Annotated in this window: 114 protein-coding genes, 2 tRNA genes and 2 pseudogenes (2 of these 118 only partly in view); 49 read left to right on the top strand and 69 right to left on the bottom strand. The window is 71.6% G+C overall.

Annotated features, from left to right (window positions below; all coding sequences use genetic code 11):
• The 4 genes from K2224_RS08375 to K2224_RS08360 form a co-directional block, all read right to left on the bottom strand.
• Positions 1-356, bottom strand: the 5' portion of a protein-coding gene (locus tag K2224_RS08375) for a PadR family transcriptional regulator (RefSeq protein WP_221905972.1). The gene continues 316 nt to the left of window position 1, outside the view; only the first 356 of its 672 coding nucleotides appear in the window; its start codon is at positions 354-356; its stop codon lies beyond the left edge, outside the window.
• A 78-nt stretch (positions 357-434) separates the two neighbouring features.
• A complete protein-coding gene (locus tag K2224_RS08370; protein ID WP_221905971.1) occupies positions 435-983 on the bottom strand; it encodes a DinB family protein in 549 nt (182 codons plus the stop codon).
• A 157-nt stretch (positions 984-1140) separates the two neighbouring features.
• Positions 1141-2598 (bottom strand): aldehyde dehydrogenase family protein, encoded by a 1458-nt coding sequence (locus tag K2224_RS08365; protein ID WP_221905970.1) that lies wholly within the window; start codon positions 2596-2598, stop codon positions 1141-1143.
• 64 nt (positions 2599-2662) lie between these two features.
• Positions 2663-3526 (bottom strand): helix-turn-helix transcriptional regulator, encoded by an 864-nt coding sequence (locus K2224_RS08360; RefSeq protein WP_221905969.1) that lies wholly within the window; start codon positions 3524-3526, stop codon positions 2663-2665.
• 316 nt (positions 3527-3842) lie between these two features.
• On the opposite strand from K2224_RS08360, the gene K2224_RS08355 reads away from it, so the two are divergent.
• A complete protein-coding gene (locus K2224_RS08355) occupies positions 3843-4352 on the top strand; it encodes an ATP-binding protein (protein ID WP_221905968.1) in 510 nt (169 codons plus the stop codon).
• Between the two features lie 134 nt (positions 4353-4486).
• Here the strand turns inward: K2224_RS08355 and K2224_RS08350 are convergent, their stop codons facing one another.
• The 7 genes from K2224_RS08350 to rpmG form a co-directional block, all read right to left on the bottom strand.
• The gene (locus K2224_RS08350; protein WP_221905967.1) at positions 4487-4726 is read right to left on the bottom strand and encodes a DUF397 domain-containing protein; all 240 of its coding nucleotides are present in this window, start codon (positions 4724-4726) and stop codon (positions 4487-4489) included.
• 117 nt (positions 4727-4843) lie between these two features.
• Positions 4844-5326 carry an SRPBCC domain-containing protein gene (locus K2224_RS08345; RefSeq protein WP_221905966.1) on the bottom strand — a complete coding sequence of 161 codons (483 nt, stop codon included), beginning with the start codon at positions 5324-5326 and terminating at the stop codon, positions 4844-4846.
• A complete protein-coding gene (locus tag K2224_RS08340; protein WP_260692395.1) occupies positions 5323-5694 on the bottom strand; it encodes a metalloregulator ArsR/SmtB family transcription factor in 372 nt (123 codons plus the stop codon). Before K2224_RS08340 ends, K2224_RS08345 begins: the two co-directional genes overlap by 4 nt.
• A gap of 81 nt (positions 5695-5775) precedes the next feature.
• A complete protein-coding gene (gene rpsR, locus K2224_RS08335; RefSeq protein WP_221905965.1) occupies positions 5776-6012 on the bottom strand; it encodes a 30S ribosomal protein S18 in 237 nt (78 codons plus the stop codon).
• Between the two features lie 105 nt (positions 6013-6117).
• On the bottom strand, positions 6118-7266 hold the full coding sequence (locus tag K2224_RS08330) for a GTP-binding protein (protein WP_221905964.1): 1149 nt from the start codon (positions 7264-7266) through the stop codon (positions 6118-6120).
• A complete protein-coding gene (locus K2224_RS08325) occupies positions 7266-7520 on the bottom strand; it encodes a type B 50S ribosomal protein L31 (RefSeq protein WP_221905963.1) in 255 nt (84 codons plus the stop codon). Before K2224_RS08325 ends, K2224_RS08330 begins: the two co-directional genes overlap by 1 nt.
• Before the next feature lie 5 nt (positions 7521-7525).
• Positions 7526-7690, bottom strand: a complete 165-nt coding sequence (gene rpmG, locus K2224_RS08320; protein WP_018536469.1) for a 50S ribosomal protein L33 — start codon at positions 7688-7690, stop codon at positions 7526-7528.
• Between the two features lie 73 nt (positions 7691-7763).
• Between rpmG and rpmB the strand changes: the two genes are divergently transcribed.
• The 3 genes from rpmB (at position 7764) to tatA (ending at position 8614) form a co-directional block, all read left to right on the top strand.
• Positions 7764-8000: a 50S ribosomal protein L28 gene (gene rpmB, locus K2224_RS08315; protein ID WP_221905962.1), complete on the top strand. Its 237-nt coding sequence runs from the start codon at positions 7764-7766 to the stop codon at positions 7998-8000.
• Positions 8000-8305 (top strand): 30S ribosomal protein S14, encoded by a 306-nt coding sequence (rpsN, locus tag K2224_RS08310; RefSeq protein ID WP_221905961.1) that lies wholly within the window; start codon positions 8000-8002, stop codon positions 8303-8305. Before rpmB ends, rpsN begins: the two co-directional genes overlap by 1 nt.
• A 111-nt stretch (positions 8306-8416) precedes the next feature.
• Positions 8417-8614, top strand: a complete 198-nt coding sequence (gene tatA, locus K2224_RS08305) for a Sec-independent protein translocase subunit TatA (RefSeq protein WP_221905960.1) — start codon at positions 8417-8419, stop codon at positions 8612-8614.
• 21 nt (positions 8615-8635) lie between these two features.
• On the opposite strand, the gene K2224_RS08300 is transcribed toward tatA, so the two are convergent.
• The 8 genes from K2224_RS08300 to K2224_RS08265 all read right to left on the bottom strand — a co-directional run bounded on the left by K2224_RS08300 (position 8636) and on the right by K2224_RS08265 (position 14151).
• Entirely contained in the window at positions 8636-9481 is an 846-nt protein-coding gene (locus tag K2224_RS08300; RefSeq protein ID WP_221905959.1) for a nitrilase-related carbon-nitrogen hydrolase, read from the bottom strand.
• A 330-nt stretch (positions 9482-9811) separates the two neighbouring features.
• On the bottom strand, positions 9812-10330 hold the full coding sequence (locus K2224_RS41325) for a chaplin (RefSeq protein ID WP_221905958.1): 519 nt from the start codon (positions 10328-10330) through the stop codon (positions 9812-9814).
• A gap of 136 nt (positions 10331-10466) precedes the next feature.
• Entirely contained in the window at positions 10467-10901 is a 435-nt protein-coding gene (locus K2224_RS08290) for a rodlin (RefSeq protein WP_221905957.1), read from the bottom strand.
• Positions 10902-11287: 386 nt separating this feature from the next.
• A complete protein-coding gene (locus K2224_RS08285) occupies positions 11288-11701 on the bottom strand; it encodes a rodlin (RefSeq protein ID WP_221905956.1) in 414 nt (137 codons plus the stop codon).
• A gap of 289 nt (positions 11702-11990) precedes the next feature.
• Entirely contained in the window at positions 11991-12296 is a 306-nt protein-coding gene (locus K2224_RS08280; protein WP_221905955.1) for a hypothetical protein, read from the bottom strand.
• 280 nt (positions 12297-12576) lie between these two features.
• Positions 12577-12810, bottom strand: a complete 234-nt coding sequence (locus K2224_RS08275; protein WP_221905954.1) for a chaplin — start codon at positions 12808-12810, stop codon at positions 12577-12579.
• 346 nt (positions 12811-13156) lie between these two features.
• A complete protein-coding gene (locus K2224_RS08270) occupies positions 13157-13621 on the bottom strand; it encodes a rodlin (RefSeq protein WP_221905953.1) in 465 nt (154 codons plus the stop codon).
• A 248-nt stretch (positions 13622-13869) separates the two neighbouring features.
• On the bottom strand, positions 13870-14151 hold the full coding sequence (locus tag K2224_RS08265) for a chaplin (RefSeq protein ID WP_313904762.1): 282 nt from the start codon (positions 14149-14151) through the stop codon (positions 13870-13872).
• Positions 14152-14449: 298 nt separating this feature from the next.
• On the opposite strand from K2224_RS08265, the gene K2224_RS08260 reads away from it, so the two are divergent.
• On the top strand, positions 14450-16129 hold the full coding sequence (locus tag K2224_RS08260) for a bifunctional 3'-5' exonuclease/DNA polymerase (RefSeq protein WP_221905952.1): 1680 nt from the start codon (positions 14450-14452) through the stop codon (positions 16127-16129).
• 133 nt (positions 16130-16262) lie between these two features.
• Positions 16263-17279, top strand: a complete 1017-nt coding sequence (locus tag K2224_RS08255) for an alpha/beta hydrolase (protein WP_221905951.1) — start codon at positions 16263-16265, stop codon at positions 17277-17279.
• A gap of 24 nt (positions 17280-17303) precedes the next feature.
• Here the strand turns inward: K2224_RS08255 and K2224_RS08250 are convergent, their stop codons facing one another.
• Positions 17304-17960 carry a TetR/AcrR family transcriptional regulator gene (locus tag K2224_RS08250; protein ID WP_221905950.1) on the bottom strand — a complete coding sequence of 219 codons (657 nt, stop codon included), beginning with the start codon at positions 17958-17960 and terminating at the stop codon, positions 17304-17306.
• 69 nt (positions 17961-18029) lie between these two features.
• On the opposite strand from K2224_RS08250, the gene K2224_RS08245 reads away from it, so the two are divergent.
• The 3 genes from K2224_RS08245 to K2224_RS08235 all read left to right on the top strand — a co-directional run bounded on the left by K2224_RS08245 (position 18030) and on the right by K2224_RS08235 (position 19674).
• A complete protein-coding gene (locus tag K2224_RS08245; RefSeq protein WP_221905949.1) occupies positions 18030-18728 on the top strand; it encodes a spheroidene monooxygenase in 699 nt (232 codons plus the stop codon).
• Positions 18729-18808: 80 nt separating this feature from the next.
• Positions 18809-19198: a hypothetical protein gene (locus K2224_RS08240; protein ID WP_260692393.1), complete on the top strand. Its 390-nt coding sequence runs from the start codon at positions 18809-18811 to the stop codon at positions 19196-19198.
• Complete coding sequence (locus K2224_RS08235; RefSeq protein WP_221905948.1) at positions 19195-19674, top strand: RidA family protein; 480 nt, start codon at positions 19195-19197, stop codon at positions 19672-19674. The genes K2224_RS08240 and K2224_RS08235 overlap by 4 nt, the downstream gene beginning before the upstream one ends.
• Here K2224_RS08235 and K2224_RS08230 read toward each other — a convergent pair.
• The 3 genes from K2224_RS08230 to K2224_RS08220 all read right to left on the bottom strand — a co-directional run bounded on the left by K2224_RS08230 (position 19662) and on the right by K2224_RS08220 (position 23245).
• Complete coding sequence (locus K2224_RS08230; RefSeq protein ID WP_221905947.1) at positions 19662-20489, bottom strand: arylamine N-acetyltransferase; 828 nt, start codon at positions 20487-20489, stop codon at positions 19662-19664. The genes K2224_RS08235 and K2224_RS08230 overlap by 13 nt on opposite strands.
• Positions 20490-20710: 221 nt before the next feature.
• A complete protein-coding gene (locus tag K2224_RS08225; RefSeq protein WP_221905946.1) occupies positions 20711-21997 on the bottom strand; it encodes an acyltransferase family protein in 1287 nt (428 codons plus the stop codon).
• A gap of 354 nt (positions 21998-22351) precedes the next feature.
• Entirely contained in the window at positions 22352-23245 is an 894-nt protein-coding gene (locus K2224_RS08220) for a glycerophosphodiester phosphodiesterase family protein (RefSeq protein WP_221905945.1), read from the bottom strand.
• Between the two features lie 304 nt (positions 23246-23549).
• On the opposite strand from K2224_RS08220, the gene K2224_RS08215 reads away from it, so the two are divergent.
• Positions 23550-24113 carry a YbaK/EbsC family protein gene (locus K2224_RS08215; protein WP_221905944.1) on the top strand — a complete coding sequence of 188 codons (564 nt, stop codon included), beginning with the start codon at positions 23550-23552 and terminating at the stop codon, positions 24111-24113.
• 175 nt (positions 24114-24288) lie between these two features.
• Positions 24289-25236, top strand: coding sequence for a serine/threonine dehydratase (locus tag K2224_RS08210; RefSeq protein ID WP_221905943.1), 948 nt, complete (start codon positions 24289-24291; stop codon positions 25234-25236).
• Between the two features lie 52 nt (positions 25237-25288).
• On the opposite strand, the gene K2224_RS08205 is transcribed toward K2224_RS08210, so the two are convergent.
• The 6 genes from K2224_RS08205 to topA form a co-directional block, all read right to left on the bottom strand.
• Positions 25289-25735 carry a hypothetical protein gene (locus tag K2224_RS08205; RefSeq protein WP_221905942.1) on the bottom strand — a complete coding sequence of 149 codons (447 nt, stop codon included), beginning with the start codon at positions 25733-25735 and terminating at the stop codon, positions 25289-25291.
• Positions 25736-26048: 313 nt separating this feature from the next.
• Positions 26049-26122: transfer RNA gene (locus K2224_RS08200), tRNA-Thr, on the bottom strand.
• Positions 26123-26213: 91 nt separating this feature from the next.
• A complete protein-coding gene (locus K2224_RS08195; protein WP_221905941.1) occupies positions 26214-27818 on the bottom strand; it encodes an alpha/beta hydrolase in 1605 nt (534 codons plus the stop codon).
• Positions 27819-28060: 242 nt separating this feature from the next.
• Positions 28061-29302, bottom strand: coding sequence for a DNA polymerase III subunit delta' (locus tag K2224_RS08190; protein WP_221905940.1), 1242 nt, complete (start codon positions 29300-29302; stop codon positions 28061-28063).
• Positions 29303-29618: 316 nt separating this feature from the next.
• Positions 29619-32984 (bottom strand): dTMP kinase, encoded by a 3366-nt coding sequence (gene tmk, locus K2224_RS08185; RefSeq protein WP_221905939.1) that lies wholly within the window; start codon positions 32982-32984, stop codon positions 29619-29621.
• A gap of 154 nt (positions 32985-33138) precedes the next feature.
• Positions 33139-36024, bottom strand: a complete 2886-nt coding sequence (gene topA / locus K2224_RS08180; RefSeq protein WP_221905938.1) for a type I DNA topoisomerase — start codon at positions 36022-36024, stop codon at positions 33139-33141.
• Between the two features lie 478 nt (positions 36025-36502).
• Between topA and K2224_RS08175 the strand changes: the two genes are divergently transcribed.
• Positions 36503-37084, top strand: a complete 582-nt coding sequence (locus tag K2224_RS08175) for a hypothetical protein (RefSeq protein ID WP_221905937.1) — start codon at positions 36503-36505, stop codon at positions 37082-37084.
• Complete coding sequence (locus K2224_RS08170) at positions 37081-37551, top strand: DUF2752 domain-containing protein (protein WP_221905936.1); 471 nt, start codon at positions 37081-37083, stop codon at positions 37549-37551. Before K2224_RS08175 ends, K2224_RS08170 begins: the two co-directional genes overlap by 4 nt.
• An 18-nt stretch (positions 37552-37569) precedes the next feature.
• Here the strand turns inward: K2224_RS08170 and K2224_RS08165 are convergent, their stop codons facing one another.
• From K2224_RS08165 to bldG, 6 genes are all read right to left on the bottom strand, one after another.
• Entirely contained in the window at positions 37570-37974 is a 405-nt protein-coding gene (locus K2224_RS08165) for a hypothetical protein (protein WP_221905935.1), read from the bottom strand.
• A gap of 197 nt (positions 37975-38171) precedes the next feature.
• Positions 38172-39701: a methyltransferase gene (locus K2224_RS08160; protein WP_221905934.1), complete on the bottom strand. Its 1530-nt coding sequence runs from the start codon at positions 39699-39701 to the stop codon at positions 38172-38174.
• A gap of 98 nt (positions 39702-39799) precedes the next feature.
• Positions 39800-40384, bottom strand: a complete 585-nt coding sequence (locus K2224_RS08155) for a small secreted protein (RefSeq protein ID WP_221905933.1) — start codon at positions 40382-40384, stop codon at positions 39800-39802.
• A gap of 217 nt (positions 40385-40601) precedes the next feature.
• Positions 40602-43010, bottom strand: a complete 2409-nt coding sequence (locus tag K2224_RS08150; RefSeq protein WP_221905932.1) for a sodium-translocating pyrophosphatase — start codon at positions 43008-43010, stop codon at positions 40602-40604.
• 698 nt (positions 43011-43708) lie between these two features.
• Complete coding sequence (locus K2224_RS08145; RefSeq protein WP_221905931.1) at positions 43709-44149, bottom strand: ATP-binding protein; 441 nt, start codon at positions 44147-44149, stop codon at positions 43709-43711.
• Between the two features lie 109 nt (positions 44150-44258).
• The gene (bldG, locus tag K2224_RS08140) at positions 44259-44600 is read right to left on the bottom strand and encodes an anti-sigma factor antagonist BldG (RefSeq protein WP_004571875.1); all 342 of its coding nucleotides are present in this window, start codon (positions 44598-44600) and stop codon (positions 44259-44261) included.
• Between the two features lie 160 nt (positions 44601-44760).
• Between bldG and K2224_RS08135 the strand changes: the two genes are divergently transcribed.
• Positions 44761-47121, top strand: coding sequence for a DEAD/DEAH box helicase (locus K2224_RS08135; RefSeq protein ID WP_221905930.1), 2361 nt, complete (start codon positions 44761-44763; stop codon positions 47119-47121).
• A 261-nt stretch (positions 47122-47382) separates the two neighbouring features.
• Here the strand turns inward: K2224_RS08135 and K2224_RS08130 are convergent.
• The 7 genes and pseudogenes from K2224_RS08130 to ssd all read right to left on the bottom strand — a co-directional run.
• Positions 47383-47811 (bottom strand): annotated as a pseudogene (locus tag K2224_RS08130) (Rv3654c family TadE-like protein); the annotation flags it as partial.
• Positions 47717-48127, bottom strand: a complete 411-nt coding sequence (locus tag K2224_RS08125) for a TadE family type IV pilus minor pilin (RefSeq protein WP_260692391.1) — start codon at positions 48125-48127, stop codon at positions 47717-47719. The gene K2224_RS08125 and the pseudogene K2224_RS08130, both read right to left, overlap by 95 nt.
• On the bottom strand, positions 48114-48302 hold the full coding sequence (locus K2224_RS08120) for a DUF4244 domain-containing protein (protein WP_221905928.1): 189 nt from the start codon (positions 48300-48302) through the stop codon (positions 48114-48116). Before K2224_RS08120 ends, K2224_RS08125 begins: the two co-directional genes overlap by 14 nt.
• Before the next feature lie 163 nt (positions 48303-48465).
• The gene (locus tag K2224_RS08115) at positions 48466-49326 is read right to left on the bottom strand and encodes a type II secretion system F family protein (RefSeq protein WP_369357929.1); all 861 of its coding nucleotides are present in this window, start codon (positions 49324-49326) and stop codon (positions 48466-48468) included.
• 21 nt (positions 49327-49347) lie between these two features.
• Positions 49348-50253, bottom strand: a complete 906-nt coding sequence (locus K2224_RS08110) for a type II secretion system F family protein (protein ID WP_221905927.1) — start codon at positions 50251-50253, stop codon at positions 49348-49350.
• 17 nt (positions 50254-50270) lie between these two features.
• Entirely contained in the window at positions 50271-51428 is a 1158-nt protein-coding gene (locus K2224_RS08105) for a TadA family conjugal transfer-associated ATPase (RefSeq protein WP_221905926.1), read from the bottom strand.
• Between the two features lie 190 nt (positions 51429-51618).
• Positions 51619-52785, bottom strand: a complete 1167-nt coding sequence (gene ssd, locus K2224_RS08100) for a septum site-determining protein Ssd (RefSeq protein WP_221905925.1) — start codon at positions 52783-52785, stop codon at positions 51619-51621.
• Positions 52786-53243: 458 nt separating this feature from the next.
• On the opposite strand from ssd, the gene K2224_RS08095 reads away from it, so the two are divergent.
• Positions 53244-54176 (top strand): HAD family phosphatase, encoded by a 933-nt coding sequence (locus tag K2224_RS08095; RefSeq protein WP_221905924.1) that lies wholly within the window; start codon positions 53244-53246, stop codon positions 54174-54176.
• Positions 54177-54454: 278 nt separating this feature from the next.
• On the opposite strand, the gene K2224_RS08090 is transcribed toward K2224_RS08095, so the two are convergent.
• Positions 54455-55312 (bottom strand): oxidoreductase, encoded by an 858-nt coding sequence (locus tag K2224_RS08090; protein WP_221905923.1) that lies wholly within the window; start codon positions 55310-55312, stop codon positions 54455-54457.
• Between the two features lie 100 nt (positions 55313-55412).
• Between K2224_RS08090 and K2224_RS08085 the strand changes: the two genes are divergently transcribed.
• Complete coding sequence (locus K2224_RS08085) at positions 55413-56399, top strand: ATP-binding protein (RefSeq protein WP_221905922.1); 987 nt, start codon at positions 55413-55415, stop codon at positions 56397-56399.
• Here the strand turns inward: K2224_RS08085 and K2224_RS08080 are convergent.
• Positions 56380-57651: a hypothetical protein gene (locus K2224_RS08080; RefSeq protein WP_221905921.1), complete on the bottom strand. Its 1272-nt coding sequence runs from the start codon at positions 57649-57651 to the stop codon at positions 56380-56382. The two genes, K2224_RS08085 and K2224_RS08080, sit on opposite strands and share 20 nt — an antisense overlap.
• A 320-nt stretch (positions 57652-57971) precedes the next feature.
• Here K2224_RS08080 and K2224_RS08075 point away from each other — a divergent pair, with 320 nt between their 5' ends.
• The 6 genes from K2224_RS08075 (at position 57972) to K2224_RS40335 (ending at position 65890) form a co-directional block, all read left to right on the top strand.
• On the top strand, positions 57972-60290 hold the full coding sequence (locus K2224_RS08075; protein WP_221905920.1) for a SulP family inorganic anion transporter: 2319 nt from the start codon (positions 57972-57974) through the stop codon (positions 60288-60290).
• Between the two features lie 149 nt (positions 60291-60439).
• Entirely contained in the window at positions 60440-62404 is a 1965-nt protein-coding gene (acs, locus tag K2224_RS08070) for an acetate--CoA ligase (RefSeq protein ID WP_221905919.1), read from the top strand.
• A gap of 330 nt (positions 62405-62734) precedes the next feature.
• Positions 62735-64087, top strand: a complete 1353-nt coding sequence (gene nhaA, locus K2224_RS08065; protein WP_260693429.1) for a Na+/H+ antiporter NhaA — start codon at positions 62735-62737, stop codon at positions 64085-64087.
• Between the two features lie 44 nt (positions 64088-64131).
• Complete coding sequence (locus tag K2224_RS08060) at positions 64132-64590, top strand: phage holin family protein (RefSeq protein WP_221905917.1); 459 nt, start codon at positions 64132-64134, stop codon at positions 64588-64590.
• A complete protein-coding gene (locus K2224_RS08055) occupies positions 64587-65516 on the top strand; it encodes an alpha/beta fold hydrolase (protein ID WP_221905916.1) in 930 nt (309 codons plus the stop codon). Before K2224_RS08060 ends, K2224_RS08055 begins: the two co-directional genes overlap by 4 nt.
• 176 nt (positions 65517-65692) lie before the next feature.
• Positions 65693-65890, top strand: coding sequence for a hypothetical protein (locus K2224_RS40335; protein WP_260692390.1), 198 nt, complete (start codon positions 65693-65695; stop codon positions 65888-65890).
• Between the two features lie 77 nt (positions 65891-65967).
• On the opposite strand, the gene K2224_RS08050 is transcribed toward K2224_RS40335, so the two are convergent.
• The 3 genes from K2224_RS08050 to nth all read right to left on the bottom strand — a co-directional run bounded on the left by K2224_RS08050 (position 65968) and on the right by nth (position 68967).
• Positions 65968-67167 (bottom strand): MarP family serine protease, encoded by a 1200-nt coding sequence (locus K2224_RS08050; RefSeq protein ID WP_221905915.1) that lies wholly within the window; start codon positions 67165-67167, stop codon positions 65968-65970.
• A gap of 13 nt (positions 67168-67180) precedes the next feature.
• On the bottom strand, positions 67181-67906 hold the full coding sequence (locus K2224_RS08045; RefSeq protein WP_221905914.1) for a CoA pyrophosphatase: 726 nt from the start codon (positions 67904-67906) through the stop codon (positions 67181-67183).
• Between the two features lie 98 nt (positions 67907-68004).
• On the bottom strand, positions 68005-68967 hold the full coding sequence (gene nth / locus K2224_RS08040) for an endonuclease III (protein WP_221905913.1): 963 nt from the start codon (positions 68965-68967) through the stop codon (positions 68005-68007).
• 382 nt (positions 68968-69349) lie between these two features.
• Between nth and K2224_RS08035 the strand changes: the two genes are divergently transcribed.
• Entirely contained in the window at positions 69350-70024 is a 675-nt protein-coding gene (locus tag K2224_RS08035; protein WP_003981529.1) for a Crp/Fnr family transcriptional regulator, read from the top strand.
• A gap of 169 nt (positions 70025-70193) precedes the next feature.
• Positions 70194-71030 (top strand): nucleotidyltransferase, encoded by an 837-nt coding sequence (locus tag K2224_RS08030; protein WP_221905912.1) that lies wholly within the window; start codon positions 70194-70196, stop codon positions 71028-71030.
• Between the two features lie 33 nt (positions 71031-71063).
• Here K2224_RS08030 and K2224_RS08025 read toward each other — a convergent pair whose 3' ends face one another.
• From K2224_RS08025 to K2224_RS08010, 4 genes are all read right to left on the bottom strand, one after another.
• The gene (locus tag K2224_RS08025) at positions 71064-71894 is read right to left on the bottom strand and encodes an MBL fold metallo-hydrolase (RefSeq protein WP_221905911.1); all 831 of its coding nucleotides are present in this window, start codon (positions 71892-71894) and stop codon (positions 71064-71066) included.
• Complete coding sequence (locus K2224_RS08020; RefSeq protein ID WP_221905910.1) at positions 71891-72796, bottom strand: NUDIX hydrolase; 906 nt, start codon at positions 72794-72796, stop codon at positions 71891-71893. Before K2224_RS08020 ends, K2224_RS08025 begins: the two co-directional genes overlap by 4 nt.
• 103 nt (positions 72797-72899) lie before the next feature.
• Entirely contained in the window at positions 72900-73364 is a 465-nt protein-coding gene (locus tag K2224_RS08015; protein ID WP_221905909.1) for a RidA family protein, read from the bottom strand.
• On the bottom strand, positions 73361-73519 hold the full coding sequence (locus K2224_RS08010; RefSeq protein WP_019992579.1) for a DUF4177 domain-containing protein: 159 nt from the start codon (positions 73517-73519) through the stop codon (positions 73361-73363). The genes K2224_RS08015 and K2224_RS08010 overlap by 4 nt, the downstream gene beginning before the upstream one ends.
• Before the next feature lie 153 nt (positions 73520-73672).
• Here K2224_RS08010 and K2224_RS08005 point away from each other — a divergent pair, with 153 nt between their 5' ends.
• Together K2224_RS08005 and K2224_RS08000 are read left to right on the top strand one after the other, a co-directional pair.
• On the top strand, positions 73673-74650 hold the full coding sequence (locus K2224_RS08005) for an ArsA-related P-loop ATPase (RefSeq protein WP_221905908.1): 978 nt from the start codon (positions 73673-73675) through the stop codon (positions 74648-74650).
• A complete protein-coding gene (locus tag K2224_RS08000; RefSeq protein ID WP_221905907.1) occupies positions 74647-76023 on the top strand; it encodes an ArsA family ATPase in 1377 nt (458 codons plus the stop codon). Before K2224_RS08005 ends, K2224_RS08000 begins: the two co-directional genes overlap by 4 nt.
• 80 nt (positions 76024-76103) lie before the next feature.
• Here K2224_RS08000 and K2224_RS07995 read toward each other — a convergent pair whose 3' ends face one another.
• On the bottom strand, positions 76104-76448 hold the full coding sequence (locus tag K2224_RS07995) for a WhiB family transcriptional regulator (RefSeq protein ID WP_026246983.1): 345 nt from the start codon (positions 76446-76448) through the stop codon (positions 76104-76106).
• Positions 76449-76828: 380 nt separating this feature from the next.
• On the opposite strand from K2224_RS07995, the gene K2224_RS07990 reads away from it, so the two are divergent.
• Positions 76829-79033 (top strand): transglycosylase domain-containing protein, encoded by a 2205-nt coding sequence (locus tag K2224_RS07990; RefSeq protein WP_221905906.1) that lies wholly within the window; start codon positions 76829-76831, stop codon positions 79031-79033.
• A 135-nt stretch (positions 79034-79168) separates the two neighbouring features.
• Here K2224_RS07990 and K2224_RS07985 read toward each other — a convergent pair whose 3' ends face one another.
• Positions 79169-79633 (bottom strand): GatB/YqeY domain-containing protein, encoded by a 465-nt coding sequence (locus tag K2224_RS07985; RefSeq protein ID WP_221905905.1) that lies wholly within the window; start codon positions 79631-79633, stop codon positions 79169-79171.
• A gap of 150 nt (positions 79634-79783) precedes the next feature.
• On the opposite strand from K2224_RS07985, the gene K2224_RS07980 reads away from it, so the two are divergent.
• The 5 genes from K2224_RS07980 (at position 79784) to K2224_RS07960 (ending at position 84240) form a co-directional block, all read left to right on the top strand.
• Entirely contained in the window at positions 79784-80710 is a 927-nt protein-coding gene (locus K2224_RS07980; protein ID WP_221905904.1) for a metallophosphoesterase, read from the top strand.
• Between the two features lie 201 nt (positions 80711-80911).
• Positions 80912-80985: transfer RNA gene (locus K2224_RS07975), tRNA-Pro, on the top strand.
• A 342-nt stretch (positions 80986-81327) separates the two neighbouring features.
• Positions 81328-82530, top strand: coding sequence for an HNH endonuclease (locus K2224_RS07970; protein WP_221905903.1), 1203 nt, complete (start codon positions 81328-81330; stop codon positions 82528-82530).
• 87 nt (positions 82531-82617) lie between these two features.
• Positions 82618-83310, top strand: a complete 693-nt coding sequence (locus K2224_RS07965) for a DUF488 family protein (RefSeq protein WP_221905902.1) — start codon at positions 82618-82620, stop codon at positions 83308-83310.
• A 102-nt stretch (positions 83311-83412) separates the two neighbouring features.
• The gene (locus K2224_RS07960; protein ID WP_399017989.1) at positions 83413-84240 is read left to right on the top strand and encodes a hypothetical protein; all 828 of its coding nucleotides are present in this window, start codon (positions 83413-83415) and stop codon (positions 84238-84240) included.
• Between the two features lie 64 nt (positions 84241-84304).
• On the opposite strand, the gene K2224_RS07955 is transcribed toward K2224_RS07960, so the two are convergent.
• The 3 genes from K2224_RS07955 to K2224_RS07950 all read right to left on the bottom strand — a co-directional run bounded on the left by K2224_RS07955 (position 84305) and on the right by K2224_RS07950 (position 86879).
• The gene (locus K2224_RS07955; RefSeq protein ID WP_221905901.1) at positions 84305-85810 is read right to left on the bottom strand and encodes a LacI family DNA-binding transcriptional regulator; all 1506 of its coding nucleotides are present in this window, start codon (positions 85808-85810) and stop codon (positions 84305-84307) included.
• Between the two features lie 32 nt (positions 85811-85842).
• Complete coding sequence (locus tag K2224_RS40330; RefSeq protein WP_399017986.1) at positions 85843-86217, bottom strand: helix-turn-helix domain-containing protein; 375 nt, start codon at positions 86215-86217, stop codon at positions 85843-85845.
• Positions 86218-86336: 119 nt separating this feature from the next.
• Positions 86337-86879, bottom strand: coding sequence for a helix-turn-helix transcriptional regulator (locus K2224_RS07950; RefSeq protein WP_260692386.1), 543 nt, complete (start codon positions 86877-86879; stop codon positions 86337-86339).
• A 347-nt stretch (positions 86880-87226) separates the two neighbouring features.
• Between K2224_RS07950 and K2224_RS07945 the strand changes: the two genes are divergently transcribed.
• From K2224_RS07945 to K2224_RS07925, 5 genes are all read left to right on the top strand, one after another.
• Positions 87227-88144 (top strand): hypothetical protein, encoded by a 918-nt coding sequence (locus K2224_RS07945; protein WP_221905900.1) that lies wholly within the window; start codon positions 87227-87229, stop codon positions 88142-88144.
• A complete protein-coding gene (locus K2224_RS07940; RefSeq protein ID WP_221905899.1) occupies positions 88141-88845 on the top strand; it encodes an ATP-binding protein in 705 nt (234 codons plus the stop codon). The genes K2224_RS07945 and K2224_RS07940 overlap by 4 nt, the downstream gene beginning before the upstream one ends.
• Before the next feature lie 90 nt (positions 88846-88935).
• Positions 88936-89757 (top strand): DUF2637 domain-containing protein, encoded by an 822-nt coding sequence (locus tag K2224_RS07935; RefSeq protein WP_221905898.1) that lies wholly within the window; start codon positions 88936-88938, stop codon positions 89755-89757.
• Between the two features lie 402 nt (positions 89758-90159).
• Entirely contained in the window at positions 90160-90555 is a 396-nt protein-coding gene (locus K2224_RS07930) for a plasmid mobilization protein (RefSeq protein WP_260692384.1), read from the top strand.
• Positions 90552-92267 carry a relaxase/mobilization nuclease domain-containing protein gene (locus tag K2224_RS07925; protein ID WP_221905897.1) on the top strand — a complete coding sequence of 572 codons (1716 nt, stop codon included), beginning with the start codon at positions 90552-90554 and terminating at the stop codon, positions 92265-92267. Before K2224_RS07930 ends, K2224_RS07925 begins: the two co-directional genes overlap by 4 nt.
• On the opposite strand, the gene K2224_RS07920 is transcribed toward K2224_RS07925, so the two are convergent.
• The 11 genes and pseudogenes from K2224_RS07920 to K2224_RS07875 form a co-directional block, all read right to left on the bottom strand.
• Positions 92268-92825: a flavoprotein gene (locus K2224_RS07920; protein WP_260692382.1), complete on the bottom strand. Its 558-nt coding sequence runs from the start codon at positions 92823-92825 to the stop codon at positions 92268-92270.
• A 213-nt stretch (positions 92826-93038) separates the two neighbouring features.
• Complete coding sequence (locus tag K2224_RS07915; RefSeq protein WP_221905895.1) at positions 93039-93260, bottom strand: DUF397 domain-containing protein; 222 nt, start codon at positions 93258-93260, stop codon at positions 93039-93041.
• Positions 93261-93360: 100 nt separating this feature from the next.
• Positions 93361-93774: an NUDIX hydrolase gene (locus tag K2224_RS07910; RefSeq protein WP_221905894.1), complete on the bottom strand. Its 414-nt coding sequence runs from the start codon at positions 93772-93774 to the stop codon at positions 93361-93363.
• Positions 93771-93902: pseudogene (locus K2224_RS40325) on the bottom strand (NUDIX hydrolase); the annotation flags it as partial. The pseudogene K2224_RS40325 and the gene K2224_RS07910, both read right to left, overlap by 4 nt.
• 236 nt (positions 93903-94138) lie before the next feature.
• Positions 94139-94984 (bottom strand): hypothetical protein, encoded by an 846-nt coding sequence (locus tag K2224_RS07905; RefSeq protein WP_221905893.1) that lies wholly within the window; start codon positions 94982-94984, stop codon positions 94139-94141.
• 3 nt (positions 94985-94987) lie between these two features.
• Positions 94988-96160, bottom strand: coding sequence for a cupin domain-containing protein (locus K2224_RS07900; protein ID WP_221905892.1), 1173 nt, complete (start codon positions 96158-96160; stop codon positions 94988-94990).
• A 173-nt stretch (positions 96161-96333) separates the two neighbouring features.
• Positions 96334-96531 carry a hypothetical protein gene (locus K2224_RS07895; protein ID WP_221905891.1) on the bottom strand — a complete coding sequence of 66 codons (198 nt, stop codon included), beginning with the start codon at positions 96529-96531 and terminating at the stop codon, positions 96334-96336.
• A complete protein-coding gene (locus K2224_RS07890) occupies positions 96528-96905 on the bottom strand; it encodes a DUF6415 family natural product biosynthesis protein (protein ID WP_221905890.1) in 378 nt (125 codons plus the stop codon). The genes K2224_RS07895 and K2224_RS07890 overlap by 4 nt, the downstream gene beginning before the upstream one ends.
• Positions 96906-97068: 163 nt before the next feature.
• Positions 97069-98385, bottom strand: a complete 1317-nt coding sequence (locus tag K2224_RS07885; RefSeq protein WP_221905889.1) for a helix-turn-helix domain-containing protein — start codon at positions 98383-98385, stop codon at positions 97069-97071.
• 138 nt (positions 98386-98523) lie between these two features.
• Positions 98524-98970 carry a pyridoxamine 5'-phosphate oxidase family protein gene (locus K2224_RS07880; protein ID WP_221905888.1) on the bottom strand — a complete coding sequence of 149 codons (447 nt, stop codon included), beginning with the start codon at positions 98968-98970 and terminating at the stop codon, positions 98524-98526.
• Between the two features lie 144 nt (positions 98971-99114).
• Complete coding sequence (locus K2224_RS07875; protein ID WP_221905887.1) at positions 99115-99510, bottom strand: nuclear transport factor 2 family protein; 396 nt, start codon at positions 99508-99510, stop codon at positions 99115-99117.
• Positions 99511-99710: 200 nt separating this feature from the next.
• Between K2224_RS07875 and K2224_RS07870 the strand changes: the two genes are divergently transcribed.
• Positions 99711-100619 carry an SDR family oxidoreductase gene (locus tag K2224_RS07870; protein ID WP_221909494.1) on the top strand — a complete coding sequence of 303 codons (909 nt, stop codon included), beginning with the start codon at positions 99711-99713 and terminating at the stop codon, positions 100617-100619.
• A gap of 69 nt (positions 100620-100688) precedes the next feature.
• Positions 100689-101063: an MmcQ/YjbR family DNA-binding protein gene (locus tag K2224_RS07865; RefSeq protein WP_221905886.1), complete on the top strand. Its 375-nt coding sequence runs from the start codon at positions 100689-100691 to the stop codon at positions 101061-101063.
• Positions 101064-102108: 1045 nt separating this feature from the next.
• On the opposite strand, the gene K2224_RS07860 is transcribed toward K2224_RS07865, so the two are convergent.
• Entirely contained in the window at positions 102109-102633 is a 525-nt protein-coding gene (locus tag K2224_RS07860; RefSeq protein ID WP_221905885.1) for a DUF5994 family protein, read from the bottom strand.
• A gap of 283 nt (positions 102634-102916) precedes the next feature.
• Between K2224_RS07860 and K2224_RS07855 the strand changes: the two genes are divergently transcribed.
• From K2224_RS07855 to K2224_RS07820, 8 genes are all read left to right on the top strand, one after another.
• Entirely contained in the window at positions 102917-103474 is a 558-nt protein-coding gene (locus K2224_RS07855; protein ID WP_221905884.1) for a DUF5994 family protein, read from the top strand.
• A 4-nt stretch (positions 103475-103478) separates the two neighbouring features.
• Complete coding sequence (locus K2224_RS07850; RefSeq protein WP_221905883.1) at positions 103479-103703, top strand: hypothetical protein; 225 nt, start codon at positions 103479-103481, stop codon at positions 103701-103703.
• 81 nt (positions 103704-103784) lie between these two features.
• Complete coding sequence (locus tag K2224_RS07845; protein WP_260692381.1) at positions 103785-104060, top strand: hypothetical protein; 276 nt, start codon at positions 103785-103787, stop codon at positions 104058-104060.
• Positions 104061-104150: 90 nt separating this feature from the next.
• Positions 104151-104423 (top strand): hypothetical protein, encoded by a 273-nt coding sequence (locus tag K2224_RS07840; protein WP_221905882.1) that lies wholly within the window; start codon positions 104151-104153, stop codon positions 104421-104423.
• 68 nt (positions 104424-104491) lie between these two features.
• A complete protein-coding gene (locus K2224_RS07835; protein WP_221905881.1) occupies positions 104492-104668 on the top strand; it encodes a hypothetical protein in 177 nt (58 codons plus the stop codon).
• Positions 104669-105128: 460 nt separating this feature from the next.
• Positions 105129-106370 carry a PP2C family protein-serine/threonine phosphatase gene (locus K2224_RS07830; RefSeq protein WP_221905880.1) on the top strand — a complete coding sequence of 414 codons (1242 nt, stop codon included), beginning with the start codon at positions 105129-105131 and terminating at the stop codon, positions 106368-106370.
• A gap of 1132 nt (positions 106371-107502) precedes the next feature.
• Complete coding sequence (locus K2224_RS07825) at positions 107503-107955, top strand: hypothetical protein (protein ID WP_221905879.1); 453 nt, start codon at positions 107503-107505, stop codon at positions 107953-107955.
• Positions 107955-108257 carry a transcriptional regulator gene (locus K2224_RS07820; RefSeq protein ID WP_221905878.1) on the top strand — a complete coding sequence of 101 codons (303 nt, stop codon included), beginning with the start codon at positions 107955-107957 and terminating at the stop codon, positions 108255-108257. The genes K2224_RS07825 and K2224_RS07820 overlap by 1 nt, the downstream gene beginning before the upstream one ends.
• Positions 108258-108328: 71 nt before the next feature.
• On the opposite strand, the gene K2224_RS07815 is transcribed toward K2224_RS07820, so the two are convergent.
• Complete coding sequence (locus K2224_RS07815; protein WP_260692380.1) at positions 108329-109852, bottom strand: FAD-dependent oxidoreductase; 1524 nt, start codon at positions 109850-109852, stop codon at positions 108329-108331.
• Positions 109853-109887: 35 nt separating this feature from the next.
• Here K2224_RS07815 and K2224_RS07810 point away from each other — a divergent pair, with 35 nt between their 5' ends.
• On the top strand, positions 109888-110637 hold the full coding sequence (locus tag K2224_RS07810) for a TetR/AcrR family transcriptional regulator (protein WP_221905877.1): 750 nt from the start codon (positions 109888-109890) through the stop codon (positions 110635-110637).
• A 483-nt stretch (positions 110638-111120) separates the two neighbouring features.
• Positions 111121-111546, top strand: partial view of a WD40 repeat domain-containing protein gene (locus K2224_RS07805; protein ID WP_221905876.1) — the beginning only. 3579 nt of this gene lie beyond the right edge of the window; the window shows 426 of its 4005 coding nt (coding positions 1-426); its start codon is at positions 111121-111123; its stop codon lies off the right edge, out of view.

The following is a 111546-nucleotide window of genomic DNA, read 5'->3' as shown; positions in this document are numbered from 1 at the left end:
GCCACCGCCTCGTCCCGCGGCAGATCGACGACGAAGCCGATCCCGGCGCTGAGCAGGTCGGTCTTCGGGTCGCGCTGCGCCAGCGCCGCCCGCAGCAGCCGGAAGTACTCCTCCTCGCCCGCCGGGGTCACCTCGTACTCGGTGCGCGGCGGCCCGCCGGCCGTGCTCGGCGCGACGTCGTGGGCGAGCAGCAGGCCCTGCTTCGCCATCTGCTTGAGCGCGTGGTAGATCGATCCCGGCCTGGCGTGGGACCACTCGTGCGCGCCCCAGTACTCCAGGTCGTTGCGGACCTGATAGCCGTGCGCCCGGCCGTGCTGCCGCACGGCCCCCAGCACCAGCAGCCGGATCGCCGACATCGCCACCTCAATCCCAGGACGCGCATCCCGCACGCGCCCTGCCGCCAGCCTAGGCGGCCGGGCGCCGGGGCCGCTGGGCTACCCCTCCCGCGCCGTGCGCTCCTCGTCCACCAGCGCGAAGGCCGTCTTGCCGTCCAGCGACTCCCGGACGATGTCGGCGTGGCCGGCGTGCCGCGCGACCTCCTCGATCAGGTGCAGCATCAGCCACCGCATCGACTGCCGGGCGTCCTTCGGGAACCACGGGGCCGGGGGCAGCGGAAAGGTGTCGTCCAGGCTCGGCACAGCGCGGACGAACTTCTCGGTCTCGGCCGCGACCCCGTCCCAGAACTCCAGCATGCCCGCGACGGTCTCGCCGTCCTGAAGTCGGAAGCTCAGGTGCCAGTTGCCCTGATCGCGCGGAATGGTGGGCTCCCGCTGCTGCGCGATCTCCAGCCAGCGCTGCTCGACCTCCGCGGCATGCTTGACCAGCCCGCCCAGTGACAGTTCGCTGGCGCTCGGCCGCTCCTCGGCCTGCTCGTCGGTCAGCCCCAGGACCGCCCGTCGCAGGCCGCCGCGCTGCGCCTCCAGGAAGGCCAGCAGCGCACCGCGCTCGTCACCGTGGGCCTCGGCCGGAACATGAGTGGGCATGGGTTCCACCTTTCGTCATGTCGGCGGCGGAGCGCCGCGGGCGTCCGGCCCGGTACCGAACCGCCCGGACGCTTTCCGACATCCCCAACGCTACGAGGTATCTAGGACAGTTGACGTCCTACTCCGGGAAGGAACCAAGAAGACCGGACCGGCAGCCTCAGAGCGGAAACGGCGTCCGCCCGTGCTGGATGGACACCCACTTCTGCGTCGTGAACGCCTCGACCGTGGACTCGCCGTTCAGCCGCCCGATCCCGGAGAACTTCTCCCCGCCGAAGGCCACCTGCGGCTCGTCGTGCACCGTCCCGTCGTTGACGTGGATCATGCCGGTCTCGATCCGCCGGGCGATCCGCGCCCCGCGCTCCGCATCGGCGGTGTGCACCGCCCCGCTGAGCCCGTACGGGGTGTCGTTGGCGATCCGCACCGCCTCGTCCTCGCCGTCGAACGGCACCAGCAGGGCCACCGGCCCGAACAGTTCCTGGCCGTGCAGCACCGAGTCCGCGGGCAGCCCCGCCAGCACGCTCGGCTCGACGAGATTGCCGTCGGTGCGGCCGCGCAGCAGCGCCGTGGCCCCTTCGGCTATCGCCCGGTCGACCAGCGAGGTCAGCGCCTCCGCCTGGAAGGAGTTGATCAGCGGGCCGATCTGGGTGTGCGGATCGCGCGGGTCGCCGGTCCGCAGCGCCGCCACCCTGGCCACGAACTTCTCGGTGAACTCGGCCTCGATCGCGCGGTCCAGCAGCACCCGGTTGGCCGCCATGCAGACCTGGCCCTGATAGACGAACCGGCTGAAGACGGCGGCGTCGACCGCGTAGTCCACATCGGCGTCCGCCATCACGATCAGCGCGCTGTTGCCGCTGAGTTCGAGGATCACCCGCTTGAAGTGCCCGGCACTGACCGCCGCGACATGCCGGCCGACCTTGTCCGACCCGGCGAACGAGATCACCCGCGGCACCGGGTGCTCGATCAGCGCGTCCCCGATCTCCGCGATGTCGGTTATCAGCACGTTGAGCAGCCCGTCCGGCAGCCCCGCGTCCTGGAACAGCTTGGCGATCAGCCCGCCGCCGGTGATGGGGGCGTTCTGGTTGGGCTTGACGACCACCGCGTTGCCCAGCGCCAGCGCCGGCGCCACGGACTTCATGGAGATCAGGAACGGGAAGTTGAAGGGGCTGATCACACCGATGACGCCGACCGGCAGGGTGTAGACGCGGTTCTCCTTGCCGTCCACCGGGGAGGGCAGTATCCGCCCCTGCGGCCGCATCGCCAGCTGGGTCGCCTCGCGGACGAACTCCTTGGCGAGCCGGACCTCGTAGGCGGCCTTGATCCGGGTGCCGCCCAGTTCGAGGACGAGCGCCTCGACGATCTCCTCCTCGCGCTCCTCGATCAGCCGCAGCAGCCGCTCGGTGACCTGCCGCCGCTCGTAGGGATTCCGCAGCGCCCAGTCCCGCTGCGCGCGCTCGGCGGCGCGGTAGGCGGCGTCGACCTGGTCCACGCCGGCGACCGTGATCGACGCCAGCTTCTCCTGGTCGTAGGGGTTGAAATCGATGATGTCCCACGAGCCGCTGCCGGCCCGCCACTCACCGTCGATGAACTGGTAGGCCAGGTCTGCGAAGAAGGACATGGCATCCCTACTCTGTGCGGCACTGCTCTGCGGGGGGCTGATCCGGCGTCATCCTACTGCCGGGTCAGGTCAGTTGGAGCAGACCACGCAGAAGATCCCTGGTCTCCGAGGGTCCCGGGCTGTCCTCCTGCAGCCGCTCCATCGCCCGCTCGTACTGCGCGACCTCCTCCGGCTTGTCCACGTAGAGGGCACTGGTGAGTTGCTCCAGATAGACGACGTCGGAGAGATCGGACTCCGGGAAGCGCAGCATGGTGAACGCACCGCTCTCCCCCGCGTGCCAGCCGAAGTTGAACGGCATCACCTGGAGCCGCACATTGGGCCGCTCCGAGATGTCGATGAGATGCTTCAACTGCCCGCGCATCACCGCCCGTCCACCGTAGGGGCGGCGCAGCGCGGCCTCGTCCAGGACACAGTGCAGCTGCGGCGCCCGCTCCGATATCAGCAGCTTCTGCCGCTCCTGGCGCAGCGCGACCCGGCGCTGGACGTCGGCCGCCGGCGCGTCCGGCATACCACCGGAGACCACGGCGTGCGCGTACTCCTCGGTCTGCAACAGGCCGTGGACGAACTGGACTTCGTAGACGCGGAGCAGGGAAGCGGCCCCTTCCAGACCCACATACGTCTGGAACCAGCCGGGGAGCACATCGCTGTAACTGTGCCACCAGCCCGCGACGTTCGCCTCCTTGGCCAGTGCGAGCAGCGCCTCGCGCTCCTGCTCGTCGCTCACGCCGTACAGCGTGAGGAGATCTGCGACATCACGTGCCTTGAAGCTCACCCTGCCCAACTCCATGCGGCTGATCTTCGATTCGGACGCACGGATCGAGTAGCCGGCCGCTTCACGGGTTATCCCGCGCGATTCACGCAGCCGACGGAGCTGGGATCCGAGCAGGATCCGCCGCACCACCGACCCGCCCGACTCACTTGCGGACACCTCTCTGACCCTCCTGTGACCCCGCCCCGTCCAACAGTGAAGGCGCAGTCTGCCATGTCCGGGCTTCGTTGAGTGCTCATCTGGTTACTGATATGTGCGGCCCCCGCAAGCCCTCCACAAGAAATCACAGGAAGAATACGGCGCTTATGGGGCCAGCCCCCCGCAATCGCGTCAGCTGCACGTGCATCTGCCCTTGCATCTGCCCTACGCATTGGGAACCATAGAGCTCGCACGCATGCACGCTCGTGAAAGATCCGCCTGATCCCCGGCTGACCGGCCTGGGTCATGACGTCCGCGAACGCCAGGAGTGCCTCGCATGGGGACCAAGGTTTCGACCATGCTCGATTTCGAGCCGTTATGGCAGGGCTTTCCTCCCGTCGACCCCTTGGCCGTCTCCGGATCCGTGTCCTGCCCGCTCCCGCCGCGCTACGAATCGGTCGGCGGCGCCCGCAAGTTCACCCGTGAAACGCTCACCGGCTGGGGCCTGGAGGAACTCTTCGACGGCGTCGCCCTGGTCGTCTCCGAGCTCGTCACCAACGCCCTGCGGCACGCGGTCCTGGCCGCCCCGGACCACCCGGGTTTCGGCACGGACCTCACCGACGCCGGCCTGCCCGCCCGGCTCCATCTGATGCGCTGGTCCTCCCGCCTGGTCTGTGCGGTACGGGACCCCAGCGACGCCTCGCCGGAGGCCGGCGAGGCGGACTCCGTCGCCGAATCGGGCCGCGGGCTCTACCTCGTGGAATCCTTCAGCGACAGCTGGGGCTGGCACCGGCTGCCCGGGGGCCGGCACGGCAAGGTCGTGTGGGCCCTCTTCCGGCTGCCGTAGCGCGGGCCCGCACGGGCCGCGCTCCCCGCGATCCCCGCGTTCCGGACCTCATACGTCGGGCGCCCGCTCCGAAGCGGGCGCCCGACGCGCGTTTCCGTGCCGGCTCCGGACCGGCGCCCGGAGCCGCGGCCCGCTCAGTCGCGCACCAGGTGGTCGAACTCCCCGTCCTTCACGCCCAGCAGCATCGCCTCGACCTCGGCCGGCGTGTAGACCAGCGCCGGCCCGTCCGGGAAGCGGGAGTTGCGGACCGCCACGTCGCCCCCGGGCAGCTTCGCGAACTCCACGCAGGAGCCCTGGGAGTTGCTGTGCCGGCTCTTCTGCCAGGTCACATCGCGGAGATCCGTTGCGGCCATGCCGTTGTATGCGTGGGGCACAGGGCTCTCCCGGTGGTGAACGCGGTGATGAATGGTGTCAACTGCCCGGGATCATAGCTGCGTTCACATGCGGATGCATGCGCAGATGCACGTGCACGACAGCCGGTGCCGAGGTGGTCACATTTTGTTGAGCACCTTCCCCAGACCCTCCGTCACAATCGCCCGCCATCCGCCGCCCATGATGCGGTGCGCCTGCACCTGGTACGGGTCGTCGGGATCGAAGCCCTCGTGGACGAGGAAGAGACGCGTACCGCGCCCCTCGGGTTCCAGGGTCCAGGTAATGGTCCAGTCGGCGCGGTTGCCCTGCCCCTCGTCGGCGTCCCGCCAGCGCAGCCGCAGCGTCCGCTCCGGTTCGAACCCGATCACCTCGGCGACGACCGTGCCGGAGAAGTTGGAGTTCGGCCGGGGCAGCGTCCGCATCTCGTAGCGGTGGCCGACCTCCAGCCGGAAGTCGCCCGGCATCATCCACTGGGCGATCAGCTCCGGCTCGGTCAGCGCCCGCCAGACCTTGGCCGGGGGGTGCGGCAGGAAGTGGTCGACGCGGAGGGTCGTCGCGTCCGCCGGGTCGTCGTCGGGGGCCGGGAAGCCGTGGGTGTTCATCGTGCCTCTTCGTGGGGGATGCGGTCGAGCAGCTCGGCCAGGCCCGCGAGCTTCGCGCGCCAGAACCGCTCGTAGGGTCCGAGCCAGTCCTGCACCTCGCTCAGCGGCGCGGCCTCCAGGCGGTAGATCCGCTGCCGGCCGGCCCGCTGCTCGCTCACCAGCCCGGCCTGGCGCAGCACCTTCAGATGCTCGGACAGGCTCGGCCGGCTCATCGCGAAGTGCTCGGCCAGCCGCTGGACGGGCTGCGGCCCGTCGTCCCGCAGCAGGCGGAGCACCTCACGGCGGGTGCCGTTGGCGAGCGCCGCGAAGACCCGGTCCTGGTCCGGCTCGGACAGAACGGGGCGCGGCGGTACGGGAGTGGCGTTCACGCCCCCAAAATACGTAGGAGATTCCCTACGCGTCAAACGTAGGGAATCTCCTACCGGTCGCGCCCGGTACGGGGCCGCCCGTCACCGCGAGCCGTACGGCAGCAGCGCCATCTCCCGGGCGTTCTTGATCGCGCGGGCCAGCTGCCGCTGCTGCTGGGCGGTGACCCGGGTGACCCGGCGACTCCGGATCTTGCCGCGGTCCGAGAGGAACTTCCGCAGCAGATCGGTGTCCTTGTAGTCGATGTACATGATGCCCGCCGCGTCCAGCGGGTTGGGGCGGGTGGCGGCCTGACGCCGCGAGGGGTTCCGACGGGGCATGGCAGAGCTTCCTTACTGCGGGCTGCTTGGGGCTTGTGCGGGCTTTCCGCGGACCGGCGCGCGGCCGGGCGTCACGGAGTACAGGGCGTCACGGCGTACGGGGCGTCACGACACGGGGTCGAGCAGCTCGTCGAAGGCCGGCGCCAGGCCCTTCCAGGCCGCCGGACCGCCCGCGTACTCGGCGTCGGTGAGCAGGCAGGACTCCAGCAGCAGCCGCAGCCCGTCGCGGTCCAACCCCGGCGAGGTGAAGACCAGGTGCTGCCCGCGGTCGCCGTGCTCGGGGTGCCAGTCCAGCGCGGCGGCCGCGCGCCGCATGGGCGGCACCAGCTCCCAGGCGGCGTCCGGCAGCGCCGCCAGCCACGGCCCGGCGTTCTCCACGCACAGCGCGCCGCCCGCGGCGTCCCAGGACAGCAGGGTGTCCGGCCGGTCGGCCAGCCAGAACCGCCCCCGGCTGCGCGCCGCCGCGCAGGCCAGGTCCTCCAGGGCCGCGTAGAGCCGCTCGGGGTGGAAGGGCCGGCCGCCGCGCCAGACGAGGGTGGCCACGCCGGCCGCGTCGGCCTCCTGGGGCAGCAGCGCGCAGGCCGGATGCTGCCGGCCCGCAGCGGCCTCCACATCGAAGCCGGCCAGCGCGGCCGCGGCCAACTCCCCGGACTCCACAGGGACTTGGCGGGCCGTCGAGTGCAGCTGCGCCAGCAGCGCGAGATCTGCGTCGTCCGCGGGCTCCTCCCCCGCGGCCAGCGCCAGCACCGTCGCGTACTCCAGCTGGCGCGCCCAGGTGTCGGCGATCGTGCGCTGGTCGGAGGCGGCGGCCGCCAGTCCGGCCTCGGCGAGGTCGTCACCGTTGCCCAGATAGGGCAGCAGCAGCGCCGGATCGACGGCGGTGATCACCCCGGTCAGCTCCAGGCCGTCGCCCCCGTGCGAGGTGACCACCTCGGCCATCGCCTTGGGCTCGACCGAGTCCCACAGCTCGACGACGGCCAGCCGGCAGGTCCGGCCCGCGGCCAGCCGCTCCAGCTCGGGCACCAGGTCCTCGCGCAGCGCACAGCAGGCGCAGTCGTTGACCAGCGGCGCCTCGCCGGTGTCCAGCATGCCGCCGGCGTCGCGGACGGTGCGCCGGACGGTGCCGTCGGCCGCCGAGGCCAGGTCGTGGTGGAGGGCGACGCTGCCGGGGACGGCCGTCAGCAGCCGCTCGACGGCGGCCCGCCGGGCGTCCGCGTGCAGGCCGCCCACCAGCACCACGCTCAGCCGCTCCATCAGCGGGCCCCGCGCTTGCCGTACCGACGCTCGAACCGCTCGACCCGGCCGGCGGTGTCCAGCACCCGCGCGGTGCCCGTGTAGAAGGGGTGGCTCGCCGAGGAGATCTCGACGTCGACGACGGGATAGGTGTTCCCGTCCTCCCACTCCACGGTCTTGTCACTGGTCATCGTCGAGCGGGTGAGGAAGGCGAAGTCGCCGGCCCGGTCGCGGAAGACGACGGGCCCGTAGGCGGGGTGGATTCCAGGCTGCATCGGGCTCAGCGCTCCTCTCGGAAGGTGACGTGCCGGCCGGCGACCGGGTCGTACTTGCGCAGTTCCAGTCGGTCGGGGTCGTTACGGCGGTTCTTGCGGGTGACGTAGGTGAACCCGGTGCCGGCGGTGGACCGGAGTTTGACGACCGGGCGTATCTCGTTGCGGGCCATGTGGTTAGTATACGCAAATGGTTTCCATTTTCAATAAGCCCGTGGAGGGCTCGACCACCGGAGGGACCGCACCATGTCCGCCCACTGCCAGCTGACCGGCCGCGCGCCGGGCTTCGGCAAGACCGTCTCCCACTCGCACCGCCGCACCTCCCGCCGCTTCGACCCCAACATCCAGCGCAAGCGCTACTGGCTGGCGAGCGAGGGCCGCCACATCCGGCTGACCCTGAGCGCCAAGGGGATCAGGACCGTCGACGCGATCGGCGTCGAGGCCGCCGTCGCCCGCATCCGCGCCCGGGGGGAGAAGGTCTGATGGCCAAGAAGAGCAAGATCGCCAAGAACGAGCAGCGCCGCCTCACGGTCGCCCGCTACGCCGCCCGCCGGGCCGTCCTCAAGGCCGTGATCCGCAACCCCCGCTCCTCCGACGACGAGCGGACCGCCGCCCGGCGGGAGCTGTCCCGCCAGCCGCGGGACGCCAGCGCCACCCGCGTCCGCAACCGCGACGGCGTCGACGGCCGCCCGCGCGGCTACCTCCGCACCTTCGGCCTCTCCCGGATCAACCTCCGCGAGCAGGCGCACAAGGGCCATCTGCCAGGGGTCACCAAGTCCAGCTGGTGACCGCCAGCCCCGGCCACCCGCCCCCGGGCACGCCCCCTGGGCCGGGTGGCCGGGCCCTTCGGGTAATACTGGACAGAACCCGCAGGCACCCCCGACGAAAGCGAGAGCGCCATGCTGCGCAACGCCCTGGAGCCCTGGCACCTGATCCTGATCGTGGCCGTCCTCGTGCTGCTCTTCGGATCCAAGAAGCTCCCCGACATGGCGCGCGGCCTCGGCCGCTCGATGCGCATCCTCAAGTCGGAGACCAAGGCCCTCCGGGACGAGCAGCCCGCCGAGGCCCCCCGCACGGAGCAGCCCGCCGGCCACTGACCGGGCCCGCGCCCGCGGCGGTCAGTGGTCGCCGCCCTCGTCGATCAACCGCCGCACCTCGCGGTCGACCAGCCCCAGCCGGGCCTCCGCGACCAGCGGCACCGCCCGCCGCTGCCGGCGCGCCTCGGCCGGATCGATCTCCACCGTGACCAGCGAGGGCTCCCACTTGGGCGCCTGCGCCACCACCGCGCCCCGCGGATCCACCACCCGCGAGCCGCCCCAGAACGACGCCCCGTGCTCGTTGCCCACCCGGTTGACGAAGACCACCCAGCACTGCAACATCCGCGCCGTATAGGACAGCAGGGTGTCCCAGTACAGCCCGGTGTCCATCGCCTCCGGGTCCAGGCTCGCCGCGCTGTTGGTCGGCACAAACAGCACCTCGGCCCCGTCCTGCACCGCCAGCCACGGCAGCACCGGCTGCCAGGCGTCGTTGCAGACCAGCGTCGCCCCCCGCCCCCCGCTCGTCGACTTCGCCAGCTCGTACGAGCGCAGCGACTGCCCCGGGCTGACGTGCTTGCGCTCCTCCCAGGCCAGATAGTTCGGCAGATAGAGCTTGCGGTGTGCATGCGCCAGCTCCCCGTCCACGTAGTACGCGGAGGTGTTGTACGCCCGCAACCGGGTGTGCTCGTGGAACCCGACCAGCACATCCGGCCCCAGGGAGCTCAGCTCCCGCAGCCGCGGATCGTCCGCCTCGATGGACTCGTCCCGCTTGAGCGCCCCCAAGTGATAGCCGTGCAGGCTGAGTTCGGGAAAGACGACGAGATCCGCCCCCTGCGCCGCGGCCTGCTCGATCTGCTCCCGTGCGACCCGCAGGTTCTCCGGTACGTCCCCCAGTGCGCAGTCGGTCTGCGCCAGCGCGACAAGCATGCCCACTCCCCCTCACTTAACTACGCTTAATAGCCTTTATGGCTTTTGCCCCCATTCTTCCCTGAACATCCGGTTAAGACGCATCCCACCAACGAGCGAAAGAACGATCCTTCCCGTGCCGGGCACCTTTCTCACCCGTTGATCCGCACGACCCGTCGTATCCCCGGGCGGCTTCCAGCCGCAGCTCCGCCCGGCGCCAGCGGTACGACGGCCGCGGTCGGGACGTCCGGCGCCCAGGGCGCCGCCTCGACCGGGTGGCCCAGGCCGAGCGGCCCGCCGCACCGCTCGGCCGGCCGCCGGAGCCCCACCGGAGCCTCCGACGACCCGCGCTCACCCCTGGCGCCTGCGGGCCCGGCGCAGCAGCGCCGCCCCGGCGACCAGCAGCCCGCCGCCGGTCGCGGCCGCCACCTCCAGCCGCTCCGCACCACTGGCCGCCAGCAGTGCCTTCCCCGCCGACCGCCCGGCCCGCGCCACCGCCCCCACCCGGGGGTCGTGCCCGCTCCGCGCCCCGGTGTGCAGCCGGGATGTCCGCGCCGGCCCCCCGGCCACCCGCCGCCGGTGCTTCGTCGGCTCCGCGGCACGCCGCACCGGTACGGCCCGCCCGGCCGCCGGGCCGTTCCCGCACCGGTCCCCCGTTCCCGAGTTCAACACCCCCACCACCACAAGGGAGTTGCCGCACACGGTGAACGGGGCGTGCACCTCCACCCGGACCGCGTTCCCGGCCAGCGCGCCGGGTCCGTCCACGGCGCCGCCCGGCCCACCGGCGCCCGCGAACGACGGACCGGCACCCGCCCCCAGCACCCCCGAAACCGCCACCGCGAGCACGCACGCCTTCAGGCTCCGTCGCATGTCCCCTCACTCCACAGCTCGTGTCCGGGCTGCCCGCCCGCAGCCCGTCGTGCCCGTACGACCGGGCGGCCGGCGGCGCACTCGCCCGCCGGCCGCCCGGTGTCACAAACGATCAGTCGGCCGGGGCCGACGCCCGTCAGCGCCTCTTCATTCGGCTCTTGAACCCGTTCTTGATCCCGTTGCCCGACAGGATCGGGTCGTCGTCCAGAATGTGCGACAGCGCCTCGTCGCGCTTGGCCTGCGTCGAGTTCCTGGTGCACTGCTGGTTCTGCGGCGAGGACAGGACGTTGATGTCCTGCACCGTGACCGGGACGAAGCCGACCAGCGAACCGAAGTTCCCCTTGGCGGGCAGGCCGATGCACAGGTCGTTCAGGCTGCCCTGGAAGAGCCCGAGCTGGGTGCTGAGCTTCCCCTTCGTCCGGGAGTTGCCGTACACGGACTTGGCACCGTTGCCGTTGACGGTCTTGACGCCGCCGTGCTCACCACCGGCCGCCAGGGCCTCTGGAGCCGCCGCGGCCGAAATTCCGACGAGCGATGCCGCGATCGCCGCGGCCGCCATCATCTTGTTCATCGCGCTAAACCCTTCAGGAGAAGGAACTCCCGGCACGGGAGCCCTGTTTGAACAACCGACCGCGAGCACCCGAGTTCCGCACCATCACCCAAATAGATGGCGATCATTCTCCCGAAAAGACCTACGGCGCATCACCGGCCGACGAAATCACGAGAACGTTTCCGGACCCTGCGTTCTTTTCCGGCCGGCATGCCAATGCCCCGGCAACCCCATCATCTCGCGAGGGCATTGGCATGCATCCCTCCACACGCTATCCCTAACGATCCGCCCGGACCGCCGACGGTCACGGGAAAATAACAATCCGCGGGTCGGCCGGCCGATAAACCCGCGAATGCCCGGGCCGCCAGGACAAGGAAATCCGGGCGGCCCGGGCACGCTGCGGCGGATCAGCGGCGGTTGTGCTTGCCGTTCCCGGAGAGGATCGGGATGTCGTCCAGGATGTGCGACAGCGGCTCGTCGCCCTTGGCCTGGGTGGAGTTTTCGGTGCACTGCTGGTTCTGCGGCGAGGACAGGACGTTGATGTCCTGCACCGTGACCGGGACTCCGCCGACCAGCGAGCCGAGGTTCAGCTTGGCCGGCAGGCCGACACAGGGCTTGTTGAGCGAGCCCTGGATCAGACCGATCTGCGGGCTCATGTAGCCGTACGTCGTCGAGTTTCCGAAGAACTGCTTCGCACCGTTGCCGTTGACGGTCGACGTGCCGTGCTGATGGCCCGAGGCCACTGCCTCAGGAGCGGCCGCCGCGGCCACCCCGACAATGGAGGCAGCCGCGGCGGCGGTTGCCAGCGTCTTCTTGATCATTATTGATCCTTCGTATTTCGGGATGCCCTGGAGCCGGACATTCTGGCCAACTCGCAAGAGCGCATTCAGTTGTGCTCGTTCACTCAAATGAGCTGGTGCTCTGATCTTTCCCGGCGATCAGATATCCCGCCCGGAACTCCACGACCGCGATTCACCATCCGAACCGGCGCGCCGACCATCGAAATCGATCGACGCAGCCTTTCCGATTCGGCGGCTGAGGCTTCACACGGTCGCTTCCCGTTCCCCGGGCAATCCTGCGGGACAGTGGAAATTCCGGTTCGCCGGCCCGTCACGTGCCGAACGGCAGCCCACCCAGCATGGCGATCTCCTTGGCGGCCCCCGTGGCGCCGCCGAGAAGCTGCTTGGGATGCTTGGTGGTCTTCTCCACACCCCGGACGGTGTCGACCAGCGGCGTCACCTGGCGGCTGTCCAGCTGCCCGCTGTTCAGCGCGCTCATCAGGCCACCATTGAGGCTCATGGACGGCGAGGTCATGTTCGGCGCACCGGTTTCGGCGGCGAAAGCGGGCACGGCCGCAGCCGCGCCCAACGCCATCACGGAGCCGGCAACAACCGCGGCGGACTTCGCGTACTTCACGTCCCTGTGTCCCTTCTGGTGCGGTGCTCGATGGAATCGCGACATCAACGACATAAACATCGCGCGAGCAATCGCTTCGCTGCTCGGATCACCGCTTTCCCTCTGGCTAACGAGTACCGTCGCCCGGAGAAACCCGGAAGTTCCGTTTCTCCAGACTCGCCACCCGAAAGATTTCGGACCGCCTCGGACGCATCCGCGACGGACCGAAAAGAAACCGGTCCCGGCCCGCGGCGAAGGCGAGCCGAGACCTGCGACCGCAACACGGCTCGAATTTCCTCGGTCAGCGGTTGATGCAGCGGTTCCCGAACGCCGGGTTGAGGATCCCGATGAAGTCAACGGTGTTGCCGCACAGGTTGATCGGAATGGAGATCGGAACCTGGACGACATTGCCGGAGATGACACCCGGGGAGCCCTTCGCGCCGCCCGCGGCATGCGCGTCGGCGAAAGCCGGCGTAGCAGCGCCCACTGCCATGAGTGTGCCGGCAGTGATGGCTGCAGCCTTTGCGTACTTCACTTTCAGCCCTTCCCGCAGCGGGATCCGTAGCGCACACGACCATCGTGTCGCACGGGCGCGGATCTGGTCGCCCGTAACTCCGCTGTCGCTATTGGTAACGATTTGTCCGTGTCGGCGAAACCCCCAGGAGGAAGTTTTCGGAGGAATCGCCCGAATGCCGCACGGCAATTACCGGCACCTCGCGCGAACCGCACAGAAATCCGCGCCGTCCGAACAGACGGAAGGTCGCCGAAATACGAATTCCAGGAAATATGGAAGTGGGAAATCCGGTCCTGCGGCCGGCGGCCGGACCCGCCCGCCGGCCGCCCGGTTTCGCCTTCGGTGCATCGGCCGGGGCCGACGCCCGTCAGCGCTTCCGGTGTCCGCCCTTGTGCCCATCCTTGAAACCGCTCTTGAAGCCGTTCTTGACTCCGTTGCCCGACAGGATCGGGATGTCGTCCAAGATGTGCGACAGCGCCTCGTCGCCCTTGGCCTGGGTGGAGTTCTCGGTGCACTGCTGGTTCTGCGGCGAGGACAGGACGTTGATGTCCTGCACCGTGGCCGCTCCGAAGAACGAGAACAGCGAGCCGAAGTTGCCCTTGATCGGCAGGCCGATGCAGGGCTTGTTGAGCGAGCCCTGGACGAGCTCCAGCTGCGGGCTCATCCTGCCGTGCGTGGTGGAGTTGCCGAATGCGCTCACGCTGCGGTTGCCGTTGATCGTGGTCGTACCGTGGTGGCGACCGCCGGCCGCCATCGCCTGGGGGGCGACCGTCGCCGAGATACCGACCATGGAAGCGGCTACTGCCGTCGTGGCCAGAACCTTCTTGATCACTTTTTACCCTTCTGGAAGCGGAGTGCCCGTATCCGGAGCGCACTGGTCAACTCGCTCGCCAGAAAGCGGTTTCGCGATTTCACTCAATTGCCGCGCAACCATAGACCCATATCACTGCACGCGGGCGTCAACTCCGGTTATCCGCCCTGGTCACGGGGATTCGCCTGCCGCAAATGCCGCGCCCGCCGGGAATTCCGCATATGAAAGGCCCGCCCCGAGCGGGGCGGGCCTCGATCGCCGGACCGCGCTCAGCGGTTGACGCAGATGTTGCCGAACGCCGGGTTGAGCGCCCCGATGAACTGGGCCGTGTTGCCGCACACGTTGATCGGGACGTGGATCGGCACCTGGATGAGGTTGCCGGAGATCACGCCGGGCGAACCCACGGCGGCGCCCGAGGCGTGGGCGCCGTTACCGTGCCCGCCGGCATTGGCGATTCCGGCACCGCCCACGACGGCAATGCCCGCGGCGGCGGACAGGACTACAGCCTTGGAGACAAACTTCACGGCGAACCTCTTCACTGAGAGCAGCATTCGGGTTTTCTGTGCGCGCCGCCTGGAGCGACAAGCAGTTCAACGGAACAAACCCGGCAAAAGTAGCGGGCCAAACGGGTGATGAACGGTCATAACTGCCGTAAGGGGCGCCTGTGGTGAACACGGCCGTGTGCACGGCGCTCGTCCCCGGCGGCCCGTCACGCGCCCCGCGGCGCCGCTCGTTCCGTCATCGTCGCACGCCGCCGGTCGCGTGGCGGTGATTGCCGGTGGCCCGGGGATGAGCGGTGCCGGGGCGCTGTTCGGGGCCGTTGTCAGACCCTGGTGCAAGACTCGGGTCATGAGATGGGCGGTGGCGGAGACGGGCGACGGGGGTGCTCGTCTCTGCCCGCTCACTCGGGACGGCCGGCCCGCCGGGCCGGTGGTGCGGGAGTCCTCGCTGGTCGAGGCGGTGCGGTCGCGCCCCGAGGCCGAGCGGTGGGTGTGGCGGTCCACCGCCGAGATCTACCGGCGGCTGCTGGCGGCCGGTGTGCGGGTCGAGCGTTGTTACGACGTCGAGGCGGCCGAGGCGTTGCTGATCGGCCATGAGGAGGGCCAGTCCGGCCAGCCGCGCTCGCTGGCGGCCGCCTGGGCACGGCTGCACGGCCTGCCGGTGCCGCCGGACGCCCCGGTGCGCGCCGCCGAGACCCAGCCGTCGCTGTTCGAGCCGGGCCCGGTGCCGTTGCCGCCCGGCACCGACCAACTCACCGCGCTGCTGGAGGTCTACGCCGGCCAGGTGGCCCGTGCGGAGCGGGCCGAGCACCCGGACCGGATGCGGCTGCTGCTGGCGTCCGAGTCGGCGGGGATGCTGGTCGCCACGGAGATGTCCCGGACGGGGATTCCCTGGCGTGCGGACGTGCACCGCGAGGTGCTGGACGGCCTGTTGGGCGAGCGGTTTCCGGGCGGGCTGGAGCCGCGGCGCATGGCCGAGCTGGCCGACGAGGTCTCGCGGGCCTTCGGGGAGGGCGTGCGGGTCCGCCCCGACCTGCCCAACGACATCATCAGGGCCTTCGCCCGCGCCGGCATCGCCCTCTCCTCGACGCGCAAGTGGGAGCTCCAGCAGATCGACCACCCCGCGGTGGCACCGCTGCTGGCGTACAAGTCGCTGTACCGCCTGCACACCGCCCACGGCTGGTCCTGGCTCCAACAGTGGGTGCACGACGGCCGGTTCCGCCCCGAGTACCTCCCCGGGGGCACGGTCTCCGGCCGGTGGACGACCAACGGCGGCGGCGCGCTCCAGATTCCGAAGGTGATCCGGCAGGCGGTGCGCGCCGATCCCGGATGGCGCCTGGTGGTCGCCGACGTCGACCAGATGGAGCCGCGGGTGCTGGCCGCGGTCTCCCGCGACCGGGGCCTGATGGAGGTCGCCGGCACCGGCGCGGACCTCTACGCGGACCTGGCCGCCCGCGCCTTCGGCGGCGACCGCGACCAGGCCAAACTCGCCCTGCTGGGCGCCGTTTACGGCCAGACCTCGGGCGACGCCCTCAAGCACATGGCCGATCTGCGCCGCCGCTATCCGGCCGCGGTGGCCTACGTGGACGACGCGGCGCGCGCCGGCGAGGAGGGCCGTCTGGTGCGCACCTGGATGGGCCGCACCTGCCCGCCCGCCTCGATGACGCCGCCCGACGAGGCGGGCCTGCCCCAGGAGGAGGAGCGACCCGGCGGCCACGGCAGCAGCTCGGCGGCCCGCGCCCGCGGCCGCTTCACCCGCAACTTCGTGGTGCAGGGCAGCGCCGCCGACTGGGCCCTGCTGGTACTGGCCGCGCTGCGCCGTGCGCTGGCGCACGACGGGCTCCGCGCGGAGCTGGTCTTCTTCCAGCACGACGAGGTGATCGTGCACTGCCCGGCGGAAGAGGCCGGCACCGTCGCCGAGGCGATCACGGCGGCGGCCGCCACCGCGAGCCGGATCGCCTTCGGCCCGACGCCGGTGCGGTTCCCGTTCACCACGGCGGTGGTGGAGTGCTACGGGGACGCGAAATGAGCCAAGCGCGCATGGTGGCGTCGCGCGCCGTTTTCCCGAACTCCCCCCGCACGCCGTGTATTTCCGGTTTCATCGGTGATCTCCCGTCATCGTGCTGCGGCGCCCCGCCGCGTCAACAGAGGAGAGACATTCCATGACCGCCCCGTCCGGTTTAAAGGTCCACCCCGAACTCGTCCCGTATCTGAGCTCGTTGGGGCCGTTCTCCGATCCGTACGAGGACATCGCGGCGACCCGTGCGAGGTTCGACGCGCTGCTGGCCGCGTATCCCGCCGACCGCTCGGGCGTGCGCAGCGAGCGCTACGACGTCCCGCGGCCGGACGGCAGCGCGCTGACCGTCGAGGTCTACCACCCGGAGCCCGGCGAGGCCCCCGTGTCCACCGGGCCGCTGCCCGCCGTGCTGCACCTCCACGGCGGCGGCTTCGCCATCGGCCGCTCCCTCCCCGGCCAGGACCGGACCGCGATCGGGCTCTGCCGCCGACTGCCCGCCGTGGTCGTCGCCGTCGAGTACCGCCTCGCGCCCGAGCACCGCTGGCCGTCCGGTGTGGAGGACTGCTACCGCGCCCTGGAGTGGACGGCCGCGCACGCCGCCGAACTGGGCATCGATCCCCATCGCATCGCCGTGCACGGCAAGTCGGCGGGCGGCGGGCTCACCGCGGCGGTCGCGCTGATGGCCCGCGACCGCGGGGGCCCGGCGATCGCCTACCAGTCGATGTGCATTCCGGACGTGGACGACCGGATCGCCGACGAGCCCGTCCCGGCGGACGCCGACGGGGACGCCGGGGACGTTCCGCCGGACCCGCGCGTGGACACCCTGCGGCTGGTTCGGCTGGCGTGGCGGCACTACCTCCCCGAGGGCTCGTTCGCCCAGGAGCGGCGGCCCGCCCCGGACGCGTACGCCTCGCCGGCCCGGGCCGCGGATCTGTCGGGCCTGGCGCCGGCGTACCTCCTGGTCTGCGACCTCGACGCGCTGCGCGACCGCGGCCTGGCCTACGCCCGGCGCCTGATGGACGCGGGGGTGCCGGTGACGGTCCACAACGTGCCCGGCGCCTGGCACGGCTTCGAGCTGTCCGCCCCCGGCACCCGGCTCGCGAGAGAGATGACGGCCCACTGGACGGGGCATCTGAGGGCGGCGTTGCACGGGCGGTTCTAGGTCGGATCCCTACCGTCCGCCCTGTTACTCGGGCTGCTCGGGGCGTGTGTCGTTCTCCTCGCGGGGGTGCTCTTCGAGCTCCCGGCCGGCCACCGCCGGGAGCAGGCCGCGCGTGAGGCGGGTCATCGTGGCGACCAGGACCTCGCGCGGGGTCCCGGGGCGCTCCAGCCACCACAGCGCGAGTCCGTAGAGGGAGCTGCGGATCGCCTCGCCGAGCGGCTCCAGTTCGGCCTCGGGGAGGCCGGGGGCGACCTCGCGCAGCAACCCGATGTCCGTCTCCCGCTGCCGGCGCTGGAGTTCACGGTGGAACGCCTGCACCTCGGGGTCGCCGGTGGTGTCGCGGAACATCATCCGCCAGGTGTACGGGTGGCTCTGCACATGCCCGAACCAGGCGTCGTACACCGCCTCCAGTCGCTCGGCCACCTCGCCCTCGCCGTGGAGGAGTTCGCGGACGGGGGCGGCGGCCAGTTCGTCGCGGTGGCGCTCCAGCAGGGCGAGGTGCAGCTCCTGTTTGGAGTCGAAGTGGCGGTAGAGCATCGGCTTGCTCAGGCCCGCCTCGGCGGCGATCTCCCCGATCGTGGTGCCCGCGAAGCCGCGCTCCGCGAACAGCCGGGCGGCCGCGTCCTCGATCCGCGTCCTGGCCTCCGCGCGGGCGGCGCGGTTCCGGTCGATCTCGTTCATCGAGCAGGTTGGACGCAGGTCAGGTGCGGTCGGACGCAGGAGCAGCACGGACGGACACGGGGGCTCGACATGATCATTTCGGTACATCTCGCCGACATCGGCGCTCGCGGCACGCGCGCCGTGCTCGGGCGGTCGCCGCGGCCGGGCGCGGTCCCGGGGCTGCGGTTCGCGGCCACCACCCTCACCGGCGCCATCGCCGCCGGGCCGCCCAGGGTCCGTCCCGGCCGGGCCGCGCTGCTCGCGTCGTGGGACGACGACGCCGCGCTCGGCCGCTTCCTCGCCGAGGATCCGCTGGCCCGGCGCCTGGCCGGCGGCTGGCTGGTGCGGCTGCGGCCGGTGCAGGTCCTCGGCGCATGGAGCCGGATGCCGGTCGAGGCCGACCCCGGCGCCACGCCGACGGACGAGGACGGGCCGGTCGCCGTGCTCACCCTCGGCTCGCTGCGGCTGCGCCGCGCGGTGCCGTTCCTGCGCGCCAATTCCCGTGCCGCCGGGCGGGCGGCGGCCGATCCCTCGTTGATCGCCTCCGCCGCCCTGGCCAGACCGCCCCGCTTCGTCGCCACGTTCTCGATATGGCGCAGCGTCTCCGCCATGAGCCGCTACGCGTACGGGACGGCGCACCCACAACACCGGGAGGTGGTGGCGGAACACCGCGCCGTGCCGTTCCACCACGAGGCCGCGTTCGTCCGCTGCCGCCCCTACGGCGCCCGGGGCCTGCTCGACGGGAGGGAGCCGATAGCGGCAGCCGCCGCTGGGCCACCCACGGCCTAAACTCGCCGGGTAGGGGCCGTCCGCGGGCGTACGGCCGCCGCCCGGGCCCTTGGGCCGTCCGAGCCGCGAAGGGACCAGCGTTGGCCGACACCGAAGGGGCAGAGGACGCCCCGGACGCGAGCGAGGCGCCGGCGTTCAACGCCTTCCTCGGTGTGTCCACCGCCGACAGCGCCCGCGGCTTCCGCGCGGACATCGCCTTCCTGTCCGCCTCCGCGGTCGACGACGGCCACTGCTACCACCGGGCGCAGGAGAACGTCCTGGTCAACCGCGCGCTGATGGCCGCCGCCCGGCGCAAGGTGCTGCTGGTGGACCACTCCGAGTTCGGTCGTCCGGCGCTGTACGAACTGGCACCGCTGGCCGACTTCGATCTCGCCATCTCCGATGAACAGCTTCCCCAGGAGGAGCAGGAGGCGCTTCAATCCCTGGGAGTGCGTTACGAGTTGGCGACGGAGGGGAGTCTGCGGGCATGAGCGTCAGCAACGACGACCACGGCAGCAGCACCGATCGCGGCAGCGACGACGGCCTGGAGCGGGTGAACCCGCCGCATCTCGCGCCACCGACCGGTTTCAGCCACGCCGTGCGCGTCACCGCCCCCGACACGCTGGTGTTCCTCGCCGGGCAGACCGCGCTCGACGGCGCGGGGCGGATCGTCGGGGACGGCGTCGTCGCGCAGTTCGAGCGGGCGCTCGGCAATCTGCTGGAGGTGGCGGCCGCCGCCGGCGCCGCCCCCGCCGACCTGGTCAAGCTCACCGTCTTCGCGGTCGACGTGGCCGACTACCGCCGGCACGCCAGGGAGCTGGGCCGGGTGTGGAAGCGCCTGGTCGGCAGCGACTTCCCGGCGATGGCGGTCATCGGCGCCACCCGCCTGTGGGACGAGACGGCGCTGGTGGAGATCGAGGGCATCGCGGTGGTGCGCAGGCGCGGCCCGGCCGCTCACCGCCCGTAGGTCGCCACCAGCGCCTCGGCGTCCGCCGCGGACAGCGTGATCCCGAACTCGGCGTCCAGCAGGGCCGGGATCTCCTCCGGCGCGACCTCGCGCACCTCCCGCGACCAGTCCGGCCGGGTCCGGGTCAGTTCCCGGCCGACCAACGTGCGGCGCAGCCCGTTCCCCGGCTTCTGCACCACGATCCTGCCGGTGAACGGCGAGCGCGGGTGAGTCGATATGTAGTGGTTGAAGACGGCGTAGTCGACCGGGAAGCGCTGCTCGGTCCCGAAGGCGTACAGGTCGAACCAGCCGTCGTCATGGAGCGACCGCAGCACCCACGCCTCGGTCTCCTTCTCCCGGACCAGGCCGAAGGTCCAGGGGCCCTGCCGGTCCTCGACGCCGTCCCGCAGCGGGAGCGGGGCGAGCAGCGCCTCGCCGCCGAATCCGACGTCGGTGATCCAGTCCGTGCCGTCCAGCTCGACCTTCAACAGGGCGTGGGTGACCGGGCGCACCTTGTCGTCGCCCATCCGGATCCGCGCGCCGAGGCCGGAGACCCGGAAGCCGAGGCGCTCCAGGGCGGCCGCGTAGAGGAGGTTCTGCTCGTAGCAGTAGCCGCCGCGTCGCTGCCGGACCATCTTGGCCTGCAGCGTCTCCAGGTCGAGCGGGATCGGGCGGCCCAGCACGATCTCGATGTTCTCGAAGCCGATGGCGTCGCTGTGCGCGGCGTGCAGCGCCCGCAGCGTCTCCAGGGTCGGCCGCCGGTCGCCCGCGTAGCCGACGCGCGCCAGGTACGCGTCCAGATCGAGCCGCTCGCCGCCCCAGCTGGCTCCGGTCATGGTGCCTGTCCCCCTTCATCGTGGCGTCCCCCGGTTCGGGAGGCCGCAACGGAGCCTACGAGACACCGACACCGCAACGTATCGGCCAACGGGACGACGCCACGCCACGGCGGGCCCTAGGACCTGCGGCTGAGCTACGGAGCGGCCGGGCAATTCGGGAGCCCGAACGACCGGGCATCCCGCCTCCCGCCGTCCTTGCTCCCCGCCCGCCCCGCGTCCTCTCACCCGCGCCCGCGCGCCGTCCCCACCGGATCCGGCTTGAACGCCCAGGTCATCTTCGGCTCCACGGCGAAGCGGAAGATCCGCTGCACCGGCGGCGTGCACAGCAGCGTGACGAGCGTGCCCGCGGCCAGGGTGAGCAGCACCTGCCCCCAGGGCGTGTGCAGCCAGGGGTTGTCGTACCAGTGCCAGAAGCGCGAGCCCTTGGCGAGGAAGCCGTGCAGCAGATAGCCGTAGAGGGTGCCGGCGCCGAGCGCCGTGAACCACATCCGACGGCCCGGCACCCAGGCGAAGAAACAGGCCACCAGCACCAGCGAGCAGCCGAACATCGCCAGGGTCATCACCACACCGCTCCACCAGGGGGCGCCCAACTCCTGTGCGCTGTCGCGGTGGTAGAACCACGCGGCGTTCATCCGCGGCGCGGCCCAGTAGGCGAGGACCAGCGCACCGGCGACGACCGGCAGCGCGGCCAGCCGGACCTCCTTGCGCCGCAGCAGCTGGAAGTGCTCCGGCCGCAGGTTGAGCCCCAGCACGAAGAACGGCAGGAACTGGAGCACCCGTTGGAGGTTGAGATCGTCACCGATCTCCGGTGAGACGGACGCCAGCACCGCGATGACCATCGCGAGCGGCAGCGGCCAGCGCACGATCTTCCACAGCGGGGTGGTCAGGCGCCAGACGAAGAGCGCGACCAGGAACCACGTCAGGTACCACGGCTGGAGCAGGGTGATCGGATAGTCCGGGTCGTGGTCCGCCCAGCGCTTGAAGAAGGTGTAGGCGACCTCGAAGAGGACGTACGGGACGGCGACGCCGGTGATCAGCCGTTGCAGTCGGTCCCGGCGCATGTCGAAACTGCGCGAGAAATAGCCGGAGATGATGATGAAGGCCGGCATATGGAACGCGTAGACGGCGATGTAGAGCGCCGCCGCCGACCGGCTGCCGGAGCGCAGCGGCTCCCAGGAGTGGCCCATCGCCACCAGCACGATGGCCAGGTACTTCGCGTTGTCGAAGAACGCGTCGCGGGTGGGGGGCCGCGGTTCGGTGGTCGCCGCCGGGCCGGCGCCGGCCCGGCCCGCGCGCCCCTTGGCGTGCCGCCCGCTGCCGCTGCCGCCCACCGTCGGCCCGGGCGGCGCCGGCACGGGCGTCGAGGACGCGGGGATCGTCGCCGTGGACAGCCCGGCCCGGCCCGGCCCCCCGACCGCCCCCGCCCCTGCGGGCGGGTCCTGCGGCGTCGGCCGCGGCGCGGGCAGCGGCACCCGCCGCTCGCCGGACGCCGGAAACTCGTGCGTCAACGGCCCTCCCGGAACGCGCCGTCGAAAGGAGCCGGACGCCGCGAAGCCGTGCGCTCCACAATGGAACCCACGGGCCGAATTCGGCGTCTTAGTTTATTTACGGCGATCGTCGCGTCGAACATCTCTGGCACCTTAGCCGCGGCGACGGAATCCCGTAAATCCCGCCCGGCCGTGCCCGCCCACCGGATCGCCGCCCTTCACCGCACCTTCACCGGAGCCGGGCGAAATCCCGCAAATTCGGGCGGGAGATTACACCCGTCGGCCCTGGACGAGCGGCCGCGACTCCGGAACTCCCGAAAAAACCACCCGCCGCGAACACCCGAACAATCAGGGGCTCGTCGATCAATCGGGGGCTCAGTCGATGACGCCTTCCACGCCCCGCGCCCGCACCGCCCGCACACTCGCCTCCGTCCCCACGTCCCACGCGAAGATCTCCAACTGCCGGCCGTGTGGGCCCCGTAGCCCGTGCACCGCCCGGGCCCAGCGCGAACCGACCTCCGCCATACGGGGATTGATCTGATCGGCGAACCGCGCATAACTCCGCAGCCGGCTCAGCGGCGGCCGCCCCAGAATGCCCGTACGCACCTCCGGCATCAGCCGGTGCACCCGCCGCACGCAACGTACGCAGAAGCTCTGGATCACCAACCGACCACGGATATGCGCGCGGTCCAGCCAACCCAGCGCCCGCAGTTCGCGAAGCGCCTGCGCCTCGATTCCCGGATATTCCTCGGGCGCCTTGAGCTCCAGCAGCAGCCCCTGCCGATTACGGTCCAGCCGGTGCAGATAGTCGGCGAGCGTGGGCACCCGCTCGCCCGCGAACCGTTTCCCGAACCAACTCCCCGCATCCAGCCGCGCGATCTCCGCCGCGGTGAAATCCCCCACCCGCCACGGCGCCCGGTGCGGGAACACCTTCGCGGCATCGGTGGTCCGGGTGAGCGTGGTGTCGTGCATCACGATCAACCGCCCGTCCCTGGTCCGCTGCACGTCGTTCTCGACCCACAGCAGACCCCGGCGGTGCGCCGCGTCGACGGCCGCGAGGGTGTTCTCCGGCGCGTAGCGCGACGCGCCCCGGTGGGCGATCACGAACGGGGTGCCGTGCTCCTGCGGCAGCCTCACGAACGTCCCGCCCCGGGTGGCCAACTGCTGCCGCCCCTCCGGGCCGGACGCCAGCGCCGACGAGGCCACGGTCACCGTGACGAGGAAAGCGAACGCACCGGACGCGGCCCGAAACGGCCGACGGATCCGCACCGATCTCCCAAGCACGCGGAGCCTCCAGGTCGCTCGGCCGCAGACGCTGCCGTCTGCGTCAGGTACGCCCCCTAGGGCCCGCAGCCGCCCTGCCTCCCGACCCTGCCTCCAACCCGCCCCCACCGCCACGCGGGGCGCCCCGCCGCACGCCCTTCCCGCCCGCCTTTTCCGCAGGTCAACCCCTTCGGCGGCGGCTCCCCGGGGAGGCGGCCATCCGAGCGGACCGGGCAGGGCCCCGGGCGCGGGAGGACGGGCCCTCGCCGCACCCCTCCGCAGGCGGAAGCGGCTGAACTACGATGCGAAGGTGATCAATTCCCTCACCACACCGTTCGGTCGCTTCGACGCGGCCTGGCGCGCGATCGAGCGTCCCGAGCTGGTGGCGGACCCCACCGCCGCGGCCCTGCGCGGGTGGGCGGGCGCCGAGCCGGCGGAGTCCGTGCTGGTCGTCGACACCGATCCGGAGAAGGCCGACACCGCCGCCTTCTGCGAGACCTACGACGTGCCGCTGGACGCCTCCGCGAACTGCGTGATCGTCGGCGCCAGGCGCGGCCAGGAGGTCACCTTCGCCGCCTGTGTCGCGCTGGCGACCACCCGCGTCGACGTCAACAAGACCGTCCGGAAGCACCTGGGTGCCCGTAAGGCCAGCTTCGCGCCCATGGAGACCGCCGTCGCCGAGACCGGCATGGAGTACGGCGGCATCACTCCGCTCGGCCTGCCGGCGGACTGGCCGGTACTGGTCGACGAGGCGGTCGCGGCCAGCCCGTACGTGCTCATCGGCAGCGGCCGGCGCCGCGGCAAGCTCATCCTCCCCGGCCGCTTCCTGGCCCAGCTGCCGCGGGCCGAGGTCCTCCCCCGGCTGGCCGGCTGAACCGGGCCGCCACCACCACCGGCCCACTCGTCACCCCGGTGCTGCCCGTCACCACCGACCCACCCGTCACCACAGTCCCGCCCATCACCACAGTCCCGCCCGTCGCCGCCGAGGAGCCCGCGGCGACACCGGGCACGCCCCACGCCCCGGGCTCCGCACTTCCGGAGGCCCTGCCATGCCCCAGCTCACCTACGACGAGGTGAAGTCCGCGGCCGCCCGTATCGCCGGGCAGGTCCGGCCGGTGTCCCTCGCGCCCGCGGACCCGGATCCCACCGGCGCCCGGGTGTGGTTCGCCTGCGAGTTCATGCAGCACACGGGCACCTTCAAGGCCCGCGGCGCGGCCAACTTCACCGCCGCGCACAAGGAAGCCGGCACCATGCCGGAGGCCGGTGTCGTCATCGCCTCCGGTGGCAACGCCGGGATCGCCTGCGCCTGGGCGGCGGCCCGGCACCACGTCCCCGCCAACGTGTTCCTGCCGCAGACCTCCCCCGCGGTGAAGGTGGCCGGGCTCCGGGCCCTCGGCGCGCAGGTGCACCAGGTCGGGACGGAGTACTCCGAGGCCCTGGAGGCGTCCCGCGGGTACGCGGCCCGGACCGGCGCGCTGGAGTCCCACGCCTACGACCACCCCCTGATCGCCGCCGGGGCCGGCACCCTCCTCGAAGAGGTCGCGGCCGCGCTGCCCGCGGTCGACACGGTCGTCGTGGCGGCCGGCGGCGGCGGGCTGTTCGCCGGCACCGCCGCGGCCGCGGACCACCGCGGCATCCGGACCGTGGTCGTCGAACCGGAGCACTCCCGGGCGCTGAACGCCGCGCTCCGGTCCGGGGCCCCGGTCCCCGTCGAGGTCCGTTCCGTCGCCGCCGACGCCCTGGGCGCCCGCCTGGTCTCCCAGGCCGCCCTGGACTGGGCCCGGCACCCCGGCACCCGCTCGGTCCTGGTCCCCGACGACGCGATCGTCGACGCACGCCAACAGCTGTGGGACGCCTACCGCATCGCCGTCGAACCGGCCGGCGCCACTGCCCTCGCGGCCCTGCGGTCCGGCGCCTACTCCCCCGCCCCCGGCGAGACGGTCTGCGTCGTCCTGTGCGGGGCGAACACGGACCCGGGCGACCTCGTCCGACGGTAGGCGCCCGCACGGCCGACCGGCTCGGTGCGCGACGCCCGCACCGCCGACCGGCTCAGTGCACCGGTCGACCTCCCACACCGGCACCTGCACCGTCGGCGTCACCGTCACCGGCCCGGCGGAAGGTCGCGTACAGCACCGGGGTGGTGTACGCGATCGTGCCGTGCCGCGCGGCCGCCTCATGGCAGGCGTCGCGGTAGCGCCGCGCCCCTCCCGCACCGAGCGCCGCGGTCGCGTGTTCCGGCAGCGTCAACGCCCCGGTGTCCCGCTCCCGCAGATGCGCCTCGACCTCGGCCTGGCCGCGCAGTCGGCGGACGGTGTCCTCGACCACCGCGCGCTCGGCCAGCAGTCCGGTCCGCGCGGCCGCCGCCCACAGCCGTTCGGGCGCGAAGACCTCGGCGGCACCCGCCCTGGCCCGTGCCGCAAGCGCGGACAGCTCCGCCGGGACCGGCCCGCACAGGCGGACGTGGTACCGGCGGCGGGCATGGACCGGCAGACTCACGGACAGCCGGCCACCGGGCCGCAGCACCCGCGCCGCCTCCCCGAACGCCCGAGGCCCAGAACAGGGCCAACCGGCCCTGGAAATCCGCCTCATGACACGCCCCGACATTCACGATGGCAACGCGACCCACCGAAAGATCCCGGGCACGAGCTGCACCAGCGCGGTGGCGCCTCCACCGCCGCCCGGACCCTCGGCCGGGGCGTGCAACGGGCCGCCCCGACGACATCTGAAGCCCGCACGCACCCGACACCACCAACACATCCCCGAAACCAGAAACCCCGGCTCAGAAAAATCCGAGCCGGGGTCCCAACTGAGCCGCCTTCGGGATTCGAACCCGAGACCTACGCATTACGAGTGCGTTGCTCTGGCCAACTGAGCTAAGGCGGCGTGGTGCGCGGCCCAGTCTACACAGGAGCGGGGGTGCTCTGTACTCGGTTCCGGAGGGGCTCGGTGGAGGTGGGGGCGGGTGTGGGGCGGGTCACGTGCAGCGCTTGCCCTTGGCGGGCGGGGTGCCTTCGAGGAGGTAGGTGTTGATGGCGGTGTCGATGCAGTCGCTGCCGCGGCCGTAGGCGGTGTGGCCGTCGCCGACGTAGGTCAGGAGGGTGCCGCTGGAGAGCTGGGCGGCCAGGCCCTTGGCCCAGGTGTACGGGGTGGCCGGGTCGCGGGTGGTGCCGACGACGACGATCGGGTCGGCGCCCTTGGCCTCGATGCGGTGGACCGTGCCGGTGGCCTTGACCGGCCAGTAGGCGCAGCTCAGGGCGGACCAGGCGAAGTTGTCGCCGAAGACCGGGGACGCCTTGCGGAAGCCGGGCAGGGCGCCGCGGACCTGGTCGGGGCCGGTGAAGGGAGCCGGGAGGTCGAGGCAGTTGACGGCCGGGTTGGCGTACATCTGGTTCGCGTAGTGGCCCGAGGCATCGCGTTCGTAGTAGCTGTCGGAGAGGGCGAGCAGCCCGCGGCCGTTGCCGGCCCGGGCCTGGGCGATGGCCTTGCGCAACAGGGGCCAGGCGCCCTGGTCGTACATCGCGGCGATGACGCCGGTGGTGGCGAGGGACTCGGTGAGCTTGCGTTCCTGGCCGGTGTCGATCGGGTGGGCGTCCAGCTTCTTGAAGAGGGCGGAGAGCTGCCGGCCGGCGTCCTCGGTGCTCTTGGTGCCGAGCGGGCAGTCCTTCTTCTTCACGCAGTCGGCGGCGAACGCGGTGAAGGCGGTGTTGAAGCCGGCGGCCTGCTGGAGGTTGATGGCGCGGGAGTCCAGCGACGGGTCCATCGCCCCGTCGAGGACCAGGCGGCCGGAGCGGGACGGGAAGAGGCCGGCATAGGTCGCACCGAGGAAGGTGCCGTAGGAGGCGCCGACGTAGGTCAGCCGCTTGTCGCCGAGGGCGGCGCGCAGGACGTCCATGTCGCGGGCCGCCTCGATGGTGGAGACGTGCGGCAGCAGCTTGCCGGAACGGGCCTCGCAGCCCTTGGCGAAGTCGCGGTCGGCGGTGACGAGCTGGTCGACCTCGGCGGGGTTGTCGGGGGTGGTGTCGGTCTGGGTGTAGCGGTCCATCTGGGCGTCGGTGAGGCATTCGACCGGTTCGCTGCGGGCCACCCCGCGCGGGTCCATGGCGACCATGTCGTACCGCGCGCGGACCGCGGCCGGCTGGGGCGCGTACTGCTGGAGGTAGTCGATCGCCGAGCCGCCGGGGCCGCCCGGATTGACCATGAGGGAGCCGAGCCGGGCCCCGGGGCCGGTGGCCTGTTTGCGGGCCACCGCAAGCTTCAGGTCGGTGGCCGGGTCGGGCTTGGTGTAGTCCAGGGGGGCCTTCATCGTGGCGCACTGGAAGCCCGCCACACCGCAGTCGTGCCAGCTCAGCTCCTGGTCGTAATACGGGCGGAGTTCGGCCGGGATGGCCGCGGGGAGCGGCGCCAGGGGGGTGGCGGACGCCGGGAGGTCGGCGCCGGCCTCCGTGGAGTGGCCCGACGAACCGGCGCCACCGGGTGCGGACGACGTTCCCGACGAACAGCCGGAGATCAGCAGGGCGAGGGCCGCGGTGGCAGCGGCGGCAGCGGTCGTGGTGGAGCGGAACAGGCGGCTGGGCGGCATGGCGGTCCCTTGGTGTCGGTCCCAGGTGGGGGTCTTCCCGGTGGTGGCCTGTGTGGCGTTCCTGGCGGCGGTGGCTCCTCGGTGCGGTGTGCTCCTCGGCGGTGCGCTCCCGGCTTCCGGCTCCCGGCGTCCCGACTCCTGCCGGACCACCTACGGATTTTCCGGGTCACCTACGGAGCGTATCCATAGATCAACGATCCGTGCGCGGTGGTCAGGCGGGTGGTGAGCCGACGGTGGGGCCCTCAGCCCGCCCGGAGCGCGACCGTCATGGCCTCGACGGCGAGCAGCGGCGCGACATTGCGCTCCAGGGCCGCCCGGCAGGCGATCACCGCTTCTATGCGGCGCAGGGTGCGCTCGGGGGTCGAATTGCCGGCGATGCGCCGGAGGCCGTCGCCGACCTCGTCGTTGGCGAGCGGGACGGTGGCACCCATCTGGAGGGCGAGGACGTCGCGGTAGAAGGCGGTGAGGTCGACCAGCGCGAGGTCGAGGCTGTCGCGCTGGGTGCGGGTGGCGCGGCGCTTCTGCCTGTCCTGGAGCTCCTTCATGGCGCCCGCGGTGCCGCGGGGCAGCCGGCCCCCGGTGCCGGCCGCGGCGCCGAGTGCGGCGCGCAGCTCCTCGGTCTCCTTGGCGTCGACCTCCTCGGCGACCTGCTTGGCGTCCTCGCCGGCGGCGTCGATCAGCTCCTGTGCGGCCTTGAGGCAGCCGCCGATGTCGTCGACGCGGAGCGGGAGCTTCAGGACGGCCGCCCGGCGGGCCCGGGCCCGCTCGTCGGTGGCGAGCCGGCGGGCCCGGTCGATGTGCCCCTGGGTGGCGCGGGCGGCGCGGGCGGCGGCCTCCGGATCGATGCCGTCGCGGCGGACGAGGACGTCGGCGACCGCGCCGACCGGGGGCGTGCGCAGCGAGAGGTGACGGCAGCGGGAGCGGATGGTGGGGAGGACGTCCTCGATGGAGGGGGCGCAGAGGAGCCAGACCGTGCGGGGGGCGGGCTCCTCGACGGCCTTGAGCAGGACGTTGCCCGCGCCCTCGGTGAGGCGGTCGGCGTCCTCCAGGACGATCACCTGCCAGCGGCCGCCGGCCGGGGAGAGCGAGGCCCGGCGGACCAGGTCGCGGGTCTCCTTGACGCCGATGGAGAGCAGGTCCGTGCGGACGATCTCGACGTCGGCGTGGGTACCGACGAGGGTGGTGTGGCAGCCGTCGCAGAAGCCGCAACCGGGGGCGCCCCCGAGGGCGCGGTCCGGGCTGACGCACTGGAGGGCGGCGGCGAAGGCGCGGGCGGCGGCGGCCCGGCCGGATCCGGGCGGGCCCGTGAACAGCCAGGCGTGCGTCATCTGGGAGCCGGTCCGCTCCGCCGCGGCCCCCGGCTCGCCGGACGACGCCTCGTGGGCCGCGGTCCCGGCGGCCACGATGGCGTCCGCGTCGCGTGCGGCCGCGGCGAGCTGCGCCGTCACCCGCTCCTGGCCGACCACGTCGTCCCATACCGCCATCGCTGCTGCCGTCCTGTCCGTTCCGCGTGTGGTGCGCGGCGGGCGCCCTGGGGCGCGCCCCGCGCGGGTACTGCTCGGTCGCCGCTCGGCCGCACGGACCGTGCCGCGGCGGGGCGGGTCGGTCGGTCGGCCCGGACGCGTCGGTCACGCCCGTCCGGCACGCCCGTCCGCCGCACCTGCCCGTGACGCCCCGTGCCCTACCCATTGTGGTGCAACCCACCGACAATCCGTCCCGCGCCGGGGGTGGACGCACGAACGGCCGTGGCCGCAGCGCGAGTTGCTGCGGCCACGGCCGTTCGCCCCGGGTCCGGACCCGTCAGCCGCGTCGGCCCCGGCGGCGGCCGTTCCCGCCCGTGTCGTGGTCGGCGTCGTCCCCGCGCGGGCCGAGCAGTTCGTCGGCGAGGGACGGCAGGTCGTCCAACGGGGTCTCCTCCGCCCACTCGGGGCGGGGGCGGCCGCGCCGCGGGGGCTCCGCCGGGCGGCCGGTCTCCGGGTCGATCTGCGGGAGTTCGCGGGTCCGCTCGGCGCCGCCCTCGGCCGCTCCGGCGTCCGCGGCGGAGCCGGCGGCCGCGCCGTTCTCCTGGGCGAACATCCACGGCGGCACCCGGTCCGCCGGATCGTCCTCCCGGACGGGCGGCAGCACGGCGGTCTCCTCGGAGTCCGCGCCGCCTCCCCGGCGGGCGTCCCGGGCGCCGTCCCGTACGGGCAGCACCGCCGTCTCGTCCGCCGGGCCGTGCGCGTCCCGCGGCTCGGGCCGCGGCAGCGCCGCCGTCCGCTCGCTGTCCGGGTCGGCGCCGGAACCGGCGGAACCGGAACCGGAAGCACCGGCCCCACCGGAGGAACCGGACGAGCCGGAAGCACCGGCCCCACCCGACGAGCCGGAGGAACCGGAGCCGCCATCGGCCCCCGTCGCGCTCCGGGTCCCCGCCTCCGAGCCGTCCTCCACCGCCATCCGCTTCCGCAGCTGCGTCACATCCGTCTCGGCCGTCGGCGCCTCGGCCGACTCCGCGGCCGCCGCCTTGGCCTTCGCCTCGGCCGCGGCCGCCGCCTCGGCCGCCGCGATCCGGGCCTGCTCGGCGCGCAGCAGCGCCTCCTCGGCCTTGCGCTGCTTCTCCAGGCGGCGCTCCTCGGCCTCCCGGCGCAGCCGCGCCTGCTCCTCGTGCTCCTTGCGCAGCCGCTCCTGCTCGGCCAGGCGGGCCTTCTCCTCCGCCTCGCGCCGCTTGCGCTCCTCCTCGGCGGCCTGGCGGGCCTCCTCGGCGCGCTTACGGGCCTCCTCGGCCTGGCGGGCGGCCTCACGCGCCCTGGCCTCTTCGGCCTCCCGCCGCTTGCGCTCCTCTTCCTCGGCGCGCAGCTTGGCGAGCTGCGCCTGGCGCTCGCGCTCCAGGCGCTCCTCCTCCGCCTTGCGCGCGGCCTCCTCCTCGGCCTGGCGGCGGGCCTCCTCCTCGGCCGCCTTACGGGCCTCGTCCCGGGCCTTGATCTCGGCCTCGGAGAGCGGGAGGACCTGGTCGAGCCGGTGGCGGAGGACGGTGGTGACGTCCTCCGGGTCCTGGGCCGCGTCGACGACCAGATAGCGCGCGGGGTCGGCGGCGGCCAGGGTGAGGAAGCCGTTGCGCACCCGCTCGTGGAACTCGGCCGGCTCGGACTCCATACGGTCCGGCGCCTCGGTGAAGCGCTCGCGGGCCGCGTCCGGGGCGATGTCCAGCAGGACGGTCAGGTTCGGGACCAGGCCGCCGGTCGCCCAGCGGTTGATCCGGGCGATCTCGGTGGGCGCGAGGTTCCGGCCGGCGCCCTGGTAGGCCACCGACGAGTCGATGTAGCGGTCGGTGATCACCACCGCGCCGCGGTCCAGCGCCGGCCGGACGACGCTGTCGACGTGCTCGGCGCGGTCGGCGGCGAACATCAGCGCCTCGGCGCGGTCCGAGAGCCCGGACGTGGACACGTCCAGGATGATCGAGCGCAGCCGCTTGCCGATGGCGGTGGCGCCCGGCTCCCGGGTCACCACGACCTCGTGGCCCTTGCCGCGGATCCACTCCGCGAGGGCCTCGACCTGGGTGGACTTCCCGGCCCCGTCGCCGCCCTCCAGGGCGATGAAGAAACCGGTGGCCGCGGTGGCCTGCGCCGGGTCGCCGCCGCGCACCGCCTCCCGCAGGTCGTGCCGGAACGGGACGCCCTGCCGGTCGTCGGTCCGGCCCAGCACCCAGGCGGCGACCGGCAGCAGCAGCGCGCCGACCAGCATCAGCGTGAACGCGGCGCCGCCGTGCGCGAAGACGAAGGCGCCGCTGCCGATCTCGTGCCGGCCGATGACCCCGGCCAGAAGGGGCGCGACGATGGCGGCCAGCCCGATGGAGAGCCGGACGACGGCCTGGAGGTGCTCGGTCGTCCGCGCGATGCGGGCCGGCTCGGTCTCCTGGTCCAGCAGCACGTGGCCCGTGTTGGCGGCGACACCGGCGGCGACGCCGGCCAGCAGCGCGAGCACCAGCACCGAGGTGGTGTCCGGCACCAGCCCCATGGCCAGCAGCAGCAGACCGGTGGCGGCGACCGCCATGGACAGCAGCCGGCGCCGCGAGAAGCCGGGCAGCACCCTGCGTGCGCCACGGATGCCGACGGCCGTGCCGCCGGTCAGCGCGAGCACCAGCAGCCCGTAGCCGGCCGGCCCGGCGCCCAGGTCGGCGGCGTGCAGGACGGAGACCGCGGCGGCCGCGGCGATCGCGGCGGCCACCGCCGCGCAGGCCGCCACCAGCAGCGGGATCGCCCCGGTGCGGCCCCGCTCGGGCGCGCCACCCGTCTTGGCCGTCGCCGAGGCGGACCTCGGCCGGCGCAGGCCCTCCAGGGGGGAGCGCGGCCGCGGCGTGGCCCCGTCGGGCAGCTCGATGAAGTAGAGGATCGAGACCGACGCGGCGAACAGTCCGGCCGCGACGTACGAGCCCAGGGCCACCTGGTGCACGTGGAACCACTCCACGCCGGTCCCCAGCAGCCGCCCGACCAGGGCGCACACCAGCAGGGCGGCGGCCGCGATCGGCAGCGCGACGAAGCCGGTGCGCAGCGACAGCCGGCGCAGCGCGTCCATGTTGTCGGGCAGCGGCCGGACGGCGGCGCCCTCCGGGGGCGGCGCGGGCAGCAGGGCCGGCGCGGCGCTCTCCCGGGCCACCGTCCAGAAACGCTCGGCGACGCCGCTGACGAAGACCGTCACCAGCAGCCAGGCCAGCGCGCTGGTCGGCGTCCAGTCGATCCACAGGGGGGCGACGACCAGCAGCGCGAGCCGCAGACCGTCCGCGGCGATCATCGTCCAGCGGCGGTCCAGCGGTCCGTCCGATGGGGGTCCCCCCGCGCGTTTGGCAGCGGGGGAGGTGAGCGCGGACAGCGGGCCGAGCAGGACGGCGCCGAACAGCAGGGTCGCCAGCATCCGCACGCCGAAGACGGCGGTCACCGCGAGGGCGGCACCCCGATACCCGCCGCCGAACGCGGCCTGGCCGCCCAGCGGTACGTAGAGCGCCGCCTGGAGGGCGAGGACCACCAGGACAAGCAAGGACAGGGCATCGCCGACACCCCCGACGAACTGGGCGCTCCACAACCGCTTCAGTGGGGGGAAGCGGAGCAGGGCACGTACGGCGCGCTCGCGGGAATCGGCTGCGAGGGCGTCTGATGTGGGGGTCACGACCGTTGGCTGCTCGGCACGCGTCATCTCGCCAGCCTATCGGGACGGAACACTCCACCGGGCGCCTGCCCGAACAAACGGGCGGCCACCGGGAGCGCGAAAGGGCGGGCCGGCGGAGGGTGTCCGCCGGCCCGCCCTTGTGCCGCGCCCGACCGCGCCGGGCAGGCACGGTCCGGGCAGCTCAGTCCTCGGCCGGGGCCGCGGTCTTCTTCGCCGCGGTCGCCGCGGCCTTCTTCGCGGTGGTCTTCTTGGCCGCCGTCTTCTTCGCCGCGGTCTTCTTGGCGGCGGTCTTCTTCGCCGCGGTCTTCTTCGCGGCCGTCTTCTTGGCCGGCGCCTTCTTGGCGGTCTTCTTCGCCGGCCCCTTGGCGCGCTTCTCCGCCAGCAGCTCGTAACCGCGCTCGGGCGTGATCGTCTCGACGTCGTCGTCCCGCCGCAGCGTCGCGTTGGTCTCGCCGTCGGTGACGTACGCGCCGAACCGGCCGTCCTTGACCACCACCGGCTTGCCGCTCACCGGGTCCGTGCCCAGCTCCTTCAGCGGCGGCTTGGCGGCGGCCCGGCCGCGCTGCTTGGGCTGCGCGTAGATCGCCAGCGCCTCGTCGAGGGTGATCGTGAAGAGCTGCTCCTCGCGCTCCAGGGAACGCGAGTCGGTGCCCTTCTTCAGGTACGGGCCGTAACGGCCGTTCTGTGCGGTGATCTCCACGCCCTCGGCGTCGGCGCCGACGACCCGCGGCAGCGACATCAGCTTGAGCGCGTCCGCCAGGGTCACGGTGTCCAGGGACATCGACTTGAAGAGCGAGGCGGTGCGCGGCTTGACCGCGTTCTTGCCGGTCTTCGGGGTGCCCTCGGGCAGCACCTCGGTGACGTAGGGGCCGTAGCGGCCGTCCTTCGCCACGATCTGGTGCCCGCTCTGCGGGTCCATGCCCAGCTCGTAGTCGCCGCTCGGCTTGGCCAGCAGCTCCTCGGCGTACTCCACCGTCAGCTCGTCGGGCGCCAGGTCGTCCGGGACGTCGGCCCGCTGGTGGCCCTCCTCGTCCTTCTCGCCGCGCTCGACGTACGGGCCGTAGCGGCCGACCCGCAGCGTGATGCCGCTGCCCACCGGGAACGACGAGATCTCCCGGGCGTCGATCGCGCCCAGGTCCGTGACCAGCTCCTTCAGGCCGCCGAGATGGTCGCCGTCGCCGTTCCCGGCGTCCGCCGCACCGCCCTCGCCGGCGCCTGCGCCCTCGCCGAAGTAGAAGCGCCGCAGCCACGGCACGGCCTGCGCCTCGCCGCGGGCGATGCGGTCGAGGTCGTCCTCCATCTTGGCGGTGAAGTCGTAGTCGACCAGCCGGCCGAAGTGCTTCTCCAGGAGGTTGACCACCGCGAAGGAGAGGAACGACGGCACCAGCGCCGTCCCCTTCTTGAAGACGTAACCGCGGTCCAGGATCGTGCCGATGATCGACGCGTACGTCGACGGGCGGCCGATCTCCCGCTCCTCCAGCTCCTTGACCAGCGTGGCCTCGGTGTAGCGGGCGGGCGGCTTGGTGGCGTGGCCGTCGGCGGTGATCTCCCGGGCGGCCAGCGCGTCGCCCTCGGCGACCTGCGGCAGCCGCCGCTCACGGTCGTCCAGCTCGGCGTTCGGGTCGTCGGCGCCCTCGACGTACGCCTTGAGGAAGCCGTGGAAGGTGATGGTCTTGCCGGACGCGCTGAACTCGGTGTCCCGGCCGTCCGCGGCCTGCCCGCCGATCTTGACGGTGACGGAGTTGCCGGTCGCGTCCTTCATCTGGGAGGCGACGGTCCGCTTCCAGATCAGCTCGTAGAGCCGGAACTGGTCGCCGGTCAGCCCGGTCTCGGCGGGCGTGCGGAAGCGGTCGCCGGAGGGGCGGATCGCCTCGTGCGCCTCCTGCGCGTTCTTGACCTTGCCGGCGTACGTGCGCGGCTTCTCGGGGAGGTACCCGGCGCCGTACAGCTGCGTCACCTGCGCCCGGGCCGCGGCGACCGCGGTGTCCGAGAGCGTGGTGGAGTCCGTACGCATATAGGTGATGAAGCCGTTCTCGTACAGCTTCTGCGCGACCTGCATGGTGGCCTTGGCGCCGAAGCCGAGCTTGCGGCTGGCCTCCTGCTGGAGGGTGGTCGTCCGGAACGGCGCGTACGGCGAGCGGCGGTACGGCTTGGACTCGACCGAGCGGACCGAGAACGAGGTCTGCTCCAGGGCGGCGGCCAGCGCCCGCGCGTTCGCCTCGTCCAGGTGGAGGACGCCCGCCCGTCGCCCACCACCCTTGCCGGAAGTCGCTTCGCTCCCCTCTTGATCCTTCAGCTGCCCGTTGGGGCCGAAGTCCCGGCCCTGCGCGACCCGGCGGCCGTCGACCGTCGTCAGCCGGGCGGTCAGCGTCGACGGGTCGCTGGCGTCACCGGCCCGGCCGGTGGAGAACGTGCCGGTCAGGTCCCAGTACTCGGCGGAGCGGAAGGCGATGCGCTCGCGCTCCCGCTCGACGACGAGACGGGTCGCCACCGACTGCACCCGGCCGGCGGACAGCCGGGGCATGACCTTCTTCCACAGCACCGGGGAGACCTCGTAGCCGTAGAGGCGGTCGAGGATCCGGCGGGTCTCCTGGGCGTCGACCAGCTTCTGGTTGAGGTCGCGGGGGTTGGCGACGGCCTCGCGGATGGCGTCCTTGGTGATCTCGTGGAAGACCATCCGGTGGACCGGGACCTTCGGCTTGAGGATCTCCTGGAGGTGCCACGCGATGGCTTCGCCCTCGCGGTCCTCATCGGTGGCGAGGAAGAGTTCGTCGGACTCGGCAAGCAGCGCCTTGAGCTTCTTGACCTGGTCCTTCTTGTCGGTGTTGACCACGTAGATCGGCTGGAAGTCGGCGTCGACGTTCACGCCGAGGCGGGCCCAGGACTCGCCCTTGTACTTCGCCGGAACCTCGGCCGCACCGTTCGGGAGGTCGCGGATGTGCCCGACGCTGGCCTCGACCACATAGCCGGGGCCGAGGTAGCCCTTGATCGTCTTCGCCTTGGCAGGCGACTCGACGATGACGAGTCGGCGGCCGCCGCCCTCTGCGGTCTCGCTGGTCGGGGACAACTTCGCTCTTCTCTCCGGTCGACGCTGGGAACGCTCCCGGGCCGGACGCCCGGGGTGCACTGCGGTGACGCTTGACGCTGCGGAGTGTGACGGTACCTCCCGCCCCCGTGTCAAACGGAAAAACCCCGCAACGCCACTCGAACGGTAACCCGACTACATGCCTTCGCGCCGCCCCGACCGCTCCGGCCGCTCCCCGGCGGCCCACCACGGCCCCCGTATGGATCACGGCGCTCCCGCTCCGCCCCACCGTCCGGCAGACCGCCCCGGCCCGGCGCCGGTCCCGCAGAGTCACCGCCCGTCACCCACCCGTCCGCGACGGCCCGACACGGCTCGTGCGGCGACCGTCACAGACCGGCTCCGATTGCCGTCATGGCCTTGATACGGCCGGTGAGCGGACTGGCAGGATGGATGCGGCACGGCCCACCGGGGGTGGACCGGCAGCCGTCGACGTCACGCACTCTCGGGGGGAACGACACCCATGGCGAACCACTATCCCGGACCGCCACCGGAGCAGCCGCCCGGCCAGCCCGGCCAGAACCCGTACTCCGCCCCGGAGAGCGGCGGGCCCGCCGACGCCGGCTACGGCTATCCGCAGGGCGGCCGCCCCGGAGACCCCGGCTACGGCTATCCGCAGGCCGCCCCGACGCCGCCCGCCTTCGCGCCCGGCGCACCGCCGCCTCCGCCCGCCGGCTTCCCGGCCCCGCAGCCGCAGGCCGCCGGTACGGCCCTGTCGCTCGGCGACATCGCGGTCAGCGGCGACATGATCATGACGCCGGTCGGCGCGATGCCGCTCAGGGGCGCGGTCTGGACGGCCACCGACATGTCGCGCACGGAGGAGCGGATGCCCGCGCACGCGGTCGTCCTCGCCATCATCTTTTTCTTCTTCTGCCTGCTGGGGCTGCTCTTCCTGCTGATGAAGGAGCGCACCACGACCGGCTTCGTACAGGTCACGGTGAGCAGCGGCGGCCGGCACCACTCCACGATGATCCCCGTGCAGTCGCGCGAGCAGGTCATGTTCGTCCTGAACCAGGTCAATTTCGCCAGGTCGCTGAGCGTGTGAACCCCGACGAGCCCCTGGGCACCACCACCCCGACGCCGCCCGGCGCACCCGTGCCGCCGGGCGGTCCGGCGGCGGTGCGCCGGCGCACCCTGCGCCAGGCGTCCCTCGCGCTCGGCACCGGCGCGCTGGGCGCCGGCTACCTCTGGCACACCGACCCGCACCGCTCCGGGCAGCTGCTGATCCCCTGCCCGTTCCGGATGCTGACCGGGCTGCTCTGCCCCTTCTGCGGCGGCACGCGGATGGCGTACGACCTGATGCACGGCGACGTCGCCACCGCCTTCCACGACAACGCCGTCCTGCTCGTCCTCGGCGCCCCGGCGCTCGCGTACGTGCTGGTGCGCTGGCTGGCCGCCGGGCTGCGCGGGCGGCGCCGTCCGCTGAAGCTGACGGCCCGCGGCAATGCCGTGGTCCTCGGCATCGCCGCGGTGTGGATGATCGTCCGGAACGTCAGCGGCCTCGTCGGCTGACGGCCGGGCCCTCCGGCGTCAGCGGACGGTGACCTTCACCACCGGGGAGACGACGCCGCCGGACGCGATCCGCAGCTCGTTGACGCCCTTGATGCCGAGCTTGACGCGTATCGCGTAGCTCCCGGAGGCGTTGACCGGCGCCTGGGCCGGCAGCGACACCCACTTCGCGTGCTGCTTCTGCTGGACCGTGACCTTGGCGCCCGGCTTGAAGCCCTTGGCGGCGCCGGCGATCCGGAACTCCTGCCATGCCTTGACCGTCGTCGCGCTGGCCTTGGCGGTCAGCGTCGCCTTCGCGGGCGCGGTGGCCACGACCGGGGCGGGCGTGTGGACGTGCTCCGGCGCGGCGAAGGCGGCGGCCGAACCGCCGGCGAGCAGGGCGACGGTAACCATCCCGACGGCGGCGTAACGAACTGCACGGTTCATCTGGGATCCCTCACTGATGGGTCAATGGGCGGTTGATGACCTTCGTTCAGGAATACGGACTTAAGCGCACGGAGGTTCCCTCTCCGCCGCACAATCCGCCGTAATCTCCGGAACTGGCCGAAACCGAATCCCCGCCGCCGGAGGGGCAGTTGCCGTCGGAGCGCCTCCGGCGGCCGGCCGCGGCCGCGCCCCTCGGCTCAGCCGACCGGCTCCAGGAAGCCCTGCTCGACCAGCATCCGGATCGAGGCCGGTGTGCGGTCCCGCAGCAGCACCGGGTCCTCCCCGACGAGCTGGGCGATGGCGTCCAGGATCCGCCCGGCGGACAGCGTCCCGTCGCAGACGCCCGCGAAGCCGGCGCCCACCGTGTCCACCTTCGTGGCCCGTCGCATCCCGCGGTTCTGACGGAGCACCACATGCTCCGGGTCCTCCGCGCCGGGCAGCCCGACCTGCTCCTGCACCACCTCGTCGACCAGCCGGAAGCGCCCGGCCAGCAGCGCCGCGTCGTCGGTGGCCCGCAGGTAGTCCTGCCGGTCGAAGTGGCTCAACACCGCCTCGCCCAGGGGCTGTTCGACCGGATGCGGCCATTCCTCGACCGTGATGGCCGGCTCCGCGGCGCCGGACCTGCGCAGCGTGATCCAGCCGAAGCCGACGGCCTTGGTCCGGCGCGCCTCGAACTCGTCGAGCCAGGCGTCGTACCGCGCGGCGTACTCCTCCTGGCCGGCGCGGTGGTCGCCGCCGTCGCGCAACCACAGCTCGGCGTACTGGGCGACGTCCTGCACCTCCCGCTGCACGATCCAGGCGTCGCAGCCGCGCGGCACCCACGAGCGCACCCGGTCCTGCCACTCCTCGCCCGCCACGTGCTGCCAGTTGGCCAGCAGCTGGCAGTACCCGCCGTCGTTGAGATGGGCGGCGGCCTGCTGGACGAGGGTGCGGCACAGGTCGTCGCCGCCCATCCCGCCGTCCCGGTAGGTCAGCCGGGCGCCCGGCGAAATGACGAACGGCGGGTTGGAGACGATGAGGTCGTAGGTCTCCTCGCCCACCGGCTCGAAGAGCGAGCCCTCGCGCAGATCCGCCGGCGCGGCCCCGGAGAGCGCCAACGTCAGCGCGGTGATCCGCAGCGCCCGGGGGTTGAGGTCGGTGGCGGTGACCCGGGTGGCGTGCTGCGCGGCGTGCAGCGCCTGGATGCCGGAGCCCGTGCCGAGGTCGAGCGCCCTGGCGACCGGGCGGCGGGCGGTGATCCCGGCGAGGGTCGTGGACGCCCCGCCGACGCCGAGCACCAGCTCGGCGCGGTCCGCCGCCGCGGCGCCCCGGATGCCGCCGGCCCCGCCGACCGCGCAGCCGAGGTCGGAGACGATCCACCAGTCCTGCCCCTCGGGGCCGCCGTACGGCCGCACGTCCACCGTGGCGCGCAGCTCGGCGCCGTCCCGCACCAGCCAGCCGTCGGCGAGGCAGTCGGCCACCGGCAGCACCGCGGCCGCCTGCGCCTCGGGTACCGGGCGCTGGAGCAGGAACAGCCGCACCAGGGTCTCCAGGGGCCCGCCGCCCCGGGTCGCGCGCAGCGCGGGAACGGTCTCGCTGCGCGCCAGCGCGGCGTACGCGGGCGCGCCGAGCAGCTCCAGCAGGCCGTCGGCGGTGAAGTCGGCGGCCAGCAGCGCCTCGCGCAGCCGGCTGGTGCGGGCGCTGCTCTCGGGGTCCTGGGCATCTGCGGTGGGGAGGTGCGTCGTCACCCCTCCATTGTCGGGCCTGCCACCGACAATCGGCGACGGCCCGGCGGCCCGCCCCGCTCCGGGCGCGTCGCCGGGCCGCCGCCCGCCGGGTGGTGGTGCTAGGCGCTCTTCGACGGCGCCGCCGACGGCCCGGCCGAGCCGCCCTGGTTCTGGCAGCCCTTCTGCCGCGCCATCGCCTTGCCCACGTCGCCGGCCTCCAGCTTCTTGAATGCCTGCTCGCTCTTGGCGTTGAGCTTGTTGATGCCGTTGGAGAGGTTGCGCAGTCCGTCGGCGAACTTCAGCTTGTCCCCGGTGTCGAGGCCGTCCACCTGCTTCTTGAGGTCCTTGTAGCCCGCGGAGAGCGAGTTGAGCTCGTTGACCGCGTTCTTCTGGGCGTCCGCGCCGCCCTCGCCCGGCGGCGGCCCCGCCTTGTCCAGGGACTTGGCCAGCTGCCCGTAGGCGTCGGAGATCTTCTGGAAGGCCGCCGAATCGGTCTGCTGGACCTTCTTGGAGTCCGTGTTGCCGCTGTCGGCCGTCTGCATCGCCGCGTTGGCGTCCTGGATCTGCTTGAACGGAGCCTGGGCCGGGTCGCAGAACGACTTCGCCCAGTTGTCGAGCTTCTTGGTGTTGTCCTCGCTGCAACCGGTCAGCGCGAGCAGGAGTGCGGCACCGCCGGACAGGGCAGCCACAAGCTTCTTGTTCACCGGATTGGTCCCTTCCATGGCTCTCGGCCCCGGAACATACACGTCCAGACGGCTTCGCCCATGGGTCGGGCATCCTCCCCGGCCCGCATTGCAGCCATTTGCACCAAGGACCGCGGGCCCCGTCGGACACGCCGCGGGCGGGTGTCCGGCGCGCGTAAAAGGCGCCGTACACCCGCCCGTTGAGCGGTTCCGCGGGCCGTGGGGGCGGCCCCTCCCGTCAGGACGCCACGGCCGTCTCGGTCGATTTGGCGACGTTTTCGGGATCCTCGGAGTTGTTGCCTTCGTCACCCACGGCGATTCCGCGCCGCTTGGAGAGGTAGACCGCGCCGACGATGACGGTGAGCGCCAGCACGGCGGCCGCGACGCGCACGCCGAGGCTCTTGTCGGGGCCGTACGAGAACTTCACCACGGCCGGCGCGATGAGCAGCGCGACGAGGTTCATGACCTTCAGCAGCGGGTTGATCGCCGGGCCCGCGGTGTCCTTGAACGGGTCGCCGACGGTGTCGCCGATGACCGTCGCCGCGTGCGCCTCGCTGCCCTTGCCGCCGTGGTGGCCGTCCTCGACCAGCTTCTTGGCGTTGTCCCACGCGCCACCGGAGTTGGCGAGGAAGACCGCCATCAGCGTGCCGGTGCCGATCGCGCCTGCCAGGAACGACCCCAGCGCGCCGACGCCCAGCGAGAACCCGACCGCGATGGGTGTGAGCACCGCCAGCAGCCCCGGCGTGGCCAGTTCGCGCAACGCGTCCTTGGTGCAGATGTCGACCACCCGCCCGTACTCGGGCTTCTCGGTGTAGTCCATGATCCCCGGCCGCTCGCGGAACTGCCGGCGCACCTCGAAGACCACCGCTCCGGCCGACCGCGAGACCGCGTTGATCGCCAGCCCGGAGAACAGGAAGACGACCGAGGCTCCGAGGATCAGGCCCACCAGGTTGTTCGGCTGCGAGATGTCCAGGCTCAGGCTGAGCCCGCCGGCCACGTGGCCGACCTCCCGGACGGCGTTGGCGATCGCGTCCCGGTAGGAGCCGAAGAGCGCGGAGGCCGCGAGCACCGCGGTCGCGATGGCGATCCCCTTGGTGATGGCCTTGGTGGTGTTGCCCACCGCGTCCAGGTCGGTGAGCACCTGCGCGCCGTCCCCGGCGACGTCGCCGGACATCTCGGCGATGCCCTGCGCGTTGTCGGAGACCGGGCCGAAGGTGTCCATCGCCACGATCACGCCGACCGTGGTCAGCAGGCCGGTCCCGGCCAGCGCCACCGCGAACAGCGCCAGCGTGATGGAGGCCCCGCCGAGCAGGAACGCCCCGTAGACCGCCAGCCCGATCAGCACCGCCGAGTAGACCGCCGACTCCAGGCCGATCGAGATGCCGGAGAGCACGACGGTGGCCGGTCCGGTCAGCGAGGTCTTGCCGATGTCCCGGACGGGCCGCCGGTTGGTCTCGGTGAAGTAGCCGGTCAGCTGCTGGATCAGGGCGGCCAGCACGATGCCGACGGCGACCGCGACCAGCGCCAGGATCCGCGGGTCACCGCTGCGGCCCAGGATCTCCGGGTCGCTGACCCCGCTCAGGTCCTGGTAGCGGGACGGCAGGTAGGTGAAGACCGCGGCGGCCACCAGCACCAGCGAGATGCCCGCGGAGACGAAAAAGCCGCGGTTGATGGCGGTCATCCCGCTGCGGTCCCGGCGCCGGGGCGCCACGACGAAGATGCCGATCATCGCGGTGAGCACGCCGATGGCGGGCACCAGCAGCGGGAAGGCCAGCCCGGCGTCGCCGAAGGCCGCGGTGCCCAGGATGAGCGCGGCGACCAGCGTCACCGCGTACGACTCGAAGAGGTCGGCCGCCATGCCGGCGCAGTCGCCCACGTTGTCGCCGACGTTGTCCGCGATGGTGGCGGCGTTGCGCGGGTCGTCCTCCGGGATGCCCTGCTCGACCTTGCCCACGAGGTCGGCGCCGACGTCCGCGGCCTTGGTGAAGATGCCGCCGCCGACCCTCATGAACATCGCGATCAGCGCGGCACCGAGGCCGAAGCCCTCCAGCACCTTCGGCGCGTCCACCGCGTAGACGAGCACCACACAGGACGCACCGAGCAGGCCGAGGCCCACGGTGAACATGCCGACGACGCCACCGGTACGGAAAGCGATCTTCATCGCTTTGTGGGCGACCGCCGTAAGGTCCGTCTGCTCTGCCGCGCCTTCTTCCGGAGTGGCTTCCCTGGCCGCAGCCGCCACACGCACATTGCTGCGCACCGCGAGCCACATGCCGATATAGCCGGTGGCCGCCGAGAATGCCGCGCCGATCAAGAAGAAGGCGCTGCGTCCGGCCCGCTGCGACCAATTGTCCGCGGGCAGCAACATGAGCAGGAAGAACACGACGACGGCGAATGCACCGAGGGTCCGCAACTGCCGTGCCAGGTAGGCATTCGCGCCTTCCTGCACCGCCGCCGCGATCTTCTTCATACTGTCGGTTCCCTCACCGGCCGCGAGCACCTGGCGTACCAGCACCGCCGCGACCGCCAGGGCGGCGAGGGCGACGACGGCGATCACCAGCACGATGCCGCGGTTGTCCGCGGTGAGCGAGGGTGCGGCCAGAACAGTGGGGGTGTCCATCAACTGAGGGGTGTAAGGCCCCGCCATTCGTCCTCCTTGACGTTATGGCACATGGGCGCGCGGAAGCACGCTCAGGCGTCCTGAGCAAGATGTGGACGGATTGTAGGGAGCGACGGTTGATCAAAACAGGGCGCCTCAAAGGGAATTCGCCTGATCCCGGCGAAGATCAAAAGGCCGATGCTTCACCGAATTCGTCCGCACGAAGGACGCCGGGTAATTCGCTGACCCCGGACGGATGATCTACCAATATCATCGATCGGCCCGATGATCCCGCTGCTCAAAGACCTCGCGCCGCGCCCCGCTCCACCTGTGACCGCCGTGAAACGGGAGGGAATTGAGGCACCCGCAGCCCCCTCTCGGCATCCGGAACGGCCCCTCGGCGGCCTGCCGCCGAGGGGCCGCACGATGATGACATGCCGTCAGATCACGACCGGATCGCATCGCCCGCGAGGCACGGAAAGGCCAGGAAGAGCGCACCAGGAGGCCAGGGCATCGGCGTCCAGGGGGGAGGCCGGGGAACGACTCACGGGCTGCGGCGACGGTGTGGGTGGGTAAAGGTACGGGTGCGTTCACGCGTACGGACGTCGCTCGGAGACCGACGTCCGCATCCGGCCCGCACAACAACGACTGAACGCCCCACCGACAACGGGCATCTCACCAGCCACGGAGCAGTACCGTTCCGGCCGGCCGATCGCCCGCCGTCCCGCCCTCGCTCGACGGCCGCCCTACGGCAGGACGACCGGAGCCGGGTGCGCGGGCCAGCTCATCCGGATGCGGCCGCCGTCCTCGCCGGAGGTCACCTCGACGTCGTCGACGAGCCCGCTGATGACCGCGAGGCCCATCTCGTCCTCGCCCTCGGCGTCGCTCTCCCCGACGCCCTCGGCGTCGGCACCGCCCGCGGCAGCCGCGCCGGCGCCCGGCACCTCGTCGCCGACCTCGATCGAGAACTTCTTCTCGTCCTCGATCAGCACCACCCGCACCGGGGCCGCGATGCCATGGCTCTCGTGCAGCCCCACGGCCCGGCTGCACGCCTCGCCGACGGCGAGCCGCACCTCGTCCAGCACGGCCTCGTCCACCCCCGCGCGCCGTGCCACGGCAGCCGCGACCAGACGCGCGGTCCGGACGTGCTCGGGAAGGGCGCTGAAGCGAAGTTCGACGGTGGCCATGCCATCCCCCTCGTGATGCGGGCGTGCAACGCGGGGGGCCGGACGGGTGCGTCCGGTACCCCCCACTCCTTCCACCCCCGCGCCCGGGGCGCGGGGGACCGGCAAACCGTCAGTCAGTGGCTGCGACGGCTTCGTCGACCGAGGTGTGGATCGGGAACACCTTGGTCAGACCGGTGATACGGAAGATCTTGAGAATGCGCTCCTGATTGCAGACCAGGCGCAGCGAGCCCTCGTGGGCACGCACCCGCTTGAGCCCGCCGACCAGGACGCCGAGCCCTGTGGAGTCCAGGAAGTCGACACGTTCCATGTCCACCACGAGGTGGTAGCTTCCGTCGTTCACAAGCTCGACCAGCTGCTCCCGCAGCTTGGGCGCGGTGTATACATCAATCTCGCCACCGACCTCGACGACCGTACGGTCGCCAACGGTCCGGGTCGACAGGGACAGGTCCACGGATCCTCCAGCACCTTGCTATCGAGCGGTCGCCCCCCTGGGGCCTCCCCACCGAGGTAGGGGCGGATCGGCAGCCGCCATGGCATTCAATCACTTACCAGCAGGCGTGCACGACGCCTTGTGAGCATTGTCCGTCACACCGGTGACACACTCGGTGCCGATGGCCTCCAATCGACTCCCGCCGGATCCGGGCGCGCGCACTTCCCCAGGCATGATTCTCGACCGTCTGGCCCGGGGCGCGACCCGCGCTGCGCGCATCACTCATACGGAGCACTTGCCCCCGCGGATCGGCACCCATGCCGACTGGCCGGCACAGATCCGGCCTGAAGTGATCGGCGCCATCCGTTCGGCCGGAATCGAGCGCCCCTGGGCCCACCAGGCACGGACATCCGAACACGCACTGCGCGGCGAGTCGGTCGTGGTCGCCACCGGCACCGCCTCGGGCAAGTCGCTGGCCTACATGGCACCCGTGCTCTCCACCCTCCTGGACGGGTCCGAGGCGCCCAACGGCCGGGGGGCCACGGCCCTGTACCTGGCGCCCACCAAGGCCCTGGCAGCCGACCAGCGGCGGGCCGTGCGCGAACTGGCCGCACCGCTCGGCACCGCCGTCCGGCCGGCCGTCTACGACGGGGACACCCCGGTCGAGGAGCGCGAGTGGGTCCGCCAGTACGCCAACTACGTGCTGACCAACCCGGACATGCTGCACCGCGGCATCCTCCCGGCCCACGCCCGCTGGTCCTCCTTCCTGCGTGCACTGCGCTACGTCGTCATCGACGAATGCCACAGCTACCGCGGCGTCTTCGGCTCCCATGTCGCCCAGGTCGTCCGCCGGCTGCGCCGGGTCTGCGCCCGCTACGGCTCCGAGCCGGTCTTCCTGCTGGCCTCGGCCACCGCCGCGGAGCCGGCGCAGGCCGCGTCCCGGCTCACCGGGCTGCCGGTGGCCGAGATCACGGAGGACACCTCGCCGCGCGGCGAGTTGGTCTTCGCGCTGTGGGAGCCGCCGCTGACCGAACTCCACGGCGAACAGGGCGCCCCGGTCCGCCGCACCGCGACCGCCGAGACCGCCGATCTGCTCACCGATCTCGCCGTCCAGGGCGTGCGCACGGTCGCCTTCGTCCGCTCCCGGCGCGGCGCCGAACTGATCGCCCTGATCGCCCAGGAACGGCTCGCGGAGGTGGACCGCTCGCTGCCCGCGCGGATCGCCGCGTACCGGGGCGGCTATCTGCCCGAGGAGCGCCGGGCCCTCGAACGCGCCCTGCACAGCGGCGAGCTCCTGGGCCTGGCCGCCACCACCGCGCTGGAACTGGGCGTGGACGTCTCCGGCCTGGACGCCGTGGTCATCGCGGGCTATCCGGGCACCCGTGCGTCCCTGTGGCAGCAGGCCGGCCGGGCGGGCCGTGCCGGGCAGGGGGCGCTCGCCGTCCTGGTGGCCCGCGACGATCCACTGGACACCTATCTCGTCCACCATCCCGAGGCGCTGTTCGACCAGCCCGTCGAATCGACCGTGCTCGACCCGGACAACCCGTACGTACTCGCCCCGCACCTGTGCGCGGCCGCCTCCGAACTTCCGCTCACCGAGGCCGACTTCGGGCTCTTCGGCCCGGAGACGGAGGGGCTGCTGCCCCAGCTGGAGTCCGCCGCTCTGCTGCGCCGGCGGGCCACCGCCTGGTACTGGACGCGCCGCGAGCGGGCCGCCGACCTCACCGACATCCGCGGCCAGGGCGGCTCGCCCGTCCAGATCGTGGAGGCCGGCACCGGGCGGCTGCTGGGCACCGTCGACGCCGCGGCGGCGCACACCACCGTCCACGAGGGGGCCGTCCACCTCCACCAGGGCCGCAGCTATCTCGTCCGGCACCTGGACCTGGAGGACGACGTCGCCCTCGTGGAGGAGGCCAATCCCCCGTATTCCACGACCGCCCGCGACACCACCGCGATCTCCATCCTGGAGACCGACACCGAGGTCCCCTGGGGCGACGCCCGGCTCTGCTTCGGCTCCGTCGAGGTCACCAATCAGGTCGTCTCCTTCCTGCGCCGGAAACTGATCAGCGGGGAGGTGCTGGGCGAGACCAAGCTCGACCTGCCGCCCCGTACGCTGCGCACGCGCGCGGTGTGGTGGACGGTCACCGAGGACCAGCTCGACGCCGCCCGGGTCAACCCCCAGCAGCTGGGCGGTGCCCTGCACGCCGCCGAGCACGCCTCCATCGGGATGCTGCCGCTCTTCGCCACCTGCGACCGCTGGGACATCGGCGGTGTCTCCGTCCCGCTGCACCCGGACACCCTGCTGCCGACGGTCTTCGTCTACGACGGCCACCCGGGCGGCGCGGGCTTCGCCGAACGCGCCTTCCACACGGCCGCCGACTGGCTCGCCGCCACCCGCAGCGCCATCGCGGCCTGCGAGTGCGAGGCCGGCTGCCCGTCCTGCATCCAGTCCCCCAAGTGCGGCAACGGCAACGACCCGCTCCACAAACGGGGCGCCATCCGGCTGCTCGGCGAGCTGCTGCGCGGGGCGCCGGGCAGCTGAGCCGGGGTGGTCCGGCGATCGCACGGGGCCGGATGGTGGAGCACCGGGCCGTCCGGCATCGGGTCGCCGGGTCCCGGGTCGTCCGGCACCCGGCCGTCCGGGCAGTGTGGGTGCTCGGGGCGGCGGGCCGCCGGCCCATGCGGCCGGCAGGAACCGCCGGCCGGCGTCCGCGCCGGGGCCGGCTCCCGGTGCAACCCCGGGAACCGCCTCCCTCCCGGCGTCCGACGTGCCCGCGGCGGCGCCCACGGCCGGGCCCGCCCGGGACCGTACGCGCGCCGCGAACGGCCCGCCGCCGGCCTCGGCCGTGACATCGGCGATCACCCCGGCCACCGAACAACGCACCAGGCGGGCGCGCTGCCCGGCGGCCACCCGGCGCGCCGTGGCGCACGCCGCCGCCGGGCCCCGGAGCGCCTCGTCCGCGGCCGCCAGCGCCGACAGGTCCGCGGCAGCGCCCGCCCGGTGCCGGGCGGCGACCGCCTGCCCGACGGCCATCAGTGCCGCGAAGACCGCACACAGGGCCGCCGCCGCGAAAACCGTCCACACCGTGGCGGAGCCCGCGTCACCAGACCGCTGCCTCGCCTCGGCGGAGCCCGCGTCACCGCACCGTTTCCTCCGCAAGGGCCACCGCCTCTCCCTCGACCCGCACCGGCAGCCGACCGGCCCCGGGCAGTGCGGCCTCGACCCGTACACGCACCAGGTCGCCCTCACGCGCCACCGTGATCCGCGCGCCCCGGGGCGCCGCCCCACGGGCCGCGGCGAGCGCCTGCGCCGGTGGCTCCTGGCGGGCCGCCGCACGGGCTCCGGCCCGCGCGGCGTCCACACAGGCGATCCGTGCACAGGCGGCCAGCAACCCCCAGATCAGCGCCGCCGCGACCGCCACCAGCACCGGCAGCACCACCGCCGCCTCGGCCGTCACGAACCCGCCGTCCCGGGCTCCGCGCCCGCCCGGTGGGCCCGCACCGGTACGCGCGGCACGGGCCCGTCCTCGTCCCTCAGAACTGCACATCGAGCGCCCTCTGGAGCAGAGACCGCAGCGCCGCGGCCACCGGCCCGCTCGTCACCACCTTGTAGAGCACCGCCGCGAACGCGCACGCCGCCAGCGTGCCCACCGCGTACTCCGCGGTGCTCATCCCGCGGTCCGCCCCTGCCGCGCGCACCCGCGCCCACCATCGACCGAACATCCCGCGCCTCCTTGAAAATCCGTCAATCCGTGTGTGAAGTCGTGCGTTTGCGTATGCCTGTCCGCGTGCGCGCGTACAAGCTTTTGCGCGCCCGCATGCCTGTGTGTGCCTGGTTGTCGGTATGCATCTGGTTGTCGGTGTGCTCTTGGTTGTCGGTACCGCCTCAGCCCATCCCGTCACCCCCCATCAGTCCGCTCGCCAGGCCGATCAGGACCGGTGCCAGCCCGAGCACCAGGAAGGCCGGCAGGAAGCATCCGGACAACGGGAGGGTGACGAGCACCCCTGCCCTCCTGGCCCGCGCGGCCGCGGTCCGGCCCCATTCGGCACGCAGTTCGGCCGCGACCCGGGAGGCCGGCTCGACGGCGGGAGCTCCCGATATGCCCGCGCGCTCCATGCAGCGCGCCAGTGCCTCGGCTCCGGGGAGTTCCGCCAACCGTGGCCATACGGCGGCCGGTTCACCACCCAGGCGCAGTTCCGCCGCGATGTGGCGCAGACGTTCGGCGACCGCCCCGTCCAGGGAGCGGCCCACCGCCTCGGCCGCCTCCCGGGGCCCGGCACCGGACGCCAGACAGGCCGCCAGCAGATCGCCGGCCGGGGCCAGTTCGGCGGCGACCTGTGCCGCCGAGGACCGGTCGGCCGCCGTGGCCCGCTGCCACCGCAGCCAGCGGTACGCGCCCCAGCCGACGGCCGGCCCCATCAGCACCCCGGTGACGCCGCCCAGGAGGACGGCCACGCACCCGGCCGCCACCAAAGGGCCGCCCCATTCCGTCAGCCGGCCACCGCCGAGGGCGTCCCGTTGGGCCGCTCCCCGCCCCTTGAGCCGGCCGCGGACAACCCGCCGCACCCGTGCGTGCAGGCCCTCCTCCCTGCCGTACAGACTGCCTACGGCCCCCTCCAGGACGACCGGCACCCGCCGTCGTACGACACGCTCCCGGTGCACCAACCGTCCCAGCGCCACCGCACACCACACGGCCACGGCGACCAGCACCGCCATCCCCAGCCTGTGGACAACATCCGGACTCACCACACCCGCCTCCCTCTCGCTTCACTTCCGCACCGTCGACGCGTCGGCGACGATCCGGGCCGTCCAGGCCACCCCGCCCCACTCCAGAAGCCCGCCGACGACCAGGCAGCCCCATCCGGCGGGGGTGTGCAGCAGCACCCCCAGGGGATCGGCGCCGAGCGCGCCGCCCATCAGCAGCCCGCCCACCGGCAGCAGCGCGAGTATCAGGGCGGTGGCCCGCGGACCGGCCAACTGGGCCCTCAGCTCCTCCCGTTGGTCCCGCTGAACGGCCAGCCCGGCGGCGATCCGCTCCAGCCCGCGGGCCAGCCCCGCTCCGCCCTCCACCGCCACCTGCCAGCAGGCCGCCGCCCCGGCCAGCCCCTCCGCGCCCGGCTGACGCGCCGCCGCCCGCAGCGCCCCGGGGACGTCCCCGCCGTACCGCGCGGCCGCCAGCACCGCGGGGCCCGCCTCCCCCGGCCCGGGCGCCCCGGCCGCGACCAGGGCCCGATCCGGCTGCCGGCCGGCGCGCAGCTCCGCAGCCACCGCCCCGCAGAACCGGATCACCGCCGCCGAACGCCGCTCCGCCGCCCGCCGCCGCGCCTGCCGGGCCAGCCATCGCCGTACGACGACCATGGCCACCACCGAGGCCGGCACCGGCAGCACCGACCGCCCCAGCAGCCCCAGCGCGACCCCGGCCGGCAGGCACCAGACCTCCGCACCGACCTCGCCCCAGCGCCCCAACCGCCACCGCCGGCTTCCCTTGTCACCGACCATCCGCCCGACGCACCACTCCCGCAGCAGCACACCGCGCCCCCGTTGCGGCCGTCCCGCCGCGGCGTCCCCCAGGGCCATCGCCATCCGCCGCCGCAGAACAAGCCCGCGCCGCAACCGCCGCACCAGAGCCACCGCGCACCCCACCGCGGCCAAGACCCCGACCAGCCCTGCCATCGACCCCGCGCCATCCCTCAGCACCGCTCGCCACCCCTCTCACACAGCCGCGCCAACCGCCCCCAGCCATCCGCCTCCTGGAACCCCTCCGGGCCCCACACCGCCGCCGGAACCGTCACCACGAAGCCGTCACGATCCCGCTCCAGGACGTGGATCTCGGCGATCCGCCGCCGCCCGGACCGGTCGCGTACGAGGTGCAGCACGACCGACACCGCGGCCGCCAACTGGCTGTGCAGGGCGGCCCGGTCCAGCCCGGCGGTGCACCCGAGCGCCTCCAGACGGGCCGGCACATCGCACGCGGCATTGGCGTGGACGGTGCAACAGCCGCCCTCATGGCCCGTATTGAGCGCCGACAGCAGATCGGTGACCTCCGGACCGCGCACCTCGCCGACCACCAGCCGGTCCGGCCGCATCCGCAGCGCCTGCCGCACGAGGTCCCGCAGGGTCACCCGGCCGGCGCCCTCCTGATTGGCGGGCCGGGTCTCCAGCCGCACCACATGGGGGTGGTCCGGCCGCAACTCCGCCGAGTCCTCGGCCAGTACGATCCGCTCCGCCGGGCCGACCAGCCCGAGCAGCGTGCTGAGCAATGTGGTCTTGCCGGACCCCGTACCGCCGCTGACCAGGAACGACAGTCGTGCGGCCAGCAGCGCCCGGAGCAGCCGGTCGCCGCCCGGCGGAACCGTCCCGGCCGCCACCAGCTCCGTCAGCGCGAAGGCCCGGGGCCGCAGCACCCGTAAGGACAGACACGTCCCGGCGACCGCCACCGGGGGCAGCACGGCGTGCAGCCGTGTGCCGTCCGGCAACCGGGCGTCCACCCACGGCCGGGCGTCGTCCAGCCTCCGCCCGGCGACCGCCGCCAGCCGCTGGGCCAGCCTGCGCACCTCGGCCGCGTCCCGGAAGCGGACGTCGGTGCGCTCCAGTCCGCCGCCGCGGTCCACCCACACCGCGTCCGGCCCGGTCACCAGTACGTCCGTCACCGCGGGCTCGGCCAGTAGCGGCTCCAGCGGCCCGCTGCCCACCATTTCCGAGCGCAACGCGCCCACCACGCCCAGCACTTCGGCGTCCCCGAGGAGGCGCCCCTCCTCGCGCAGCGCCACCGCGACCCGGGCCGGCGTCGGCTCCGCCCCGGCCTCGGCGAGCCGCCGGCGCACCACATCGAGCAGGTCCCGGCTCATCCCGCACCACCGCCCGGGGCGGCCGCCACGGCCCACCCGCCCCCGAAAGGCCCGACGGCACCCCGGCTCCTACGGGACCACCACCCCGCCCCGCACAGCAGCCCGTCCCGCCACCAGTCCCCGAACCGCGGACCGTGCCGACCCGATGCCGCCCGGCCACGATGCCCGGGCGTTCCCACCTTCCACCGCCTCATTCCGACGCACCCCCCGGCTCCGTCTCCGCACCCCGCACCGCACCCGCCACACCGGCCCCTCCTGCGCCCCGGGCTCGCTCCCAGAACCCGGCACAGAACCGCGCCAGCGGCCCCCGCTCCCGCGCGCCGGGCGCCCGCCCCCGCGCCAGGTCCTCCGACAGCCCCGCTTCCCAGGGCAGTTCACCCGCCAACGGCAGCCCCACCAGACGCGCGACCTCCTCGGCCGTCGGCCCGCCGCCGGACCCCGGTCCGGGGTGCCCGCAGGTCACCACCCGGACGTCGCCGAGCACCGCCCGCACCCCGTCGGCCACCCGCCGCGCCGCCGCCACCGCGCGCAGCTCCGTGGGGACGAGCAGCAGCCCGATGTCCACCTGTGCCAGCGCCTCGGACGTCGTCCCGTCCACCCGGCGCGGCAGGTCGACGACCACCACGCCGCCGCGCCGCCTGGCCGCCGCCAGGACCGCCCGCATCGCCGGCGGCGGAATGGCCACCTCCGCGCCCCGGTCCCAGCTCAGGACCCGTAAGGAGTGCAGCCGGGGCAGCGACTCGGCCAGCGCTCCGCCCGCCACCCGGCCGCGCGATTCGGCGAAAGCGGGCCACCGCAGCCCCTTCTCCTGCTCGCCGCCCAGCAGGACATCGAGCCCACCGCCCAACGGGTCGCCGTCCACGAGCAGGGTCCGCTCCCCCGCACGGGCGGCGGTGAGCGCCAGCGCCGCCGCGAGGGTGCTCGCCCCGGCGCCGCCGCGCCCACCGACGACCCCGACCGTCAGGGCCGGCGGCCCTGATCCCTCGACGGCGTCGGCGATCCGGTCCACCAGCCACCGCTCCCCGTCGGGGAGGGCCAGCACCCGCTCGGCCCCGGCCGCCACCGCCTGCCGCAGCACGGCGACGTCGTCCGCGTCCCGGCCGACGATGACCACGCCGGCGCGGCGGCCCACGACGGACAGCCGGCCGGCCGCGTCCGCGCCGACGACCACCAGCGGCGCCGCTTCCCACTCCTCTTTCCCGAGCGGAGGGCGGTGCGCCACTTCGGGCAGCGCACCGGCCGCCGCGCACAGCCGCAGAAGGTCGTCGAGGAGCTCTTCGTCCTCGGTGATCAGCAGTGGCCCGTCCCGCTCTTCACCGCTTCGCACCAGCTGGTCGGAAGTAGATGATCCGGACACGTTCTGTCCCCCTGTCGCTACACAACTCGCGCTTCCGCGAACTTCGCGGACTTTCACGATGCAGCGATCGGGAAATCTCTGTGGATCTTGACCCAAAACTGTGGACAACCCCGCGGTTGTGAATATCCCCGTCACCTATTCCAGCGACGCTGGGCAACTCCTGAGGCGCATGAGAAGCCTCCGCAGAGCAGTCCGACGGCTACCCTGAGTGATGGCATATGCATGACAGAAACGTCGGCCCATCAACGCGCGGAGAACGGTCGGATCAAGGTCTCACGACGGAAAATGCGTCCGGACATGCGACGACCCCCGCCGGGGGGGAGAGCGGGGGTCGTCTCCACGGCCGGCTCGGGGGGGGAGGAGCCGGACCGGGTTAGCACGGTCGCGAACGATCCGTGACTTCCATGGTGTACCCGAGTGCCTTCTCAGGCAAACCCACGCGCCACACCTTACGCCGAATGGTGGGCGCCTATGCTCGCCCCGTGGAAAACCACTCCGTGCCTCACTCGACGCCCCGTACTGCCGCGTTCTTCGACTTGGACAAGACCGTCATTGCAAAGTCGAGCACGCTGACCTTCGGCAAGTCCTTCTACCAAGGCGGCCTGATCAATCGGCGGGCCGTACTGCGCACCGCGTACGCCCAGTTCGTGTTCCTCGCGGGCGGCGCCGATCACGACCAGATGGAGCGGATGCGCGAATATCTCTCGTCGCTGTGCCGCGGCTGGGACGTGGCGCAGGTCCGGGAGATCGTCGCCGAAACACTGCACGATCTGATCGACCCGATCATTTACGACGAGGCCGCCTCGCTCATCGAGGAACACCACGCGGCCGGCCGCGACGTCGTGATCGTCTCCACCTCGGGCGCCGAGGTGGTCGAGCCCATCGGTGAACTCCTGGGCGCGGACCGGGTGGTGGCCACCAGAATGGTGGTCGGCGACGACGGCCGCTTCACGGGAGAGGTGGAGTACTACGCCTACGGCCCCACCAAAGCGGAGGCCGTTCGGGAGCTGGCCGCGTCCGAGGGATATGACCTCGAACGCTGCTACGCGTACAGCGACTCCATCACCGACGTGCCGATGCTGGAAACGGTCGGCAATCCCTGCGCCGTCAACCCGGACCGGTCGCTGCGCCGCGAGGCGAACGCCCGCGGCTGGCCGGTGGTCACCTTCAGCCGCCCGGTCCCGCTCAAGAAGCGGCTGCCCACGCTGTCGATGCCCTCCCGTCCGGTGATCACCGTTGTCGCCGCGATCGGCGCGGCCGCCGCCACCGCGACACTGGTCTGGTACGCGAGCCGCCGCAATACGGGAAAGAAACACCTCACCGCATTGCCCGCATTTGCGGGCAATCGTAAAGATCTGCGAGCTGGGGTTCCGCTTGCCCCGCATGAGTAGTACAAAGGACTTGACGGCCCGCGAGACCAAGGACATCCGAGAGGAACGCCTTTAACGCATCAAGGCCCACGGACCGACGCATGAATGCCGAGCACCCACGCGACGCCGACCCGTCGATTACGGGCCAGCCGCACCAGGTAAGCGGACAACGAATCCGACCTGATGGGCAAAAATTCGAGCACGCCTGGTAACTCGGCGGACGTGCCAGCGGCGGTACCGAAGGGTTGGTACCGCCGCAACCCGTGTGCGGCCCGCATCAGGGGCCGTGCACCGCGTCGTTACGCGGCACCGCGCTGGAGCGCCTCGCAGACCGCCGTGCTCTCCCGTGCACCCAGCTCGACCGCCCGACCACAGTGGGCGATCCACTGCGCCATGCCTTCCGCGGTGCCCGAGGCGTAGCCCCGGAGGGCCGCCGTGTAGTCCTCGCGCCCCTGTTCCGCGTGCCCGACCTCGGCCGGGCAGATCGCCTTCGGGTCCAGTCCGCTGCCCACCAGCACGATCCGCTCGGCGGCCCGCGCGACCAGCCCGTTGTGCGAGCCGAAGGGCCGCAGCGCCAGGAGTTCGCCGTGCACCACCGCGGCCGTCACCAGGGCCGGCGCCGCGGAGCCCGCCAGCAGTACCCGCGACAGCCCGTCCAGCCGCCCGGCGACCTCCTCGGCATCCGGGAGCGGCAGCTCGATGAGCGGCTCATCCACCGGCTCGTCGCCCTGCCGGGGCCGGCCCACGGTGTCGTCCGCCGCGCCGCCGCCGGCCGCGACCAGGTGCAGCCGGGCCAGCACGCGCAGCGGCGACTGCCGCCAGACGCTGAGCAGTTGGCCCGCCTCGGCGGTCAGCCGCAGCGCCGCGCCGACCGTGCGCGGCTCGCCGCCCTCGCTGAAGTCGGTGCGCCGCCGGATCTCTTCGAGCGCCCAGTCGGCCCCGGAGAGCGCCGCGGAGCCACGGGCCGCGCGCAGCGCCGCCTCGGCGGTGATCTCGGTGCTCCGACGCCGCATGATGCGGTGCCCGTAGACCCGGTCGACGGACTTGCGGACGGCGTCCACCGCGTCCGCGACCCCCGGGAGCGACGCCAGGGGCGCGAGCGGGTCGTTGCCCGTCGGGGGAGGTTCGGGGGACGTCCCCCGGGAGATTCCAGCCATGGGGACGACCCTACGCACCACCGGGCCGGACCCCTCGAAGGAGTGGTCTTCTTCACGTAAACCACCCGCCGAGAGGTTGGCCACACCTAGCCTGCCGAACATGAAGATCGCTTTCGTAGGCAAGGGCGGCAGCGGCAAGACCACGCTGTCCTCGCTGTTCATCCGGCATCTCGCCGCGTCCCGGATCCCCGTCGTCGCGGTGGACGCCGATATCAATCAGCACCTGGGCGTCGCGCTCGGCATGGACGAGGCAGAGGCCGCCGCACTGCCCGCGATGGGCGCCCATCTCCCGTTGATCAAGGACTACTTGCGCGGCGGCAACCCCCGTATCCCGTCCGCCGACACGATGATCAAGACGACCCCGCCCGGGGAGGGGTCGCGGCTACTGCGGATCTGCGAGGACAACCCCGTCTACGGGGCCTGCGCGCGGGCCGTGGCCCTGGACGACGGGGCGGTGCGACTGATGGCCACCGGCCCGTTCACCGAGGCCGACCTGGGCGTGGCCTGCTACCACTCCAAGGTCGGCGCGGTCGAGCTGTGTCTGAACCACCTCGTCGACGGCCGCGGCGAGTACGTCGTCGTCGACATGACCGCCGGATCGGACTCCTTCGCCTCCGGGATGTTCACCCGCTTCGACATGACCTTCCTGGTCGCCGAGCCGACCCGTAAGGGCGTCGCGGTCTACCGCCAGTACAAGGAGTACGCGCAGGACTTCGGCGTCCCGTTGAAGGTCGTCGGCAACAAGGTCCAGGAGCCGGACGACCTGGCGTTCCTGCGCGCCGAGGTGGGCGAGGACCTGCTGGTGTGCGTCGGCCACTCCGACTGGGTGCGGGCCGTGGAGAAGGGCCGCCCGGCCCCCTTCGCCCTTCTGGAGAAGGGCAACCGCCGCGCCCTGGAGACCCTGTACGACACCGCCGACGCCTCCTATGAGCGCCGCGACTGGGAGCGCTACACACGGCAGATGGTGCACTTCCACCTGAAGAACGCGGAGAGCTGGGGCAACGCCAAGACGGGAGCCGACCTGGCCGCCCAGGTCGACCCCGCCTTCGTGCTCTTCGAGGGGGCGGCTACTCCGCAACCGGCGTGATCCGGGCGGCCGGCGCCGGGCCGGACGCCTCCGGCTTCCCGGAGAGGTACGCCGCCCAGCCGTCCTCCGGCGCCCGGCCCACCGGCAGGCCCTGGAGCCTGGCCAGCACCTCCGGGTCCTGCGCGTCCAGCCAGTCGCTCAACTGCTTGAAGCTGACGCAGCGCACACCCGCGCGGGGGCAGATCTCCTTGATCGCCTCCTCGACGGCCTTCATGTAGGTGCCGCCGTTCCAGGACTCGAAGTGGTCGCCGACGAAGAGGGGGGCGCGGTTGCCCTCGTAGGCGCGCTCGAAGGCGCCCACGATGCCGTCGCGCATCTGTCGACCCCAGGTGTCGTACATCGCGCGGTTGCCGTGGACGCCGCCGGACTGGTTGGCCAGGAAGTTGTAGTCCATCGAGAGGGCCTCGAAGCCCCGGCCGGGGAACGGTATCTCCTGGAGCGGGAAGTTCCAGAGGCCATCGGTCTTGTGCGGCCAGACCTGGAGCCCGCCCGCCGAGCTGGCGTCGTAGCGGAAGCCCATCTCCTTGGCCGCGGGTATCAGGTTGTGCTGCCCCTCCAGACAGGGGGCGCGGCCGCCGACCAGCTCCTTGGCGTAGTCGAAGGGCAGCGGCGGCTCGTTCTTGAGGCCCGAGTTGGTCTTCCAGTTCCGGACGAACCACACGGCCTGTTGTATCTCGCTGCGCCACTCCTCCGGAGTCCATCTGCCGACCCCGTTGTGGCCGCAGAAGTGGCCGTTGAAGTGGGTGCCTATCTCGTTGCCGTCCTCCCAGGCGCCGCGCATCTGGGCCACGGTGGCCTTGATCCCCGGGATGTCGTTGAAGCCTATGGCCGAGGAGCCGACCGGGTGGCGGGGCGGTTCGTAGAGCTCGGCCTTCTCACTGGGGAGCAGGTAGATGCCGCTGAGGAAGTACGTCATCGTCGCGCCGTACTTCTTGCCGACTGCGCGGAAGTGGGAGAAGAGTCGCTGGCCGTCCTCGCCGGCGCCGTCCCAGGAGAAGACCACGAACTGCGGTGGCTGTCCGCCCGCCTTGAGCCGGGCGGGCCGCGGTTGGTGGGGCTGCGCCCCGGTGTATGCGGTGGAGCCGTCGCCTATGAGGCGGAGCGGGCGTGCTGCGGGGGCCTCTGCGGGCTCCGCGCGTCCCTTGGCCGTGCTCTGCCGCGACCCGCCCTGGGTCGCCGCGGAGCAGCCGGCTATGGCCGCCAGCACCACCGCCGCCGCAATGCGGACCGTCGTCTTCGATATGACGGTCATCAGCCACCTCATTCCTGGTGCGCAGGACACCATTTGGGTTATCAGGACGAACCTGAGGAATCGCCTATATCCATTGACAGATGACCAAAAGGGCACGACGAAAGTCGTTTTATTCACTCGATAGATGGAATGACTGCGCCATACACCCCAAAAGCCTTCTCACGGCCTTTACGCGTCATTACGATTCGTTTACCGATGCTTGAGAGTCACCGGAACGTCACCCACCTCGACGCCCGCCGGCCGGCTCGCTCCCGCCGCAGTACACCGCCGCCCCGCGGTCGCTTTCCGACGCCGACCGCGCCGCCCCGGAGGAGACGGGAATGTCGCAGATCCAGAAGTCACCGCAGCCGCCGACCGGGCAGTCGCCCGAGCCGGTACCGCCCTCCGGGGCCGCACCCCACGGGAAAGCCGCCGGCGCGGCCTGGCGGGGGGACCTCTCCGCCTCGGTCGTGATCTTCCTGCTGTCCGTGCCGCTGTCCCTCGGTATCGCCCTGGCCACCGGCGCACCGCTCCAGTCCGGGCTGGTCGCCTCGGCCGTCGGCGGGATCGTCGCCGGACTGCTGGGCGGCGCACCGCTCCAGGTGACCGGCGCCGCCACCGGCCTCCTGGTGGTCACCGCCGACCTCGTACAGCGCTACGGCTGGCGCGCCACCTGCCTGATCACGGTCCTGGCCGGGCTCGCCCAACTCGCCCTCGGGGCGCTGCGGGTGGCCCGCGCGGCGCTCGCCGTCAGTCCTGCGATCGTGCACGGCATGCTCGCCGGCATCGGCGTCACCATCGCCGTCGGCCAGCTCCATGTGGTGCTGGGCGGCAGGCCCGACAGCTCGGCCGTCGAGAACGCCGCGGCGCTGCCCGGCCAACTGGCGCACCCGCACACCACCGCGCTGCTGATCGGGGCCGTCACGGTCGCCGTACTGGCCGGCTGGCCGCGGCTGCCGGGCCGCGCCGGGCGCCGGGCGCGGCTGCTGCCGGCCCCGCTGGCCGCGGTGCTGGCTGCGACGGCGGTCAGCGCGGGGACGGCGGTGCCGCGCGTCGAGCTGCCGTCCTGGCGGCTGCCGCAGCCGCCCGTGCTGCCGGACGCCTCGCTGGCCGCCCTCGCCGCGGCGGTGCTGACGGTCACCCTCGTCGCCAGTATGGAATCGCTGCTGTCCGCGGTGGCCGTGGACCGGCTGGCCGCCGAGCGCCCCGGCACTCCCCCGGGGCGGCCGCGGCTCAACCGCGAACTGGCGGGTCAGGGCCTGGCCAACGTCGTCTCCGGCCTTCTGGGCGGCCTGCCGGTCTCCGGTGGCGCGATCCGCGGTTCGGCCAATGTGCGGGCCGGCGCGGCCACCCGCCGGGCGACCGTGCTGCACGGCGTGTGGGTGCTCCTCTGCGCCGGTCTGCTGGCGGGGGTGCTGGAGCTGATCCCGCTGGCCGCGCTGGCCGCCCTGGTGATGGTCGTCGGCGTGCGGATGGTCAGCTTCGTGCACCTCAGGCATGTGCAGCGGCACCGCGAGTTCCCGGTGTACGCGGCCACTTCGGCCGCCGTCGTGCTCTTCGGGGTGCTGCCGGGCGTCCTGACGGGCATCGCGGTCGGGATCTTCCTGGCACTGCGCCGGCTGACCCACACCCGTATCCAGGTGACGGAGGAGTCCGGCCGCCACCGGGTGCGCGTCAGCGGCCAGTTGACCTTCCTGGCGGTGCCGCGGCTGACCCGGGGTCTGGCACAGGTCCCACCGGGCGCCGACGCGGTCGTGGAGCTGTGCGGGTCGTTCATGGACCACGCCGCCTACGAGGCGCTGCAATCCTGGGCGACCACCCATCGGGCGGCCGGCGGATCGGTGGCCCTCGGGGGCCGTTCGGGCCGGCCGCTCGCCGAGCCGGTCAGTGCGCACTCCTGCCGGCCGTGGACGCCGTGGCGCAACCACCACTGCACCCGTCCCGCCGCGGACCACACCGACGCCCACCCGAGCGGCGGCCAACTCCTGGGCGGGGTCAGCGCGTTCCAGCGGCACACCGCCCCGCTGGTGCGCGAGGAGCTGGCCCGGCTGGCGCGGGAGGGCCAGCGCCCCACCCAGCTCTTCCTTACCTGCGCGGACTCCCGGCTGGTGACGAGCATGATCACGTCGAGTGGGCCGGGCGATCTGTTCACCGTGCGCAATGTCGGCAATCTGATGCCGCCGCCCGGCTCGGACGCCTCCTGCGACTCCGTGGCCGCCGCGGTCGAGTACGCGGTCGAGGTGCTGCGGGTGGAGTCCATCACCGTCTGCGGGCACTCGGGCTGCGGCGCCATGGCGGCACTGCTCGACGCGGCCGGCACCCCGCCGCCGTCCGACGAGGCCACCCCGCTCGCCCGCTGGCTGCGGCACGGCCGCCCGAGTCTGGCCCGGATGGCGCGGATCGGGCGGCTGGGCAGGGGCGAAGTCGCCTTCGTCGAACGGCCGGTGGCCGACGACCACGAGCGGCTGGCGCTGGTCAACGTCCGGCAGCAGCTCGACCACCTGCGGGCGCACCCGTGCGTCGCCCGCCGCATGGCCGAGGGCACGCTCACCCTGCACGGCATGTACTTCCACGTGGCCGAGGCCCAGGCGTACCTGCTGGACGAGCGCAGCGGACGGTTCCGCGCGGTGCGCGCCGACGTCCCGGCAGTCGGCGTCTGACCTGCGCGGCAGCACCCGAACGGCGGTATCTCAGAAGGGATTCGAACAGGTCTACACCAATAGTTGTCCACAGCCCTTGTCAGGGTCGGCCGCGGGCTGATGAGCTATGGCCCGGGGACACATCGCACGCCCTGGGAATGGGAGATGTCGTGAGCAACGAAAGCCTGGCCAACCTCTTGAAGGAGGAGCGGCGGTTCGCGCCGCCCGCCGAGCTGGCCGCGAACGCCAACGTCACGGCCGCCGCGTACGAAGAGGCCGCTGCGGACCGGCTGGGCTTCTGGGCCGAGCAGGCCAAACGCCTGACCTGGGAGACCGAGCCCACCGAGACCCTCGACTGGTCGAACCCGCCGTTCGCGAAGTGGTTCGCCGACGGCAGGCTCAACGTCGCCTACAACTGCGTGGACCGCCACGTGGAGAACGGCCTCGGCGACCGCGTCGCCATCCACTTCGAAGGCGAGCCGGGCGACAGCCGCGCGATCACCTACGCCGAGCTCCAGCGCGAGGTGTCGAAGGCGGCCAACGCCCTGACCGAGCTGGGCGTCCGGGCCGGCGACCGGGTCGCCATCTATCTGCCGATGATCCCGGAGGCGGTGATCTCCATGCTGGCCTGTGCCCGGCTGGGCGCACCGCACTCCGTCGTCTTCGGCGGCTTCTCCGCGGACGCGCTGGCGACGCGGATCGACGACGCCGACGCCCGTGTGGTCATCACCGCCGACGGCGGCTACCGCCGCGGCAAGCCCTCCGCCCTCAAGCCGGCGGTGGACGAGGCGTTGACCAAGCCCGGCACGGAGGACGTCCGCAGCGTGCTGGTCGTCCGCCGCACCGGCCAGGAGGTCGGCTGGACCGAGGGCCGCGACGTGTGGTGGCACGACGTCGTCGAGCGGCAGAGCGAGCAGCACACCCCCGAGGCGTTCGACGCCGAGCACCCGCTGTTCATCCTCTACACCTCCGGGACGACGGGTAAGCCCAAGGGCATCCTGCACACCACCGGCGGCTATCTCACCCAGGTCTCGTACACCCACCACGCGGTCTTCGACCTGAAGCCGGAGACCGACGTCTTCTGGTGCACCGCCGACGTCGGCTGGGTGACCGGGCATTCGTACATCACCTACGGCCCGCTCTCCAACGGCGCCACCGAGGTGCTCTACGAAGGCACCCCGGACACCCCGCACCAGGGCCGCTGGTGGGAGATCGTCCAGAAGTACGGCGTGACGATCCTGTACACCGCGCCGACCGCGATCCGCGCCTGCATGAAGTGGGGCGACGACATCCCGGCGAAGTTCGACCTGTCGTCGCTGCGCCTGCTGGGGTCGGTGGGCGAGCCGATCAACCCCGAGGCGTGGATCTGGTACCGCAAGCACATCGGGGCGGACCGGGCGCCGATCGTCGACACCTGGTGGCAGACCGAGACCGGCGCGATGATGCTCACCCCGCTGCCGGGCGTGACGGAGACCAAGCCCGGTTCGGCCCAGCGCCCGCTGCCCGGCATCTCGGCCACGGTGGTGGACGACGAGGCCCACGAGGTGCCCGACGGCGGTGGCGGCTACCTCGTCCTGACCGAGCCCTGGCCGGCGATGCTGCGCACCATCTGGGGCGACGACCAGCGCTACCTGGACACCTACTGGTCCCGTTTCGAGGGCGTGTACTTCGCCGGCGACGGCGCCAAGAAGGACGAGGACGGCGACATCTGGCTGCTGGGCCGGGTGGACGACGTGATGCTGGTCTCCGGCCACAACATCTCCACCACCGAGGTGGAGTCCGCGCTGGTCTCCCACCCGAAGGTGGCCGAGGCCGCGGTGGTGGGCGCCACCGACCCGCAGACGACCCAGGCCATCTGCGCCTTCGTCATCCTGCGCGGCGGCGCCACCGCCGAGGACGAGGGGCTGGTCGACGAGCTGCGCGCCCATGTCGCCCAGCAGCTCGGCCCGATCGCCAAGCCCAAGCGGATCCTGCCGGTCGCGGAGCTGCCCAAGACCCGCTCCGGCAAGATCATGCGGCGCCTGCTGCGCGATGTCGCCGAGAACCGCACCCTCGGGGACGTCACCACGCTCACCGACTCCTCCGTCATGGAGCTGATCCAGTCGAAGCTGCCGAGCGCGCCGAGCGAGGACTGACGCGCCGGGCGGGGCCTGCCGCGACGGCGGCGGGTCACGCCCGCGCGCACGGAGGGGGGCATCGGGCCGTCACGGCCGGGTGCCCCCTCCGGCGTGCCCGGGCCCGCCCCTGGTGCCCCCCGGCGGCCCGATGCCCGAAATGCCCGTAAAGTATTGCCCACGCATCAACCGCTTACAGCCACCCGTTAGAGTTAAGGAGGCGTCAAGGGGACGCCAGGAAACTCTGGGTGCGCCGGGAAGTCTGGTCGGCAACTGCTAAAGCCGTTCTCAGCTGCCGGAGGTCATCGCGTGACTGCGCCCAGCAACCGTCGCTCCATATTCCTCGGCCGGATGCCGCTGCCCGAGCGGAACTTCATCGCCGATGCGCTGCGCACCGAAACCGTCGGCGGGGTCCTCCTTCTCGCCGCCGCCATCGCCGCCCTGATCTGGGCCAACACCGTCGGCGGCAGCTACGAGGCGGTCCGCGGTCTGCACCTCGGCCCGGCCTCGCTCGGACTGGACCTCTCCCTCCAGCACTGGGCCGCCAACGGCCTGCTCGCCGTCTTCTTCTTCGTCGCCGGCATCGAGCTCAAGCGCGAACTGGTCGCCGGCGAACTCCGCGACCCCAAGGCCGCCGCCCTACCGGTGGTCGCCGCGATCTGCGGCATGGCGACCCCCGCCCTCGTCTACTTCGCCGTCAACGCCGCCGGCGGCGGCTCGCTCGGCGGCTGGGCGGTCCCCACCGCCACCGACATCGCCTTCGCCCTCGCCGTCCTCGCGGTCATCGGCACCTCCCTGCCGTCCGCGCTGCGCGCCTTCCTGCTCACCCTCGCCGTCGTCGACGACCTCTTCGCGATCCTGATCATCGCGATCTTCTTCACCTCGAAGCTGAACTTCCTCGCCCTCGGCCTGGCCGTCGCCGGCCTGGTGCTCTTCTACGTCCTGCTGCGCATTGGCGTCCGCGGCTGGTACGTCTACGTCCCGCTCGGCGTGGTGATCTGGGCCCTGATGGAGAACAGCGGCGTGCACGCCACCATCGCCGGCGTCGCGATGGGCCTGATGCTGCGCTGCCACCGCCGGGAAGGCGAGCGACAGTCCCCCGGCGAGCACATCGAGCACCTGGTCCGCCCGCTGTCGGCGGGGCTGGCGGTGCCGCTGTTCGCACTGTTCTCCGCGGGCGTGTCCATATCCGGCGGCGCGGTCCGCGACGTCTTCACCCGGCCGGAGACGCTCGGCGTGGTCCTCGGCCTGATAGTGGGCAAGGCCGTGGGCATCTTCGCCGGCACCTGGTGCACCGCCCGCTTCACCAGGGCCGAACTCAACCCCGATCTGAAGTGGCCGGACGTCTTCGGCGTCGCCGCCCTCGCCGGCATCGGCTTCACCGTCTCGCTGCTGATCGGCGAACTGGCCTTCGCCGGCGACCCGGTACTGACCGACGAGATCAAGGCCGCGGTGCTGATCGGCTCGCTGCTCGCCGCCGTCTTCGCCGGCATCCTCCTCAAGGTCCGCAACAACAAGTACCGGCGCCTGTGCGACGAGGAGGAGCGCGACGAGGACCAGGACGGCATCCCCGACGTCTACGAACAGGGCCGTCCCGAGTACCACCTGCGGATGGCCGCGATCCACGAGGCGAAGGCCGCCGAACACCGCCGGCTGGCCGAAATGGCCGCCGGGGCCCGGTCCGGGGACGATGGTCCGGCATGATCTGAGAGGCTTTGCATCCAGGCGAAGAGAAGAGGGAGACGGCGATGAGCGCAGCCGACGACGGTGCGGACCGCAGCCTCGGGCAGCTGGTGGCCACGGCGACCGCGGAGATGTCCGCGCTGGTGCACGACGAGATCGCACTGGCCAAGGCGGAACTCCGGCAGGACGCCAAGCGGGCGGGCATCGGCAGTGCCGCGTTCCTCGTGGCGGGCGCACTGGCGCTGTTCGCGCTGCCGGTCCTGAGCTTCGCGGCGGCCTACGGCATCCACAACCTCGGCCTCGGGCTGGCCTGGTCCTTCCTGATCGTGGGCGGCGCCTTCCTGGTCGTCGCCGCGCTGCTGATCCTGATCGCGGTGGCCAAGATGAAGAAGATCAAGAAGCCGGAGAAGTCGATCGCCTCCGCCAAGCAGACCGCCGCGGTGCTCCAGAAGGCCAAGCCGCACCCGCGGACGACCGAGGCGGACCACCCGGTCCTTACGTCTGTGACACGCTCGTCGGTATGACAGCCCCTGACAGCACCGCCTCGGTCGTGCGGCTCGATCTCCCGAGCGGGCGAGAGGTCACGCACCGGGACGTCGCGGCCAACGGCGCGCGCTTCCACATCGCCGAGATGGGCGACGGGCCCCTCGTACTGCTGCTGCACGGCTTCCCGCAGTTCTGGTGGGCCTGGCGGCACCAGCTGCCCGCACTGGCCGACGCGGGCTTCCGCGCCGTCGCCATGGACCTGCGCGGGGTCGGCGGCAGCGACCGCACCCCGCGCGGCTACGACCCGGCCAACCTCGCCCTCGACATCACCGGCGTCATCCGCTCCCTGGGCGAGGCGGACGCGGCGCTGGTCGGGCACGATCTGGGCGGCTACCTCGCCTGGACGGCGGCGGCGATGCGGCCCAAGCTGGTGCGCCGGCTCGCGGTCTCCTCGATGCCGCACCCGCGGCGCTGGCGGACCGCGATGCTCGCCGACGTCCGCCGCAGCTCGCACGTCTGGAGCTTCCAGCGCCCCTGGCTGCCGGAGCGCCGGCTGACCGCCGACGACGCGGAGCTGGTCGGCCGCATGATCCGCGACTGGTCCGGTCCCCGGCTCCCCGAGGACGAGACGATCGAGATCTACCGGCGGGCGATGACCATCCCGTCGACGGCGCACTGCTCGATCGAGCCGTACCGCTGGATGGTGCGCTCGATGGCCCGCCCCGACGGCCTCCAGTTCAACCGCCGGATGAAGAAGCCCGTACGGGTCCCCACCCTGCATCTGCACGGCTCACTGGACCCGGTGATGCGCACCCGCAGCGCCGCCGGTTCCGGCGAGTACGTCGAGGCCCCCTACCGCTGGCGGCTCTTCGACGGCCTGGGCCACTGGCCGCACGAGGAAGACCCCGCGGCCTTCTCCACCGAGCTGGTCAACTGGCTCAAGGACCCCGAACCGGACCGCTGACGGCCCCGCCCGACCGCCCCGCGCCACCCGTCCCGGGCCCGCTCCGCACGGTCACCGGCCCGCTCCGCCGCGTCACACGAACGTTCGTCTGCCGAACGGCCAATTGCCTCCCGCATAGGCCAATTGGCCCTCTCCCAGGCGGTTACGGACCATGGGCCACGGGCAGAGTCGAGGGTATGGGCTGGACGCACGACCACCGTGACGTGGCACGCAACCACCGCAGCAGTGCCGCTGCAGTGGGAACGCAGGACAGGGGCACCGCGGATCTCGGATCCGGCGGTTCCCCCGACCCGGCGCACCCGATGGGCATCCCCCGCATCCTGCGCCGCAGAGCGCGCTGGATGAGCGCCCGGCTGCGCCATTCCCGCAGCTGACCCGGCGCACTCCGGCGAGCGGCCGCCGGGCCGCGCCCCGTCCGCAACGGATCGGTACGCGGCCCCGCACCCGGCCTTTAGATCGCGCACCCCTGGGTGTCGACCTGCCGGCTCGCGACCCGCCCCCGGACGGCGTCCGTCCGCACCTCGTCGGCCGTCAGCGCGTAGCCGGTGTGGGCGTCGTCCCGCGACTTGGCGAAGACCACGCCGTAGACCTCGCCCTGCGGGGTGAGCAGCGGGCCGCCGGAGTTGCCCTCGCGGACGGTGGCGAAGAGCGAGTAGACGTCGCGGCCGACGGTGCCCCGCTGGTAGATGTCCGCGCCGTCCGCCTGGATGCGGCCGCGGACCCGGGCCGGGCGGACGTCGTAGCCGCCGTTCTCCGGGAAGCCGGCGACGATGGCGCTCTTGCCGCTGACGGCGTCCTTCGCGGCGAACTTCAGTACCGGGGCGCGCAGTTGCGGGACGTCCAGCACGGCGATGTCGCGCTGCCAGTCGTAGAGCACGACCTTGGCGTCCACCGGGAGCCCCTCGCCGCCCACCTGCACGGTGGGGTCGCTGACGCCGCCGACGACATGGGCGTTGGTCATCACCCGGTGCGGCGCGAAGACGAAGCCGGTGCCCTCCAGGATCTTGCCGCAGCTGGGCGCCCGTCCGACGATCTTGACGATGCTGCGCCGGGCGTCCGAGGCGACCGGGCCGTTGGCCAGCGCCGGGTCCGGCGGACGGACCGGCCGGATCGGTTCGTTGGCGAACGGCGTGAAGACCTGCGGGAAGCCGTTCTGCGCCAGCACCGCGAAGAAGTCCTTGAACCAGGTGTTGGCCTCCTGCGGCATGATCTCGGAAACCCCGAGCAGCACCTTGGAGTTGCGGACCTCCTTGCTGAAGGTCGGCAGGGACGTCTGCGCCAGGGCGGCGCCGATCAGCCAGGCGACGACCAGCATCGCCAGGACGTTGACCAGTGCCCCGCCGGTCGCGTCCAGCGCCCGCGCCGGGGTCCAGGTGATGTGGCGGCGGAGTTTGTTGCCGAGGTGGGTGGTGAGTGCCTGACCCACCGAAGCGCAGACGATCACGATGGCGACCGCCGCGATCACCGCGAAGGTGCCCGGTTTGGCGTCGTCGGTGACGCCGTTCCAGATCACCGGCATCACGTAGACCGCGATCAGACCTCCCCCGAGGAAGCCGATCACGGACAGGATGCCGACGAGGAAGCCTTGCCGGTAACCGACGATCGCGAACCACACGGCCGCGATCAGCAGCAGGATGTCCAGGACGTTCACGCCGGACACCGTCTCACGAGCGCCAGTCGAGCGGGACCTGCTTGTCGCGGTCCCATGGGATCTCCCACCCCGCGTAGTGCAGGATCCGGTCGATCACTCCGGCGGTGAAACCCCAGACCAGCGCGTTCTCGACGAGGAAGGCGGGGCCGACGTGACCGCTGGGGTGACGTGTGGTGACCCGGTGTGCAGGGTTCGTGAGATCTGCCACCGGAACCGTGAAGACCCGGGCGGTCTCCCCCTGGTCGACCGCACCGACCGGGCTCGGCACCCGCCACCACCCCAGCACGGGCGTCACGACGAAACCGCTGACGGGGATGTAGAGCCGCGGCAGCACCCCGAAGACCTGGACGCCGGAGGGATCCAGCCCGGTCTCCTCCTGGGCCTCGCGCAGCGCCGCGCGGACCGGACCCGGCCCCTCCGGGTCGCCGTCCTGCGGATCGAGCGAGCCACCGGGGAAGGAGGGCTGGCCGGCGTGCGAACGCAGGGTGCCGGCGCGCTCCATCAGGAGCAGCTCGGGCCCTCGGGTGCCGTGCCCGAAGAGGATCAGCACGGCGGACTGCCGGCCGCCGTGCTCCGGCGGCAGAAAGCGGCTGAGCTGGCGCGGCTCCACCGTGGCGGCCGCACGCGCCACCGGGCCCAGCCACTCGGGCAGGCCCCGGGTCGTCACCGCGGCCTCCCGCCCGGCCTCCGCCGAGCGGGTGTCCGTCGTCTCGCCGTACTGCTCCCGTGCACTCGTCATCCGCGCCCCCTTGAGGCTTACGTCGATGGTCGGTCCCCCTGGAGTCCTGCGCGCCCCGAGGCCCGTCCGGCGATCGCGCCGGACCGGCCCTCGCCGCCCTACGAGGCCGCCAGCGGCCGCGCGGGCTGCCCCGGATAGTCGGCCGGCGGCTTCAGACGCTGCCCGGGCTGGCCGCCCAGCTCGTACTTGAGCAGCTTCTTCGCCTTCTCCGGGTCGGTCTCGCCCTCGCCGTACGAGGGGCACAGCGGGGCGATCGGGCAGGCGCCGCAGGCGGGCTTGCGGGAGTGGCAGACACGGCGGCCGTGGAAGACCACGCGGTGCGAGAGCATCGTCCACTCGCTCTTCGGGAAGATCTCGGCGACGTCGGCCTCGACCTTCTCGGCGTCCTGCGCCGTCGTCCAGCCGAAGCGGCGCGCCAGCCGGCCGAAGTGGGTGTCCACGGTGATGCCGGGGACGCCGAAGGCGTTGCCGAGCACCACGTTGGCGGTCTTGCGGCCGACGCCGGGGAGCGTGACCAGGTCTTCCAGCCGGCCCGGCACCTCGCCACCGAAGCGGTCGCGCAGCGCCGTGGACAGGCCGATCAGGGACTTCGCCTTGGCGCGGAAGAAGCCGGTGGGGCGGATCAGCTCCTCCAGCTGCTCCGGGGGGACGGCCGCCATGTCCTCGGGTGTGGGGCAGGCCGCGAAGAGGCGGGGGGTGGTCTGGTTGACCCGCAGGTCGGTGGTCTGGGCGGAGAGGACCGTGGCGACCAGCAGCTCGAAGGGGTTGGTGAAGTCCAGCTCGGGGTGGGCGTACGGATAGAGCTCGGCGAGCTCGCGGTTGATCCGACGGGCCCTGCGCACCATCGCGACCCGGGACTCGGGCTTGCGGGCGGGGGCGGCCTTCTTCGCGGAGGTCTTCGCGGCGGCGGCCTTGGTGGTGGCCTTCTTCGCCGTCGCGGCCTTCTTCACGGGGGCCTTCTCCACCGCGGTCTTCTCGGCCGTCCTCGTCGCCGCTTTCCTGGCCACGGCCTTCTTGGCCACGGCCTTCTTCACCGCCGGCTTCGCGGGGGTCTCCTTCACGGCCGCCTCCTTCGCCTCGGAGCGCGACGCGCCGGGCGGGGGCGCCGTCGGCTGCCGCCCGGTCGTCACCCCGGGGGACGATTTGTTACTTTTGTCGGTATTCGAGGCGCCTGCGGGCCGCTGTTCGCCCACAGCGGAATCGCGCCGTGCGCTCACTCTGTCGGCCCCCAGTCCTCTGCTCTCACCGGCGTATTGGACACTCGGCCAGACTAAGGCCACCCACTGACATCCGACCCGATCACCAGGATTCGTGACCCCAATCGGCCCCCTGCCGTACGGCTCGGACCACGGGTCCGGCAAACTTGTGATTGATCGCACTGTTTTGCATTCCGGCATGATGGGGACCACAGTCCTCCGGAGCATGTCGACAAGGAGAGAACTCGTGGACGACGTTCTGCGGCGCGCCCCGCTCTTCGCGGCGCTCGACGACGAGCAGGCGGCCGAGCTTCGCGCCTCGATGGGAGAGGTCACGCTCGCCCGCGGCGACGCCCTGTTCCACGAAGGGGACCCGGGCGACCGCCTGTACGTGGTCACCGAGGGCAAGGTGAAGCTCCACCGCACCTCCCCCGACGGCCGCGAGAACATGCTGGCCGTCCTCGGTCCCGGCGAGCTCATCGGCGAACTGTCCCTCTTCGACCCCGGACCGCGTACGGCCACGGCCACCGCGCTCACCGAGGTCAAGCTGCTCGGCCTGGGCCACGGCGACCTCCAGCCCTGGCTGAACGCCCGCCCCGAGGTGGCCACCGCCCTGCTGCGCGCGGTCGCCCGCCGACTGCGCAAGACCAACGACCAGATGTCCGACCTGGTCTTCTCGGACGTGCCGGGCCGCGTGGCGCGCGCCCTCCTGGACCTCTCGCGCCGCTTCGGCGTGCAGTCCGAGGAAGGCATCCACGTGGTGCACGACCTCACCCAGGAGGAGCTGGCCCAGCTGGTCGGCGCCTCCCGCGAGACCGTCAACAAGGCCCTCGCGGACTTCGCGGGCCGCGGCTGGCTGCGCCTGGAGGCGCGCGCCGTGATCCTGCTGGACGTCGAGCGGCTGGCCAAGCGCTCGCGCTGACCCGGCGTCCGTCGCGACCACCGCGACCACCCAGGGCCCCGCTCCGGCGGGGCCCCTGCCGTATCCGGAGCACAGCATGCGGAGCGCAGCGACCGACTGCGGGCCGTGGACCGAGGGCCGCCGGTAATCGGCTCGCCGCCCGCCGCCGCGGCACCCCATAGTGGGCGCCATGACGAGCGACGGTGAATCCGGGGGCAAGGGCCTCGACCAGGACGGATGTTTCGTACGGGAAGGCTCCCTGGAGCGGGTGCCCGCGTCGTTCGCGCCCGTCGTCGCGGGGCTGACCGACCGGCTGGCCGGCCACTTCCCGCCCGGCCGCGTGCTCAGCACCTACCTCTACGGCAGCATCCCGCGCGGCACCGCCGTCCCCGGGGTGTCCGACCTCGACGCGCTGCTCGTCCTGCGAGGAGAGGGGCCCAGCGACGCCGACCGGGCCGCCGCGCGCGCCGTCGAGGCGGAGTTGGACACCGCCTTCCCCCAGATCGACGGCGCCGGCATCCTGCTGATCACCGAGGACCGGCTGCTCGGCGAGGCGGAGCGGTACGACTGGGCGTGGTTCGTGGCCTGTCTGTGCACGCCTCTCAGCGGGCCGGACGTGACCGCGGGGCTGCCCCGTTACCGGCCCACCTCGCTCCTCGCCAGGGAGGCCAACGGCGATCTCCACCGCCGGCTGCCCGGCCTGCGCGAGCGGGCCGCCGCGGCCACCGCCCCCGAGGAGCGCACCCGCCTCACCCGTGGGGTCGCCCGGAACCTCGTGCGCACCGGATTCACCCTCGTCATGTCGCGCTGGAACGGCTGGACCAGCGATCTCGCCGAGTCCGCCGAGGTGTTCGGGCGCTACTACCCGGCGCACGCCGAGCAGATGCGCGCCGCGGCCCGCGCCGCCCGCAACCCCGCCGCGTACCCCGAACTGCTCGACGACCTGCTGACCGGCCTCGCCCCCTGGCTGGCCGACGAGTACCTCGCCGTCCACGGCGCGAAGGCACTCCCCCCACAGGGCCCCTGACGCACCGCCAGGACCCGGCCCGCACGACAGGGCCTAGATCAGCCCGTGCTCGCCGAGGTAGTCCAGTTGGGCGCGTACGGACAGTTCGGCCGCGGGCCACAGGGAGCGGTCGACGTCGGCGTACACGTTCGCCACGACCTCGGTCGCGCTCCGGTGGCCGGCCTCCACCGCGGTCTCCACCTGGGCGAGCCGGTGCGCCCGATGCGCCAGATAGAACTCCACCGCCCCCTGGGCGTCGTTCAGCACCGGCCCGTGGCCCGGGAGGACGGTGGAGACCCCGTCGTCCACGGTGAGCGAGCGCAGCCGGCGCAGGGAGTCCAGGTAGTCGCCCAGCCGCCCGTCGGGGTGCGCGACCACGGTGGTGCCGCGCCCCAGGATCGTGTCACCCGTCAGGACGGCCTGGTCGGCGGGCAGATGGAAGCAGAGCGAGTCCGCGGTGTGCCCCGGGGTGGGCACCACCCGCAGCTCCAGGCCCCCGGTGGTGACGACGTCGCCCGCGCCGAGCCCCTCGTCCCCCAGGCGCAGCGCCGGGTCCAGCGCCCGTACGGGGCTGCCGGTCAGCTCGGCGAACCGGGCGGCGCCGTCGGCGTGGTCCGGGTGCCCGTGGGTGAGGAGCGTCAGCGCGACCCGGTGGCCGGCCCGCTCCGCGGTGTCGACGACGGCCCGGAGGTGGCTCTCGTCGAGCGGTCCGGGGTCGATGACGACGGCCAGACCGGAGTCCGGCTCGGCGACGATCCACGTGTTGGTGCCGTCCAGTGTCATCGGGGACGGGTTCGGGGCCAGGACGCAGTGGGCGCGCGGGGTGGCCTGTCCCGGGATGACGCCACCGCGGGGCTGTCCGGGGAGAGCGGCTGCGTCGGTCATGCGGAAGGTCCTCCCGAGGGCCCCGCGGGGCTGTCGTCCGTCGTCGCGATGTGCTTGGTGAACTCGTCGTGGCCCGGCCAGCTCAGCACGATCTCGCCGTCCACGAGGCGGGCGCGGGCCAGCACCGGCGTCAGGTCCCGCGCCCCGGCCGCGGCCAGCGCCTCGGCGACGCCGGCGTACGGCTGGAGAGCGCGCAGCGTGGAGATCGTCGGCGGCATCATCAGCAGCTCCCCGCGGTCGTAGCGGGCCGCGGCCTCCTCCGGGCGGATCCACACCGTGCGGTCCGCCTCCGTGGAGACGTCGAGGGCGCGCTGGCCCTCCGGGAGCGCGGCGACGAAGAAGAACGTGTCGTAGCGGCGCGTCTCGAACTCCGGGGTGATCCAGCGCGCCCAGGCGGCCAGCAGGTCGGAGCGGAGCACCAGGCCGCGGCGGGCCAGGAAGTCGGCGAAGGACAGCTCGTGGGCGACCAGCGCGGCGCGGTCGGCCGCCCAGTCCTCGCCGGTGGTGTCCGCGACGACCGTGGTGGCCGAGTCGCCGGCCAGCAGCACCCCGGATTCCTCGAAGGTCTCGCGCACCGCGGCGCAGACGATGGCCTGCGCGGTGGACGGGTCGACGCCCAGCCGCACCGCCCACGCGGCGCGCGAGGGGCCCGCCCACCCCACGGGGCGCTCGTCGCGGGGATCGACGGACCCGCCCGGATAGGCGTACGCGCCTCCGGCGAAGGCCATGGAGGCGCGTCTGCGCAGCATGTGGACGACGGGGCCGCCGTGTTCGGTGTCCCGCAGCAGCAGGACCGTCGCGGCCCGCCGGGGCACGGGCGGCGTCAGTTCGCCGTTCGTCAGGGCCCGGATGCGGGCCGGCCAGTCCGGCGGGAACCACTGGCCGTTCGTCGTCGACGCCATGGCCGGATGCTATGCGCTCGCGTGCGGATGTTCGAGGGGTCCTCCGGTGAGGAGGCCCGATCCGGACGCGAGCGCCGCACGTCCACCGGCCTTCGCGGCCCGTTCAGTCGGCGATCTCGACCTGGATCTCGACCTCGACCGGGGCGTCGATCGGCAGCACCGCCACACCCACCGCGGAGCGGGCGTGCACGCCCTTTTCGCCCAGGATCTCGCCGAGCAGCTCGCTGGCACCGTTGACGACGCCCGGCTGGCCGGTGAATTCGGGCGCGGAGGCCACGAAGCCCACGACCTTCACCACCCGGACGATCTTGTCGAGGTCGCCGACGACGGACTTCACGGCGGCCAGCGCGTTGAGCGCGCAGACCGCGGCGAGCTCCTTGGCCTGCTCGGGGGCCACCTCGGCACCGACCTTGCCGGTGAGCGGCAGCGAGCCGTCCACCATGGGCAGCTGGCCGGAGGTGAAGACGTACGAGCCGGAGCGCACCGCGGGCTGGTAGGTGGCCAGCGGCGGCACGACCTCCGGCAGCTTCAGGCCGAGCGACGCGATCCGGTCCTCTACGGCACTCACGGCTTCTCCCGCTTCAGGTAGGCCACCAGCTGCTCGGGGTTGTTCGGACCCGGCACGACCTGGACCAGCTCCCAGCCGTCCTCGCCCCAGGTGTCCAGAATCTGCTTCGTCGCGTGCACGAGGAGCGGCACGGTCGCGTATTCCCACTTGGTCATGGGCCGAGCGTAATGCCTGTTCCGACGGCCCCGGGCCCGCAACCCCTGGGGGACGTCCCGGACGCCGTCCCTGACCGCGTGCGGGCGGATCTCCGGGTGCTCCCAGGCGTATCCCGTGCGTGAGCCGGACGCGGACTGGTTAGGCTCCTTGGCGTGAGCAGGCTCCATGTCGTCAGCGGCAAGGGCGGCACCGGCAAGACCACGGTCGCCGCTGCCCTCGCCCTCGCCCTGGCCACCGAGGGGCGACGTACCCTCCTGGTCGAGGTCGAGGGTCGGCAGGGCATTGCCCAGCTGTTCGAGACCGAAGCGCTCCCCTACGAGGAGCGGAAGATCGCGGTGGCCCCCGGGGGCGGCGAGGTGCACGCCCTGGCCATCGACGCCGAGCGCGCCCTGCTGGACTACCTCCAGATGTTCTACAAACTCGGCTCCGCCGGCCGCGCCCTGAAGAAGCTCGGCGCGATCGACTTCGCCACCACCATCGCCCCCGGTCTGCGGGACGTCCTGCTGACCGGCAAGGCGTGCGAGGCCGTCCGCCGCAAGGACCGAAGCGGCGCCTTCGTCTACGACGCGGTCGTGATGGACGCCCCGCCCACCGGCCGCGTCACCCGCTTCCTGAACGTCAACGACGAGGTCGCCGGCCTGGCCAAGATCGGCCCGATCCACAATCAGGCGCAGGCCGTCATGCGCGTCCTGAAGTCCCCCGAGACGGCGGTGCACCTGGTGACGCTCCTGGAGGAGATGCCCGTCCAGGAGACCGCCGACGGCATCGCCGAGCTGCGCGAGGCCGGCATCCCGGTCGGCGGTGTCGTGATCAACATGACCCGCCCCGCCCTGTTGGACAACGGCGATCTGGAGGTCGCGGCCCGCGGCGCCCGGGCCGGCATCGCCAAGGCCCTCTCCCAGGCCGGGCTGGGCGGCGCCCGCCGCGGCGGCGGCGCGGAGCGCCTGATCGACCCCCTGCTGGAGCAGGCGCGCGAGCACGCCGAGCGGGTCGAGCTGGAGCGCGCCCAGCACACCGCGCTGACCGAACTCGGCCTGCCCACCTACGAGCTGGGGCTGCTCCCCGAGGGAGTGGACCTCGCCGGGCTCTACGGCCTGGCCAGAGACCTGCGGAAACAGGGACCCATATGACCTCCGACGACCACACGACGCTGGACGCCTCGGCCCCCCGGCTGGAGGTCGACGCCCTGATCGACGACCCCGGCACCCGCATCGTGGTGTGCTGCGGCTCGGGCGGTGTGGGCAAGACCACCACCGCCGCGGCGCTGGGGGTCCGCGCCGCCGAGCGCGGCCGCAAGGTCGTGGTGCTGACGATCGACCCGGCCCGCCGCCTGGCGCAGTCGATGGGCATCTCCGAGCTCGACAACGTCCCCCGCCAGGTCAAGGGAGTCGACGAGGCCGCCGGCGGCGAACTCCACGCGATGATGCTGGACATGAAGCGCACCTTCGACGAGATCGTCGAGGGGCACGCGGACGCCGAGCGGGCCCGCGCCATCCTGGAGAACCCGTTCTACCAGTCCCTGTCGGCCGGTTTCGCCGGTACGCAGGAGTACATGGCGATGGAGAAGCTGGGCCAGCTCCGCGCCGGCGACGAGTGGGACCTGATCGTCGTGGACACCCCGCCGAGCCGCTCCGCGCTGGACTTCCTGGACGCGCCCAAGCGGCTGGGCTCCTTCCTGGACGGCAAGTTCATCCGGGTCCTGATGGCGCCGGCGAAGGTCGGCGGACGGGCCGGCATGAAGTTCCTCAACGTCGGCATGTCGATGATGACGGGCACCCTCAGCAAGCTGATGGGTGGTCAACTCCTGCGTGACGTCCAGACGTTCGTGGCCGCGATGGACACCATGTTCGGCGGCTTCCGCACCCGCGCCGACGCCACCTACCGCCTGCTCCAGGCGCCCGGTACGGCCTTCCTGGTGGTCGCCGCGCCGGAGCGGGACGCCCTGCGCGAGGCGGCGTACTTCGTCGAGCGGCTGGCCGCCGAGCAGATGCCGCTGGCCGGCCTGGTGCTCAACCGCGTCCACGGCAGCGGCGCGGCCCAGCTGAGCGCGGAGCGCGCGCTGGCCGCCGCGGAGGCGCTCACGGAGGACCTCCCCGACCGCGCCCCGGAGGATGCCCCCAACTCCCCGTCCCACGAGGCTGGTTCGGCCTCCGATTGGGCCTCCGTGGAAAATACGGAAAATCTTGGGCCGGACGGCATTATGGATCTGTCCGGCGGGAAGACTGCCTCACGTAACCCCGGCGGCCACTCCCCCGCCGCCGCGGCGCATGCGGCACCCCTTTCTGCCCCGGCGGCGCAACTCGCCGCCGGACTCCTGCGGCTGCACGCGGAACGCATGCAGGTCCTGGCGCGCGAACGGCGCACCCGCGACCGCTTCACCGCACTGCACCCGGAGGTGCCGGTGGCGGAGGTCGCCGCGCTCCCCGGCGACGTCCACGACCTCGCGGGCCTGCGCGCGATCGGCGACCGCCTGGCGCTGCGCCCAGGCACCGCCGACGACTGACCGGCCGACGACCGGCCTGCGCCGGACCGACGCCCCACGGACGGCGGCCGGCGGCGTACGGATCCACCCGCCGGGCGGGCCTATCCGACCGCCGCGTACGCGTCGTCGAAGGCGTCGTCCGAGCAGTCCACCGGCAACAGGCCCGTGCTGCGCTCGTATTCCGTCCGCGCCGTCTCCAACAGCCGGCGCCATGACGTGACCGTCGGGCGGCGGCGCAGCAGCGCCCTCCGCTCGCGTTCCGTCATCCCGCCCCACACGCCGAACTCCACCCGGTTGTCCAGGGCGTCGGCGAGGCATTCCGTGCGCACCGGACACCCGGTGCACACCGCCTTGGCGCGGTTCTGCGCCGCCCCCTGCACGAATAGTTCATCCGGATCGGTAGTGCGGCAGGCTGCCTGTGCACTCCAGTCGGTTACCCAGCCCATGCTGGCGCCGTCCTCTCCCGAATCGAGGCTCCCCCACGGCGGCAAACGGCATATTCACCGTTGCCAGTTGAGGACGTTACGGAAGGCGAGCAGGGCGCAACACCCCCTTCGGGCCCAATCTTGAATGGCCCGAACGGACTATGCGTACGCGGCAGATCACCCAACGGAGTGACCGCGCGACATACGTCACTTCCCTCCCAAGCGGGACACTTCGCTGTGACAGCAAGGGATTTCTGACGCACAGCGGGCATCTGGGACAGCGCCCAAGCGGGGAGTAGGGGTTGACCAACCGAGGCAGAACCGTTCCGCTGCGGCGGATGGGAACAGGCTAAACGAACAGGTGCGCCCCTGTCCGGCGAATGAGAACGTAGGCTTCCCTCATGCCTAAGAAGCGCGAGGGCGGGGGTCGGTCGAGGACCCAGCAGGCCGCCAAGTTCCTCGGTGTCAGCGTCCTTGCCGGAGCCGTCCTCGCCGGTATCGCGCTGCCGGCCGCCGGAGCGCTCGGGCTCGCGGCCAAGACGACCGTCGGGGCCTTCGACGACATCCCGGCGAACCTCAGGACCCCGCCGCTGAGCCAGCGCACCACCATCCTGGACTCCGACGGCGGCGAGATCGCCTCGGTCTACTCCCGCGACCGCACCGTCGTCGGCCTCAAGGACATGTCGCCGTACATCCAGCAGGCCATCGTCGCCATCGAGGACGCCCGGTTCTACTCGCACGGCGCCATCGATCTGAAGGGCATCCTGCGCGCGGTCAACAAGAACGCCCAGTCCGGCGGCGTCGCCCAGGGCGCGTCCACCCTGACCCAGCAGTACGTCAAGAACGTCTTCGTCGAGGAGGCCGGCGACGACCCGGACAAGGTCGCGCAGGCCACCCAGCAGACCCTCGGCCGCAAGGTCAAGGAGCTGAAGTACGCGATCAAGCTGGAGGAGAAGCTCGGCAAGCGCAAGATCCTCCAGAACTACCTCAACATCACGTTCTTCGGGGAGCAGGCGTACGGCGTCGAGTCCGCCGCCCAGCGCTACTTCAGCAAGCACGCCAAGGACCTGGACGTCGGGGAGGCGGCGCTGCTCGCCGGCATCGTCCAGTCCCCGACCCGCTACGACCCGGTCAACCACCCGCAGGCGGCGACGGCCCGGCGCAACACCGTGCTGCGGCGGATGGCCGACCTCAAGGACATCACCCGCGCCCAGGCCGACGCGGCCGCCGCCCGGCCCGTCCAGCTGAAGGTCAGCCGCCCGCAGAACGGCTGCATCACCGCCACCGACGGCGCCGGCTTCTTCTGCGACTACGTCCGCGAGGTGCTGCTCAACGACCCGACGTTCGGCAAGACCCGCGAGACCCGTTCGAAGCGCTGGATGCAGGGCGGTCTGACCATCCGCACCACCCTGGACCGGCAGACCCAGAAGTCGATCCAGGCGTCGCTGAGCAAGCACGTCTTCGAGGACGACCCGGTCGCCGGCGCCGGCGCCGTCGTCCAGCCGGGCACCGGCAAGATCCTCGGCATGGGCCAGTCCCGGCCCTACGGCTTCGGCACCAACCAGACCCAGATCAACCTCTCGGTCGACCGCAGGATGGGCGGCGGCGCCGGCTACCAGCCCGGCTCGACGTTCAAGCCGATCGTCGCGGCGGCCGCGCTGGAGCAGGGCGTCAGCCCGTACCAGCAGTACTCCTCGCCGTACAAGATGGCGGTCCCCACCCCGGTCCAGACCTGCACCGGGGAGTGGGCAGGCCACGACACCGCCCAGAACGAGAACCCGGGCGAAGTCGGCCCGTACGCCATGAAGGAGGCGACCGCGAAGTCGGTCAACACCTACTACGTGCAGCTGATCAGCGACATCGGCATCTGCCCCGCGGTCACGATGGCCAAGAGGATGGGGATCCGGCAGGCGGACGGCAAGCCGCTCAAGCAGGTCCCCTCGCTGGCGCTCGGCAGCCTGGAGGTGTCCCCGCTGACCATGGCCACGGCCTACGCCACCTTCGCCGACGAGGGCACCTACTGCGCCCCCGTCGCCATCGAGTCGATCACCGACGACCGGGGCCGGGCGCTCAACGTCCCCAAGAGCAACTGCCGCAGCGCGATGTCCAAGAAGACCGCGGACACCGTCAACGCCCTCCTCAAGGGCGTCGTGGAGGACGGCACCGGCAAACAGGCCGGCCTCAAGGGCCGCGACAGCGCCGGCAAGACCGGCACCACGGACAGCCGCTACGCCGCCTGGTTCGTCGGCTACACGCCGAACGCGGCCGGCGCGGTCTGGGTCGGCGACCCGCGGCACCAGCGCCAGATGTACGACATCACCATCGGCGGCGTCCCGCACGACAAGGTCTACGGCGCCGACACCCCCGGCCCGATCTGGCGCGACATGATGACCGGCGCGCTGGCCGGCCGTCCGGCCCCGGAGCTGCCGGCCGCCACGATCGACGATCCCAAGGACAAGGGGGACCAGGGCGGCAAGGGCAAGCCGAAGCCCCAGCCGAAGCCGCAGCCCCAGCCCCAGCCCGGCGGTGGCGACAACAAGCCCGGCGGCGGCTGGCACATCCCCGGCTTCCCGGACTTCCTCGGCGGCGGGAACGGCGGCTGGTGAACGGCTGATCCGGCCCACCGCCGCCACGGCGCGAAGACTGCACGAAGAAGGGGCGCTCCCTCGGCGAGGGGCGCCCCTTCGGCGTTTTCACCGCGGCGGCCTCAGCCGGCACCGGCCGGACCGCCGCCCACGGCCTCAGCCGGCCAGCAGCTTCTTCACCATCGCGGCGACCCGGCCGCCGTCGGCCCGACCCGCCACCTTCGGGTTGACGATCTTCATCACGGCGCCCATGGCCTTGGGGCCCTCGGCACCGGCGCCAGTGGCCTCCGCCACCGCCTCGGCGACCAGCGACTCCAGCTCGTCGTCGGTCAGCGGCTTGGGGAGGTACTCGGCGAGCACCTCGCCCTCGGCCCGCTCGCGCTCGGCCTGCTCGGCCCGGCCGCCCTTGTCGAACGCCTCGGCGGCCTCGCGGCGCTTCTTCGCCTCCCGCGCGACGATCTTCTCGACCTCGCCGTCGGACAGCTCACGCGACTCGGTGCCCGCCACCTCCTCCTTCTGGATCGCCGTCAGCGTCAGACGGAGGGTGGCGGAACGCAGCTCGTCACGCGCCTTGATCGCGGTGGTGAGGTCGTCCTTGAGCTTGGCCTTGAGCGTGGTCATGCCGTCGAGTATGCCCCCACCCACCGACAACCGCCGCGCCTTTTCCCGCCGCGCGCCCCACCGTCCACACCCCACCCGACATCGGCGGCCACACCCGCCCCACCAAGATCGCCTCTCCCCGGCCCCCGCCCTCTCTGCAACCATGGACCCATGCGCGCGCGATACGGAGTTCCCCTGTCCCTTGCCGCGGTCGGCGCGGCCGGCCTGGCCTACGCCGCCGGCTACGAAGTCCGCTCCTTCCGTCTGCGACGCGTCACCGTGCCCGTACTGCCCCCCGGCATGCGGCCGTTGCGCGTCCTCCAGGTCTCCGACATCCACATGGTCGGCGGGCAGCGGAAGAAACAGCGCTGGCTCCAGTCGCTCGCCGGACTCCGCCCCGACTTCGTCGTCAACACCGGCGACAACCTCTCCGACCCCGACGGCGTCCCGGAGACCCTCGACGCCCTCGGCCCGCTCATGGAGTTCCCCGGCGCCTACGTCTTCGGCTCCAACGACTACTACGGCCCCCGGCTGCGGAACCCCGCCCGCTACCTGCTGGAGAAGGCCCAGGGCCGACACGGCCTGAACGGCAACGCCCCCGCCGTCGGCGTGGTCCACAACCCGTGGGAGGACCTCCGCGACGCCTTCGACGCGGCCGGCTGGCTCAACCTCTCCAACACCCGCGGCCGCCTCAAGCTGGAGGGCGCCGACATCGCGCTGACCGGCCTGGACGACCCGCACATCAAGCGCGACCGCTACGCCGAGGTCGCCGGCGGCCCCGAGCCGGACGCCGACCTCTCCCTGGCCGTCGTCCACGCCCCGTACCTGCGTTCCCTGGACGCCTTCACCGCCGACCGCTATCCGCTGGTCCTCGCCGGCCACACCCACGGCGGCCAGCTCTGCGTCCCCTTCTACGGCGCCCTCGTCACCAACTGCGACATCGACACCAAGCGCGCCAAGGGCCTCTCCACCCACACCGCCGGCGGCCACACCTCCTACCTTCACGTCTCCGCCGGCTGCGGCACCAACCGCTACACCCCGATCCGCTTCGCCTGCCCCCCTGAAGCCACCCTCCTGACCCTGACCCCCCGCCACTGACGCCCCGACCACCCCCGAGGGCGGCCCATTCCGCGTGACCTCTGTCACTCAACCCCCTCCGGCCGCCCCCACAGGGAACGGGCACACCCCCGCCCTCCCCGAGCCGCCCCCACAAAACCCCAGGTCAGAGCCGTTTCGACCACTGACCGAAAGCGGATTTCACCTACGGGGATCAGTCCGCTAAAGTAGAGCTCGTTGCTTCGGGGTGTAGCGCAGCTTGGCAGCGCGCTTCGTTCGGGACGAAGAGGTCGTGGGTTCAAATCCCGCCACCCCGACTGAAGGAACACCAGGTCAGGGGCCTGATCCGCATAGCGGGTCGGGCCCCTGATTCGTTCCTGGAGATCGTTTGGGAGAAATCTGGGAGAAGATCTTGGTCGAGGTCTCCCAGCACGCGATCGCCGAGAAGGTGTGACGCGCGCCTCACGCAACTGACCGCACCTGCGCGTTCGCAAACCCAGCCGCCAACTCGCCTCTGAGGATTGCTTGTGGACCAGGACTTAGCCGCTGAGGCTGCCAACGCTGCGGAGCCGGAGGGCCGCCCTTGCGCGATCTGCGGCACGGCGATGGAGTACTGGCGGCCACGCAGCCAGAAGTACTGCTCTGCCCCGTGCCGCACCGTGGCCGCCAAGAAACAGCGGACGGAACGGCCGAAGGGGGACTCGCCAAAGGCGCCCCGCCCCAAGCCGACACTCACGCCGGGTACGCCGCCCGTCCCTGACCCGACCAGGACCCGCAAGATCCCCGGAGATCCCTACTGGAATCCCATCCTGGCAGCTGCCGAGCGAGCCATCGGCGGCGAACCGTGCCGGGTCTGCGGGGAGCCAGTGCCGGGCAAAGGCCACTGGGAACACCGGGACCGTCATGTCTGCTCCAGCCGGTGCAACGACACCCTCAAGCGCCGTACGAAGACCAGGATCCGGCGCGGTGAGATCGATCTCCTTGCCATACCCGAGCTGGCTGACCGGTCCGCCGCCATGTCCGAGCAGCGCGCCCAGCTCAGCCAGGAGCGGATGCCACAGGTGTTTCGTACGCGGGAAGCGGACGCCGACTTCCCGTACGAGTTTCGCGGGCTCGGCCCAATACCCGGCGACATCGTCGAGCGGAACGGGTCAGTCACCGCTTACGCCACCGCCGCCGCCCTGGCAGCCGACCACATCGTCGCTCTCGTACGAAACCACTCGGATGGCGACGAGGAGCCGATGATCGCACTCCACGAGCAGAGCGGCTCCTACCTCGCCTACACCAGCGGGGTGGTCTGGTGGGTCGGAGCGGCTGAGCAGCTGGAGCGGCTGCACTTGGGCCAGCGGTTCCAAGGCATCGACGGACGCAGCTGGATCTGGCAGAACGAGGCCATCCGTGATCTGGACTCCGCCGGCCGGGAGTACACGTGGGAGGCGTATATCTGTCTCACCGAGACGACCACGCCCATCCTCTGGACTCCTGCCTATGCGGCTCGCTCCGCCAAGCAGCTGCGCATCAGGCGTGCCCGCAACAGCTACCAGGCCCGGATGCGCGAGCGAGGAGTGCTCAACGCGGCGGCGGACGGCGTCGACCCATACGAGATCTACGAACGCGACCAGTGGATCTGCCAGTTGTGCCATCAGGCCATCGATTCGGTTGTGGAGTGGCCCGATCTGCGGTCCGCAACGCTCGATCACATCAAGCCGGTCACGCTGGGAGGCGCGCACACAGCCGAGAACCTCCAGGCCGCCCACTGGGTCTGCAACGACCGCAAGGGTGATGCCTGGGGGCCAGGTGTGCAACAGGACAGCGCAGCGGGAAGCGGCGCCCATAACACCCTTTCAGGTGAGGGAAGTTGACTGATCAGTAGAGTTGCCGGAGCCTCGTTCCATTCGGGGCAACGGGGCCTGGAAGTTGCTTCTCAAAGGAAGTGGGGATCAGGGCTCATGTCGAGTCATCCACCCGCGAACCCTCGTGACCAGGCTCGTGCGCACGCGCTGGCCAGGCAAGTGCGCAGGCTGCGGGAGGAACAGGGCTGGTCGCGTGAACGGCTCGCCAAGGAAGCCGGTATCGGGACCAGTACGCTCGCTCGGCTGGAGAGCGAGGGAGCGATCCAGCCAGGTTTCTTCACTGTGGGAGCGCTGGCCGAGGCACTGGGTGTCTCCCTCGACGCCTTGTTCCGCGAATCCACGTCGAAGTGCGTACCCGGGCTGTGGTCCGCCGGGTACGAGGGGCGCGACATCGACTCGTTCGTCGCTGCGCTGCTGGAGTCCCGTATCGACGTCGTGGCCGATGTGCGGCTCACGCCGATCAGCCGTAAGCGGGGCTTCAGCAAGACCCGCCTCGGGCTGGCGCTCGCCGAGGCCGGTATCTCCTACGATCACCTCCGTGGCCTGGGGAATCCCAAGGACAATCGGGCGCCCTTCTGGGACGGCCGCGTCGTCGAGGGCCGGGCACGGTTTCGGAGCCTGCTGCGTTCCGACGAGGCGCGGGCGGATCTCGACCGGCTCGCCGAGCACGCCAGCCGGTCACGGGTAGCAGTGCTGTGCTTCGAGAAGGACCAGGAGCGCTGTCACCGTCACGTAGTCCTGGAAACCCTCCGGAAGCGGCTCTCTGTGCCGGTAACGCCTCTGGCCTGACCTCGTCGCTCAAGGCAGTAGGCGCCCTTGCCCGGCGCTACCGGCTCCCCTCCAATCGGACGAGTCCGAGTCTGATCAGGACGATCGGCCAGGGGGGCTGTCATGGGGGACGCCATGGCTCAGGCATGGCAACGGGCACGGATCATGATCACGGTCAAGACGTATCCGGAACTCTCCACGAAGTACCGCGAAACCAGCTGTGTAGCCGGCATCCGTCTGGACGGGAGCCGACCGCACCACGTACGCCTCTTCCCCGTCCCGTTCAGGCTGCTCGCGGAAAGCAGCCAGTTCGCGAAGTACGCGGTCATCGAGGTCGACGTCCGGCGGCACAGCCGAGACCGGCGGCCGGAGAGCCTCCGGCCCAACCTCGACACCCTTGAAGTCGTGGGCCACGTCCCCTCCTCCAACGGGTGGAAGCAGCGCTACACGTACATAGAGCCGCTCATCGCGCCCTCCCTGTGCGCGATCAAACGGGACCAGGAGGAGCGTGGAACCTCCCTGGGCATCTTCCGCCCCGCCGAGGTCACCGACTTCCGTCTGGCTCCAGCCGAGCCCTGGCCGGCCTCCAAGGCTGCCCTCACCGACCAGCTGGACCTGTTCGACCAGGACCTCCGGCGCCTTGAGTGGGTGCCGCTGGAGTTCCGGTACCGCTTCCGCTGCGCGGACAAGCAGTGCACCGGTCATGACATGGCGCTCAAGGACTGGGAGGCCGGCGAGTCGTACCGCAAGTTCCTGCGGAAGTACGGCGAGGGCGCCGTCCATGAGAAGTTACGGGAGCGCTGGTACGAGCAGATGTTCACCGCCGACCGTGCGGTCCACTGCTTCGTCGGCAACATCGCCGCGCATCCCAAGACCTTCATGCTGCTGGGGCTGTTCTATCCGCGACGGGACGTCGTCGAGTGCGTGCAGGAGGAACTCTTCTCCCTGTGACGTCGGCGTGTAGGCAGGTCCCCGGCGCGACACGCGCCGGGGACTGCATCACTCCTCACCTGCCTCATCCCCGCGTGAGGAGCAGGCGGTCGAGTACCGCTACCGGAGACCTCGGGGACATCGCGCGGCGGGCGTCGAGCGCTGCCTCCCACTGCTCGGTGAGACCGAGCATGAGGCGCTGGCGCATGCCGGAGGTGACATGGGCGTAGCGCGCGGAGACCGAGCCGTCGATGTGGCCCATGCGCTCGTCCATGAGCACCTTTTCGGTGCCCAGGTCCTCCATCATCGTCCGGTGGGTGTGACGGAGGCCGTGGGGTGTCAGGCCCTTGGCGATCGGGAGCCAGCAGGAGTCGGCCCGCTCGCCGGCGTTTCGCCCTCGCGCCGGGACGCCGGGCCACGGATCGCCGATCAGGGGTACGGGCCGGGGCTCCTGCGGGGCCTTCTTGGGATACCAGCCGGAGGCCGCCGGGGTGAACAGCCAGGTCGCATAGCCATTCCTGCGCCAGTGGGCTGCATGCTCCGACACCGTGCCGCCCCGTACGAACCTGAGGTCTGCGATGGCCTGCTCCACCTTTGCCCGTGTGACTTCAGTGACACGCTCGGGGTGGTTGAGGACGTTGGACACCGTCCCCGTGGAGATCCCGGCCAGCCGCGCGACGTCGACCAGCTTCGCGCCCTGATGACCACCGGTGCGGGCAGCGCCCTGTCCATGGAAGACGTACGTCCTCCCGTGGCAGGAGCAGGGCGTCGGCTTCGTACGAGCGACGTGGTTGAAGACCAGGGCGGACAGCCAGTCCATCGAGTCGATGGTGCGGTAGCTGTCGTCCTTGGGCGGGACGCGCACCAGCTCGCCGGTGTCCAACTCGTACAGCTGCCACTCGACGCGGAACGCACCAGGTCGGACGAACTCTGTTTCCAGACCGACGATCTCGCCCCAGCGCTTGCCCGTGTAGCCCTTGAGGACCACGGCGACGAACTCGTCGTCTCGGCCGGAGAGGAGGGCAGACCGCTCGGCAGTCAGCAGGATCCCGAGCGCGTCGGTGACGACCTTCTCCGGACCGCGGTCGCGGGATCGGCCGGCACGCTTGCCCCGCCCTCGCCGCCTGGCCGCCGGGTTGGACGTGATCAGGCCCTCGTCGATCGCGTCCTCGAAGATCAGGTGGAGTGTCGAGCGCCAGGTCTTGACGCTGGATGCCGCATACACGGCCTTCTCCTTCTTCTCCCAGGCAGCCACGTCCGTGCGCAGGATGCTCGCCAGCGCCTTGTCCTCGAACTCGGGGAGCAGATGCTCCTCGATGTGCCGCCGATAGTTCTGCATGGTCGAGGCGGCCAGGTCCTGGGCGTCGTACCAGCGGCTGGCGTACTCGCCGAAGGTCTCCTGCCCCAGGCCCGGGTCGCGCCACTGGCCACGCCGGACAGTCACCTCTTCCGCGTCTGCGGCCTGCTTGGCCTCGCGCTTGGTGGCGAACTTGACGACGGCACCCGTGGAATCAGCGACCGTGCCGTACTTGCCGTCTTCGATCTTGTATCGGCCGCGCCAGTAGCCGCCGCGTTTCTCTGCGTACCCCACAGAGTTCCCTCCCTTCTCTCGTGTGGGATGCGTTAAGCGGCCGTTCCGTACTGGGACTTGAGCATGCGGCGCGGCGGCCGGGCCTTGAGGCGGACCGTGGGCACGACAGGCGACGGGGAGGGCCGAGAAGCACGGGGCTTGGGGGCAGGAGCAGTCGCTCCTCGCTGCTGCGGGGCGGCAGGGCGGGCCTCGTGCATGTGGATGATCTCCGCAAGGTGCTCGCTGGTGAAGCGATAGGCGCGGCCAACCCGTGTGAACGGGATGAGTCGGCGGCGGGCACGGTCTTTGACCCACCAGGCGGAGCAGCCGAGTACCTCAGCGACTTCCTCGGGGAGGTAGAGACGCGGCAGGCCGACGTCAGGGCGCGAAGTCGGTGCGGAGGCAGGAGGTATTGCAGGTCGGTGCAAGGGTGGTCCTCATCTGGCAGGTGTGGGGCGGCAACCCCGGCCTGGCCGGTGATCATGGGATGGGCGGTGGTGGGAGAGGTCCGGGCAGGCGGTGGCCGCCATGCCCGGACGAAAAGGCTTCAGCCTTCGGACCCGGCGTCGGGGGCGTCCTTCGTGGTGCCTGGCCGTGGTCGTACGCCGTGCTTCATGAAGTGCCAGGGGGAGTCCGGGTTGTCGGCGATCTCCTCGGCGATGGCCTGCTTCACGGCGTTGTCGACCTCCTCGTAGATGTCCGGGTGCTCATCGAGGTAGCGGTCGAGGGCGTCTCTGGCTTCACTGAAAGCCAGGTTGGCCCGCTGGGTCTCGCGGAAGGCCCGTCGGATCTGCTCCACGAGCTCCATGGCGCGGGCGTGCTGGGCCATCTTCGGGGGGCCGATGAGGCTTTCGAGGGAGATGCCGAAGACCTCGGCGAAACCGATCGCCTCATCGAGGTTGACCCGCCGCTTGCGGTTCTCGATGCGCCACACGGCGGACGGGTTCATCTCGAAGCCGGCCTCGACCAGCCGGTCCGACAGGGCGTTCGTGCCCCAGCCGCGGGCTTCGCGCTCCAGCTTGATCCGGACCGCGGCGTTCTCCTCGCCCCGGAACACCGGGAGATCGGCCGACTCCTCGTCGCTCCCCACGGACGCCCTCCTTCGCTACGTAGCACTCCACTGCGGTTTGCAGTACGAAAACAGTAGCATGGATTTCTGCGAGATGCAGGACACTCCTGCTATCGGCAATATGCCTGGTACACTTAACGCAGGACCTGAGCCCGCCCAGGGCCCAGGAACGCAAGAAGCCCCGGTGCGAACACCGGGGCCGAAGCGAAGTCCCCACCACCGCCCATCCCTGAACGATCTACCGGTCAGGCCGAGGTTGCCGCCTCGATGGCCTGCCGTGTGAGGAGCTCTATGCCCCACAGTACGTGCCCGCGTACTGCCCCCGCATCCCCGTTGCGTCGCCCGTCCGCGAAGGCGGGGCGATAGGCATGGCGCGCATACGCACCATCAAGCCGGAAGCCTTCGCTTCCGAGTCCCTCGCCCAGGTGTCCGTGACCGCCGAGCGGACCTTCTTCGGCCTGCTCACCCAGGCCGACGACCACGGCCGGTTCCGCGACCAGGCCGCCGTCATCGCCGGCCTGCTCTGGTCCCTGCGCCCCGAGCACGGCCCCATAGGGGTCGAGGACGACCTGGCCCAGCTCGACGGCGCCGACCTGATCTGCCGCTACGAGGGCGCGGACGGCAAGCGGTACCTGCACATCGTCACCTGGCGCCGCCACCAGAAGATCAACCGGCCCAGCGGCGTACGCCACCCTGCCTGCCCCCACCACGACGGAGCACCGCGCAGCGAGCCGTCACCGGCATCGCAGGGAGCCCTCACGTCCTCCTCCGTGCCCCCTCACGGAGGACTCACCGAAGGCTCGCGTGAAATGCGCGAGCCCTCCGTGACGCGTGACGAATCCGCAGGTCAGAGCGGATTCAGTGAGCCCTCCACGAGGGCGCAGGGAGGACTCACCGAACCCTCCGTGAGCCCTCAGGGTCCGGATCTAGGACCTAGGATCCTGGATCTAGGATCAGTACCTGTGGGGGCCGCAAGCGGCCCCGCGCCGGACACCGCCTCGGCCCAGCAGCTGATCGGCGAATTCGTCGCCGCATGCGCCCATCGACCTCCCGAGAGGCTCCTCGGCCATCTCGGACGCGAGGTCAACCAACTCCTCGGCGAGGGCATCGCACCTGCCCACATCCGCGCCGGGCTGGAGCGCCTGCGCACCAAGGGCCTGAGCCCCAGCGTGCTGCCCAGCCTCGTCAACGAGGCCATGAACGCCACGCAGCCCGCCCCGCGTGCGGCGCACCGGCCATGGACCAACCCCACCGACGTCGAGGCCGCTTACGGGGGTGACCTGTGACCCCAGCCGCCACAGCCACCCGTGAGCCGCACAGGGTTGGCCTCCTGGCCGACCGTCTTGGCGCGATCCTCACCGACCGGGGCATCGACCCCACCACGGTCCCTGCCGAGCCGCCTGCCGAGCCGGTGACCGCGCTGGAGCTGGCCGACGCCCGCATACCAGTCCGGTACCGCAACGCCCTGGCCGACCACTCGCAGGTCACCGCCTGGGTCGAGGAGATCACCCGAACTGGTCGCAAGGGACCGGGCGGGGCGCCGGGGATCGCGCACGGCCCGTCGTTGCTGATCGCCGGACCGACCGGCACCGGCAAGACCCACCAGGCATACGGCGCCGTGCGATCGCTGCTGGCTGCGGGCGTCCGGCTGCGTTGGGAGGCAACCACCTCAGCCGACCTCTACGCAAGCCTGCGACCCCGTTCAGGACACGACCCCGAGCGCGCCCTGTGGAGTTTCGGCCGCTGCCCGCTGCTGATCCTCGACGACCTCGGCGCGGCCAAGACCTCGGAGTGGACCGAGGAGCTGACGTACCGGCTGATCAACCGCCGCTACAACGAGATGCTCCCGACCCTGGTCACCACCAACCTGCCGATCGCCGAGCTGCGCGGCGCCGTAGGTGACCGCGTCGCCTCCCGCCTCGCCGAGATGACCACCCGCGTCATCCTCAGCGGCACCGACCGCAGAAGGCAACCCACCGGCCCCTAACAGGCCCTTGCTCCCTGCGTCCTCACCCCCACATTTCCTCCGCCCGCACCGGCTCACCCATCGGTGCGGCGGACTCTCCGGAGACCCCGCATGCCACACCTCGCCCTGGCCACCCCTGCCACAATCCCCACGACCGGGCCCACCAGTGAGCGACGCGCCACCACCTGGGACCGCGCCGCGATCACCGCCCTCGGCGCCGCCGGATGCGCCCTCTCGTACGACGCGCTACAGCAGATGGCCATCGCCATCCACATCCGCGGCCTGCTGACCTACCTCTTCCCCCTCGTCATCGACGGGTTCATCGCCTACGGCGTCCGCGCCCTGATCATCCTGCGCATCGCGCCCTTCCGCTCACGGCTGTACGTCTGGGCCCTCTTCGGCACCGCCACCACAGCCAGCATCTGGGCCAACGCCCTCCACGCCGTACGCCTCAACCAACAAGCCCCTCAAGCGGGTCTGCGCCTCGAAGACCTCACCGTCGGAGTGCTCTCGACCCTCGCGCCACTGGCCCTCGCGGGGGCCGTCCACCTGTACATCCTCATCGCCCGCCACACCCCGCAGCAGGAGTCACCAACGCCTCACCACACGAAACCGGCTCCGCATCCACGCGACTGCACGGAAGCCGGTCGCCCCCACCCGGAACCGCAGGGCGAAGCCGACGATCACCAGCAAGCCGTGCTCCCCAACACCACGGAGAACCGCCGCTACGGACGCCCCCCAGGCGCCGAAATGGACGTCCTGCTCGACATCGCACGGAAGGCGATCCACACGCACGGAAAGTGCACCCGCGCCGTGGTCCGCGACGCGGTCCGCGAAGCCGAACTCACCCTCGCCGAAGACCGGCTCACCGAACTCATGAGCGTCCTGCGGACCGAGTCGAAACAGCACCAGGACCAGGGCCACACCACCTGACCGGATATCCGGTCAGCCCGCCCGTGCGCCCCGCGGACCAGCAGACCACGACACCTCGGGACCACCACCGCCCCGTCTCCCACACGCCACCTCGGCCGCGATCCCCACGCTCGTCCGCGCGGATGCGGACCAGCAGACCAACTCCTCCCCCGCCATTCCCCCGCCCGACGGAGAACACCCCGCATGCACACCCCGAACCCCGATAACCTCACCCCCCACGGCCACCCGCAGAACTCCACCGTTGCCACAGACGCAGCAAGTTGTCGCGGGAGCAATGCTCCCGCAGCCCCCGCCCCTGAAGTGGCGGAGACTCCCCGGCACCAGGGGGCGCCGGAGGGAGAGACTGCGACCGAGGGCGGATCGCAGCCCAAGCAGGGGGAAGGACCGAAGCCCCTGTCGTCCGTGCGCCAACGTCCCCGCGAACCGAAGCTGCGCGAGCACCAGCCCAGCTGCCGCATGAACCCCTCCGAGTACGACCTCCTCAAGACCGCTGCCAAGCGGTGTGAGATGACCGTCGCCGGGTTCCTCGCCCACTGCGCGCTCAAGGCTGCCCGCGACCTGGACCGCACCGCCGCTGAGATCGCCACCGGGCGAGAGATCGTCGAGGAGCTGTTCGCCGCCCGCCGCTACCTCGGCCGCATCGGTGGCCTGCTCAACCAGGTCGCCAAGGCCCTCAACTCCGGGGCCGACGCCCCGCAGCTCGACCAGATACTCGACGCCGTCACCCGCGCGGCCCGCCGCACGGAAGCCGCCGCCGATACCGTCTCGCGCCACCACAACGACAAGGCCGCCGCATGATCCCCAGCCTCCACAAGCGCGGCGGCAAAACGGTTGGCCTGATCCGCTACCTCTACGGCCGCGGCACCCACGAGGAACACATCGACCCGCACCTGGTCGCCGCCTTCGACCCGCTCACCCCCGACCCCGGCCGCGACCCGAACGTCACCTACGAGCAGCTCCAGCAGCTCCTCGACCAACCCGTCAACGCCCTCCCGGAGAAGCGCCGCCCGGACAAGCACGTCTGGCACCTGTCCGTCCGTGCCGCACCCGAAGACCCCATCCTGTCCGACGAGGACTGGGCGGCCATCGCCCGCCGCATGGTCGCCGCCACCGGCATCGCACCCGACGGCGACGAGAAAGCATGCCGGTGGGCGGCCGTACGGCACGCCGACGACCACATCCACATCATCGCCACCCTCGTCCGCGACGACGGCCGACGCCCCCGCCTGAACAACGAAGCCCGCCGCGCCCAAACTGAATGCCGCAGCATCGAGGTCGACTACGGACTGCGCCGGGTCAAGCCCGGGGACGGCACCGCCGCCAAGCGGCCCACCAGGGCCGAGCGGCACAAGGCTGAACGCCTCGGCCAGGAAGACGCCTCGCGCGAGCTGCTGCGCGAACGCGTCCGCCGCGCCCTAGCCGGCGCTGCGAGTGAGACCGAGTTCTTCGACCGGCTCGCCACCGAAGGCGTCCGCATCAACAAGCGCCTCGCCCCCTCCGGCGACGCACTCGGCTACAAGGTCGCCATGGTCGGCGACCGCAACGGCGACAACGAACCCATCTGGTACTCCGGCTCCGAACTCGCACCGGACCTTTCCCTGCCTCGCATCCGCAAACGGTTCACGGCCACCACAGACATGCCCGAGCTGCCCGCAGCCCTGGAACACAGCGGCACCACCGCACCAGCCCGCGCCCGCCACTTCGCCACCGAGGCCACCAACTCGGCCCTGGGAGGGATCGCATCCGGCGACGATGGCGTGGCGGCAGCCCAGCTGATCGGCGTGGGCGAGGTCCTCGACGCCCTCACCCAGACCTCCCTCGGAACCACACGGACTGAACTGCGAGAAGCCGCAAGGCACTTCGAGCGCGCCACTCGCTCCCACATCCGCGCCAAGGACGCGGAGATGTACGCCCTGCGCCGCGCAGCCAACCAGATCGTCCACTCCGGTACCGCCCTCGGCCGCGGTCCAGACGGTGCCGCCACCGCCCTGGTGCTCGACATCATGATCCTCGCCGTCGTCGCCGCTGCCCGCTGGCACGCCGCCCGCGGTCACGCCCAGCAGGCCGAGGCCGCACAGCGCGCCGCCGACCACCTGCGTGCCGCCTACCAGGCCACCGCCGCACCACCGTTGGCCGTCATGCGCGCCTACGGCCAACGTCTTCCCGCCCCGGACCGGCAGCGGCAGACGAGCACGGTCCGCACCGCCCTCCCCCACCTCGCCGACCGCCTCCAGGCCGAACCAGGCTGGGACGCCCTGGCCGCAGTGCTCGACCAGGCCGAACGCGCCGGCCACGACACCGCCGCCCTGGTGACGAAGGCGGCCGCACAGCGTGAACTGGACAGCGCGGATTCGATCAGCGATGTCCTGGTCTGGAGGTTGCAGCACCTCGGCTACGTCACGCCTCCCGCCTCTGCGCCTCGGGCACAACGTCCTAGGAGCGCGCCCGTTCCGGTCCCGGCCGCATCCGCCGTCGCCCGCCAGGAGGTGAACCGACCCCGGCGGCGCTGATCACATCCGGCCTGACACCTCCGGGGTGAGCAGCTGCAACGCCTCCTCCCATCGGAAGCAGTCCGCTCCGCCACCGGCCTTGGGCGGGTGAGGCTCGTACGAGCCGATCAGGACGCCCATCTCGCGCAGCCGGTCGAGACTCTGCCGATACGCGGGATGGGCGGCCTGGGCTGAGTTCAGGTACGGCAAGACGGCAGTGGGTATGCCGAAGCCGTACGCTTCGCACAGGAAGCCCACCGCCAGGGTGTCGGAGATCCCAGCGGCCCATTTGTTGATCGTGTTGAAGGTGGCTGGGGCGACCGCGATGGCGTCGGCGGGCGGCAGCGGGCGAGGGTCTCCGGGCGAGCGCCAAGCCGAGCGGATGGGGTAGCCGGTCTGGGCCTCGACGGCGGTCGTGTCGATGAACCCGAGGCCCTGCGGGGTGGCGATGACGCCGACGTCCCAGTCCGCCTCCTGGGCAGCCGTGATCAAGTTTCCGACATCGCCAGCGATTCCGGCTGCGCAGACGACGACGTACAGGAAAGACTTCTTGGTGTGCTGGTCAGGCTGATCGCTCACGCGAGGACTCCAAGCTGTCGGCAGAAGCGATGCGGTTCCGGCAAGGCACAGCCGATGTCCTGCCCCGCGCGTCGCGAAGGAGGACATCAGGCGTTCCCGCGCCGCCATTCAGACCGTAAGCAAGAGGCAGCGTGGGGGCGGGACCCGGCGGTACTGTCCGGGCCTGGTGCGGATCAGGCTGGCACTGGACCGCTGACGTTCGTGGCGCCTGGCTTAGCCCTGCAGTTCACCCGCTTTGATACTGCTGCGGAACGCGGACCACTCGGCGGCGGTGAAGCGCAGCGCGTCACAGTGAGGGTGCTTGGAATCGCGCACCGCGACCGCACCACCAGGCAGCTGCGCCACCTCGACGCAGTTATTCATTCCGTCGCTGAAGGACGACTTCTTCCACACCACGTGCGAGAGATTCAATGTGTAAAGACCAGCCGTCTGCATGGCGTCCTCCTCGTCTGGACCAGTTTGCGGCAAATTACTACCCGCCCGGAGGGCGCCTACCGGCCAATACCTCCGAGTGGGACGGCCCATCGGACAGGCCCTAGCCGGCGAGAACGGCGTCCAGGTACTGCTGCACCGGCTCAAACAGGCCGTACGGGACGTACTCAGGAATCTCGTCGTGAGCCACCCAGGCAAGCTCGGCCAGTTCCTCGGTGTCCGCGACATACGCGGTTCCGCTGACCACCTCGCAGGCGGTATAGGACATCAGCCTGCCCGTTGCCGGGTGGACACGCTCGCCCAGCAGCTCGACGGCGGAGACGTTCAGTCCGGTCTCCTCCTTGGTCTCCCGCACGGCGGCGTCCTCGCGGGTTTCACCGGGCTCGACCTCGCCGGCCGGGAACTGCCAGGAGAGCTTCCCCTCACTGACCCGGCGCCGGACCATCAGAACGCGTCCCTCGTGAACGATGATGGCCGCTGCAATGCCGGGTCGCTCATCGGCTGTCCGCTGCGTCACGTCTGCTCCTCCAGGACGGCAAGCACGGGTGGAAAGATCGTATCGACGGGGATGAAACGGGTCACCGCGTTTCTGGGAACCCACATCACATCGATGTTCTCGACGGCATCCGAGCTGCACGCCCTGCCCAACCCGAGCCGCTTCCCCCGCACCAGCCCGGCCCTGCTAGGGCGCAGGGTCGGCGTAGCTGAGGCCGATCCCCTGGCCTGAGCCAGTCCCTGCCGGGGCTACTAGCCTCGGCAGGGACTGTTCGCCATCGCCCACAAGTTCAGCGCTCAGCGGCAGGTGCACGAGCAGCCAGGACCGGAGTCGAAATCTTCCCGGCGGCGTACGCGCACGCTGGCTCAGGACGGTCAGGAGCACCTCAGACCTGGCCGCTAACGTGGCGCCTCAAGTGGTCCAGGTGCTGCCGTACGCCATCGGCCAGGTCGGCGTAGAACGGCACTCGGGCGGCCGCCTGGAGGATTTCGGTGCAGGCGGTCAGCTCCCCGACCCGGCCGGCAGGGGTGTCCAGCACGTGGGCGAATTCCTTGCGGATCCGCTCGGCGACGTCCGGCACGGGCAGGGAGTGCAGATACAGGTTTGCGGCGTCGTAGCCGAGGGGCGCTGTGCCCCAGCCTTCCCAGTCCAGAAGGGTCAGCGCCGGGCCGGTGAGGTTCGCCCAGTGAAGGTCACCGTGCGTTGTGGTCCAGGCGATCTCACCGGGGGTGACGCCGGTGAACTCCGGGACACGGCGGCGGATGTACTCCTCGCGCGCCGCCTGCCGGCCCGTGCGGACGAGCGCGAGGTGGTCCAGCGCCTGGCGGAGGTCCTGCCACCAGGTGTGTGGCAGGTCCGCCCGGTGGTGCAGCACCGGGCTCTTCGACACCGGCGGGGTGCCGACGATCTCGTAGTGCTCTGCCCGGTAGTCCCAGCCGTCGGCGGACCAGTCGCGCAGGCCGAGCAGCCGCGGGCGAGGCACGACGGGGGGCACGGACCGTTCCGCCTCCTTGGGGCCGTCCCACAGCTTCCCGCTGCCCTTGCCCTCCGGTTCGCTGACCAGCCGCAGCCACGCGCCGCCTTCCGGCGTGGTGACGGCTCCGGACAGTGTCCTGCCTGCGTATCCCCACACGTCCCCGCCCGCAGTGTCGTCGAGGCCCAGCAGGGCACACGCGCGGCCGCGGGCGGAGATCATGCGGTCCCTGACGGCTTGCTCAGGGGCAGTGAACATCGGCTACCTTCTCCGGCTGACGGCGGCAACGTCGGCCGCGACCAACTCGGAGACGAGAGCTGCGACTTGGTCAGCGGGGAGACCGGAGCTTACCGCCAGCCGGCCCAGGGTCCAGGTGCTTCCCTCGGCGAGGAGCTTGATCACGTCGAGGACCGGGGCGGCGAACGTCCACTCCTGGCCGCCTGCGCTCAACACCACGTGGCCGTCCCCGTCCACCTCGTACCAGGCCCCAGCAGCCGTGAGGCGGACGAACAGGCTGTCGTCCGCGGGGATACCGTCCACGAATGGCAGGGACGGCATCGGCCTCCCGGGGTCCATGCTCCCCCGTGCGTTGACGAACTCCTCGATCACTCCATCGTGCAGGGCTTCGGTGAGCTCCTTCCGCAGTGCTTCCAGATACGCCGCCCGTTCGTCCGACGAGGCGAAGTACGGCAGGTTCGCACGGACGGTGTCCGAGACCCGCAGCCGGTCCGACAGCCACGACAGGAGATCCGCGCCGGTGGTGGGCTTCAGGCCACAGGTCAGGTGCAGAGACCGGCCCTCGGTGGCGGCGACAGCGTGCCACCATCCCCGGGGCAGGTAGAGCATGTCGCCGCTCCGGAGCACGATCTCCGCGACCGGATCGCCAGTTGGTGGTTCGGGGGCTTCGATGTCGACCCGTAGCGGGTTCGTGCGGGTGGCCCCGTAGATTTTCCACCGCTTGGCGCCTTCGAGTTGGAGGACCACCACATCGTGGTCGTCCCAGTGGACGCCGAAGCCCTCCTTCGAGGTCCACGAGGCATAGAGGTTGACCTGCACATCGGTGCGGAAGTGTCGCTCCAGGGCTGCCGCGAGGTCTTCCACGCCGGGGTGTAGTGCGTCCACGGCATCCAGGACGAGCGAGGCGCCGTCTTTGAGCTGGTGGTGCAGGTTGTTCGGCTCGATGCGGTGCCAGACGGTGTGGCGCTTGGACACCACGGAGTGGGTGTAGGCGTGTTGAGGGACCTGAATGCCGTCGTTGAAGAGCCGCAGGCGCGGGGGTTCGAGACGGTGTCGGGCGATGATCTCGTTGAGGTCGTCCCACGTGAACACGTGCGAGAAGTCGTCGACGTTTGGCCAGAGGCGGTAGGTGCGGCCGAACGCCTCGGCGGGGAAGTTCCCGCCGAGGCTCCGGACCGCCGAGGAGATGGCGGTCATCTACGGCTCCGATCAGTCGTTGCCGTCGCCCTTGCCGGTGCCGCCACCGTCGCTCAGGCGGTCCTGGGCGCGGGCGGCCTGCACGGAACGCTTCGAGACGATCAGGTCGTTCATCGCATGTTCCCTTCTCTTCGGTTCTCCCACCGGGGTTCCGGCGGGAAATCTGTGGGCGCCTAGGCGAGCGGCGCCGCGGTGGTATCGGGCGCGGAGACTGGGGTTGCCCCGGTGTGGTCGGCGTCGTGCTGGACGGTCAGCGCCAGGAGGGTGAGGCCGGCCGTGGTGCCCAGAAGCCACAGGCGCCCCAGCCACACGTCCAGGCGCGGTTCCCCGCTGCGGTGACGGCCCCTGACACCCTGCGCGGACCGCGTCACCTCACGTCCCCCTCCCCGTGGTGGACCTGGCGGTGCAGTTGCTGGACGGACAGCGCCAGGTTCTTGAGACGGCGAGCGGCCGACGCCAGCCCATTGCCGGGGCCGGCCCGCAGCTGGAACTCGGCGTTGTCGATCTGGCGGTGTTCCCGATACCAGGCGGCCTCTCCCGGGCGATGCTGCTCGACGTGCTCTTTGGCCTGCTCGATCAGCGGGGCGAGATGCCCCTGGAGGGTCTCGATCAGCCGGAGGACTTCGTCATACGGAGGGAGGACGATGCTGGAGCGCAAAGCGGCGGCGACGTCAGCCTGAAGCTGGTCCGTGGCATCTGTGACCGTCGGCTGCGAAGGGGACGGGTCGGCGCGGGTGGCATCCATGGTGCAACTCCTCGAAGACGGTGGTGGTCAGCACCGCCGCCCGGGGCGAGGAGAGGCCGGCCGTACGCGGCCCCTGGCGGCTGAGAAGAGTCAACCGCCGGAGAAGCAAGCAGATCCGCAACCGGGTTGCGAGGTAGCAAACCCTTTGCGGGAAGGAGCCGGATTAGTCGACGAGAACGCCTGCGCGTCCCGCGAAGGCCCGGACTCCCGGAAGGCTTCGGTCGTGGCGGAGCAGGCCGCTGGCCAGGTTCTTGATCGCCCCTCGCCGGATCTCCTGCGGTGCAGCCCGCTCGGCCGCCAGTAGCGCCCGATAGCACTGCTCGGGCTTGCCCCACTGGTCGAAGCAGCGGGCCACGTCGGTGAAGAACCGCCCCTGCCGCTCGGCGGTCGGCAGGGCCGCGGGGTCGATGGTCTTGGCCAGGTCGATCGCCTGCCCGGCATCACCGAGCAGGTAGTGGACCGACAACTGGTGCAGCAGCACCTGCTGAGTCCCGGTGTCCGTTCGGGCCGCAGGGCTCGTCGGGCCGGCCTTCGCGGCCTCGGCGGCCTCACCGATCAGGGCGTGCGCCGTCGGCCGGTCACCCATCTTCGCCGCGGTGTACGCGGCGGTGGCCAGCAGCGAGCTGTTCGCGGACAGTCGGGCAGCCTCTGGGGCGCGGCGGTCCGCGCGTACGTCCTGCGCGGCCCGGACGGCGATGTCGGTGGCTCGGGCAAGGTGGCCCTGGCGACGCCAGGCACTGGAGACCATCCGGTGTGCCTCGGCAATCGTCAGCGCATCCCCGCCCACCCGTGCGGAATTCAGTGCGCGGTCTGAGGTGATCGCCATGAGGCCGTCCTCGCCGAGCTTGATGCACAGCCGGGTGGCAATGTTGTAGAGGTCGGCAACCGCCGTGGCCGACAGCTCCACCGGCTCCAGGGCCTGAGCTTGGGCGATCCGACCAGGCAGGGTCCGGGCCAGAGTGTCGTAACGGGCGGCGCGGAAGTCCTGCCGGGATGTCTTCACCGCGGCAGCGACGCCGGCCGGTGATACCTCACTGTTCTTCGGCACAGTGGCCGTGCCATAGAGCAGGAGGTCTTCGAGCGGGGCGAGAGTGCTGGCCTCGGCCGGCGTGGCCCCGGCCAGGGGGGAGGCAAAGACCACCGCCGCAGCGGCCAGAAGTTCGCGGCGTCGCACGGGGTCGTCACCCTCCTCTGGACCAAGATTGTGAACAACCCTAGTCGAGCCCGACCGACGCCGAGCCGATACCGGCGATCGTCCAGGCGGCCGTACAGCAGCAAGGAGTTCGGCCAGAGACATGCCCAATACGTCGGAGATCTGACGCAACGTATCCAGGCTGTTGACCGGGATCACATCCCGCTCGACCTGCGACACCCAGCTTTCCGACCGACCGATCATCGCAGCCAGATCCCGCTGCGGCCATCCCTTGCGCCGGCGTGCCTTGGCGATCGTCTTACCGAGTGTCAGTTCGCTCCCCGCCACTGGGCACGCCCCCGAGGTCCCGTATCCGCATCGCGTGAGCATGCAACGGTACTGGCGGAAGGGGCCCGGCTGTAGGGGGCAGGACGGCCAGGGCAGCCGTAGCCAGACGCCGCGGGCAGCAGGCAGCGGTGCGTTGGCTTACGGTGCGTTGCCTTCCGGGGGCGCTTGCAGATCGGCGGAGAGCCAGCGTCGTGGGCGCGTCCGTACCGTCATTAGCTCAGTGGTGAACGCCTCGGCCGCGTGCCGGACGTACCAGTCCACCTGCTCTGCGGGAAGGTAGCGGGCGGCCATCGCCCGCAGCTCCTCCTGGGTGGTCTTTTCCGCGTACACCACTTCGCCCTCCACCGAGACGTAGCGGGGTGGTGTGAGCTGGTTGGCCAGCATGGTGAAGCGGCCCGCCGCCTGGATCAGCCCGTACTTCCTGGAGGCGCGGTCGGTGGTGATCCACACCTCGCCGCCCGGCTCGTAGGCGTACCAGATGGGGACGGTCACCGGTGCTTGGCCCGGATCGCCCGAGGCCACCGGCAGGACTCCGAGGTGCGGCTCGGCCAGGAACTGCTCACGTTCGTCAACGGTAATCGGCATGGCGCCACCTCGGGGTCGGATGCGCAGGCCATCGATGCCGGCCGGGACGAGCCGCGCGCTGGGCGGGCGGCATCGGGACCGGACACGATGGCACTGCGTGGAGTTCTCTCGGGGGTTGGGGATGGTGTCGTCGGTGAGGAGAGGTCACTGGCCGCCGACGTAGTCGTCTTGCGAGGCGATCTTGCCCTCGCGCAGCTGCAGGACCGTGCAGAAGCTGGCGGTGACCCGCTCCCCGGCCGGAGGCAGGGCCGGCACAGCCCCGGAGCTGGTCCCCGCGAAGTCGGTTTCGAGGGCGATGACGTCCCCGTCGGCGATGATCCGCTTGATGGACAGCTTGCGGTCGGGGACGGCGGCCGCGTACTCCTGGATGTGGCCCACGAAGGCATCCCGGCCGTTGAAGGCGATCTGGTAGGCCCCGACGGTGTAGGCGACGTCGTCGGTGTACAGCGCCCCGAACCGGTCGAAGTCCTGATCGTTGTAGGCATCCACCCACTCGTGAGTGAGTTCGCTGGCGTCCGCGTGAACCGTGTTGCTGGTCATGACTGCTGGCCTTCCTGTTGCCGTTGAGAAGTCGTACCGAGAGGTTGACACCGGTATAGGTCGGTTCATGTCCTATATCCACAGAATCGCCGATTGGCCTATATAGGACGTGCCCTGTCCTATACGGAGCTGATGCTTCCGCTATGACTTCTCAGGACAACATCAAGATCACAGGTGGGAGCGCGGGCGTGGGCGAGGGAATGACGCTCGCCGGAAAGGTGGCACTGATCGCGGGAGCGACCCGGGGTGCGGGCCGGGCCATGGCGGTCGAGCTCGGCCGGACCGGAGCCACCGTGTACGTGACCGGGCGCACCACGCACAGCAGCGCGAGCGAGACGGGGCGCCCGACGGAGACCATTGAGCAGACCGCCGAGCTGGTCACGGCGGCCGGTGGCGAGGGCATCGCGGTCGTCGTCGACCACCTCCAGCCGAAGCGGGTGCGGGCGCTGGTCGAGCGCATCGACAAGGAGCAGGGGCGGCTGGATGTCCTCGTCAACGCCGTCTGGGGCGGCGACGGCCTCGTCGAGCACGGCAAGAAGATGTGGGAGTGCGACATGGACAAGGGGCTGCGGATGCTGCGGCTCGGCGTCGAGACCCACTTCGTCACCAGCCGCTACGCAGTGCCGCTGATGATCCGTCGGCCCGGTGGCCTGGTGGTGGAGATGACCGACGGTACGGAGGAGTTCAACCGCCGATACCGCGAGCCGTTCTACTACGACCTGGCCAAGTACGCGCCGATCAGGATGGCGAAGGCGCTGGCGGCGGAGACCGCCGAGTACGGCTGCACGGCCGTGAGCCTGACCCCCGGATTCATGCGTACCGAGGCGGTGCTGGAGATGTTCGGGGTGAGTGAGGAGAACTGGCGCGACGGCTGCAAGATCGACCCCACCTTCGCGATGTCCGAGACCCCCGCCTACGTTGCACGCGCCGTGGCGGCGCTCGCCACCGACCCGGACGTGGCCCGTCTCAACGGCCACTCGCTGTCCGCCGGCGCCCTGGCCAAGGAGTACGGCTTCACGGACGCCGACGGCTCCTCCCCGGACCCCGCACGGTACTTCGAGGACTTCATGACCACCGGCAACGCCCCCGACCCCAACGACTACCGCTAACCACCACACCAGGCCCTGGGTCCCGGGCTCCGGGGCCTGCCCGGACCGCAATGCGAAGGAGGCATCGCCATGACCCCGGAGGATGTCGCGGAGTCCGCTATGGGGCTGCCGGAGGCGACGGAGAGCGAGCCCGGGCCCGGGATGACCCTGTTCAAGGTCGGCGGCAAGATCTTCGCCATCCTGACGGAAGCCAACGACTCACGCCCCGACCAGGTGACCCTCAAGTGCGACCCCGACCTCGCCCTGCACCTGCGCGAGCAGTACCCGGCGGTGGGCCCCAGCTACTACGCGCGCCTGCCGCACTGGAACACCGTGGTCCTGGACGGCACCGTGCCCGCCGACGAGCTCGCCGACATGATCGACCACTCCTGGGAACGCGTGGTGGCCGGCCTGCCCCGTATCACCCGCGACCAGCTCCAAAGGCTCCACCAGGATCAGCCGTGACCTCCCCTATCAGGCACGCGGGAGGAACGCTTCACCCACGGTGCCGTCCACTTCTTCGTCGGCAACATCGCGGCCCACTTCAAGACCTCCATGCTGCTGGGCCTGTTCCGTCCGAAGGCGAATGTCATCCAGTACGTCCAGGACAGCCTGTTCGGCAACTGACTGGCAGAGCTGAGACCGTCAGGACACCGGCCCAGGCCAGCCCACGCGGAATGCCGAAGGCCCGTTCCGTGAGGGAACAGGACAGGTGTTCCCCCAAGGAACGGGCGGCCCGTTCCCTCGGGGAACGGCTGGAGATCACCCATCTCCCTCAGGTCCGCTCGATGATCCGAACGAACCTCCTAGCCACCGAGCCACAGCGGCATTTGTCCGTCTCACACCACTGCCGCACCAGTAGAGACGGTCAGCCACGGGCAACCGGGGTGCAGGCGGCACGCCCAGAAGGCCGCACCCGACAGCGCAGCACTTCGCTGACCTGCGGCGACGCGCCAAAAGCCCCTGTGATTCCCAAGCTCAGAGCGCGGGTTCGATTCCGTCACCCGCTCCATACGGAAGCCCCAGGTCAGTAGCCTGGGGCTTGGTTGTTGTCCGGCCCTTTTGGGGCGCGTGCCATTCGTGTGCCCTTCGCGTGCCGCAAGGGGCCGATTAACGCATGGAGTTGGCGCCTGTAAGGCCTTGCAGGGCGATTTGATCGGCCGTCATCTCGAATCGCGAGGCGCAGTGTGTATGGCCTGAGGCACATAGTGCCCGATGGTCAGCAACGATGCATGTGCGAACGCTCCCCTGGCGTTGCCATGGCCGAGGCGGGTACGACGAGGGGCGGGCGCCGGGCCGGATGGACGCGGTTCCGCCGGAATCGGGCCCCCGCAAGCCGGACTTGCTCTTCGCCGACTGCGGCCGTTCCTCCGTCGTGGGTGAGGCGGGTTCCGCCTCACCCCACGACCCTTGGCATCGAACGTGACGTCGTAGCCGACGGCGGACCGCACCTTCGTCGGCAGCCTGTATCCCTTGTCGTCGAAGGAGCGTCGAAGCCTCGACGGCTTCCTCACCGCTCGCCGCGTTCGCGGCCCGTCTGAGGCTCTTCCGTGGGAACCGGGTGTGCGTGATGGGTGCCGGTATCGATGAGGATCTGCTCGGCCTGGGTGACGTTGCCGGCCTCGACGGCTCTGGCCATCGCGGCGCGGGCCGCTTCAGGTGTCGCGTGCGGCGGGACCACCAGCAGGGAGAAGTGGTCCTGGTCGCCTCGGGTGATGAGGACGGTGTCGTCACCGATCGGGAAGGAATCGATGTGCACGACCCGGTCGTCGATGACCAGACGTGTCGGCAGTTCTTCCCAGGCAGCGGTGTCCAGGCCGACGCGCAGGACGGGGCCGAGATGCGCGGTCAGCGCGGCGATCAGACCGGGGAGCTCGGCTCCGATGTCGCGCGAACGCGGCCACCACGCACCGTCGAGAACTTGCTCGCGGGTGTGCATGGTCACCAGCCGCACGAGAGCCGTCCCGGGCCTGACCGCCTGGTGGACTGAGTCCGGCAAAAGCTGCGGGACGCGGGGAGTGTCGGAGTCGGCCATGTGTGTTCGCCCGCCTTCCGGGGCGGTGCGTCCGCCCGGCGAGGTGACCTCGTCACTTCACCGTACTCCGCGTGCCGGGGCAACGCGGGCGCGCCGCACGGCAGCGGAGCCAGACCCGCGTTCGCCAGGAAAGTTCCTGGTCACACGCGCCTTTACGGACGGCTGGCCGGAGTAGAGTGAAGAGACCGGGAGTACTTCGCACACCGGCTCCCACGCCGGTGCCGTTTCCGGCGAGCAACAACACCGGGACGTCGACGACGAGCCCCGGGGACGGGTCCGCGCCATGACCGCGACCATCGACCGTACGATCGTCAGCGAGCGCGAACCTTCGTCACCGGCCCGCCTCTCCTTCACCCCGGCAGGATCACCTCCGGGTCTCCTGGACGGCGCCTGGTGGCCACGCTCTCGCGATCTCTTCCGCGAACTTCCCGCTCTGACCGACGTGCTGGACGCGCGTTGGGGCCGGATCACTCATGTCACGGTGAACCCGGTCCACTGGCCCGTGGTGCCGCGAAAGGTGCCGGTGCACGGGCACACGGTGCACGTGGGCTGGTTCGCCGAGGAGGACCCGAACAAGCTGATCCTCCTCTCCTACACCGCGGGCCGCTGGGACCTGCTGGTGATCCCGCCGGAGACCGGCGCTGCCGCCGCCGCCCGGCTGATGTCCGCCGCGGCCACCCCCGGCGGCCTCCACAGCGCCAGCGCGCTGATGACGAGCGAGGACACCACCCGTCACGCGCAGGAGGAGCTGCAGGAGGAAGAAGAGTGGGAGACCGACGGCGGAGCCGCCTCGGCGACAGAGAAACCGGCCGAGTTCCTGACCTCCGCCCGAGGGAGGTGAGGACGTGGAGACGATCATCATCGTAGCCGTGATCATCCTCATGATCGTCGCGGGCGTGGTCTGGATCCATCTGCTCAACGCGCAGCACGACGAGCGGATCGCAGCGTTCCCCTACAGCGAAGCCCTGCGAGGATCCGGACGGCGGAGCTGCCCGAACCGACAGCCGGCCGAGCCCACTGAACCGCCCGTAGCCACCCACCACGAGCACCGCGCCGGGGGCCGCAGATGACACCGACCTTTTCCTGACCGGGGGCGGTGGGTGTGGCGCGACGGCATCACACCCATCGATACGTCATCCTGCCGTCCCTCAATGAACGAGGCCACCGTGAAGCCACCAGAACTCCCCTCGGCCGGGCGCGCCGACGTGCGCATCGTCGCCGCATCCCCCGAAGCCGCCCGTCAGGTCGCAGACGTTCTCCGTCATCACTTCGCCGCCACCGAACAGCGCAGCTACCCCGTCGACGACTCAGGCGGAACCCGCCTCCACCTCACCGTCGACACCACCCACGCACCAGAGCCGGCGCAGCCCTGGCTGGTGACGAGTCGATCCTCCGGGGACGCCCGCACACAGACGGACGAAATCTGAAGCCAGAGCCGGCAACGGGCGGCGGGGCGGGCGTACTGCCTCGCCTGCCCCACAGGCTCCGAGTCGGCGCCGGCACGAGTGGAAGCGATCATGGCAACACTGCAAGAGCGGAAGCACTACCGCGAGGCGATCATGAAAGCCCTGTACGAGACCACGGAAGGCAATCGCTTCCTTGGCGTCACCGGGGCAAAGCTGCGCGACGATCTTCAGATCCCCGAGCAGGATCTGGCCGCCGCCTGCGCATATCTGGTGGGCGAAGGGCTCATCATCGTCGACTGGGAACAAGGAAACACACCCGTGATGGTCACGCTGACGCACCATGGAATCCGGCTCATGGAAGCCGAAGAGGAGAAGCGGGGCTGACGCGAAGCGAAGGCTGTTCACCCATCCGGCCGTTAGCGCCCAGGCTCGGCGACGGGTACCGGTGAACCATGGCTGGCACCTTCACCACCCGCACGATCGACATCACAACCGGCTCCACAGAGACCCTGCACGACCTCACGAACGCATGCTCCGCGTTCCTCCGGGAGGCCGCTCAATCCGTCGTACTGGTGAACGCCGACCGGGACAACCCGGAACGCCAAGTCCGGCTGTCTTTCCTCAGCTGACCACACGACCCTGCGCCTAGCCTTCGCCCCCCTCGACGAGGCAATTCTCCGGCCGGCCACCCCAAGGTCTCCTCTGTCCAGATCGAACGTCTCGAAGCGCGTGACCATGGCCTCGCTCAGCGGGAGCCGCAGGGCCAGTCTCTCGGCCAGGCAGCTCGGCGGCGGGAAGGACTGACGGGGCACTGAAGCCCATCCGATAAAGGATCGAATTACCCAAAAGCGTCTTCTGACGGGTAAGCGGCAAAGGCATAACATGACGAATGGGTCGGCCCCGGTGTGTGGACATCGGGGCCTTGCGCACTGTCGGCGCGACGGCAGGGAACGAGCGGATCCTGGCGCGTATGTCGGCCGAGCACATGCGCCGAAGCCGGCATCAGGCTGCCCTGTGACCCACTCATCGGAGACCGCCGGCTCGGCAGATGAAGGCGAAATCAGGCTGGTGAGGCGAAAGGGCAAGGCTATGGCGGAGGGCGATCGGCAGCCTGGCGAGGACACGGTGGACCGGTCGGAGGGGTTCGGCGAGCGGCTGCTGGGGGTGCTGCTGGACCGGGCACACGAGATGCCGCCGCAGCTGATCGCCCCGCTGGTCGCGAAAGAGGTGGCCAGGGTCGGTGGCCGGGATATCTCGATCTTCCTGCAGGACTATGCGCAGCTGCTGCTGGTGCCGCTGCCGGGTAGGCGGCTGGTCGTCGGCCGGCCCGAGCTGATCGGTGACTCGCACGCAGGCGCAGCCTTCCTGTCCGGGGCCCCTGTCGAGCTACCGCAGGACGACGGCGTCCGGATGTATCTGCCGTTGCTGGACGGCAGCGACCAGGTGGGCGTGCTGGCCCTCACCCTGGACACCGTCGATGACGATGACCGGCGCTTGTTGCGCAGACTTGCCGGCCTCGTCGCCGACCTGCTGGCCACCAAGCACAGCTACACCGACCAGTTCTTCCTCACCCGGCGCCGCGAACCGATGAGCGTGGCCGCGGAGATCCAGTGGTCCCTGCTACCGCCGCTGGCGATGTCCGTCCCGCAGGTCGCGGTGGCGGGAATCCTGGAGCCCGCCTACAACGTCGCCGGCGACAGCTTCGACTACGCACTCAACGACGACATCCTGCACGTGGCCATGATCGATGCGATGGGCCACGGCCTGGACGCCGCCACCATGGCGACCGTCGCCATCGGCGCCTACCGGCACGCCAGACGCGCCGCAGTCGGTCTGTCCGAGATCTACGAGTTCATGGACCGGGCCATCGCCGAGCAATTCGGGCCCGAACACTTCGTCACCGCGCAGATGATGCGCCTCAACATCGCAACGGGCCACCTGCAGTGGGTCAACGCCGGCCACCCCGCACCGCTGCTGATCCGCAACGGCAAGGTGGTCCGGCAGCTGGAAAGCCCGACCACCTTGCCCGTTGGCTTCGGTGGTGAAGAGCCCCAGATCAGCGAGCAGATGCTCCAACGCGGCGACCGGGTGCTGTGCTTCACCGACGGCCTGATCGAGGAGCACGAAGCCGGCGAAGAGCAGTTCGGCGAGGAACTACTCATCCACTGGGTCAACCGCATCGAGTACACAGAGAAGGGAGTGCGGGCAGTGGTGCGAGCGCTCTCCCACACCCTGAAACAGGAGCGGGGCGGGAGCACCAGCGACGACGCAACCCTCTTCCTGATCGAGTGGCGCGGGGGCGCCGCCGACCACCTCGCCGTCCTGGAGTGAGCCGACAGCCGCACCACCATGCGGCAGAGCCGACGGCGCGCAGGTTCGCCCATCGTGATGCGCACTCGCCACTGACTTCCCTCCCCGCGCCCTGACCGACACCGCACCCGGAGCCGAGCTCGCACAAGCCATGCCAGCCGGGGCCCGGCCCCAAGAGATCTGGGACCAGTACCTCTTCGCGCCTTCCCCTCCACCTGCACATAGCTGTGCCCGCCGGTTCAACCGGCGAGGCACAGGGGCTGTACGGGGCCGGCTCTCCCGCTGCTTCTTCTCGCAGCGCTCGGGACTCGTGGAGCCCGCACGGCCCAGATCGAGCGACACCACAGCCTCGGCGAGCCACCGTGCCGCTTCCGTGCCAGACGGAGCGGTAAACAGCGGTCAACAAGGGCCGGAGACGTGCCCGAGCGCACCTCCCCCACCAGCGGCATCTCCCCTGGCCAGGAAGGCATTGGGCGCCGGACGGCCCCATGATTCCCAAGCTCAGAGTGCGGGTTCGATTCCCGTCACCGGCTCCAGTTGAGGTGAGGCCGAGAGCAAACGTGCCACTGCAATGCAGGGAGCGTCCCCTCCCACCTCGCACGGAGCATCGCGAGGCCCGGACTCTGGGAGAAATTTGGGAGATGATCTTGACTCGGAGGCCCGTCGAGGCCACGCCACACCAACCCACACAAAGCCGCTGACCAGCACAAATGTCCGTCCACCCTGGTAGCGGTCATGCCCGAACCTCATTCGGGACGAAGAGGTCGTGGGTTCAAATCCCGCCACCCCGACTGAAGGAACACCAGGTCAGGGGCCTGATCCGCGAAAGCGGGTCAGGCCCCTGACTCGTTCCAAGGGTGCCCCTCCGCTCCACAGCGGGACGCCGTTACGTGCGCCGGGCCCGACCGAACTCTAGGGAGGGCGCCCCGCTCCCCTGACCCCCTGAGCTTTCCCATGCCCGCCCAGCCACCCCTCATTGATGGGGAGTTGACCGCCATGGCCGTGTTTCGCCGGCCCGTAGTGCGTCGGGGTGGTGCCGTCGCGGCCGCGTCACACCGGTACACCCACCTTCTTTCCCGAAGGGAAAGGAGGTGGTAGTTTCCTTTGAGGAAAGTTGTTGGGCCGGGTGGACGGAAGATCGGGGACGGCGTTCATGACCACTTACGACGCGCAGGCTGCGCTGGATGCCATACGGGAGCGGCAGGAGCAGACGCGGGAGCAGTACGTGCGCCAGAACTACTCCGGTGCGCAGGGGCTCATCACGGCGCTGGTCGTGTTCGCCATCGGGTCGGCCGTCGATCTGCCGAGTCCGTGGAGCCTGGTCGGCAGGATCGTGGCGGCGGTGCTGATGGTGGGCGGTGTGATCATTCAGTGCCGGCGGACCCGGGTGCGGAGGAGGCAGACCGGGGCCGAGAAGGCGTTCACCGCGTTGGCGGTGGCCGTGGTGCTCACGGTCTTCGTTGCGGCGGTGGTCGTTGCCCGGTTGATGGAGCTGCCGGCTCCTTCCGTACCGGCCGCGGGCGTTGCGGCGGTGGCGACGCTGGTGGTCACGTATGCGACGCGGCCGATCGCCAAGCGGCTCGCCAGGAGGGAAGGCCGAGGCTGATGGATCCGGAATTCGACGAATTCCTGCATGTGCCGGCGCGGTTGTCGATCGTGGCGCTGCTGGCTCCGGCCGAGTGGGTGGAGTTCGGATTCGTGCGGGACGCCGTCGGCACCAGCGACTCCGCGCTGTCCAAACAGGTCGCGGCGTTGGTGGACGCCGAGTACGTGGAGGTGCGCAAGACCAAGAGCCGTACGGGGCGCCACACCCACCTGCGGCTCACCGCACACGGACGGGAGGCGTTCGGGCGGCACGCCTCGGCGCTGGAGCGGATCGTGGCGGCGGCACGCGAGGCGCAGCAGTAGGGGGAGCAAAAAGGAATGACATTCCGGCCAGGGGGTCGATCCGCGGAGGCGGGTCGACCCCCTGGGGTGTGTCAGGGGGTGGTGAACTCCGGTGTGGTGGGCCGGGCGTTGAGGAGGGAGGTGTGGGCCTCGACGGCTGCGGTGGGGTCGGGGCCGCGCCAGGCGATGACGTGGTCGGGGCGGAGGAGGAGGGAGTGCTGGGCGGGGAGGAAGTCCAGGGTGTGGGGGTGGGTGGTGAGGTCGGGGTGGGTGGTGGGTGTGGGGGTGTTGGTCAGGAGGGTCCAGTGGGGGCCGGCGAGGTCGAGGGTGGAGCGGGTGCGGGAACGGTCCAGCCAGCGGTGGGGGATGCGGGTGCCTATGCGGCCGGTGGGGGCGAAGTCGGTGATGGGTTCGGGGTCGTCGGGCGCCTGCGGGTCGTTGACGAGGGCGCCCTCGGTGTACTGGTAGCCGCCCGCGGTCAGGACGAAGGGGTGGGCGAGGGTGGGGTCGGGGGCCGTCACCGCCGCACGGAGGTTCAGGGTGCGGCGGCTCGACTGGTCGGCCGCGAACCAGCCGGCCGGGCGGCGTTCGGCGTCGTAGCTGTCCAGGAGGGCCGGGGCCGCGCGGCCGCGCAGGACGGCGGCGAGCTTCCAGCCCAGGTTGTGGGCGTCGGCGATACCGGTGTTGGCGCCGCTGGCGGCGAACGGCGGCATGACGTGCGCGGCGTCGCCGGCCAGGTGGACGCGGCCGGCGGTGTAGCGGTCGGCTACGCGCATCTCGGCCTGCCACGGCAGGACGCTGCGGACGTCCAGGTCGGGGGCGGGCACGCCGAGGACGGTGCGGAGCACGGCGGGCCAGTCCCGGTCGGTGGTGGTGCCGCCGCCCATGAACACCCAGCGGCGGCGGCCGTCGACGGATGCCAGCGCGCCGGGGGCTTCGGGGTGCTCGATCTGGCAGAGGTTGAACTCCCGGCCCCGTACGACCTCGCCGAGGTCGGCGTGGAAGTAGACGTTCACGTTCGGTTCGCCGATGGTGCCGCGGCCCGAGCGGCCGATGCCCAGGGCCTCGCGTACGGGGCTGCGGGCGCCGTCGGCGGCGACCAGGTAGCGGGTCCGCAGCCGTGTGCGTTCGCCGGTGGCGCGGTCCAGGAGGTCGGCGGCCACCTCGTCGTCGTCCTGCTCGAAGGCGAGGAGTTCGGTCTCGAAGCGCACCGTGGCGCCGGCGTCGACCGCCGCCTCGCGCAGCACCGGCTCCAGGACGTCCTGGGCGATCAGGCAGGGCGGCTCCGGGCTGATGTCGACGGATCCGCCGGGACCCGGGGGTCGCCACAGCGGGAGCTGCTCGGCCTCGGCGAGCGTCCGTCCCGCGGCCATGTGGTCATGACCGACGAGGTCCCGGGCCGCGTGGTGGACCAGGCGGGCCAGCCCGAGCTCCCGGAAGATCTCCATGCTGCGGACGTGGAAGCGGCGGGCCTTGGGCTGCGGGGAGGTGGTCGAGCGCTTCTCCACCAGGGTCACCGCGACGCCGTGGTGGCGCAGCACCAGTGCGGTGGTGAGCCCGACCAGTCCGCCGCCCACCACGAGCACCTCGGGCATCGGTGTACGTTGTCCACTCATGGTGGACAACGTACACCACGCCTAGAGTGGCCACCATGACTTCTTCCGAGCGCCGGCCCGCCGCCGGGGGGCTGGTGTGGTTCGACGAGCCCACGCCGCCGCGCGCCACCGAGCAGCTCAGCCGCGAGCGCATCGTGGCCGCCGCGGTGGAACTGGCCGACGACCAGGTGCCCGGCGAGATCACCATGCGGGCGCTGGCGGCCCGGCTGGGCGTCCGCAGCCCGATGGCGCTCTACCGCTACGTCGGCAGCAAGGACGGCCTGGTCGACCTGATGACGGACCAGGTCTACGGCCGGATCACCGTGCCGCGGGGGGAGGGCTGGCGGCCGGCGCTGCGCGGGCTCGGCCGCACCGGCTGGGACGCGGTCCGGCAGCACCCGTGGTTCGCGCGGCTCGCCTTCGCCCGTCCCCCGATGGGGCCCAACGCCCTGCGCCTCTACGAGGCGGCGCTCGCCGAACTGGCACCGCTCGGGCTCGATGCGACGACGCGGATGGGGTTCGTCAAGACCGTGCTCGGTCATGTGCTGGGGTCGGGGCTGGCGCTGCTGGAGGAGGAGACCATGCGCGCCCGGGTCGGGCTGCCCGAGGACAGCGACCTGGAGGCCGCCGTGGCCCCCTATATGGAACGCATCGCGGCGGCGGGCGAGCATCCGCACTTCGTCGGGTGGGCGAGCGATCCGCAGCGGCTCGCGCCGGAGCCGCAGTCGTTCGAGCAGGTGCTGGAGTGGCTGCTCGACGGGCTGGCGACGCTGGTGCCGGAGGCGGGCGGCGGGGCCTCGGACTGACGGATCCGGGCGGGCGAGCGGTGCCGAACGACCGGCCGCCCGTGCCGTTCGGCGCCGGTCCCTCCCCTCGTGGGGACCGGTGCCGAACGGCGCGGGCGGCGTCGATCCGCGCCCCCCGTACCGGCGCGGATCCAGGCGGATCCAGAAAGGGCCGGACCCGTAGTCGGTGTGGTGGCGGTCCGGAAGGACCGGCTCCACGGGGCCCGGCGTTCGTCCGCCGGGGCTTTGCGGCCGGCTCGCGGTTTCGGTGGCGGATGGCCGAGAACATGTGTCCCGGGGTGCCGCTCCGGACGCCGGGCCGGTGATCCGTCCGGATGTCCGGGTAGTACCGGGTTTGCCGCGCCGTCGGGTCGTGATCCTGCCAGCTGGGGCTTCCGCGGAGGAGGTTCCGGCCCCGGGCCGATGCCTTCATCGCAGGTCAGCCGGTTAAGGTGAGTTTTCCGGTCCGGACATCCAGGAGCGGGGGGAGTAAGGGGTGGAACCTTGAGTTCCGACTCAGGGGCACGCACAGCCTTCGCCGAACGCCTCGCGCTGCTGTATACGGAGGCCGGCAATCCGCCCCTCAAGAAGGTGGCCGAGGCGGTCGGCCGGCTCCAGCGGGTCGACGAGCGCGGGCGTCCCGTCCGGGTGTCCGTGCAGCGGATCAGCGACTGGCGCCGGGCCAAGAACGTACCGGCGCAGTTCGCCGCCCTCGCCGCGGTGCTGCACGTCCTGATCCCGCAGGCCCGGCGGCTGCGGGCCGCCCCCGTCTCCCCGGGCCTGTACGACCTCGGTCAGTGGCAGCGCCTCTGGGAGCGCGCGGTCGCCGGTCCGGCCGGCGACCGTTCCGCGGCGGCCGCGCCGGAGGAGGCGCGTCCGCCGGCCCAGGCCCCGCCGGTGGCCGGGGTGTGCCCGTACCGGGGGCTGGCC

Origin of the sequence: Streptomyces sp. BHT-5-2 (genome assembly GCF_019774615.1) — a bacterium.
Lineage (GTDB): Bacteria > Actinomycetota > Actinomycetes > Streptomycetales > Streptomycetaceae > Streptomyces.
Note: the sequence above shows the minus strand (reverse complement) of the source record. Positions and strands in the feature narration are given on the sequence as shown.

What these genes read in the sequence shown, in the direction of transcription:
- tatA (WP_221905960.1), top strand. Translation starts at nt 8,417, where the DNA reads ATGCTGCGCAACGCCCTGGAGCCCTGGCACCTGATCCTGATCGTGGCC.
- K2224_RS08085 (WP_221905922.1), top strand. Translation starts at nt 55,413, where the DNA reads ATGAAGATCGCTTTCGTAGGCAAGGGCGGCAGCGGCAAGACCACGCTG.
- K2224_RS07875 (WP_221905887.1), bottom strand. Translation starts at nt 99,510, where the DNA reads ATGACCAGCAACACGGTTCACGCGGACGCCAGCGAACTCACTCACGAG.
- K2224_RS08195 (WP_221905941.1), bottom strand. Translation starts at nt 27,818, where the DNA reads ATGCCGCCCAGCCGCCTGTTCCGCTCCACCACGACCGCTGCCGCCGCT.
- K2224_RS08245 (WP_221905949.1), top strand. Translation starts at nt 18,030, where the DNA reads ATGATCATTTCGGTACATCTCGCCGACATCGGCGCTCGCGGCACGCGC.
- K2224_RS08250 (WP_221905950.1), bottom strand. Translation starts at nt 17,960, where the DNA reads ATGAACGAGATCGACCGGAACCGCGCCGCCCGCGCGGAGGCCAGGACG.
- K2224_RS08055 (WP_221905916.1), top strand. Translation starts at nt 64,587, where the DNA reads ATGACAGCCCCTGACAGCACCGCCTCGGTCGTGCGGCTCGATCTCCCG.
- K2224_RS08370 (WP_221905971.1), bottom strand. Translation starts at nt 983, where the DNA reads ATGCCCACTCATGTTCCGGCCGAGGCCCACGGTGACGAGCGCGGTGCG.
- K2224_RS08020 (WP_221905910.1), bottom strand. Translation starts at nt 72,796, where the DNA reads ATGGCGTCGACGACGAACGGCCAGTGGTTCCCGCCGGACTGGCCGGCC.
- K2224_RS08030 (WP_221905912.1), top strand. Translation starts at nt 70,194, where the DNA reads ATGACGAGCGACGGTGAATCCGGGGGCAAGGGCCTCGACCAGGACGGA.
- K2224_RS07865 (WP_221905886.1), top strand. Translation starts at nt 100,689, where the DNA reads ATGACCCCGGAGGATGTCGCGGAGTCCGCTATGGGGCTGCCGGAGGCG.
- rpmG (WP_018536469.1), bottom strand. Translation starts at nt 7,690, where the DNA reads ATGGCCCGCAACGAGATACGCCCGGTCGTCAAACTCCGGTCCACCGCC.
- K2224_RS07845 (WP_260692381.1), top strand. Translation starts at nt 103,785, where the DNA reads ATGAACGAGGCCACCGTGAAGCCACCAGAACTCCCCTCGGCCGGGCGC.
- K2224_RS08010 (WP_019992579.1), bottom strand. Translation starts at nt 73,519, where the DNA reads ATGACCAAGTGGGAATACGCGACCGTGCCGCTCCTCGTGCACGCGACG.
- K2224_RS08000 (WP_221905907.1), top strand. Translation starts at nt 74,647, where the DNA reads ATGACCTCCGACGACCACACGACGCTGGACGCCTCGGCCCCCCGGCTG.
- K2224_RS07915 (WP_221905895.1), bottom strand. Translation starts at nt 93,260, where the DNA reads ATGCAGACGGCTGGTCTTTACACATTGAATCTCTCGCACGTGGTGTGG.
- K2224_RS07935 (WP_221905898.1), top strand. Translation starts at nt 88,936, where the DNA reads ATGCCACACCTCGCCCTGGCCACCCCTGCCACAATCCCCACGACCGGG.
- K2224_RS08135 (WP_221905930.1), top strand. Translation starts at nt 44,761, where the DNA reads ATGGCCTCCAATCGACTCCCGCCGGATCCGGGCGCGCGCACTTCCCCA.
- K2224_RS40335 (WP_260692390.1), top strand. Translation starts at nt 65,693, where the DNA reads ATGGGCTGGACGCACGACCACCGTGACGTGGCACGCAACCACCGCAGC.
- K2224_RS07985 (WP_221905905.1), bottom strand. Translation starts at nt 79,633, where the DNA reads ATGACCACGCTCAAGGCCAAGCTCAAGGACGACCTCACCACCGCGATC.
- K2224_RS07890 (WP_221905890.1), bottom strand. Translation starts at nt 96,905, where the DNA reads ATGGATGCCACCCGCGCCGACCCGTCCCCTTCGCAGCCGACGGTCACA.
- K2224_RS08060 (WP_221905917.1), top strand. Translation starts at nt 64,132, where the DNA reads ATGAGCGCAGCCGACGACGGTGCGGACCGCAGCCTCGGGCAGCTGGTG.
- K2224_RS08355 (WP_221905968.1), top strand. Translation starts at nt 3,843, where the DNA reads ATGGGGACCAAGGTTTCGACCATGCTCGATTTCGAGCCGTTATGGCAG.
- K2224_RS08330 (WP_221905964.1), bottom strand. Translation starts at nt 7,266, where the DNA reads ATGGAGCGGCTGAGCGTGGTGCTGGTGGGCGGCCTGCACGCGGACGCC.
- nhaA (WP_260693429.1), top strand. Translation starts at nt 62,735, where the DNA reads ATGCCGCTGCCCGAGCGGAACTTCATCGCCGATGCGCTGCGCACCGAA.
- K2224_RS41325 (WP_221905958.1), bottom strand. Translation starts at nt 10,330, where the DNA reads ATGCGACGGAGCCTGAAGGCGTGCGTGCTCGCGGTGGCGGTTTCGGGG.
- K2224_RS08235 (WP_221905948.1), top strand. Translation starts at nt 19,195, where the DNA reads ATGAGCGTCAGCAACGACGACCACGGCAGCAGCACCGATCGCGGCAGC.
- K2224_RS07835 (WP_221905881.1), top strand. Translation starts at nt 104,492, where the DNA reads ATGGCTGGCACCTTCACCACCCGCACGATCGACATCACAACCGGCTCC.
- K2224_RS07905 (WP_221905893.1), bottom strand. Translation starts at nt 94,984, where the DNA reads ATGTTCACTGCCCCTGAGCAAGCCGTCAGGGACCGCATGATCTCCGCC.
- K2224_RS07900 (WP_221905892.1), bottom strand. Translation starts at nt 96,160, where the DNA reads ATGACCGCCATCTCCTCGGCGGTCCGGAGCCTCGGCGGGAACTTCCCC.
- K2224_RS08145 (WP_221905931.1), bottom strand. Translation starts at nt 44,149, where the DNA reads ATGGCCACCGTCGAACTTCGCTTCAGCGCCCTTCCCGAGCACGTCCGG.
- K2224_RS07870 (WP_221909494.1), top strand. Translation starts at nt 99,711, where the DNA reads ATGACGCTCGCCGGAAAGGTGGCACTGATCGCGGGAGCGACCCGGGGT.
- K2224_RS08025 (WP_221905911.1), bottom strand. Translation starts at nt 71,894, where the DNA reads ATGACCGACGCAGCCGCTCTCCCCGGACAGCCCCGCGGTGGCGTCATC.
- K2224_RS08105 (WP_221905926.1), bottom strand. Translation starts at nt 51,428, where the DNA reads ATGAGCCGGGACCTGCTCGATGTGGTGCGCCGGCGGCTCGCCGAGGCC.
- K2224_RS07990 (WP_221905906.1), top strand. Translation starts at nt 76,829, where the DNA reads ATGCCTAAGAAGCGCGAGGGCGGGGGTCGGTCGAGGACCCAGCAGGCC.
- K2224_RS07965 (WP_221905902.1), top strand. Translation starts at nt 82,618, where the DNA reads ATGTCGAGTCATCCACCCGCGAACCCTCGTGACCAGGCTCGTGCGCAC.
- K2224_RS08325 (WP_221905963.1), bottom strand. Translation starts at nt 7,520, where the DNA reads ATGCAGCCTGGAATCCACCCCGCCTACGGGCCCGTCGTCTTCCGCGAC.
- rpsR (WP_221905965.1), bottom strand. Translation starts at nt 6,012, where the DNA reads ATGCCCCGTCGGAACCCCTCGCGGCGTCAGGCCGCCACCCGCCCCAAC.
- K2224_RS07995 (WP_026246983.1), bottom strand. Translation starts at nt 76,448, where the DNA reads ATGGGCTGGGTAACCGACTGGAGTGCACAGGCAGCCTGCCGCACTACC.
- K2224_RS07840 (WP_221905882.1), top strand. Translation starts at nt 104,151, where the DNA reads ATGGCAACACTGCAAGAGCGGAAGCACTACCGCGAGGCGATCATGAAA.
- K2224_RS08230 (WP_221905947.1), bottom strand. Translation starts at nt 20,489, where the DNA reads ATGACCGGAGCCAGCTGGGGCGGCGAGCGGCTCGATCTGGACGCGTAC.
- K2224_RS07880 (WP_221905888.1), bottom strand. Translation starts at nt 98,970, where the DNA reads ATGCCGATTACCGTTGACGAACGTGAGCAGTTCCTGGCCGAGCCGCAC.
- K2224_RS07945 (WP_221905900.1), top strand. Translation starts at nt 87,227, where the DNA reads ATGGCGCGCATACGCACCATCAAGCCGGAAGCCTTCGCTTCCGAGTCC.
- K2224_RS07815 (WP_260692380.1), bottom strand. Translation starts at nt 109,852, where the DNA reads ATGAGTGGACAACGTACACCGATGCCCGAGGTGCTCGTGGTGGGCGGC.
- K2224_RS08255 (WP_221905951.1), top strand. Translation starts at nt 16,263, where the DNA reads ATGACCGCCCCGTCCGGTTTAAAGGTCCACCCCGAACTCGTCCCGTAT.
- K2224_RS08075 (WP_221905920.1), top strand. Translation starts at nt 57,972, where the DNA reads ATGTCGCAGATCCAGAAGTCACCGCAGCCGCCGACCGGGCAGTCGCCC.
- K2224_RS08190 (WP_221905940.1), bottom strand. Translation starts at nt 29,302, where the DNA reads ATGGCGGTATGGGACGACGTGGTCGGCCAGGAGCGGGTGACGGCGCAG.
- K2224_RS08265 (WP_313904762.1), bottom strand. Translation starts at nt 14,151, where the DNA reads ATGCTGCTCTCAGTGAAGAGGTTCGCCGTGAAGTTTGTCTCCAAGGCT.
- K2224_RS08365 (WP_221905970.1), bottom strand. Translation starts at nt 2,598, where the DNA reads ATGTCCTTCTTCGCAGACCTGGCCTACCAGTTCATCGACGGTGAGTGG.
- K2224_RS08210 (WP_221905943.1), top strand. Translation starts at nt 24,289, where the DNA reads ATGCCCCAGCTCACCTACGACGAGGTGAAGTCCGCGGCCGCCCGTATC.
- K2224_RS07855 (WP_221905884.1), top strand. Translation starts at nt 102,917, where the DNA reads ATGACCGCGACCATCGACCGTACGATCGTCAGCGAGCGCGAACCTTCG.
- K2224_RS08150 (WP_221905932.1), bottom strand. Translation starts at nt 43,010, where the DNA reads ATGGCGGGGCCTTACACCCCTCAGTTGATGGACACCCCCACTGTTCTG.
- K2224_RS07810 (WP_221905877.1), top strand. Translation starts at nt 109,888, where the DNA reads ATGACTTCTTCCGAGCGCCGGCCCGCCGCCGGGGGGCTGGTGTGGTTC.
- K2224_RS08175 (WP_221905937.1), top strand. Translation starts at nt 36,503, where the DNA reads ATGGCGAACCACTATCCCGGACCGCCACCGGAGCAGCCGCCCGGCCAG.
- K2224_RS08165 (WP_221905935.1), bottom strand. Translation starts at nt 37,974, where the DNA reads ATGAACCGTGCAGTTCGTTACGCCGCCGTCGGGATGGTTACCGTCGCC.
- K2224_RS08110 (WP_221905927.1), bottom strand. Translation starts at nt 50,253, where the DNA reads ATGGCAGGGCTGGTCGGGGTCTTGGCCGCGGTGGGGTGCGCGGTGGCT.
- tmk (WP_221905939.1), bottom strand. Translation starts at nt 32,984, where the DNA reads ATGACGCGTGCCGAGCAGCCAACGGTCGTGACCCCCACATCAGACGCC.
- K2224_RS07825 (WP_221905879.1), top strand. Translation starts at nt 107,503, where the DNA reads ATGACCACTTACGACGCGCAGGCTGCGCTGGATGCCATACGGGAGCGG.
- K2224_RS08290 (WP_221905957.1), bottom strand. Translation starts at nt 10,901, where the DNA reads ATGAACAAGATGATGGCGGCCGCGGCGATCGCGGCATCGCTCGTCGGA.
- K2224_RS08300 (WP_221905959.1), bottom strand. Translation starts at nt 9,481, where the DNA reads ATGCTTGTCGCGCTGGCGCAGACCGACTGCGCACTGGGGGACGTACCG.
- K2224_RS07820 (WP_221905878.1), top strand. Translation starts at nt 107,955, where the DNA reads ATGGATCCGGAATTCGACGAATTCCTGCATGTGCCGGCGCGGTTGTCG.
- K2224_RS07960 (WP_399017989.1), top strand. Translation starts at nt 83,413, where the DNA reads ATGGGGGACGCCATGGCTCAGGCATGGCAACGGGCACGGATCATGATC.
- K2224_RS07830 (WP_221905880.1), top strand. Translation starts at nt 105,129, where the DNA reads ATGGCGGAGGGCGATCGGCAGCCTGGCGAGGACACGGTGGACCGGTCG.
- K2224_RS08090 (WP_221905923.1), bottom strand. Translation starts at nt 55,312, where the DNA reads ATGGCTGGAATCTCCCGGGGGACGTCCCCCGAACCTCCCCCGACGGGC.
- rpmB (WP_221905962.1), top strand. Translation starts at nt 7,764, where the DNA reads ATGTCCGCCCACTGCCAGCTGACCGGCCGCGCGCCGGGCTTCGGCAAG.
- rpsN (WP_221905961.1), top strand. Translation starts at nt 8,000, where the DNA reads ATGGCCAAGAAGAGCAAGATCGCCAAGAACGAGCAGCGCCGCCTCACG.
- K2224_RS08045 (WP_221905914.1), bottom strand. Translation starts at nt 67,906, where the DNA reads ATGACGAGTGCACGGGAGCAGTACGGCGAGACGACGGACACCCGCTCG.
- K2224_RS07980 (WP_221905904.1), top strand. Translation starts at nt 79,784, where the DNA reads ATGCGCGCGCGATACGGAGTTCCCCTGTCCCTTGCCGCGGTCGGCGCG.
- K2224_RS07925 (WP_221905897.1), top strand. Translation starts at nt 90,552, where the DNA reads ATGATCCCCAGCCTCCACAAGCGCGGCGGCAAAACGGTTGGCCTGATC.
- K2224_RS08345 (WP_221905966.1), bottom strand. Translation starts at nt 5,326, where the DNA reads ATGAACACCCACGGCTTCCCGGCCCCCGACGACGACCCGGCGGACGCG.
- K2224_RS07860 (WP_221905885.1), bottom strand. Translation starts at nt 102,633, where the DNA reads ATGGCCGACTCCGACACTCCCCGCGTCCCGCAGCTTTTGCCGGACTCA.
- K2224_RS08260 (WP_221905952.1), top strand. Translation starts at nt 14,450, where the DNA reads ATGAGATGGGCGGTGGCGGAGACGGGCGACGGGGGTGCTCGTCTCTGC.
- K2224_RS08120 (WP_221905928.1), bottom strand. Translation starts at nt 48,302, where the DNA reads ATGTTCGGTCGATGGTGGGCGCGGGTGCGCGCGGCAGGGGCGGACCGC.
- K2224_RS08095 (WP_221905924.1), top strand. Translation starts at nt 53,244, where the DNA reads ATGGTGGGCGCCTATGCTCGCCCCGTGGAAAACCACTCCGTGCCTCAC.
- K2224_RS08125 (WP_260692391.1), bottom strand. Translation starts at nt 48,127, where the DNA reads ATGTGCAGTTCTGAGGGACGAGGACGGGCCCGTGCCGCGCGTACCGGT.
- K2224_RS08080 (WP_221905921.1), bottom strand. Translation starts at nt 57,651, where the DNA reads ATGACCGTCATATCGAAGACGACGGTCCGCATTGCGGCGGCGGTGGTG.
- K2224_RS08285 (WP_221905956.1), bottom strand. Translation starts at nt 11,701, where the DNA reads ATGATCAAGAAGACGCTGGCAACCGCCGCCGCGGCTGCCTCCATTGTC.